This window comes from Clostridium sp. FS41 (assembly GCF_000954015.1).
GTDB lineage: Bacteria > Bacillota > Clostridia > Lachnospirales > Lachnospiraceae > Enterocloster > Enterocloster citroniae.
In genome coordinates this window covers 1-115343 of the sequence record NZ_JYHN01000024.1, presented here as the reverse complement: position 1 = coordinate 115343, position 115343 = coordinate 1, and the positions used below count along the sequence as shown (strand labels likewise).

The window sequence follows — 115343 nt, the reverse complement described above, 5'->3', positions numbered from 1 at the left end:
CACTGCAAACATAAGGGCATCCAGCACCGGCTCCCTGCGGTACAGGCTGAGAAGGAATACCAGGCCGCAGATGGCTATGATAGCAATGGCAAGGCGGCCGGAAAACCGGTCCAGGCTCACCTGGAGAGGCGTCTTCTGCTCTTTGGTGTCATTCATCAGAGAGGCGATCTTTCCGATCTCCGTGCCCATTCCCGTGGCGGTAACCACGGCCATGGCCCTTCCGGAAGTCACCAGGGAGCCGGAAAAGACCATATTGGTCCTGTCCGCAAGAGCCACTGCGCCGCCCTGGCTCTTAATTCCCCTGGTATGCTTTTCCACACTCAGCGATTCCCCGGTCAGGGAACTCTCATTGACCGTAAATCCATGGACCTCCAGAAGGCGCCCGTCCGCCGCCACCAGATCACCGGTCTCCAGCATAAGGATGTCCCCGGGGACCACCATGGATGATGGGATGATGCATAATAAGCCCTCCCTTATGACCCTGGCTTCCGGTGAAGACAGCTGCTTTAAGCTGTCCAAGGACTTCTCCGCCTTCTGGTGCTGGACCGTCCCCAGCACCGCGTTGAGAAGAAGAACCGCAAATATGACCATGGCGCTTTCGGGATCACCGGTCAGCATGGAAACCGCTGCCGCTGCAATCAGGATAATGACCAGCAGGTCCTTAAACTGGGAGAGGAACACCTGCCACCACTGAAGCTTTCCGTTCTCCTGCAGTACATTTTCCCCATATGTCCCAAGCCTTTTTTCAGCCTCGTCCTCACCGATCCCCTGCCTTCCCGTGCCAAGGCCGTCTAACACATCTGTCTCTGACAGTTCAAACCAATCTGCCATCTGTCTCTCCCCTCTTCCTGGTACTGCATTACATAAGGATACAAAAATGCCCCCGGAAACCTGCAGGTTCCCGGGAGCACTCCATAAGAGTACCCACTCTAAATCTATGTAGGGGAAATTATCATTATGACTGGTACACAACTGTGCGGATCTCACGGGCGCAGGGCACTGTTAAAGGGAGAAAATGCCTTCCCCATCTCACCCAAGGATCATACCAAAAGCCACCTGGTAGCCCTGCTTCAGGGAATCGATCTCCACATACTCGCTCCTTGTGTGGGCGCCCTCCCCGCGATAGCATCCCACGCATACGCTGGGAATGCCCAGGGAAAGGGGAATGTTGCAGTCCGTGGAGCCGGAACCGCGCCTGGGCATACTGCCCGTGGCCTGGCGCACCACCTCCATGGCCCTGTCTGTCAATGCCTTCTCCTTATCCGGATCCACATCACCGCCGCAGGGCCTGACGCCGATCACCTCAACGGACACATCCAGTCCCTCCGCTCTTGCCTGTTCAATGATGGACGTAAACCTTCCTTCCATAAGCTCCAGGCTCTCCCTGGATTCGGAGCGTACCTCGTACAGCACTTCCGCCTGCTGCGCAATGGTATTTACCGAAGTGCCGCCGGATATGAGCCCCACGTTATAGGTGGTCCTCGGACCCTCGGGAACCTGGATCTCATACAGCCTTACCACAATTCCCGCCAGCTTTGCAATGGCATTGTCCTGTCCAAAATCGCTGAAGGAATGTCCTCCCCGGGTGGACACCGTCACCTTAAAGCGCTTGGAGCCCACAGCCTGGTTTACGATCTTATCCAGGGAACTGTCAAAGGTACAAAAGGATTCCATCCTTGTTCCATAGGTTTCACAGATCTTTCTTACGCCCTTCAGATTCCCAAGGCCCTCCTCGCCTGCATTGCAAACCAGCACCAGTCCCGGTTTTCCCTGTCCGCGCAGCGCATCCCATTCAGGCTTTCCCACATGGGCCGCAATATACTTGGCAGCCATGAGAAGACATACCAGGCAGGCTGTATCATCACCCACGCCGGGGCAGCAGATCCGTCCGTTTTCCACCGTTAGGGGAAGCTCCCGGGTATCGGGAAACACCACGTCTGTGTGGGCCATATAGACCTCTACCGGTCCCTCTGCCTCCACGGGATATACCACATTGAGGGCCTCATCCACATACACGCCCCGGGCGCCCTGGGCAGCCAGCCAGTCCCTGCAAAATTCAGCCCGCTTCTCCTCATGGTTGGAGGGCGCCGGGATCCTGGCCAGGGTCAGCAGAAGTTCATATGCCTCCTGGCTGTGGGCTTCAATGTAACTGAGTATTTCCTGATTTAACATGGTGATCTGCTCCCTTCGTATTTCCTGACCTTTTCCTGCCCTTTCCGGCAGCTGTCCCCTGGCCTGCGCCTGTCTTTGTTCCTGGCTCTGCTTTGGGCTTTGCGCCTGACTTTGCTCCTGGCTTTGCGCCGGGCTTTGTTCCCGCCCCGGCATCCGGCATTTCCTTTGTTCCGTCCGGGCTGTCGCCGCCCTCCCGGCCAATGAGCACCACGATGCTTCTGGCCATGACCATCATGCGCTTCTGGCTGTCCGGCAATGCCTCGCTGCCCTCGGGGTAGATCCCCTGTTCCGAATCCGTATTCAGCGCCACATACCATTTAAGTTCCTTAGGAAGATTTGGCAGGGCAAATTCACATGGCTCCCAGTACATGTTGTACGCCACATAAAAATAATTGTCCTCTGCCCCATCCTTTTTCCCATACTTTCCGCAGTACAGGATTCCAAGCTGCCTGCAGTAATTATCAAACATGGGGCACCATGTCTTTAAGCCGTGATAAGACACGTCCGGCAGGCCCACGGAATTATAGTCCAGCAGAGCGGGTTCCTTCGGCATGTGGAAGATGGGATGCTCTTTTCTGAAAGCAATCAGGGACCTGGCAAACTGGTACAGGCCGCGGTTGGTATCCTGCAGCTTCCAGTTAACCCAGGAGATCTCATTGTCCTGACAGTAGGAATTGTTATTCCCCTTTTTAGTCCGTCCGAACTCATCCCCTGCCATAAGAAGGGGCGTGCCCTGGCTCAGGAACAAAAGAACCATGGCATTGCGCAGCTGCTTTCTCCGCATCTGCACGATCCGCTTTTTCCTGCTGGGGCCTTCCTCGCCGCAGTTCCAGGACAGGTTATAGTCTGTCCCGTCCCGGTTGTCCTCCCCATTGGCCTCATTGTGTTTCCTGTCGTAGGACACCATGTCCATCATGGTGAATCCATTGGTATTGGCCATGTAATTGATGACCCCCACCTTTTCCGGATTGTTGCGGGTGTGGTAGGCCAGATGGTTCATATGGCCCTCATCCCCTTTCAGGAATCCCCGCATGTCCATCATAAACCCGTCATTATACTGGGCCAAATGCTTTCCATCCCCCGGCTCCACCCCATCCCAGCCTGCTGCAAACAGCTTAAGCCTGCTCAGATACGGATCTTCTCCCAGCAGTTTTAAAGGAGCGGATCCCACCAGATGGACGCCGTCCACATGGTATTCCTGGGCCCAGTAGCGAACCGCATCCAGCACATGGGACGGCGCCTCCCTGCCGTCAAAAAACAGTTCCATCACCAGCTCCAGCCCTGCTTTGTGCAGAGCCTTAACCATATCCTTAAATTCCTTTATGGGCTGCTTCACGGCGCCGCTGCAGTAGGAGCTTTTGGGTGCAAAGGAATAACCGCGGCCGTACCCCCAGTAATTCAGCCTGCCGTCCGGCTTTTCCGGCCCAAAGGGGCTGTCCCCACGCTCAGGCATGATGATCTCCTCAAATTCCACAGGAGGCATGATCTCCAGGGTGGTGACTCCCAGCTCCTTAAGATATGGGATCTTGTCCACAATACCTGCAAAGGTTCCCCTCTTTGCCTGCTCCACTCCTGAGGACGGATGTTTTGTAAATCCCCTTGGATGGATGCGGTAGATAATGCATTCCTCATAAGGGATCTGCGGAAGCCGGTCTTCCTCCCAGTCATAGGTCCCATCCGTTCCCTCCACCGGGGTGCGCACCGGTTTTCCCAGGCGCTCCATACTTCCCCAATGTTCCTTGCCGGTAAACCGCGTTCCATAGGGATCCGGGACCTCCAGACCATCCACCTCATAGACATATTCCAGTCCGTCAAAATCCCCCAGAACAGTAACGCTCCACACATCCCCCGTCCTCATGGAATCCTGAAACCCGATCCTTGCCAAAGGCGTGTCAGCACCTTTTTTGAACAGAAGAAGGGCACAGTGAGCGCCTTTGGATGCAAAGGAAAAATGCATGCCTCCGGCAACAGCAGTCACACCCATTGCGTATATTTTCCCATCCGACCTGTCTATCTGAAAGCTCTCCTTCATATCAGCTACCGCCTTTCCTTAACTGTCTGTGCACTTGTCCGCTGAGGGTATTATCCGCTAAAAATAATGATGCACGATAACAAAAGTATATATTCACTTTGTCCCTTTGTCAACAAAACAGCGGGTTTCATCTTATATCGTTCTTCTATACTGCATAGAATAAAGGTACCCTCAGCGGACAAGGGCGTATATCCCCCTTGTCCACTGAGGGTAACAGTTCAGAAAGGCGGGAAAATGGGTGCAAAGGCGGGCGTTAAGCTTGCTTATACGTCCGGTTCTCCACCCATTTTCACATCGGATGGCGGCTTTAGAATCACCACTCGGCCATGGTCCCGTCATAATTGCGCCATACAGGGTTCTTCCAGTTATGCCCGATCCTGGCTGCTTCCACTATCTTTTCTTTATTCAGCTGGATTCCAAGACCGGGGCCGCCCGGAATATCAATGAATCCGTCATGGAATCTGAATACATTCGGGTCCACAAGATAATCCAGCAGGTCCGCCCCTTCTTTATTATAGTGGATTCCCAGACTCTGCTCCTGAATAAACACATTGGGAGTGCAGGCGTCCAGCTGGACGCAGGCAGCCAGGGCAATTGGCCCCAGCGGACAGTGGGGCGCCACCGCAACGTCAAAGGCCTCCGCCATGGCGGCAATCTTCTTCACCTCACTGATTCCCCCCGCATGGGACAGATCCGGCTGAATAATGTCCACATAACCATCCATGAGCAGGTTCTTAAACTCCCACCTGCTGAACATCCGCTCACCGGTGGCAATGGGTGTGGATGTATGTCCGGCAATCTCCCGCAGGGCCTCATTGTTCTGGGAAAGCACTGGCTCCTCTATAAACATCAATTTAAAGGGTTCCAGCTCTTTGGCCAGAACTTTTGCCATGGTCTTATGTACACGTCCGTGGAAATCCACTCCAATGTCCATCTTATATCCCAGGGCTTCCCTGATGGAGGCCACCCGGTTCACCACCTCCTGGATCTTCTCATAGCTGTCCACATAGTGCATTTCCTCTGTGCCATTCATCTTTACTGCCGTGCATCCTGTCTCATAGAGTTTCAGGGCTCCCTGCCGCACATCCTCAGGCCTGTCTCCGCCGATCCAGCTGTACACCCTCAGCCTGTCCCTGCATCTTCCTCCCAGCAGTTCATAGATGGGGGCATTGTAATATTTCCCCTTAATGTCCCATAATGCCTGGTCAATGCCGGCAATGGCGCTCATCACCTCCGGGCCGCCCCTGTAAAACCCGCCCCTGTACATGACCTGCCAATGGTCCTCGATCCTTAAAGGATCTTTTCCTATCAGGTATCCGCTGAAATCCTCCACTGCTGTTTTGACAATGGAGGCCCTTCCCTCGATCACAGGTTCGCCCCAACCGGTTATCCCCTCGTCTGTCTCAATCTCCAGAAACAGCCACCTGGGCGGCACCTGATATAGATTCATGCTAGTGATTTTCACAGTAAATTCCCCCTTTACCTTATTGTGTACTCTCGGATCCCCCCGCTCTCATTTTTGCGTCCGGAATCCCGGGAGACTCCTATTTCTGCGCTTCGATCTTTTCCATCAGTTCATTGAGATACATCCACCTGTCCATCTTCTCCTCCAGCCGGGCTTCCGTGGAAGCCTTTTTCGCCATCAGTTCATTGAGACGGGTATAATTGCTGGCAGCTCCCAGTATCTCCTTTTCCAGTTCCTCCAACCCCGCCTCCAGACCGGCGATCTCCTCCTCTATGGTTTCCCAGTCCCGCTGCTCTTTAAAGGACATCTTCAGTTTCTTGGGGGCCGACTGGCTGTCTTTCCAGTTGTTCCGGTTCACTGCCTGGGACGCCTCAGTGTCCTCCTGGTCCTGTCCGGTCACATTCCCGTCCCCTGCGTCCCGGGCATTTGCCCCCCGCTGCAGACTGGCCTTCTGGTAATCCGTAAAACCGCCCTCATATTGGGTGACAATCCCCTGTCCCTCAAATGCAAAGATCCGGTTTACCACACGGTCCAGGAAATACCTGTCATGGGATACGGTGATCACAATGCCCGCAAATGTATCCAGATAGTCCTCCAGTATGGTCAGTGTCTGGATATCCAGGTCATTGGTCGGCTCATCCAGAAGGATCACATTGGGGGCTTCCATCAGGATGCGCAGCAGGTAAAGGCGGCGCCTCTCACCGCCGGACAGGCGGCTGATGGTCGTATACTGTATGCTGGAAGGAAATAAAAAACGCTCCAGCATCTGGCTGGCGCTGATGCTGCCGTCCTTTGTCTTTACATACTCTGCCACATTTTTAATATAGTCGATCACCTTCAGGCTCTCATCCATGGCCTCATTTTCCTGTGAGAAATACCCCATCTTCACGGTCTGTCCAATTTCCACCGTACCGGAATCAGGCTCTACCCATCCGGCTATGATCTTCATCAGAGTGGACTTCCCGCTTCCATTGGGTCCTACGATCCCCACACGGTCGCTTTTCAGGAAAATGTAGGTGAAATCCTTCATCAGCACCTTGTCCCCATACGCCTTGCTAAGATCCCTCACCTCAACTGTTGTCCGGCCCAGGCGGCTGGCAATGGACTCCAGCTCCACATTCCTGTCATACTCCGGCCCCTTTTGGTCCCGCAGGTCCTCATAGCGCTGTATATGGGCCTTCTGTTTGGTGGACCGCGCCCTGGCCCCTCTCTGGATCCACGCGATCTCCCTGCGCAGGATGGTCTGGCGCTTGCGCTCCGTGGCCTCCGCCATCTCCAGCCGGTCTGCCTTCAGCCCCAGAAAGGACTCGTATCCTCCCTGGTAGCTGTACAGTTTTCCTTTGTCCAGCTCCACGATCCGGTTTACCACGCTGTCCAGAAAGTATCTGTCATGGGTGATCATAAGAAGAGCGCCGCGGAAGTTCTTCAGATACTCCTCCAGCCAGTCTGCCATGGCGCTGTCCAGATGGTTGGTGGGCTCGTCCAGGATCAAAAGCTCCGCCCGGCTCATCAGCACGCCGGCAAGGGCCACACGCTTTCTCTGTCCCCCCGACAAGGTCTCCACCTTGGCGTCATGGTCCCGGATTCCCAGCTCATTGAGCATGCTCTTGGCCGTTGCCTGCATTTCTTCCCTGGAGCTGTAATGGGATTCCCCTGCATTGTCCCGCAGGATGCTCTCTATGACCGTGTCCCCTTCCGTGAATTCCGGTATCTGGGGCAGGTAGCGTATATACAGGTTCCTCCCTCTTACCACCGTTCCTTCGTCCGGTTCTTCCAGCCCTGCCACAATCTTGAGAAGGGTGGACTTTCCTGTGCCGTTGATCCCAATAAGGCCCACCTTTTCCCCTTCGTTGATGGAAAATGCCGTGTCGTCAAACAGCAGCCGTTCCGTATATGATTTTGATAAATGTTCTATTGTAACCAGATTCATATGAATTGTTCCTTTTCCTTAAGCTGTGCTTTAATTGACCACCAGTTCCACGGGACAATGGTCGGAACCCATGATATCCGTGTGGATGGAGGCGCTTACCAGCCTGTCCTTTAAGGATTCCGATACGCAGAAATAGTCAATGCGCCACCCTGCATTTTTAGCTCTTGCACTGAAACGGTAGGACCACCAGGAATAAATGCCCTCCATATCCGGGTAGAAATAGCGGAAGGTATCTATAAATCCGGCAGATAAAAGGTCTGTAAATTTTCCCCTCTCCTCATCGGTAAAGCCCGCGTTCTTCCGGTTGGTCTTAGGATTCTTAAGGTCGATCTCCTTGTGGGCCACGTTCAGGTCCCCGCAGAAAATAACCGGCTTGTTCTTCTTCAGCCCTTTGAGATAGGACAGGAAATCGTCCTCCCATTTCATCCTGTAGTCCAATCTTGCAAGGCCGTCCTGGGAGTTGGGGGTATAGCAGGTAACCACGTAGTATTCCGGGAACTCAGCCGTTATGACACGCCCCTCGGTATCGTGTTCCTCCATACCGATCCCATATGCCACGGAAATGGGCTCCTCCCTGGTAAATACGGCAGTGCCGGAATATCCCTTTTTCCGCGCATAATTCCAGTATTGGTGATATCCGGGAAGGTCCAGTTCGATCTGTCCCTCCTGCAGCTTGCTCTCCTGGATGCAGAACACATCCGCATCCACAGCCTGGAAGAAATCCAGGAACCCCTTTCCCACGCAGGCTCTGAGCCCATTTACATTCCACGAAATCAATTTCGCCATTATATAACCTCCTTCTTGTCATGCAGTCATTCCATTTCCTTGTTCCGGGTCATCATCCTCTGTCCGCTTATTCCGGATATATAAGTCTGGACTCCGGAAATTCATCAATGTGGTACAGGACATCCAGATATTTATCTGCCACATATTTGGCCATGCCCAGGTTCATGTCCAGGTAGTTGCCGCAGTCCCTGGAGGACGCTCCGGGCACCTCGCCCTCAAAATCACGGATATATTCAAAGGTGTTTGTTATCATAGGAAGGATATCCCTTGATTCAAGATCACCTGCCATCAGCAGGTAGAACCCGGTCCTGCATCCCATGGGGCCAAAATACAGGACATTTTCCCCCTGTCCGCTGTGGATACGAAGATAGGTTGCCCCCAGGTGCTCGATGGTGTGAAGCTCAGCTGTCTGGATCACCGGCTCCTCATTGGGGGAGGTCATGCGAAGGTCAAAGGTGGTGATCGTGGCATCCCCCGCCTTATCCTTGCGGGATACGTAGATGCCGGGCTGCAGTTTATTGTGGTCAATGGTAAAGCTAGTTATTTTGTCCATGATAAATTCCTCCTAAATTAGTGATAGTGTCAGTCATTGCCATAATATCCATACAGGAATTTGGCGCAGGGCTTATCCTGGTAATTATAAAAATACAGGTAATTCCCGCTGGATCTGGTATAAAAATCAGGTCTGATATCATATATGTCCCCATTCTGATCATCTGCCAGTTCCTTAAAGAGTATACCATCCCGGTATATCCTGTATTCCGGCTCCATGGGGCCTGATTCCCCCTGCCGGCTGTCCAGCCTTATATAGGCCGTGTGCTCATCCACCGGGACCACATATCTGTAAGGCAGTTCTTCCTCTGTTCTTCCCTCCATGTCAAAGTCCAGCAAAAACCTGCCGTAGGCATCATAGTAGTGCTCCGCATTTCCCCCTGTAATGCAGATAACAGGGTCTGCGCTGTCCCAGTAATAACAGGTCCGAACCTGTTCCCGGGTGACGCCATACTGTTTAAGCAGCTGCGGATGGTCCTCTGGAAAGGTTGTGACAAGATCATAGACGGAAGGCTCTCCATCCCCGTTCTGATCCCGGGTACGGCCGATCAAACGGTTTTCCCTGACGGAATAATCACTGTGCTCTCCCGTCCGGCTGTCTAACACGGAAATGACCGCGTCCCTGCTGCACTCCATAAACTGGTCTGAATCCCACATCTGGGCATGGCTCATGAACTGCAGAAGGCGCATTCTGGAATCAAACACAGCAATCCCGTTTTCCCCGTAGAGATAACTTCCCGAGGCCAGGATCACATTTCCCTCAGGGAGCGGTATGGAGGCATCAAACTCTGCTTTCCCACCGGATTCCCCAAGCTCCTGGGGCAGTTCCTTGGATGCATCCTTGATGCCCACATATCCAAGACCGTTTATCAGGGACTGTCCGTCATCACCGGTAAGCCACGCAAAGAGCTGGTATGCCTTGGAATCCTTGGGTTCATCCGCCCTTATGGCCGCATAAAAATCATTGACATAGGGATAACTGCCATCCCGTATGGTTTCACTGGAAGGCATCACGCCGTCTATGCCCATAAAGGTAAGCTCCGGCTTCTGGTACATGTTCCTGGCGTAATAATACACCGAATAGCCCAGGGCATCCCCGGTGTCATCATAGGAGGAAACCTCCTCCAAAAGCTCTCCCATTTCACTCACCACATAATCCCTGGGGGCATCCGCCATCTTTTTCCCCTTCATCACCAGCTTATCCATCATATTCTGGCTTCCTGAATCCTCAGGGCGCTGAAACGCCTGTATGGCCTTATCCCTGCCGCCCACATCTTTCCAGTTTTTTATGGTGCCGGAGTAGATATCCACCATCTGTTCCCGGGTAAGGGACCGGACCGGATTGGACTTGTTGGCCAGGAATACCAGGGCATCCCTGCCAATGGGCTTTTTGATGATCTTTACGCCGGTTTCTTTCAGTTCCTGGTCCACCCGGTCGCCGGGCTCATAGGCGATCACAAGATCCGCTCCCCATCCCTGCCCATCTCCGCCGCGGATCAGGGATATCCACGCCGCAGTGGTCTTTCCATGGGTCACGGCAGCCTCGGCTTCCTGCTCCGTGGCGCCGGTAGCCATGCGGTATATGGCCTGGGACAGGGGAAGGGTGGCCGTGGAACCATCGATCCTTGGAAATTCCTCCATGCCGATTTTGGGGATCACGCACACGGTCTTCCCCTCCTCCGCCTTCTGGAGCATCCTCAGGTTATCCCTCTCATTCTGGTTCAGGATCCCGGAGTCAAAGCTGTCAGGGTCCGTGGTGCCCTGATACCAGGACTTACCTGAAAAATACCGGTTCAGGTCATCACTCTTAAACCTGCGCCCATGCCGCGCATAAATCTCGTTCCTGGCCAAACGCAGTTCCTCTGCCGTCATCCCGGACAGTTCCTCCTGGGTGTACACATGCTCCCCGGCATGGGGAAGGAGATAGTCATCCCCCAATGTTCCCACCTGGAAAGCAGGCTCTGTTTCCCGGACTTCCCGGTCCCCAGGTTCCTTTTCCCCTGCGGATGCCCCTGTATCCTCCTGGTTCCCGGACTGGTCCTGGTCCGCGGACTGGTCCTGGACTGCGGCCTCCTGGCCGATCCTGTCCCTGCCCATGTCGCAGCCGGCCGATGACAGCGCAAAGGCGGCGGCGCACAGTCCCGCCACACGCCTGACATACCTGTTCCTCATACGCGCTCCTTTCCTCCCAGCGCACTGACACCTTCATTTTGGCTGAATTTCGCAGTCCGATGGAAAAACAGAAAAGGGGCAGGATAACCATCCTGCCTCCCATCCCTTTTTATTAATCATCTGCCTCTTCACTCTCAGTAATGGTAAAGGTAAATCTCTTACGTGCCATCTCATCACTGTCAAGATACTCATCATATGTGGTAATCTTGTCAATGAGCTTGCCGCTTACAATCTCCATGATACGGTTGGCTGTTGTCTGTACGATCTGGTGGTCACGGGAGGAGAATATCATCACACCCGAAAACTTGATCATGCCTCTGTTAAGGGCATCAATGGACTCCATATCCAGGTGGTCCGTAGGCTCATCCAGCAGCAGAACATTGGCGCCGGATATCATCATCTTGGACAGCATGCAGCGCACCTTCTCGCCTCCTGAAAGAACCTTGACCTTTTTCACCCCGTCTTCCCCGGCAAACAGCATACGGCCCAGGAACCCGCGGACATAGGTCACATCCTTCTCAGGAGAGTACTGTGTCAGCCACTCCACAATGGTATCGTCATTGTCAAACTCAGCGCTGTTATCCTTGGGGAAATAGGACTGGGATGTGGTAAGGCCCCACTTGTAGCTTCCCTCATCCGGCTCCATCTCTCCTGCCAGGATTTTAAACAGGACTGTCTTTGCTCTCTCATTCGGTCCCACCAGGGCCACCTTGTCCTCCCGGCCCAGGATAAAGGAAATATCATCCAGGATCTTCTCACCGTCAATGGTCTTGGAAAGATGCTCCACGGTGAGGACCTCATTGCCAATCTCACGGAACGGCCTGAAATCAATATAGGGGTACTTACGGCTGGAGGGCCTGATATTATCCAGTTCGATCTTCTCCAGAGCGCGCTTACGTGAAGTTGCCTGCTTGGACTTGGAGGCATTGGCAGAGAAGCGCTGGATGAATTCCTGCAGTTCTTTGATCTTCTCTTCCTTTTTGCGGTTGGCTTCCTTCATCTGCTTTACGATCAGCTGGCTGGACTCCACCCAGAAATCATAGTTGCCTGCGAACAGCTGGATCTTGCCATAGTCAATGTCCGCAATCTGGGTACATACTTTATTTAAGAAATAACGGTCATGGGATACCACGATCACGGTGTTCTCAAAGTTGATCAGGAACTCTTCCAGCCATGCAATGGCATCCAGGTCCAAATGGTTGGTAGGCTCGTCAAGGAGCAGGATGTCCGGATTGCCGAACAATGCCTGTGCCAGAAGTACCTTTACCTTCTGTGCGCCTAACAGGGTGCCCATCTGCGCATAGTGCATCTCTGTCTCCACGCCAAGGCCGTTTAACAGGCTCTCCGCATCGGACTCAGCTTCCCAGCCGTTCATGGTGGCGAATTCCCCCTCCAGCTCGGCTGCCTTGATGCCATCCTCATCTGTGAAATCTTCCTTCATATAGATGGCTTCTTTTTCCTTCATGATCTCATACAGTCTTGCATTTCCCATAATGACCGTATCCAGAACCGTATGCTGGTCATATTTGAAATGGTCCTGCTGCAGGAAGGAGAGACGCTGCCCCGGAGTGATGATCACATCTCCGCTGGTAGGTTCCAGCTGACCTGACAGGATCCTTAAGAATGTTGACTTTCCCGCTCCATTGGCGCCAATCAGTCCGTAACAGTTGCCCTCGGTAAATTTAATGTTTACTTCCTCAAACAATGCCTTCTTGCCCACACGAAGGGATATGTTGCTTGTGCTAATCATGTTCTTGCCCTTTCTTTACATCTGATCTTAATGCTGTACCCCTTAGGGATACGGTATTAATACTATGTCCATCAAAAGAGGGGTCATATCCGGCCCCTCTTTCACGCTGTTTACTCAATATCAGATTGTACAGGGAAAATGCTTATTTTGCAAGGGTTTTTCGCAAATTGATACATTTATTCCCTTTCTTTTGTCCGATCCGCCCAGGGGTGGATTTTAATCCCCCATAGGCTCTGTGATCCGCAGGTCCATCAGTTGGCTGAGCGGATCTCCACCGGATAATTCACACCCTGGGAATTTACATAGGTAACGCTTACCTTATCCCCGCTGTCCCCGGCCAGGGCGCCGTCCTCAATGGGGCAGTTGTCCTTGAGAAAGCTGAGCTCCTGCCCGTCATCGGTCTTCATGGAAAAACTGCTCATGGCATTGGCCGTGGTCACACCCTTCTCCGTGAGAATGCTCCACTCCTCCTGTTCAGGCAGGGCCACAACCAGGATCACATCCTTAAGCTCACCCAGAGGTTCCCCGATATATGCAATGGCGATATGAACGTCCTCTTTAATGTCAACCTCCACATCCCGGATCTCAGACTGCCTGATGTCATAGTCCTTTCCGTCATCTGCCTGAAGGGTAAATACCGAACCGTCCCCGGTCACCTTGGTGACCGTGCCCTGAAGCATGTGGTGCATCTCCTTTTGTTCCGGCTGGGCCTGGGTGGTCTCCTCCGCCTGGGTGGTGGTCTCCTGGGCCTTAGTGGTCTCCTCCTCGCCGGCCGACTGGGTGGTCACTGTCTCCGCGGTTTCCACCGCCGGCTTCCTGGTGCACGCAGTGGCCAGTGCAGCCGATACTGCTATGGCCGCCGCTGCTATGATCAATGAATGTCTCTTCATAATATTTGTTCCTCCCGTCTTTATGGTATAATCTCCAGATTACTAATGAAGCTTAACACCTGCATTAAAAAATTTCAATGAAATTTCCCTTAAGCCTTTATTATTTTTCCTTTATCCGCACCGCATATCCTGCGTTTTTCTTACCACCTTCCCAAACGAACAGCCGGCCAGCCGGCACACTGTAATCCCGGGCAGAAACCGGAAATACATCAGCATAATAATCATCTTGCATCTTGGCGATAAGTCCATCCGGACACCTCCCTGCTTTCTTATATGTACTCTCGGAATCTCCTGGTACATCTTAAAATAAAGTATGCCCAAATGCACGGGGAGTTTTACAGGAAACATTGAACTTTTCCATGACAGCCCTAACTTTACGGCCGCCTACAAAAGACCCGGAGATGCCTATGTGGCTGCCTGTTTCAATCCGTATAAATTTAGGACCGCATAAATGTAAGACAAAATCCACCTGCAACACATTGTGGTATCATCACAGCGTGTTTCTGTTTGGGTATGTCTCCCTTTTTCTATTGACTTCCCCCTCCTGTAACGGTATGATAGACAAAAAGGCATAAGGAGGCACTGTCCCTATGTCCGCAAAGCAGAAGGATTCCTTAAAACATCAGGTTTACAGCGCCCTTATCTCTGATATCATCAGAGGCTGTACACATTCGATTCTATATTTACCGAAAAGTTCCTTATTGAAAAATATAATGTAAGCCGGGCGCCGGTGCGTGAGGCCCTGACCATGATGGCAGAGAATCAGATTCTGGTGAGCATACCACGACACGGCTATAAATTCAAACAGCCCAGCGAGGGCAGGCTGTTAAAAGCCGACATAGAAAGTATCCTGTGCGTCAGCCCATGGATCACCAATACAAATCAGGACAGGGAGTAAACAACACATGAACCGCACATCCAAACAAGACATGAACAGTCAGCTGGCCGGAGCCAAAGTCCTGCCCCTTTTGATCAGGCTGACCATCCCCATCACAATCGCCCAGCTGGTAAATGCGCTGTACAGCATTGTGGACAGAATGTACATAGGCCACATGCCGGAGGCAGGCACCCTGGCGCTCAGCGGGATCGGCATCACATTTCCCATTATCATGATAGCCGCCGCCTTCAGCTGTATTCCCGGAATGGGCGGCTCACCCCTGGCTTCCATTGCCATGGGAAGCGGAGATCTGGAAAAGGGGCGCAGATTTCTCTCCAATGCATTTGTCCTTCTGGTTGGAATCGGACTGATCCTCACCGTGGTGTGCACGGCATTTCTCACACCCATGCTGAAGGCATTTGGGGCTGACAGCTCCACCCTGCCCTATGCCCGTGATTATCTGAGCATCTACCTGGCCGGGACTGTGTTTGTGGAGATATCCATGGGCATGAACCCATTTATCAACGCCCAGGGATTTACCGGGGTGGGCACCTTTACCATTGTGATCGGAGCATTTTTAAATATTGTCCTGGATCCCATCTTCATATATGTGCTGGATATGGGAATCGCGGGGGCAGCTGTCGCAACCGTTATCTCACAGGCGGTATCCGCTGCCTGGGTCCTCTATTTTCTGTGTTCGGACCGCGCCACCCTGCGTCTTAGGATCAGAGACATGAAGCCCATGGCAGCCATCATCCGCCCCATGTGTGCCCTGGGCCTGTCACCCTTTACCTTCCGTGTCAATGAGAGTATTGTGGTCATTGTCCTCAACTGGCTCCTGATCCGCTACGGAGGCGCTGACAGCAATCTGCACATTGCTTCCATGGCCCTTCTCACCAGTGTAAGCCAGGTATTCTTCATGCCCCTGATCGGTATTATCACCGGCGCCCAGCCCATTCTCAGCTACAACCTGGGCGCGGGAAATTACGGGCGGATCAAGGAAACCATTCACTACGCCAGAATCCTGAGCATTGGCTGCGCCACCCTTATGTGGTTTTTCCTGGTGGCATTTCCCGGACCGATCTGCCGCATGTTCACCAATGACAGCCAGCTCCTGGGCCTTACCACGATTACCATGCGCATCATGTTCAGCACCGTGCTTGTCATCGGCCTGCAGATGGTGAACCAGAACGCCTTCGTGGCCCTGGGCAATACATGGTACTCCTTTATCTTCGGGATCATGCGCAAGCTCCTCCTGCTTCTTCCCCTGGCGATCTTCCTGCCCCATATCATAGGGGTTTGGGGAATCTACATGGCCGAAGCCATCTCCAATGTATTGACCACCTTCATCACCCAGATTTATTTTTCCAGGTATATGAGAAAGCTGGCCAAAAATTAAACATAGGATTTCCAGGGACAGCCCCTTACACCAGGAGCGTCATCTCTGGAAATCCTATGTTTTTTCATATGAACATCATGGCACAGCCTTGGATTTGATGTTCCTATGGCTGAATATCACTGAAGCATAGCCCCGTACCGTCCCAGGAAGCTCTGGGTCCTCTGGTTGTCCGAGGCAAATACCTGCTCCGGTGTTCCCTGCTCCACGATCACCCCGCCTGCCATAAAGATCACCCGGTGGGAAATATCCCTGGCAAATGCCATCTCATGGGTCACAATCACCATGGCAATGTCCAGGTCTGCCAGGGATTTGATGACCTTCAGCACTTCGCCTGTCAGTTCGGGGTCCAGGGCTGAGGTAGGCTCATCAAAAAACAGGATCTTGGGGTTTAAGGCCAATGCCCTGGCAATGGCCACACGCTGGCACTGTCCGCCGGAGAGCTGGCACGGATAGGCATTTTCCTTATCCTCCAGCCCCATCTTCATAAGAAGTTCCCTGGCCTCCCGGTACACCTCCTCCTTATCCCGCTTCTGCACATGGATGGGGGCATCCGTAATATTCTTCATCACACTGTAATGGGGAAACAGATTAAAGTTCTGGAACACCAGACCATACTGGCTCTGGATTTCCTTCAGCTCTTTTTTCCCCGCATACACGGCCTTTCCCTTATCTCCTGTCCAGGCCGCTTTCTTTCCCAGATAGATCACTTCGCCGCTGTCCATATCCTCAAGCATGGTGGCGCAGCGCAGAAGAGTAGATTTGCCGGAGCCGGAAGGACCGATGATGGAAACGATCTCCCCTTCCTCCACACTCATGGAGATGTCCTTGATCACAGACAGGTCTCCAAATGACTTTTCCACATGATTTAACTCTAACAGCTTCATAATCCACATTCCTCCCGCTTTTACTGGTAATAATTCAGCTTCTTCTCCACCCATTCCATTCCCACGGCAACCACCAGATTGAACACATAATAGAACAATCCTGCTGCCACAAAGGGGATCATGTTGGTCTGGGAAGCCGCCAGCGCTTTGGCAATGGAGAACATTTCCGCCACACTCAGGGTAAAGGCAAGGGACGTATCCTTTACAAGGGTGATCACCTCATTGGTGACAGAGGGAAGGATCCGCTTTACCACCTGGGGAAGGATGATCTTAAAAAATGTCTGAAACCTGCTGTATCCCAGGATCTGCGCAGCCTCATACTGCCCCACGGGCATGGACTGGATCCCGCTTCTGTATATCTCAGCAAAATAAGCGGCATAGTTGACGACAAAGCCGATAAAGGTGGCCCACAGCCTGTATCCGCTGCCCACCTTGATCCTGAACAGGTAATAGGGGCCAAAATATACCACCATCAGCTGGAGCATCAGGGGGGTTCCCCGCATGATGGATATGTAGACCTTTACAATGGCCTGAAGAAACTTGTTCCTGGACATACGCCCAAAGGCCACCACCAGGCCAAGGGGCAGGGAGAAAACAAGGGTGACCAGGAATATCTGTATACTGGTTCCCATACCGCCTGCCAACTGCAATATCATCTGCTGGATCGTCATTTTACCCATAACCTATACCACCTTCAATTTTTATCCTGAAAAACCATGCAAAGCCGCTGGGATCAGGCGGCTGTTCCGGCTACTGAAAGCCAGGACAGCACGCCTGCGCAGCGGCTTTATTTTCCTTCATTCTCTCTGTCTGCACCCTATTTCCCGATGGTGGTAACATCCTCTCCAAACCATTTCTCAGAGATGCTCTTTAATGTGCCGTCAGCAGCCATCTCCTCCAGGGTTGCCTGTACCTTATCCCGAAGCTCTGTGTTGCCCTTCTTAAAGCCAACACCATACTCTTCTGCGGATAATGTATCCTCCAGGATCACGAAATCAGCGTTCCTCTGCTGGATCTGGTATCCTGCCACGATCACATCCATGGCAATGGCGTCAACCGCGCCCTGCTCCAGATCCATGAAAGCCGTGTTGTAATCAGCGGTTGTCAGCAGTTCCTTAAAGGTGGCTGTCAGATCCGGCACTTCCTTCAAAGCTGCCTCTGCGGAAGAATCCACCTGACACTCCACTACCTTGCCTGCCAGGTCTGCCTGGCTTGCAATACCGGAATCCTTTCCAACAACAAATACCTGGGTATTTGCCATGTATGCTTCCGTCCATGTATAGTTATCTTCCCGGCCGGTCATGGTAAAACCGTTCCAGATACAGTCAATGTTTCCTGACTCCAGTTCCATATCCTTGGAATCCCATGCAATGGGCTGTGGCTTATATTCAAGGCCAAGACGCTTTGCAACTTCCTGGGCCAGTTCCAGATCAAAACCCGTAAACTCACCGTCATCCCCAAGGAATCCCATGGGAGGGAAGTCCTGGTCAAATCCAACAACCAATGTGCCTCCGGCGCTCTCTGCCTGAGCCGCTTCTGTGGATGCGGCCTCCGCCGATGTATCGGCTGCCGTGGTGTCCTCTGCCGAAGTATCAGCTGCCATGGTATCGGCTGCCGTGGTATCGGCTGCCGTGGTTGCGCCCCCATTGGAACCGCCGCACCCTGCAAGGGATAATGCCATCACAGTAGCAAGTGCTATGCCCGCCAGTCTCTTTTTCATAATAATATCCTCCTCATAATAAACACTCAAAATTTACGGCATGAAACCATGTTGTCTCAATGCCGGTGCTTTTGACACGCTATCATATTAGCACACTAAAGTGCATATGTAAAGAGGAAAATGCTATTATCATGTACAGGATGGATGACCCAGGCATGGCTGGCATATCCCGCAAGATGCCTGCAACAGTTATTGCAGCAATGCCTGAGAACAAAAGATTAAAAATGAATCAGTCTGTTTTATAATATTCTTTTCAGTTCCCCCAGGGCACAGATCTCCAGATCAGGCCGGACCCCTGTCCTGTTAATCAGGCCGGAAGGGTTATACCAGCAGGTGGCTGTGCCGGCTGCCTGGCCGCCTTTTATATCGGAGGAAAGGGAATCCCCCACTAAAAGCATGCGCTCCGGGCAGACGCCCGGTATCCGCTTAAAGCAGTACTCAAAATATTCCTTTTGTGGTTTCTGGCTTCCCGCATCCTCGGAGACAAAGATATCCTTCATGAAACAATCCAGGCCGGAGGCGGCCAGCCGTTTATATTGGGTGGATGAAGTGCCGTTTGTGACCACATACAAGTCATACCGCTCCTTCAGATATTGACACAGATCCAGAGCCCCATCAATAAGAAATGCCGAATCATCCAGCTGCCTGCGGTACAGATTTTCTGTCGCATGGCCATCTACCGTGATCCCAAGCCTGGCAAAGAACACATTAAACCGCTCCCATACCAGACGTTCCTTGGTAACCTCCCCCCGCTCAAAGGCGGACCAGAAGCCCTCGTTGATCTCATGGTACAGTTCCATCCGTTCTTTTGTGGGCTCTACCCCGAAAGCCCTCATAACATGTTCCATCCCCAGCTTTTCCGACAGCTTAAAATCCAGGAGTGTGCCGTCCACATCCAGGAGAATGACATCATATCTCCGGTCCGTGACCTGCATTTTATTCTCCGTCCCCATAAACAATCGCTCCTCCGCATATTGTATACACTACCTGACCGGTCAAGGTTTCTCCCAGAAACGGGCTGTTGGATGACTTAGATTCAAATCCTTTTACGGTCCACTGCCTGTTCTCATCAAAGATCACCAGATCGGCCGGTGCGCCTGCTTCCATCCGGCCGCAGTCCAGCTTGTAAAGCCTGGCCGGATTACTGCTCATCTTTTCCATCAGCTGCGCCATGGTCAGATGGCCGGGCTTTACCAGGCTGGTGATGCCCAGGGCCAGGGCTGTCTCCAGTCCCAGGATCCCGCTGGGAGCCGCTGTCAGAGGACGGTCCTTTTCCTCCCTGCTGTGGGGCGCATGGTCGGTGGCGATCATGTCAATGGTTCCGTCCTTCAGGCCCTGGATCAGCATCTGCCTGTCCTCCTCGGTACGCAGAGGAGGATTCATCTTGGCCAGAGTGCCGTGCTTAAGCACCGCATCTTCAGTCAGTGTAAAATGATGGGGTGTTACCTCGGCCCACACCTTTGCACCCAATTTCTTGGCCAAGCGCACCATTTCCACGGAGTGGCCGGAACTGATGTGCTGTATATCCACCACAGCCCCTGTATCCAAGGCGATCATGCAGTCTCTGGCAACCAGTGAATCCTCTGCCAGGGCAGGCGATCCGTAGATTCCAAGCTGATCTGAAACCCTGCCGTGATTGATCCCGTTTTCTTTGATAAATGCCTTGTCCTCCTCGTGGAAACTTAACACAGTGTCCAGCCGGGCTGCCTTTTCCATGGCCGCACGCACGAAGTTTCCCTCCATCAGAGGGATTCCGTCATCTGTAAACCCAGCGGCTCCAGCTGCCAAAAGTCCCTCCATGTCCGTCATATCCCGGCCGTTAAAACCTTTGGATACAGCAGCGCAGCTGAGAACGTGGATTCCCGTCTTTTTTCCTTCCTCCAGCACATAGCGAAGCGTCTCTTCATTGTCCACAATAGGCTTTGTATTGGCCATGCAGACCACCGTGGTGAATCCGCCCTTTGCAGCCGCCTTCGCGCCTGTGTAAATATCTTCCTTGTAAGTGAGTCCCGGATCGCGGAAATGCACATGTACGTCCACCAGACCCGGCGCAACGATCATGCCGTTTGCATCTATGACACGCTCATAATCGCGGGATGCCTCCCGCCCGGCTGTCTGCTGCCCAGCCGGTATGATCTCAGCGATCCGCCCTCCGTCCAGCACCACATCCGCCTTCATATCTATTCCCTCTGCCGGTCCGATCACGCGGCCGCCTTGAATCAAAATCATACTCCTGTTCCTCTCTCTCTAATCTGATCATATAATAAAGCTTTCACCCTTTTTACGGATCTCATGTATCCTGTCTCCATAGGATTTGGCACACGGCAGCGCTTTAAACCTGGACGCTGCTTCAAAATCTCCCCAAAAATGCATGGGGAACACCACATCTGCCCCAACCATGCGCATGAAATCATCCATACCCAGGTAGAAATCCTTTTCCTGTCTCGGGTCGATCAGCATAAACGCCACGTCAATATGGCGTCCGGCCAGTTTGGCAAGCTCCTTGTGATAGTTCTCACTCATCCTTTGGTTATCCTTCTCCGGCTCGCCTTCCCACACCCAATTGTTCAGATCCCCGGCGTGGTAGATAACCTGTCCCTCCGCCTTTATGAGAAATGCAACTCCCTCGTCCGTGGATTTAAAAGCCTCAATCTCCAAGGGCTGCCCGGCTCCGTCCGCCAAACACCCGCTCTCACCCGGCCCCATGAACGTGGTCCTGCCCAGAAGTTCCTCCGGCACCTGCCTTCTCCAGATATCGTCCGACAGCACATAGGTCACCTTTCTGCGCCCGTCCGACAGGTCAAAAATGGAGCGTGAAAAATGATCCCCGTGCCGATGGCTGGCAAACACAAACAACGGCTTGTCCTCCGGTATCTCCGGTATGTCCCCCTCAAAATAGTCAAACAGAAGCGCTGTGTGTTCCAGCTCTGCCATAAAGCTGCTGTGATGGATATATGTTATCTTCATAATCTCTCCTCCTGACCTTTATGTGTACTCCGGAAGTACACTTATATATGTCTTATAGTAACATAATCCGGAAAATACGTATAGTTTTTTCTGATGGTGAATTGGATGTCTAGGGAATTCCGGAATTTGGTAAAAAATGCACCTGACCCCAACGGATCAGGTGCACAGGTAACTCCATCATTACATTGCATGGTAAAATCTTTTCCATTTCCCTGAAAAGAACCTCCAGCCAAAGAACGCCGACCGCACCACCCAGTCCGCGATCATGGCCCACCATACGCCCACTGCGCCCAGCTCCAGTCCGACAGCCAGCAGGAAGCTGAATCCGATGCGGAACAGGATCATGGACATGATGGATATGCACATAGGAAATTTCACATCATTGGCAGCTCTTAACACATTGGCCAGGCAGAAGGAACATGGCCAGATAAAGATGGCGCATCCGTTATGGATCAGCACCAGGATCGCTCCCATGCGCAGAGCCTCGGGGGACAGGCCGTACAACCGCAGTGTAAGGGGCATGGTCAGTATGACGGCGATACAGCAAAGGCCGCTGACCACATAGGTGAGCTTCATCATCTTTTTGGCATAGTACTCCGCCTGGTCAAAATCGCCTGCGCCCACCAGGCGGCCCACCACAGTAATAATCGCCAGGCTCATGGCCTGGCCGGGGAGCACGCCCATGCCGTCCAGGTTATTGGCAATGGCATTGGCGGCAATCTGGGTGGTTCCGAACATGGCGATGATACCCACCACCAGCACACGGCCCAGCTGGAAGATACTGTTCTCGATCCCGTTTGGTATCCCAATATTTAAAATCTGCTTCATCATCCGCCGGTTGATCTTAAATCCGGTTCCGATATATAGGTCCAGATTCCTGTTGCGAAGGCGGTATAAAAGGATAAAACAGGCGGTCATACGCGATATCAGGGATGCCAGGGCAGCACCCGCCACGCCCCAGTGGAATACAAATATAAAGAGGGAATCCCCGATCACATTGATCACATTCATAATAATGGATGCCTGCATGGATATCTTGGAGTTTCCCATGGAGCGGAACAGGGCCGCACAGGAATTATACACGGACAGGAACGGATAGGATAGGGCCGATATGACCAGATAGACCCTGGCATTCCTCATCACATCCTCTGCCACCCCCTGATAAATCAGGGATAAAAAACCTTTTCTGAACAGGATGCACAAGATCATGATCCCCAGGGACAGCATTCCGGTTATGATCAGCAGCTGGTCTGCCGACTGGCAGGCCCGGTCCCGCCGTTTCTGTCCCAGATACTGGGAGGACACCACGGCCCCTCCTGTGGCCACCGCTGCAAATATATTGATAAACAGAGTATTGATCATGTCCACCAGGGATACGCCCGAGGTGGCCGCCTCCCCCACACTGGATACCATCATGGTATCCACCATGCCCACTGATACAGCCAGGATCTGTTCCACGATCAGCGGAAAAATCAGCTTTCTTAAATCTGCATTGGAAAACATGTATCCCCCCGGATTCCTTTTTTCCATGTGCCTTTACCGTCCTTTGTGCTGCGGCATCATCATCCTGGCCGGCTCATATCCAATATTTACCGGACCGTATAAAAATGACGCAGAATGTTTTCTATAAAAGCCTACTCCAACCAACATTCTGCGTCAATCTTCAATTTATCCAAAAATATTAAGAGTTCCGGGGCTGACACATCCGCTTTTCACAAAGGGCTGGAAGTTTATTTTGAAGATCTTGATTTCTCTTGAACCAATTCACTTTCAAAAGTAACTTTTGCAACAGCATGATTTATTGTAGTTCCAGTAAACCCCACAACGTACTCTTTCTCTTTTTGTAGATTATTGAGCGAAACTGTAACGGTTTTACCACTGGCATTTTCATTCCATGTATTGCTCCATAAAACTTCGCCTGCATTTCTGTCTTTTATTTCCACAATGCCGCTTTCTCCATCCCGCAGGCCGTACACAATCCCATTCCCGCTGCCTGGGACTGTTCATCCCTGACCTTCATCTCATAGAACCGGTAACCGCCGCTCATATTCCAGGTCCTGGCTCCGGCCTGGTCCAGGATCCTCTGCGCAATATAACCTCTAAGACCGATCTGGCAGGTGATGTAAATATCCTTTGAAAGATCCAGCTCGCCCATACGATCCCTCAGGCTGTCCAGAGGAATGTTGATAAATCCGGGAATGGTGCCTCCTGCATATTCTCCTTCTGTCCTCACGTCCAGCCGGATGGCGTCCTCCGGAATCTGATCCAGATCCTCCAGGTAAAACGGACGCATCAGACCGTCCATGATATTGCCGATCACATATCCGGCCATATTCACCGGATCCTTGGCAGATGAAAATGGAGGCGCATAAGCCAGTTCCATTTCCTGCAGATCATACCCGGTGAGCTTAAACCGCACTGCATTCGCCAGGTCATCGATCCGCTTGTCCACGCCTTTCCCGCCCACGATCTGGGCGCCCAGGATGACAGCTGTCTCAGGATCAAATAAGGTCTTGATGGTCATCATATCGCCGCCAGGATAATAACCTGCCTGGGATGCGGATGTGGTAATCGCTTTGCGGTAGGGCCTTCCCTGTGCCTTCAGGGATTCCTCCTTCTCCCCTGTGACCGCCACCGTCATATCAAAAAACTTCATTACGGAAGTTCCCTGGCTCCCCTTGTAGGCGGTCTTCTTTCCGCAAAGATTGTCGCCCACAATACGGCCCTGCTTGTTGGCCGGGGATGCCAAGGGGATCAGGACTTTCTGTCCGCTTACCACATGTTCCACCGATACCGCATCACCCAGAGCATATACATCCGCCGCTGACGTCTCCATGTACGTGTTTACAATGATCTCTCCTCTGGCTCCCAGCTCAATGCCGCTGTCCTTTAAAAATCCGGTGTCCGGGCGTACGCCGATGCTCATAATCACCATGTCGGCAGGAACCTTTGCACCGTTTTTCAAAATCACACCGCTCCCATCCATGGCCGTACAGGTCTGTCCCAGATAAAGATCGATTCCTTTGGACCGGATATAATTATGTACCCCATGGGCCATATCCATATCAATGGGCGGCATCACATGGGAAGCCCCTTCCACCACAGATACCTTAAGGCCCTGCTCTGCCAGATTCTCCGCCATCTCAAGGCCGATAAACCCGGCTCCTATGACAGCGCAGGACACCGGATTATGCTCCGTAACATAATCATGGATCGCATAGGTATCCGGTATATTCCTCAGGGTAAACACATGATTCTTTTCCATGCCCGGGATTCCCGGACGGACAGGGCCTGCGCCTGGTGACAGCACCAGCTTGTCGTAGCTTTCCTCATATGTCTCCCCGCCATGTTTTACCACCACACACTTCCTGGCAGTATCCACGGCAGCCACCTCGCTCATGGTGCGCACATCCACATGGAACCGGGTGCCAAAACTTTCCGGTGTCTGCAGCTGCAGCGCTTCCTTTTCCGTGATCACACCGCCAATATAATACGGCAGGCCGCAGTTGGCATACGAGATATATGAACCTCGTTCCAGCATGATGATCTCTGCCTGTTCGTCATTCCTGCGAAGCCTGGCAGCTGTTCCGGCACCGCCGGCAACCCCTCCTACAATTACAACCTTCATCACTGACTCATCTCCTTTTCAGATACTGAGGGCACACGCAGGCTGTCCGGATATGGCAGCCGGTTCCCTCTTGGGGAATCTGCCCTTGTCCCTATTATAGTACGGAAATGAGAGATAATCCAGTTCTCCTGTTTTGCCGGATGGATTTTTTACTCTTTTCTGCGTCTTCATATTACAGGGCGCCGGCTATACACAATATATACAAAAACGCGGATTTAGTTCAGAATACTAGACAATTTGCCGGGATTTCGGATGGTTTAGGCGGTAGTGAAACGATATAATGAGGTTACAAACAAACACGGAAAAGACAGGGGGATGGGTATGACAAGGGAAGAGATTCTGGTCCATGTGGACCATACACTGTTAAAGGCAGTCTCCACATGGGATGAAATACAGACACTCTGTGAGGAAGCCATTGAGAACCGCACGGCTTCGGTCTGTATACCTCCCAGCTATGTAAAGCGGGTGTCAAATGTCTATGGAGACAAGCTGAATGTGTGCACGGTCATTGGATTTCCGCTGGGATACAACACCACGGAGACAAAGGTTTACGAAACCCAGAAAGCCCTGGCGGACGGAGCCGGGGAAGTGGATATGGTGGTAAACATCGGTGATGTTAAAAACGGCGGGTTTGCCAGAATCACACGTGAAATCGAGGCAGTCAAAAAGGCTGCGGGGAGCCATGTGGTGAAAGTAATCATCGAGACCTGCTATCTGACAGAGGATGAGAAAAAAGAGCTGTGCAAATGCGTTACGGACGGGGGGGCCGACTATATCAAGACCTCCACTGGATTTGGGACAGCAGGAGCCAGGGTCGAGGATATCCGGTTATTTAAGCAGTACATTGGCGAGGGTGTGAAGATCAAGGCTGCAGGAGGTGTGAAGACCAAGGAGGATCTGGAGACGTTCCTGGAGGAAGGATGCGACCGTATAGGTACCAGCTCCGCCCTCAAGCTTTTGAGCGGACAGGAAGCAGGCACCTATTGATTCCATACTCTCAGTGGACAAGGGCACACACTCCCCTTGTCCACTGAGGGTATATAAAACATAAACCACATTAACAAAGTTTAAAGGAGGATAAAGGTAATGAAAAAAAGAAAAATAATCCCGGTTTTATGCGCAGCAGCAGTGGCGGCCAGCCTGGCAGGCTGTTCAGGCAGTTCAGGTTCTGCGGCAGAGAAAGGCGCTGACACCCAGGCACCTAAGGCTGAGGCCGGTGCAGAGGCAGGGAAGGATGAGGCAGCCGGGGCAAAGAAAGATGAGGGAGGCTCTGGTTCCGCCAATGAGAAGCTGATTATCTACAGCCCTCTTACAGAGTCCATGATTGATTCCATGCTGGCCATGTTCGAGGAGGACACAGGCATTGACGCTGAGTGTCTGGCCATGGGTACCGGGGATGCTCTGAAAAGAATCCAGACAGAAGCCGACAACCCTCAGGCAGATATCCTTTGGTCGGGAACCATTGGAACCGTAAAGAATAAGAGCGAATATTTTGCAGATTACGTAACATCCAACGAGGATGCGTTCTATGATGAGTACAAGAACACAGAGGGAAACCTGACACGTTTTGATACCATCCCATCTGTTATCATGGTGAATACGGACCTGATTGGCGATATTAAGATTGAGGGATATGAGGACCTTTTGAATCCTGAATTAAAAGGTAAGATTGCATTTGCAGACCCTGCGGCATCCTCTTCTTCCTTTGAGCATCTGGTAAACATGCTCTACGCAATGGGCGGCGGCACTCCTGACAATGGCTGGGACTATGTAAAACAGTTCTGTGCACAGCTGGACGGCAAACTGTTAGGCGGTTCTTCCGCAGTATATAAGGGTGTTGCAGACGGAGAATACACCGTTGGACTTACCTTTGAGCAGGGTTCTGCCCAGTATGTGGGCGCAGGCGCGCCGGTTAAGACCGTTTATATGAGCGAAGGCGTCATCTTCCGTGGTGACGGAGTATACATCATCAAAAACTGCCCCAATGAATCCAATGCCCAGAAGTTCGTGGATTGGCTTACCAGCAAGGATGTACAGGAATTTATGAATAACACCCAGTACAGAAGAACCATCCGCAAGGATGTGGAGGCAGGAGACGCCATGGTTCCCATGGACCAGATCAAGGTGATCCAGGATGATGAGACAGACACCGCGGCACACAAGTCCGAGTGGCTGGATGAATTTAAGGAGCTGTTTATAGAGTAAACAAATCCAAACATCAGGTGTTGCATGAACAGTACATACATCGGGGGCGTGGCTTAATATGTCAGCCCCCTTCATTTTAGAAGAATTGAGGGGAAACGTATGAGTGTTTCAATCGGAATCGACAATGTTGTAAAGAAATATGGGGACATGACCATTATACCGGACCTGTCCGCCTTTATAAAAAACGGTGAATTTTTTACCCTGCTGGGACCCTCAGGATGCGGCAAGACCACCCTGCTGCGCATGATTGCCGGGTTTAACAGCATAGAGGGAGGAACCATCCAATTTGACGACAAGGTCATTAATGATATACCGGCCCAGAAAAGAAACATCGGCATGGTGTTCCAGAGCTATGCTATATTCCCCCACCTGACGGTCCGTCAGAATGTGGAATATGGCCTGAAAATCCGCAAGGTGCCAAAGAACCAAATGAAGGAGCGGGTGGATGAGATCCTGAGGGTGGTAAAAATTGACGAATACCAGGACCATCTGCCGGAGCGTCTGTCCGGCGGCCAGCAGCAGAGAGTGGCCCTGGCAAGGGCCATTGTCATCCATCCCCAGGTGCTTCTTATGGATGAGCCTTTGTCCAATCTGGATGCCAAACTGCGTATTGAGATGCGCAGCGCCATCCGTGATGTGCAGAATCAGGTGGGCATTACCACGGTTTATGTGACCCATGACCAGGAGGAAGCCCTTGCCATATCAGATAGGATTGCAGTCATGAAGCTGGGCATTATCCAGCAGATCGGAAGTCCCCAGGACATCTATGCAAGACCATACAATGCATTTGTGTCCACCTTTATCGGCCATTCCAATCTCTTTTTCGGAACCGTAAAAAAACAGGGAAGCATACCTTCGGTTATGTTTGCAAACGGGTACCATGTGGAGATGCCCAACCTTGTGGATACGGTAACAGAGGGACAAAAGGTGGTAATTTCTGTCCGCCCCGAGGAATTCTCACTGAACCCCGAAGGTATGGAATGCGAAATTATCAGCAGGACCTTCCTGGGCAAATACACCAACTACTTCCTGCGCTTTGGAGAAGGCATGGTGCTGGAGGACCAGCCCAGTATCGAGTACTCCCAGGATTTGGGCCATGTGGACCGCATATTCAAAGTGGGAGAAAAGATACGCCTTAGACCGAACCCTAATAAAATCAACGTGTTCACCCAGGACATGGAACAGAGTCTGATAAAGGATGTGAAGAGATATGACGAATAAGAAAATCAGATGGGACTTCTGGACCATCGTGACAGTGGTTATCATTGCCCTGTTTGCCCTCTTCCTTCTCTATCCGCTCATCAGCCTTTTCTTAAGCGGTTTCAAGGACACGGAGACAGGGGTCTGGACCATTGACAACTATGCCAGGTTCTTTTCAAAGAAATATTATAAGAGCGCATTGCTCAACTCATTTAAGCTGACCTTCTGCGTAACTGTGGTAGCCATTGTACTTGGGGTACCTCTTGCCTACTTTATGTCGTTTTATAAGATAAAGGGAAAAGGGGTGCTGGAAATCCTGTTCATCATCTCCATGATGAGTCCCAACTTCATCGGCGCCTACTCCTGGATTCTGCTTCTGGGAAGAAGCGGCACCGTGACCCAGTTCTTAAAGAGCCTGGGAATCCATATGCCGTCCATTTACGGCTTTGGCGGAATGCTGCTGGTATTTGCCCTTAAGCTGTATCCGTTCATCTATATGTATGTGTCGGGAGCCCTTAAGAAGATAGACGTGGCCCTGTCCGAGGCCGCAGAGAGCCTGGGATGCGGCGGACTTAAAAAGGTGTTTACCGTAATCATGCCCCTGGTAACCCCTACCCTTATAGCAGCCGCCCTTCTGGTGTTCATGAACTGTATGGCTGACTTTGGTACGCCTGCCCTGATCGGCGAGGGATACCGCGTCATGCCTACCCTGGTCTATTCAGAGTTCGTGGGAGAGACGGGAGGATCCGCCAACTTTGCAGCATGTATGGCAACCATTATGGTGGTAGTCACCGCAACGGTGTTCCTGCTGCAGAAATGGTATGTAAATACCAAGTCCTTTACCATGAGCTCCATGAGGCCCATCCAGCCCAAGGAGGTCCATGGTATCAAGGGGTTTTTCATCCACCTGTTCATCTATCTGCTGGCAGCAACCTCCATCATACCTCAGTGCATGGTTGTATATACCTCCTTCCGCGCTACCAAGATGCAGGTGTTTGTGGATGGTTTTTCCCTGGAAAGCTACCGCAAGGTATTTTCCACCGCTGTCCAGTCCATTAAGAATACGTATCTGTACTGCCTGGCAGCCATTGTGATCATTGTGGTACTGGGAATGCTCATTGCTTATCTGGCAGTGAGACGCAAAAGCTGGCTCACCAACATGATAGACACCATTGCCATGTTCCCTTACATTGTACCGGGTTCTGTCCTTGGCATCACGCTGTTGATTGCATTTAACCATCCTCCTATGATGCTGGCTGGTTCCGCCATCATCATGGTCATATCCCTGGTCATCCGGAGGCAGGCCTATACTCTTCGCTCCAGCTCCGCCATCCTCTATCAGATCAGCCCGAGCATGGAGGAGGCTGCCATCAGCCTGGGAGATTCGCCTTCCATGTCCTTTGTGAAGGTGACAGCGAAAATGATGCTTCCCGGCGTTGCGTCCGGCGCCATATTAAGCTGGATCACACTGATCAATGAGTTGAGCTCTTCTGTCATGCTTTATACGGCCAACACAAGGACAATGTCGGTGGCTATTTATAACGAAGTCATCCGGGCCAGCTACGGAACTGCAGCTGCCCTGGCAACCATACTGACAGTTACCACCGTAGTATCCCTGCTTATCTTCTTCAAGGTGTCAGGCAATAAGGACGTGACAATGTAGCTGTCATATGATAAACTGAAACGTGCAGTATTGTGCAAAATTAATGATAAAAGGTGCAGGCGTATGGAGAAGCGAAAACAAACATGTTTCAGGGACGAAATCCGGAAAAGTTTGATCTTCCACGCGCTTGCGCCTTGTTTTATATCGCTGGTGGTTTTACTTCTGGTGTTTACCGCAGTGGGATCCCAGCAAATCATCCGCAAAAGCAGCACCATGCTGGAACACTTTTCCAGGGAGTTTGAGGGTGTTATTGACAGCTATGTGGACGGGAACAAGAAGATGGCGGGAGAACTGGATGTGGAGCGCTTTAAGGGACAGCCTTCCTATAAAACGGAGGCAGTGTCCGACATTTACCGGTTTCTTAACAGCCAGGTTTACAGGGGGGACTATTACCTGTTTGACCAGGAGCGGAACCTGGTCTTTTCCACCAACAACCAGGCCGGCGTCATACAATACATAGGCAATTACCTGCCCTGGAACACAACGGACCAGAATGACAGTAAAAATGACTGTATCTTTATTTACGACAACACGGGGGTGGACGGCAGGGCGCTTCCGGCATGGCTCATGTTTCAGACCGTTGTAAAGGACGGCAGGCTTCAGGGCTACAGCGGTTTTGTGCTGAAAGCCGATGCTTTTAAGGAGCAGCTGGGAAACATAGAGCAGCCCGTGCTGCTGATCAATAAGTTCAACCGGCTGTTCACAGACGGAGTGTCCAGGTTTCAGAATGACCGGGGCAAGCTGATGGAGGAATTCCGGGACGGCGGCAACCTGGTGCACCTGGATAACAGATGGTACTACACGGGCAGCGTGTCCGTGCTGGATGGCGAGGCCTCGGTACAGGTCATATATGACTGTACCTCCTTTGTCCAGCTGTGCTTTATGTCCCTGGTGCTGGTGGGATTTCTGGCCCTGGCAGTGACCCTGGCCATTTACCGCAGCGCGGGCAAGGTGGCGGACAAGAAAACGGAAATCATATACGACCTCATAGGCGCCCTGGACCAGGTGGAGAAGGGTGATCTGGATGTGTCTTTGAAAATCACCTCCGGGGATGAGTTTGAACGCATTGGCCATTCCTTTAACACCATGATCGGGAGCATACGCCATCTGCTGGACAGGCATCAGGAACTGGCAAAGGAAAATATGCTGGCCACGGTCCAGATTCTGGAATCCCAGTTTAATCCCCATTTTCTCTTTAACACCCTGGAATCCATCCGGTACATGATAAAGTTCGGACCGGGGGAGGCGGAGAAAATGCTGGTCAGCCTGTCCAGGATGCTTCGCTACAGCATCCAGAACGGCAAAGATGTGGTGACGGTAAAGGAGGAAATGGATTTCATTAACCGGTATCTGCAGGTCATGCTGTACCGGTATGGGGACCGGTTAAAATACAGCATTGACCTGGAGGAGGGAAGCAAAGGCGCATCCATACCAAGGATGACCCTGCAGCCCATTGTGGAGAATTCCATTAAGTACGGTTTTGGAGAGGACAGGGACTGTCTGGAGATCCGTATCCGGACCAAAATACAAAACGGAATCCTTTCCGTTATCATAGCGGACAATGGAGTGGGAATACAGCCTGGGCTGTTAAAGGAGCTGAAAGCCAATCTGGGACAGGGGCAGAACCAGACGGACCATATCGGCATCTATAATGTACATAAGAGAATACGCCTGGTATATGGCAGCCGGTTTGGAGTTGGGATTGACAGTACAACGGAAAAGGGGACAGTGGTGACGCTTCGGGTACCATGTGAGGAGTGAGGCACACTCCCGGCGTAAAGATGGGGGGATCTGTCATGTTATTAAAAGTAGTGATTGTGGAGGATGAGGAAATTATCAGAAATGGGCTTACCTTTGCCCTGAACTGGCTGGATATGGACTGCATCATTGTGGGCACGGCCAAGGACGGGGCAGAGGGGCTGGAGACCATACGGAGGGAACAGCCGGATATCGTGCTGACCGACATCAAGATGCCCAAGATGAACGGGCTTAAGATGATAGAGACAGCCATAAAAGAACAGCATTTTTACAGTCTGGTGCTGACCAGCTATTCGGAATTTGAACTGGCCCGGCAGGCCATCCATATGGGGGTTACGGACTATCTGCTAAAGCCTGTGGACGAGGATGAATTAAAGGAATCCCTGGGCAAAATCCGGCAGCAGATAGCCTATGCCAGTAAGTATGAAAAGATCGAAAGGATATCCCAGGACAGGATTCTGACTGTTTATGATGAGTGGAAGATATTTGACAGCGCAAAGAACAGCATGGACCCTTACGTAAAGAGGACCTATGAGTTTATCAAACAGCATTATAAGGAAAAGGTAAGCATTAACCAGGTAGCGGAAATCCTGGGAGTCAGCACCAGCTATCTCAGCAGGAAGCTGAAGGCAGGGCTTAACACCACCTTTGTGGACCTGCTAAACCAATACAGGATCAAAAAAGCCCTGAACATGCTAAACCAGGGCACCATGAGGATTTATGAGATATCCGATGAACTGGGCTTCAGCGAGTATAAACATTTCTGCAGCGTATTTAAGAAATATACCAATGTAACGCCCTCGGAGTTTTTAAAGAACGGCGGCGTGGCTGTGGTGGGTGAGAAGGAAACCCACGGGTGAGATAAAAGGCCGTGACGAGACGAAAAGCCGCGGTGGGATAAAAGACCGCGGTGGAATTCATAGGTAAATAAAAAGCGCATCTTTTTCTGTATGTGACATGCAAAAGAAGATACGCCTTTTTCTTGAATCTCTTTGTAATTCAGTCATGGGGAATATCCCCTATTCCACCAGCTTGCGGATGGCCTGCTCCTGCTCATCAAACAGAAGCTCCTTATTGTACTGGTAGTACCGCTCACACTCATACTGCTCCAGGAACCAGACACAGGCCTGGCTGGTATTCAGTTCAGTGACAAAGATGACCATCTCCTGGCCGTTGCCAAATGCGGCCTCCATGAAATCAAAGGCGTGCTCCAGCTTAAGCCCCAGTTCTTTCTTAAGCTCCTCGTAGGCATCGCTTCTGGACATAAACTCACCCCTGACCCACTGCCATGCCTCATCCTTCCCCGTAATGGTCCCGGACTGCATTTGCTTTACAAGTCCTTCCATAACGGTCATGCACCTGCGGTTTATGCGGTCCTCCTGCCTTCCCAGAAGACCGCTCTTCTTTTTCCGGACCCGTTCAGCTTCCATGGAATCTATGAGATGCCTTAACACCTCATCCGGCCTTTTCTCTGTACGCGCCTCTATTCGTGTCTCTATCCGCGCCTCTGCCCCCGGCTCTTCCCCCGGCTCCAGTTCCTGCCGGAAAGCTTTCAGCTGGACCATTAAAAGTTCCATGACCTGGTTTTCCATAAACATGCCCTTAAATCCATCCGCCAGCTTGGACAGCAGCAGTCCGGTGACACTTAAGCGCTCATCAAAGGAAGCCCTTGCCACCTTATCGCACAAGTCCTCCCTAATGATCCCCTCCAGGATCTGATCCACCTGGTACTGGTTCTGATATTTATAATAAAGTTCCAGATAATTGGCAAAATCCTTTGCGATCCTGGGATGCTGGATGTATTGACCGATCACATCCCTGTCAGCCCTCTTTTCCAGCTTTTCATAGACCAGGATCAGCTCGGACAGATCCTCCCAGCCCCTGGGAGTGGCAAACAGCTTTCCATCCACCGTGGTCTCTATATGGCAGAAATTCTGCCCCTTGATCCCCAGGTAGGATATAATGGCCGGATGGATATTTTCCTTATACGCGTATTCCTTCCACACCCCAAGGTCCGGCTCCACATCGATCCTTTTAATACGGTCCAGGGTCACCACATCAAACTCCCGGACCGACTTATTGTACTCCGGCGGATTTCCGGCAGCTGCTATGATCCATCCCTCGGGAATCCGGTGGCTGCCAAAGGTCTTGCACTGGAGAAACTGCAGCATGGTGGGTGCCAGGGTCTCGGACACACAGTTGATCTCATCAATGAAAAGAATACCTTCCTTAAGTCCTGTTTCCTCTATCATATTGTAAATGGATGCCACGATCTCGCTCATGGTGTACTCCGTCACCGTGTACTCCCGGCCTCCAAACATTTTCTTCTCTATAAAAGGGAGTCCCACAGCGCTCTGTCTTGTGTGATGGGTGATGGTGTAGGCCACCAGCCCGATCCGGCACTCCCTGGATATCTGCTCCATGATCTGGGTCTTTCCCACACCGGGAGGACCTATGAGCAGAACCGGCCTCTGCCGGATGGACGGAATGGCATATTCCCCATTCTCATCCTTTAACAGATACGCCTCTATGGTGTTTTTTATTTCTTCCTTTGCCCGTTTAATGTTCATAAATTATGGTCTCCTAAATCCTGCTCTCCTGTGTCCTTGGGCTTACTCCCATACTCCATGATCTGTTCCTCCTCCAGCACCACCTTCATGGCCCAGGCCGGAACGGATTCATCGGAAAACATGTTTTCAATAAATACAAATGCCGTGTCATAGGGCGGCGCCTGTACAGGATAGATTCCCTTACCGTCCGTAAAATAGATCAGCCCCCGCAGGTTTCCGATCTCCCTGCTGGCCCGAAGGCCGTTCACATACTCAAAAGCCGGGCGGAAATCCGTGCCTCCAAGTCCTTTGATCTCAAAATGCTCCATGTAATCCTTAAGTTCCTCCGGCTCTGTTATTACCACATCCGACTGAACCTTGTCATCACACTGGATCAGATGGATATGGACCTTCCGGAAATAGCTCTCGGTTTCAGACAGCACATCATAGGTTTCCTCCAAAAACCGCCGGACCAGATCTCCGGAACAGGACATGGAGGTGTCGATCACGATCACAAAGTCCAGGATCCTGTAGACTTCCTTTGATTCCAGCGGCTCTATCAGCGGCATATTGCCGTACAGGGACAGTCCGTAGGTGTAAAACGCATAATCAAAGGAATCGGGATCCACCTGCATTTCCTCCCTCATCACCGCAAATTTTCGGAGAAACTGGCTGTAATCATACCGCTCCCTGTTCTCCACCTGGACCTGGTCCAGCAGGCTCTGGTTGTCCTCTGATTCCTCCTTGGAACCGGTCTCCATCTGGGTCTGCATCTTTTCCCGGTTGTCATCCCACTGGTTCTGCCGCGGCCTGGACTGTTTTGGGTCATCCTCCTGCTCCCACAGGTCATGGCTGTCCACAAAAAACTCAGACTTCAGAAGCTTCACGCGGCGTTCCGGAAGGTTCATTTTCTTAAGCGCCCGGTAGATCCGTTCCGCTGTCAGGGGAACCGGGCGGTTTGCGCGGCCTGTACGGCCTTCCCCCTGACCACCCGGGTCCCTCCTGCCGTCATCCTGGGCCATCGCCTTTTCCAGGCGCAGATAGGTCTCCCTGCGCAGGGGATTCTTCGGCACATGGACACATTTCTGGTACAGTCCGTCAATTACAGACTCCATGGCGATGTCACAAGCCAAGTCCCAGTATTCCTTATCCCTGTCCTTACGGTTATACATATGGCAGAACAGACAATGGAACAGCATGTGCAGATATGCGCGGTTCACCCGGTTTCTTCCCTTCTTAAAAAGACCGGCAAGATACTCCGGCCCATAATAGATAAGCCATCCGTCCGTGGCCACCCCGTTCCTGTTCCAGTCAGCCTCAAATCCCAGACTGCTGAGGGAAAGATCCAGGAACCTCATATTCAGATATAATTCATTCCTGGCCTGATAGAGGATTCTGGTGCATAAATTGACCTGGTCCAGTTCCTCCAGCTGCCTGTGTCTGGTCGGATCTGTCATTGTCCATTTCCCGCCGCCATGGCTTCGTGTTCTTCCTTCAGTTCCTCATACAGATGATAAAAGGTCCAGGCGCTGTTGTGCTCGGTCAGCACTGCCTTCAGCGCGATCTTAGGCACTCCCGCTTTTCTCAGGTTCATGAGCAGTTCATCCAGACGCCTGTTTGAGAACTGCTTCAGCACCATCATTTCCACCGGGATTTCAGGAAGGCTTTTGTCTGCGCTGCCATCCGTATCCCGGGGCTGGAATCCTTCCATTCCCGCCAGATATCCCACGGTTTCCATCACCTGGTCCGGGCCAATGTTGCGGATCCTGATTCCCATTCTCACCAGCACGCTTTTCATCATGGCCACATGCTTCATGGTCTCCGGCCTGCCCGGGTTATAATATAATACTGTCTCTGTTGTTTTCGCCATTCTATTTTACCTCGTTGATCATATGAGTCCCTTTATTTGAACAGATCATCACTGTCCAGCATTAGGGTAAAGGGCCCGTCATTTAAAAGTTCCACCTTCATGTCCGCCCCAAACTGTCCCTTTTCCACCACGTCTACGTACTGTCTGCACCGCTCCATAAACCGCTTGTACAGGGATTCCGCCATCTGAGGAGCACCGGCTTTGGTAAAGCTTGGACGGTTGCCCTTGTGGCAGTCCGCGTACAGGGTGAACTGGCTGATGATCAGCAGCTCTCCCTCCACATCTGCAAGTGACAGGTTAGTTTTTCCATTTTCATCCTCAAATATTCTTAAACGGCAGATCTTATCAGCCATTTTTTCCGCCATCTGCACGGTGTCCCCGTCAGCCACTCCCAGCAGGATCATGAATCCTTTTCCAATCCTCCCCAGCAATTCGCCGTCCACGGTTACGCTTGCATGGGTCACTCTCTGTACTACTGCTCTCATATGCGTTGTCTCCTAATCATTTCCCATTGTCCATTGCCTGCGCCTTTATCTGATCATCATTTTCAGGTATTCCATCACGGTTTCCGTGGCTTCCTCCCTGAAAAGGATTTCCCGGGCGCGCACCGGGTCATCCGTTATGATGTTGTCCACTCCAAGAAGCTTCATCTGCTCCAGTTCCGTCTTGCTGTTCACGGTCCACACATGGACCGCCTTGCCATCCTCATGGACCGCCTCCACCAGGCGGCGGTTAACAAAGCTGGACCGGATACTGATAAAATCAAAGTCATCACTTTCATAATATTTTCCATAGGCGGCCGCAAGGATATAACCGGTCCTCAGGTCCGGATTAAATTCCTTCACCCGCTTTAAGTAGGAGGGCTTCACCGAAGTGATCACGCATTGTTCCTCCATGTCAAACTCCATGACCATGGCAGCCACCTGCTCCGGCAGGCCGGTGCTGTCCCCAATGCTTTTCAGTTCAATGTTCAGCTTCATACGGCCCTTGCATGCTTCCAGCACCTCCCTGAGGGTAGGGATCTTCTCCCCTGTATATTCCTTTGAAAAATGGCTTCCCACATCCAGTTCTTCCAGCTGGGAAAGAGTCATGGTCCCAAGCCTTCTGTCCACCCCCGCCACCCGCTTCAGGTTCAGGTCATGGCACACCACCACCACTCCGTCCGCAGAAATCTGCACATCGATCTCGCTGTAATCCGCCATCTCATCCATGGCTTTTTCCAGGGCAGCCATGGTATTCTCCGGCGCCCGCCTGGAACTGCCCCTGTGGGCGGTTATCTCTGTCTGGCCCAGTACGGACCAGTCAGGGGAGGAGCCGTTATACACCATGTCGAATATCAGAAACAGACTGGCCCCAGCCAGCGCCCCCGTGATGGTAAGCATCCACTTTCTTTTAATATGCATCTGACGGGGAAGAGAAAAATCCCACGGGAGCCTGTGATTATTTTTCATCTCAAACTGGTAATACACCACGGTCAGGGCGCCGAAATCCACCACAGATACCAGGAGGCTTCCTATTAACAGCACCACGATCTCCAGCCTGCTGCACACCGCAGCCAGCACAGCCATGGCGGCATAACCGTCCACAAACAGGCTGACCACCACAGCTGACACAACCACGATCACGGAGTGCAGAACCAGCAAAAACAGGATCAGCAGCAGGTTCAGGGCCAAAAGAAGCACCACCGCCCCAGGCCATCTGCCCTTTAGAAGCTCCAGGCTGCGCCGGAAGCCGTCCCGGAAGCCCTTTTGCTCAATCATGCAGGTAAAGAACACCAGCATAGTGGGAATCCCGACCAGAACCAGGCCAACCACAACCAGGACCAGTCCCAGACGGGTGGCCGGGCCGTGAAGGATCTCATACATGACAAAATTAAGGGGTTTGATCCTTGTAAGCAGACGGATCAGCAGATATGAATTCATGGTCAGATACTCGGCCAGGGCCAGGGGCAGCAGTTTCCAGTCCCTCTTGTTATACTCATCCCATGTCTTTCCCAGGGCCCCCCTCAGTATGGCCAGGGAGTCGATCTTCCTGGAATAGGCAGACGCCTGATAAGCGGTGATCAGGCCCCCGATCTCGGTCACCAGAAGCACCATGCCCACGGCCAGGGCCAATGCCCCGCAGATAATGGTGACAGGGCGCCAAAGAAAGGCCCCCATATTGCTCATGGTAAGGTAACTGTACCCTGCCATGCGCAAAGAGAACCTGAGAAGCTGGTTAACCAGTCTGATATAGAATGTACCTGCAACCAGCCGGTAGAGTACTTCAAAAACCACCAGCTGGCGCAGGTTCAACTTAATAACCTGATCTGTCTCCCTGATCAATCTGTTCACTGAAATTCTTCTTCCGTCTTTTCCTGATTCCGATCCTCACGCTGCTCTTTTGCAAATGCCGTGATGGCCTCATTCAATGAGAACATCTTGGCATCCAGCATATCTACCATATCAGCGCATGCCTTTAATTCCTTCAGCAGGTTCTCAGGAGCATTCCCCTCAAACTTGTAGGCTATCTTGTGTTCCAGGCTGGCCCAGAAATCCATGGCCACCGAGCGTATCTGTATCTCCACCTTGGTCTCCACCGGGCCATCGGTCAGATACACGGGGACGGTCACCACCATATGGTAGCTCTTATAGCCGTTGGGTTTCGGATTCTTGATATAATCCTTGACATGGAGGACGGTCACATCCCCCTGGGAAGATATCATCTCTGCGATCTGATATATATCTGATGTAAAGGAACAGATAATGCGTATGCCTGCAATGTCGCTGAGGCGCTCCATCATATTCTCAATGGAAACCTCATATCCGTCCTTTTTCAGTTTTTTCACAATGCTGTCAGCGGTTTTCAGCCTGGACTTGATGTGTTCAATGGGGTTATAGTCATAACGGCTTACAAACTCATTATTCAGGATCTCGATCTTGGTATTAACCTTCTTTAATGCTGAATCATACAAAAACATGACCGAACGCCACTGATCAACCTGGTCGTCCGCTTTGGGGATATTGGACATTCCTATCCCTCCTTATCTAGTTCGCTTTAGAGTTTCAGCCCCTTTAACAGGTCGCCCAACCCTGTGGATACCGATCCGGTCTCCTTGTAGTCAAATGTCTCGTGCTCTTCACGCTCTGCAGTCTGCTCTGACAGAACCCTCATGCTGAGGCTCAGTTTTCCGTTCTCCATGCTAAGTATCTTCACCTTAACGGTCTGTCCCTCTGTGAGCACAGCGCCGGGGTGTTTGATCCTCTGCGTACTGATCTGGGAAATGTGCAAAAGTCCGTCCACACCGTCTGCCAGCTTTACAAATGCTCCGTAAGGCTTGATGCTGTCCACGGTTCCTTCCACCACATCCCCTGCCTTAAACTGCTCCATGCGCGCCTTTTTCTCAGCTTCCTTTTTCTCCCGCTCCACTTCGCGTCCGGAAAGCACCAGTCTCTTCTTCTCAGGGTCTACGGTGATAATGATACACTCCACATATTTCCCCTGCCAGTCTTCCAGTTTCTCCACATACTCTGTGGACAGCTGGGAAGCCGGGATAAATGCGCGCACTTCCTCCAGGGTTGTAACCACACCGCCCTTAACCGCCTCGGAGATCTTCACCTTCACGACTGTCCTGTCATCCATCATCTGCTGGAACTGGGCCCACTTTGCGCCCGCGCCGCTCTCTTCCTCTGCCAGTTCGATCTTTCTCTTGTTCAGGGTCTGATAGGAAGCCTCCAGCTCAGCTGCAAAATCCTCCATGGTCTCCACGGGTTCCTCAGCGGTTACTTTCTCCGCAGCTGCTTCCTCTGGGGCAACCTCCTGGGCGGTTACCTGGCCTTCTAATTCCTTGTTCATTTCTTCGCTCATAATAATCTCCTCACCTTCTGTATCTATAGCAAAATATATTCCTCTCCATTATAACAACAACCCACCTAATATTTCTATAGTTTTCTTATAAAAATTATACCAAATTTTACATTTTTATTCTCATTTTGTTTCTTTTCACTACAGAGATTATGTGGTATGATTCAGACAGCGGTAAATATACGTAAGAAAGGACCTGTATTCCATGATAGATCTTTTGGATCTGCACACACACACAACGGCCAGCGGCCATGCATATAACTCCCTTTATGAGATGGCCAGATCAGCCTCGGAACGTGGTATGCGCGTCTTCGGCTGCTCAGACCACGCGCCGGCCATGCCCGGCACCTGCCATTATTATCATTTTATCAATTTTAAAGTCATCCCCAGGACCCTTTACGGCATGAAGCTGATGATGGGCATAGAACTTAACATTATGGATTACGAAGGAGGGGTTGATCTGGAACAGGATCTGCTCCAGAATTTGGACTATGCCATTGCCAGCCTTCACCACCCATGTATAGAGAGCGGCACCATGACCCAGAATACAAACGCATACCTGGGCGTCATGAAGAACCCTGCCATACACATCATAGGCCATCCGGACGACAGCCGTTATCCGGTTGATTACGATACCCTGGTCAGCGCGGCCAGGGAACACAAAACCCTTTTAGAGGTTAACAACAGTTCCCTGAATCCCATGAGCTTCCGCCAGGGCGCAAGGGAGAATTACCTGAAAATGCTGGAACTCTGCAAACACTACAAAACCCCGGTCATTGTGGACAGCGACGCCCACTGCGAAGCGGATTCCGGAGACCACACCTTTGCCCACGCCCTTTTGGAGGAGGTCAGCTTCCCTCCTGAGCTGGTGGTGAACACCTCCCTTGACCTTCTGGCCGGCTACATTCCCCGGCTCACCTCCATTCTGGCGCAGCCGGATGATGCCAGGTGCGGGCAGGCAGGCAGGGACGCAGGAAATACAACGTCAGCAGGCGGCACAGCATCAGCGGGAAACACAGCATCAGCGGGAGGCACGGGCAAATGATCAATTTCCTGAACCTGGAATATTTCCTGGTGGCAGCGGAAGAACTGAATTTTACAAGGGCGGCTAAAAAGCTGTTTATTTCCCAACAGTCCCTGAGCAACCATATATCCAATCTGGAAAAGGAGTTTGATGTGGTGCTGTTTAACCGCACCTCCCCCCTCACCCTTACCTATGCGGGCCAGGCTTTAAAGGCCAGGGCCAGGGAGCTTCTGGACCTTCGTGATGAGACTTATAAGGAGATCTCCGATATCAAGGATTTTTCAACAGGACAGCTTGCCATCGGTGTATCCCACACCAGGGGAAGGGTCATCCTTCCGGAAATCCTCCCCACCTACCAGGCCCAATTTCCAGGTATTGAGCTGCGGCTGGTGGAGGGCAATTCCAGCCAGCTGGCATCGGATCTGCTCCACGGCAACGTGGACCTGATGATCGACCTTCTGCCTTTTACTGTGGAGAATGTGGAGACCGTCCCCATCTGCGGCGAGGAGATCCTCATGGTGGTACCGGACGAACTGCTGAAAAAGATATATCCCAACCGCCTGGAGGAGATCAAACAGATCCTATCCTCCACGGCGGATGTCACGCTGCTCGAAAGGTGCCCCTTTGTTTTGTTAAAAAAGGGCAACCGGATCCGCACCATCTCCGATGAGATATTTGAGGACGCACAGATGAGCCCCAGGGTGGTACTGGAAACGGAAAACATTGAAACAGTGCTGGCCCTGTGCGCAAAAGGAATGGGGATCACATTTTACCCGAAAATGTTCATGAATCCAGACCAATCCTCCCGCTCCTACCGCAATGCCATGCTGGAAAACAGTCATCTGAACCTGTACTCCTTAAACTATTCCAGAGCCCATGGCGTACTTGGCATCGGCTACCACAAGGGCCGGTACATGTCCAGGGCGACCAGGGAATTCATCCGCATTGCCCGGGAACGCATTCCCTATCCGGCCGACCGTCCGGCAGAATAAACCGATTCTGAAACACCCCGCGCCTACATATCATAAGCTCAGGGTGTTTTTTCTTCCATAATCTTGACAGATAAGATGGAATCTGCTAGAATACAAATAGTAACTGTTATCATTATTATATCTTATAGAAGGAGATGCTATGAAAACTTTAAAGTATAGCCGTCAGAGGGAATCCATCAAAGCCAGTCTGATGAACCGACATGACCATCCTACGGCAGACGCCCTATACGCCAGCATCCGTGAAGAATTTCCCAATATCAGCTTGGGGACGGTCTATCGCAACCTGAACCTGCTGGTTGAAACCGGAGAGATAAAGAAACTGACCTGCGGAGACGGCGCTGACCATTTTGATGGTGATATCCGGCAGCATTATCATTTTGTATGTACGGAATGCAACCAGGTCTATGACATGGATTTAGGAGCCCTTGAGGAACTGAATCAGGAAGCCCAGGAGAACGCTCCGGGAATCATTGACAGCCACTATGTGCTGTTCTACGGCCGGTGTAAAAAATGTTTGGGAAAAAAAGTTGATAAAGGTATTGACAAACCGGCATAAATGATTTATATTAATATCAGTAACAATTACTATTATCAGTTCAGACAAAAATAACAAACCTGTTCCGGATGCCAGACATCCGGAACGTAACTTAAATAATGAAAAGGAGAATATTGATTATGAAGAAATGGGTATGTACAGTATGCGGTTATGTTTATGAGGGAGAGAATCCACCTGAGAAATGTCCACAGTGCGGTGTTCCTGCATCCAAGTTCAAAGAGCAGGAAGCTGACAAGATGGCATGGGCATGTGAGCATGAGGTTGGTGTTGCACAGGGTTCCCCTGAAGACATCATGATGGATTTAAGAGCTAATTTCGAGGGTGAATGTTCTGAGGTTGGTATGTATCTGGCCATGTCCAGAGTGGCTCACAGGGAAGGATATCCTGAGATCGGCCTGTACTGGGAAAAGGCAGCTTTTGAGGAAGCGGAGCACGCTGCCAAGTTTGCGGAGCTGTTAGGCGAGGTTGTTACCTCCTCCACTAAGAAGAACCTGGAGATGAGAGTAGCTGCTGAGAACGGCGCTACCGCAGGTAAGTTTGACCTGGCTAAGAGAGCAAAGGCCCTGAACCTGGATGCGATCCATGACACCGTTCATGAGATGGCTAAGGATGAGGCACGCCACGGCAAGGCATTTGCAGGACTGTTAGAGAGATACTTTGGTTAATAAAAGCGTCATGCCGCCGGCCTATTGGGCCGGCGGCATTTTTATGTACCGGATCTCATAAGCCGGACTTTATATTCCGGACTTTATGTACCGGATCTCATATCCCAGCTTTAACATCCTGTCTGCTGCCAATTGTCATAGAATCTTCAGAAATATTTCCTTGAACAAGGCCTGCATCTGTGCTAGAGTGTGTTTGAATCAAGATGGGAGGTCATTTTTTGATACAGAACATACTTTGTTTTCTGGAGGGATCAGCCGGGACATATCCGGATAAACCGGCTTTTTCCGATGAGCATACAAGCCTGACATACAGGGAGCTGTTGGAGCTGTCCCGCCGGATCGGCACCTATCTCGGCCAGCGGTCCGGTCCGCGCCGTCCTATCCCTGTGATGACTGAAAAGAACGTATTTGCCCTGGGCGCCTTTATGGGTGCTGTGACAGCCGGATGCTTCTATGTATATCTGGATCCCAGTCAACCGGCCAAACGTCTGAACCGGATTCTGGACAGCCTTCAGGCCCAGTGGATGATCGCGGACAGTAAAAGCCTTAACATAGCTGGAGATATCACATTTTCCGGAGAAATAATAGACCTTGAAACACTGAAAGCCCTGCCGCCTGACAGCACGGACTCCGGCCTTCTGGCATCCATCCGCAGCCAGTCCCTGGATACGGACCCTCTGTACGGGATTTTCACCTCAGGTTCCACAGGCACGCCCAAGGGCGTGGTGGTGGGTCACCGCTCAGTGATCGATTTTATAGGACATTTTACAGACATGTTCCATATCACGTCCCAAGATGTGATCGGCAACCAGGCCCCCTTTGATTTTGATGTTTCCGTAAAGGATATTTACTCCACCCTTAAAACCGGTGCGACCATGGAAATCATACCAAAGCGGCTGTTCTCCATCCCCACCGGGCTTTTGGATTACCTCTGCCAAAAGCAGGTCACCACAGCCATCTGGGCCGTTTCCGCCCTGTGCATCATCACTACCCTGAACGGTTTTACTTACCGTGTGCCCACACACCTGGATAAAATACTGTTCAGCGGGGAGGTCATGCCGGTCAAACACCTGAACACGTGGAGGAAGTATCTTCCCCATGCCATGTTTGTCAATCTGTACGGTCCCACTGAAATCACCTGCAACTGCACATACTATGTGATAGACCGGGATTTTGAACCGGGAAGTACGATTCCCATGGGAACTGCATTTCCCAATGAAAAGGTATTTCTGCTGGATGAGGAGGACCATCTTGTGACCACTCCCCACAGACAGGGGGAGGTCTGCGTGGCAGGCACCGCCCTGGCCCTTGGATATTACAGGGACCCGCAGCGGACCGGTGCATCCTTTGTACAGAATCCCCTAAACCAGTCATACCCTGAGATCATCTACCGCACGGGCGACATGGCCTGTTACGGCCCGGATGGCCTTTTGTATTTCCAGGCAAGAAAAGATTTCCAAATCAAACACATGGGGCACAGGATCGAACTGGGTGAGATCGAGACAGCCCTTATGGCCGTGGAGGGTATTACCAGGGCCGTATGCATTTTCCTGGAGGAAAAAAACAAGATTGCTGCATTCTATGAAGGGAATGCCCATAAAAGGCAGATTGCCGCCGGGCTGGAACCGCTGCTGCCCCGCTATATGTTCCCAAATATTTACAAAAACCTGGATCAACTCCCGCTTACAAAGAATGGGAAAATTGACCGGAAGGCCCTGAGGGAACTCTGCGTCTAGTGTACTTCCAGATTCTCCGGGTACCCAGATTTGTGCGTGACTGGCGAAAAATCAGCCGCAAAGATGGATGCCGGAGGGATTCCGAGAGCACACTCTGAAAAAAGGAGGTTTCATGGACGATCAGATACTGCAAACAGCCGCTGATATGTACGGCACGCCGTCCTATGTCTTTGACCTGGATGAATTCCATCAACGTATACGGCATATGAAAGAAATACTGGGCCATGAGAGAAAGATCTGCTATGCAATGAAAGCCAACCCCTTCCTGGCAGCCACAGCCGCCCAGGCAGCCGATGGTCTTGAGGTGTGCTCTCCCGGGGAATACGCCATCTGCCGGCGGGCGGGCATCCCCGGGAAGAAGATCGTACTATCCGGCGTTAACAAAGAACCGCAGCAGATCCTGGAAGTGATGGGGGAGGGAGGGGCTGCGGCCTTTACCGCCGAATCCCTGTACCAGCTTCAGATCCTGGAAGCATGTGCTGCACAGGAATCCGGCCAGATAACCGCGCAAAAGTCCGCTGTCCCTGTCCTGCTGCGCCTGACCAGCGGAAACCAGTTTGGGATGGATGAGGAGACGGTCCGGGCCATTATCCGGGACCGCGGCTCTTATCCCCACCTGGATTTTATAGGACTTCAGTACTACTCAGGAACCCAGAAGAAACAGATGTCCAAGCTAAAAAAAGAATTAGAGTACCTGGATGGGGTCCTGGCCGGGATCCGGGAGGAACTGGTGTATGAACTTCGTGAACTGGAATATGGACCGGGTCTCTCTATTCCATACTTTGAGGGCCAGGAAATCCAGGATGAGGATCTTATGCTCAGGGAATTTCGGGATTTCCTTGACCAAATGGAATTTACGGGAACCATAACCCTGGAAGCCGGCCGGTTCCTGGCAGCCCCCTGCGGCAGCTATATCACCCAGGTGGTTGACCTTAAGCGCAGTCAGGGATTAAATTACTGCATTGTGGACGGAGGCATCCACCATGTGAACTATTACGGACAGGCCATGGCCATGAAGATCCCGTTCCACCGCTTTATGCCCCGGCAGGCCTCAGGCAGACGGGAGGAAGAACGATGGACGGTCTGCGGATCCCTGTGCACTTCCGGAGATATGCTGGTCAAGAATCTTCCCCTGCCCGGTCCGGCAATGGGGGATCTTTTGGTCTTTGACCGCATCGGCGCCTATTCTGTGACGGAAGGGATCTACCTGTTCCTGAGCAGAAGGCTGCCCAGGATCCTGACCTATACAGAAGCGGACGGGCTTTGCCTGGTGCGCAGGGATCTGCCCACGGATCCGCTCAATGACGGCAGTATCCATATCGATCAATTATAAAAGGAGAATAAAACATGGATGAATTATTAGAAATTTTAGAGGATATCAAACCCAATGTGGATTTTAAGACCTGCACGGACCTGATTGACGGTGGATATCTGGATTCCTTTGATATCCTCTCCATTGTCAGCGAATTAAACGATGCATTTGGCGTTGAGATCTCACCTGTGGATATTGTACCTGGCAACTTCAACTCCGCAGACGCTTTGTGGAAAATGGTACAGCGTCTGGGCGATGACTAACAGAGGGAGGACGGGATGTCTTTTCTCTCAATGAACTTCCTTCTTTTCCTGGCTGCAGCCGTCCTGGGATATTATCTGATTCCGGGACGGCTTCAGTGGGTATGGCTTCTTTTGTTCAGTTACCTGTTCTACCTGGCTTCAGGCACATGGGCGGCGGTGTTTATCCTTACCACCACCCTCACCACCTTTCTTGGAGGCCTGTGCCTGGAAAGGGCGGATCTCAGACTGGCTCTGATCCTAAGATCCATTGAGAACCCCATACCCGGGCAGAAAAAGATATTAAAAGAGCGTTACCGCAAGTACAAGAAATGGATCACAGCCGCTGTGCTCCTTATTAATTTTGGCATACTGGCTGTTTTAAAATACCGCAACTTTGCGGTGGAAAACATAAGCCGGATGTTCGGCGCCCCCTATACCCCGGGAAATCTTCTGCTTCCCCTGGGTATTTCCTTTTATACCTTCCAGTCCATGGGGTATCTCATTGATGTTTACAGAGGGAAATATCCTCCTGACCACAACCCCTTCCGCTTTGCCCTGTTCGTATCATTTTTCCCACAGATCCTTCAGGGTCCCATCGGACGCTATGACCGGCTGTCAGATCAGCTCTTTGGCCAGAGGACCTTCTGTCTTTCACGGATCGAAAGCGGGCTGCAGCTGATGCTTTGGGGATATTTTAAGAAAATAGTCATTGCGGACCGGGCCGCGGTCATTGTAAACCAGGTGTTCGGCAAATACGAATCCTACGGGGGGATCGTGGTCATTACAGCGGTCCTGTTTTATTCCATTCAGCTGTACGGTGATTTCTCCGGAGGCATGGATGTGGTGACGGGCGCTGCAGAGTGCTTTGGCATTTCCCTGGACGCCAACTTTAAACGTCCCTATTTTGCGCGGTCGATCTCGGATTTCTGGCACCGCTGGCACATTACCCTGGGCACATGGATGAAAGACTATGTATTCTATCCCTTTTCTCTTTCCAAGGGCATGAATAGGTTTGGAAAATACTGTAAGAACCACTGTGGAAAACATATAGGCCGTGTCCTTCCGGTGTGTATAGCCAACCTGCTGGTGTTTTTCCTTGTGGGCGTATGGCATGGACCTGCATGGAAATATATTGTTTACGGCCTCTATAACGGCGTGATCATTGCTGCCAGCAACCTGTTTGCCCCCTGTTACCAGAAGGCAGCCAAATCCCTCCGCGTCCCGGCGGAATCCAGGGCCTGGATGGTGGTCCAGATCCTGCGGACCTTTATACTGGTGAATATCAGCTGGTATTTTGACATGGCACCAAGTCTTGGGGCTGCCCTGACCATGATGAAGAACACGGTGAGTGGATTTTCCCTTTCCGCGCTCACAGACGGAAGCCTGTTAGATCTGGGGTTGGACAAAAAGGATTACGTGGCCCTTGCCCTATCCTTCGGGGTCCTGTTTGCTGTCAGTTTTTTCCAGGAAAACCATATGGAAATAAGAAAGACCCTGGCCAGACAGCCCTTGGCCGCCAGGTGGAGCGTGTATCTTCTGCTGCTCTTTGCCATTCCCCTTCTGGGGCAGATCAATCTAACGGGAGGAGGTTTTATCTATGCCCAGTTCTAATTGGCTAAAAGCCGCCAGGGCTGTCCTGTTCCCGGCCCTTTGCCTGGGGATTACCCTGGCGCTCAATTATGCCCTTATTCCTCCCGGTTCCGTGAGGATCAATCTTCACAACCTGAGGGATGGACAGGACTATGACACGGTATTCATCGGGACTTCCCACGGACAGTATGGAATCGATCCCGGAGCCATGGACCGGGACGGGATCAGTTCCGTCAGCCTGTGCATGGCAGACGCCTATCCGGATGATATGTACTACCTGCTGCGTCTGGCCGCTGAGACCCAGAACCCGTCTCAGGTGGTGTATGAGCTGGACCCATCCTACTGGATGAATGAGCAGCGCAGCGGTTCCACCGAGATATTCTTTTACCAGGACTTCCCTCCATCCGCCGCAAAGTTCCTCTATTTCATGGATAAAATAGCAGGGCTGGATTTCCGCTCCACCCTGGCGCCCTGGAGCTATTACCGGAATCTTTACGCCCAGATACCGTCCAATATACAAAAGAAGCTAAGTCCCGCCTACCGAAGCTACGATCCCACCATACTGGATGTCCCTGCCGGCCATTACGGAGGACGGGGATTCATCTACCGCAACCGGGTGGAGGGCGAAGACAAGGGAACCTTTAACAATATTCCCTGGGATGAAAGCCGGGTCAAGGAAAAGGCACTCCGGTATTTTGACCGCATCGCGGCATTTTGCAAGGACAGGGACATAGAGCTGATCGTCATCACCACCCCTGTCCCCCTTGACACCCTTTCCCAGTTTGAGGAATCCTATCAGGCCTCCCATGAATATTTTACCGGCCTAATGGAACGCTACGGCCTGAAGTACTACAACTTTAACTACATGAATCCCCAGCTTATGGACCGTACCATGGAGGGATACTGGGATTATGACGGACACATGGACGGAATTAAAGCCCGGGAATACAGCACCATACTTGGAAGGTTCCTTGCAGATATAAAAAACAAGGAAATGGACCCGGAAAAATATTTCTCCTATACTCCTTAAAATATTGGTTGACAAACCGGCAAGTTCGACCTGGCCAAGAGAGCAAAGGCCCTGCCCCTGGATCAGTTTCCAAAAACACTGGACCAAAAGGGGCAGACGGCTCTTTTGGGCCCCTCTAGGATACTGTAAATTTCCCCTGTACATATTTGTCCATATTGCTGCGGCATATAATGGTGGAAACTACATTCTCCTCTTTTTCCAAAGGTTCCTCCCTGCGGATCAGGTAATTTAGAAGGCGTTTTAATCCTACGATCGCCTGATTCCTGGGATTCTTGTCAATAATCAGGTTGATTATCCCCTTCTCCATATACCGGATGCTCTCCGGGTACAGGTCGCTTCCAATGATGCGGACCTTTCCCACCAGGCCTACCTCCTCCACTGCCCTGGCCAGAAAAAGGCTGCACCGGGCATTCACGGAATACAGTCCTTTAATGGTTTCATCTGCCCTCAGCGTATCCAGAACACGCTCATATACGTTATCAATTCCCCTGTATCCATATACCTTGATCAGCTTATTATGGGCATCCTGTTCCCTGAGATAGGATTCAAAGCCCATGGTGTTCTCAATATTGGACGGTAGGAGCACGTCCCCTGCACAGATGAGGATACTGCTGTCCTCAGGAATCTGTGCTGTCAGAAGCTCTGCTGCCATCCTCCCGTCTGTCCTGTGTTCGGACTGTACACTGCACAGGCAGTCCACTCCCTCCACTTCCTCGCTCACCAGAACCAATGGAATACCGTTCTCAGTGAGCCTGCAGGCCGTCTGCTGATCCTTTTCAAGAAGCTTTCCCCCTCCTATAACTCCGTCAATCTCCCCCTGATACTGTCTCATAATGCTCTTCAGGTTATCGGCAAAGCTGTTGACCTCATCATTGTAACAGGGCGCCTCTATGATATCCAGATTATAGGCGATCAATTCCTTCCTGTACTGGCGGTATCCGTTCCACAGCTCCCCGTAGAAATAGCGGTTATCCTGTGTGGGGCCGGGAAATGCCACCACGATTCTCAGCGGTTTCTTCTTAAGGGAGGACGCTACCAGATTGGGTTGATATCCCATTTCATTGGCAATCCTCACAATTTTTTTCCTGACCGCTTCGCTTACCCCCGGCTTATCATACAAGGCCCTATGCACCGTACCGCTGGACACCTGGGCCGCGGCTGCAACATCGTTAATTGTTATCTTTTTTTCCATATGGAAATCCCTTGGCTTTCTGTCTGTTGATGTGTATTTGTAATCCATTTTAACAGACATATCCTCTATATGCAAATTCAATTTAACTGAACAGCCCCGGCAGGAACAGGCTAACCTGGGGGATAAAGGTGACCAGAAGCAATGTTATGATCATACACACGTAGAAGGGAAACGTGGCCCTCACTACCCGTTCCATAGGAACACCAGACACAGCTGAGCCAATGAATAGAACCGCGCCAACAGGAGGAGTTAAAAGTCCGATACCGCAGTTGAGAACAATCATGATCCCAAATTGGATCGGATCAATACCAATGGTCTGCGCCAGCGGCAGCAGGATAGGCGTGGCGATCAGAATAATGGGAGCCATATCCATGACACATCCCAATACCAATAGGATAACATTGATCATCAGAGCCAGGACAATTGGATTTGTGGTCAGGCTTGTAATGGCACCGGCCGCCAGATTAGGTACGCGCAGGTATGTAAGCAGATAGCCGAATGCATTGGATGTGGCTATAAGGATCAGTACGATCGCCAGGGTGTCCAGAGAATCCCCAAATGCCTTCCATACTCCCTTCCAATCCAGTCCTTTGTAAATAAACACACTAACAAACAGACTGTATACTACGGCAATTGCCGCTGATTCCGTTGCAGTGAACACTCCCGCCACAACCCCTACCACCACAATGAGAACTGCTGCAAGGGCCCAAACGGACCTTCCAAGTTCATGGAAAAACGCCCTGAAGCTAAACTTCTCCCCTTTGGGATACCTGCGCCTGACCGATATAATGTAGGAACCGATCATCAGGGAAACTGCAAGCACGGCTCCGGGAATATATCCGGCTAAAAACAGGCTTCCAACAGAAATGGAACCGGCAGTGGTGGCATAAATGATCATATTATGGCTGGGCGGCACCAAAAGCCCTTCACAGGAGGAAGTGATGGTAACTGCCGTTGAGAAATCATCATCATACCCCTGATCTACCATCATGGGAATCAGAATGGTCCCAAGGGATGCTGTGTCAGCCGCTGCGGAACCTGAGATTCCGCCAAAGAAATAGGATGCCACAATATTCACCATGGCCATTCCTCCAGTCATCCATCCCACCAGGGAATTGGCAAGGCTGATCAGTTTTTCGGAAATACCTCCCGACCCCATCAGCACGCCCATGGTAATGAAAAAGGGAACAGCCATCAGGCTGAAGGAATTTACGCCTTTTACCATCATCTGGCAGATGGTGGTAATGGGCAGTTTCAGGTACAGGCAGCACAAAATGGACGAAATACCCACTGCATACGCGATCTGAACCCTCATCAATATTAAAAGCGCAAAAGAACCTAAAAGAATTAAAATCGCCATACTGTTTGTATCCATATTACCCCTCCTCTCTCTCAGGCCCGGCCAGGCAACAGATCTGTTCCACTTCAAACAGGGCCGTCACAAGCCCTGACAGCGGGATTGGGAAATATAGCCAGAACTTGGAGATAAAGGGCATGCTTGCATATGCCCCTTTCATTCCCATGGTGACGGCAAAATTCCAGCCATAGTACACCATTGCCAGGGCAAATGCCAGCACGGCCACACAGCCAAACAGGTCCAGGGCCTTTACCGTTGCCTTTGGCAAAAGGCGGTCAAACACGGTCATCCGTATATGGGCATTGCGCCGCAGCCCCAGGGCCGCACTGAGCATGGCCATATAAATCATACAGGTCAGGATGGTCTCCTCACTCCATGTGGGAACCACGATGCCTGGAAGGTATCGCGTCACCACCACCAAAGCTGCAATCAGGATCTCTATGATCAGAAAAATCTTACATAGAATCATGATGCACTGGTAAACACGGTTGAATACTTGTTTCATAACAGGCTCCTTTTTATAATCTCTTGGCAGGGAGGGACAGCAGTCTTTCGGCTGTCCCGCATCCAGTCCATCATTAATTTCCCAGTTCCTCTATTCTTACCATGTAATCGTCCAGGCCTTCTGTCACTTCACCAATAATCTTAGAGCAGGCGTCCCGCCACGGCTGAAGGTCATCCACCTCCACAAAAGTCACACCGCTTTCCACCAGCTTTGCTTTGCACTCATCCTCCACGTCCTGGGAGCATCCGGCATTATATCTACTGGCGATACCGCCTGCCTCCATCACTGCCTCCTGCTGGGCCGGTGTCAGCTTGTCCCAGGCCGAATCAGTGATCAGTACCATACAGGCCCCAAAGGTATGACCGTCCAAAATCATATATGGGGCAACCTCATTAAATGCATTGGACTGGTAGTTTACGATCGGCTGCTCCGCACCATCCACAACACCGGTTGACAGAGCGGAATACAGTTCATTAAATGCAACCGTTGCCGGAGCTGCCCCCAGCCCCTCAATGGTTCCCACCATGGTGGAATCGGTGGAAGAACGGATCTTCTTTCCTTTCAGGTCTTCTATCCCCGTTATTTTATCTTTAAAGAAAAAGTTGCGGAATCCTTCCTCTGCAAAAAACAGACCTCTGATTCCAAGTCCCACCTCATGGCATTCATTTAAGATATCATCCCCAATGTCTGTCTCAACAGTCTTCCAGAAATGTTCCCTCCCGTTAAATATATAAGGAACAGTCAACAGGTTGGTGACATTGATCCCTGTGTAGTCCTTAAGACTTTGGGTTGCGATCCTGGTCATATCCACTGTGCCTCCCCCTGAGGTCATGGTATCCAGTACATCCCCCTCTGCGCCAAACACGCCGCCTGCATAGATCTGGATCTCAACCGACCCTCCGGACAGGCGCTCCACCTCTTCCTTAAACTTCTGTGCAGTCATTCCCATGAGTGAGGTCTCGCTGTTTACCTCCGCATATGACAGTGTAACCTTAGGGTCAGCGGCTGCTTTCTGGCTATCCGAAGCCTTCTGCCCTTCTGTTTGTGATTCTCCAGCAGACGGAATTGTTGTCTCCCCTGCGGTATTGGATTTAGCGCATGCTGATAAAAGGGACGCCATCATGGTTACCGATAATACAACTGCTAATAATTTCTTCATAAGTCCTTCTCCTTCTCCTTGTTATTCAGTCACCCCTGTGCCACGCCGCGCATTTTCCGGACAAACAGCCCTGCCTCCCTGCGCACGCTTTCCACAGTGGGAAGATTCATACATTCAAATGACATATACTCCTGGAACCCGGCATTCCCCAGCTTTTCCACGATCCTCTCAAAGTCAATATGTCCGTACCCCGGGAACATCCTGTTGGAATCCGCCACATGGACATGGCACAGCCGTCTGCCCATACGCTCAATCGCCTCGTCAAACCTGGCGTCCTCAATATTGGCATGGAAGATATCCCATAGGATTCCCATACAGCCTGCATTTGCAAGCTCCCTTTCTACAAATGACATTGCGTCATCCGCACTGTTAAACAGTGATGTCTCATAACGGTTAATGGCTTCCAGTATTATGGTTACCCGTCTGTCCTGTGCATAGGTTATAACAGGCTCCAGATTCCTGGCCAGCGTCTGCTTTTGTTCCTCCTCTTTCCCAGGCTCTCCAAGCCCTCTCAAAAGTCCCAGGGTAACCTTGCTTCCCAGTATCACCGCTGCATCGATATGCTGCTTCATCCTCTCCTGGGCCTTCTTAAGTTCACCGCCGGTGTGCAAAAGGGAAATCCCCTCCAACAGCCGGGATTGCCCTGTTGAAATAGTGGAGCACCCCAACCCCCTTTCATCCAGATCTTTTCTGACCTTTCTTACATCCACATCCTCATAGCTGGATATGCACACTTCCGCACCGTCAAAGCCACTGTCAGTCAGCCACTTCAGAGCCTGTCCATACTCCCTGGCCCGGTAAGGTGCAAAGGGCGTATCATACTGCAGTGTAATTGTCCCGCTGAATCTCATTCTTTCTATCCTGCCTTTCCCGGAGCATATTCATAAACCCCTCAAAATCCGTGAGCAAGGGCACCGCCGTCCACTGCGAAGTCCTGTCCTGTGCAGTATGATGATGCCTTTCCCAAAAGGAACAAGATCATTCTCCCAATGTCAGAGGGAGCGGCAAAACGATCCAGCATCATTTTGCGAAGCGCAGCCTCCTTCCTGTCGGGATTTTCCCGGAACATTTCCTCATTCATCCGGGTAAGTACCCATCCCGGCGCCACACTGTTAACTAGTATATTATCATTTTTCCACTCCTCAGCCAGCCCCCTGGTAAGGCCTGTGACCCCTGATTTGGTCATACAGTACGGAACCACTCCCGAAAATCCCATATGTGCCCCCATGGAGGAAATACTCACGATCCTCCCTATGTGTTGGGACTGCTTCAGGTAGGGATAACACATCTTACACAGTTCAAATACGGTTTCCAGGTTAAGGTTCTGTATTCTTTGGTACCGGTCAGCGGGAAATTCTTCGGCCCTGCACTTATATGTAATACCTGCATTATTTACTAGGAAATCCAGGCCACCCTCTTTTTCTGCAATGGTTTCAATGACCTGCTTTGTCTCTTCCCTGTCCATAAGATTCACCTGGACATCCGTCATTTCCCCTGAAATTTCTTCCTCACTGCTCCTGGATACCACATCCAGATTATATACCTTGGCACCTGCATCGGTCAGTACCTTGGCAATGCCAAGACCTATACCCCTGGACGCGCCTGTCACAACTCCCACATGCCCTTTAAGGCTGAACAGGTCATTTACATATTCAACACTACCCATATTCATTACCGCCTTTCCCATCATCCTCTTTCCAACGCCTGCATGCACTCTTCCCTGAACCTGAATCCCCATCCTGCTCCCTCTCTCGGATAGGCAAACCCATTTTCAATCCTCATGGTGTTGTCAATGATCCCATCGATCCAGTCAAAGGATTCCGCACCGTATGGGTTCCTGACCGTACACAGAAGAGGTACATCATAATCCTTATAATAGTGGGGTAATGTAGGTATATGGTAGGCATCCGCAAGGGCCGCTGAATCCCGCCACGCCTCCACGCCTCCCAGGCGTATGATATCCGGCTGCCACAGATCCAGTGCATTACGCGCAATCAGGTTCTTAAGGGCTTCACAGTCGTACTCCCTCTCTCCCATGGCAAGGGCTATGCCGCATTTGCTGCGCAGCAGCTCATAACCCGCAAAATCCGTGTGTACCACCGGTTCCTCAAACCACTGGATTCCTATTGCCCTGGCCCGTTCTGACAATTCCAAAGCAGTGGGCACATCCATTCCCTGGTTTGCATCCATCATGATCTTAACTCCGCTTCCCAGCGCTTCCCTGCATTTTGTAAGCCTCTCCATGTCCCTGTCAACAGATCCGGATCCCACCTTGATCTTGACTGCAGTGAATCCCCTGCTCTTATAATCCGTCACTTCCTCCAGCAGTTCCTCAATACTGTAGGAGATCCATCCTCCGCTTCCGTATACAGGTATCCTCTTCTGGTTTGCCCCCAGCATCTTCCATACCGGCAGTCCGCAGCAATGCCCCCATGCATCCCACATGGCTATATTCACTGCTGCTATGGCACAGGTGTTAATGCCTGTGTTTCCAAAATATTCCGCTTCCATGTCCCAGTCCTTTTTCATCTTCACCGTATCATAGACAGCATACTGCCGGGATTTTATAAAATTGCACACATCCTTTAAGGCCCCCTCAACCGCACCTGGAGAATAGTGGAAGGACAACAGATATCCTTGTCCCCTGATTCCCTCCCTTGTGGTCAGCTCCACAATGTAAAATGCAATCTTGCTGATCGTGTGGGTGGAATCCGCTATAGGCTTACTGATGCTTGAAACCGCTCTGTAATATGTAATATCCGAAATCATATGATCCATTTTGTATCTCTTCCTTTCATCTATTTAAAGTTTTCTGATTCTATTTCCTGGAGTTTTCCAAAACCTCTCTCGTTATTCCGCCTTCTCTGTTCCTCAAATCCCTGGCACCATCTGCCCTCCAGCCAACGCTCAGCCATCTCGGCTCCCATACTGAAGCTAACCACCTTTTCACCCATGGCCAGTACATTGGCATTGTTGATCAGGGATGTCTTTTCAGCAGTGTATACGCTCTCACATGCAACCGCATACACGCCTCTGAACTTATTGGCGATCATACTTACACCTGCTCCTGTTCCGCAGATCACAATACCACGTTCCGCCCTTCCCTCCCGGATTACTCGGGCCAGGTTTTCCGATGCTTCAAAATATAGGGTAGCATCCTCCTCCTTCTGTGCTCCCACATCCTCCACCTCATATCCCAGGGCAATGATGTGCGCTTTTACCGCTTCTTTTAAGCGAAATCCTGAAAAATCTGATGCAATCACTACGTTCATTTCTGTCTTCCTTTCTTATCTCTTTCGGATTAGGACTCCCACTTATGGTTGATGGTGAATCCATGTAATCAGCATTGATCCCCCCTGCCCTATCTACTCCAACGCGGAACTAAAACGTTTTATGTTTATGGCTTGATATTAGCAGATTATTCATGTTCTAGTCAATAATTATTTGGATTTTTTACTATTTTCGTGCACATTAAACATATTTTTAGTAGTTTTACTAGTGTATTTTTCACTGGACAATTTTTATAAAACGTTTTATTATAAATTTTGTAATCAGCATGAACCCTAAACCCTTGGACGCTCCGTAACGGAACAAACCAACAGATTACATATGGAGGTATCTATAAGATGAAAGATCCAAATTGTGCCTATTGCATGCAGGGTGATATGGCAGCAGCATTCGCCTATCCTGTCTGCGAAATGAATACCAGTTTTCTATACATATTTAAGGAGCAGAGCAAACGCGGCCGTTGCGTTATTGCCCACAAAAAACATGTCAGTGAGCTGATCGACCTGACCGCTGAGGAACGGACCGCCTTTTTCTCCGATGTGGCGGCGGCAGCCAATGCCATTCATAAGGCATTCAAACCTGATAAGCTGAATTACGGCGCTTATGGTGATACCGGCTCCCATCTCCATTTTCATCTGGTCCCCAAGTACAGGGATGGAGAAGAATGGGGCGGAACTTTTGAGATGAACAGTAAGAAGACGTTTCTCTCTGACAGTGAATATGAAAACCTGGCACGTACTCTTAGGGCGTATCTGCCGGCTGAATAAGCCATACACCCCATACTGCAGAAACGCCTGGTTTCCTTCATAAATCCTAAGGGAAATCCAGGCGTCTTTTATTTCTATAAATATTCAAAAAAATGCTTGACTTTTTCCTGGATCTGTATTATATTGATATCAGTAACAATTACTATTATCAATTACGAACTATAAATATATGGGAAAAAGGAGAATATTGATTATGAAAAAATGGGTATGTACAGTATGCGGTTATGTTTATGAGGGAGAGAATCCACCTGAGAAGTGTCCACAGTGCGGTGTTCCTGCATCCAAGTTCAAAGAGCAGGAAGCTGACAAGATGGCATGGGCATGCGAGCACGAGGTTGGTGTTGCACAGGGTTCCCCTGAAGATATCATGATGGATTTAAGAGCTAATTTCGAGGGCGAGTGCTCCGAGGTTGGCATGTACCTGGCCATGTCCAGAGTGGCCCACAGGGAAGGATATCCTGAGATTGGTATGTACTGGGCTCAGGCAGCTTTTGAGGAAGCAGAGCACGCCGCCAAGTTCGCGGAGCTGTTAGGCGAGGTTGTTACCTCCTCCACCAAGAAGAACCTGGAGATGAGAGTGGCTGCTGAGAACGGCGCTACTGCCGGCAAGTTCGACCTGGCCAAGAGAGCAAAGGCCCTGAACCTGGATGCGATCCATGACACGGTTCATGAGATGGCTAAGGATGAGGCACGCCACGGCAAGGCGTTTGAAGGTCTGCTACAGAGGTACTTTGGCTAATATATAAAAATTTCATCAGAATAAACATCCCAGCCCGTACCAGGATAGCGGAATACGGACTGCGGCGCACCGCAAGGCGGGCAGGCCCCCATACTCGGGGATCCTGCCCACTTTTTTTGGAAATGCCGGGGAACCCTATCCCATCTCCATTCCTATTTTCTTAAAACCTGCAATCGCTGCCCCCACAATACCGTTGGCCGGCGATGGTTGGGAGAAATAGATCTGAAGGTTCTCAGCCGGATACGGCTTTCTCGTATGCTCCAGTATACAGCGTACCAGCTTTTCCCTTGGAAATGACTTCATCTGTACAATCCCGCCTCCGATCACCACTGCCTCGGGGTCAAGTATATTGATCTCCGCCACCACCGGAATGGACATGGCTTGTACAAATTCGTCCAGCACCTGCGTGTGCCCCCATTGGGTGAACAGATCCCCGATTCCGGTATGGGGAAAATGGGCTTTCTGCAATTGCTCCAGGGCTTTTCCGCAGCAGTACATCTCCACACATCCCTTATTGCCGCAGCTGCACGGGCGTTGCTCAAGTCCCATCTGTATATGGCCCACCTCGGCAGCCGTGCCGTTCTTGCCAATAAAAGGACGTCCGTTTATGTAGATCGCATTTCCCATTCCCGTGCCAAAATAAAAGCCTGCCACTGCTCCCTCTGAAGGCAGCTTAAGCTGCCATATGTCATTGGCCAGCAGATAATATGCATCATGGTCTATGATGACCGGTATGCCCAGCCTATCTTCCAGCGCCTCCACAATATCCACACCATCCAGTCCCGGAAAATTGGTGGATGAATACAGTCTGCGTCTGTGCCTGTCCACAACAGAGGGAAATCCTGCCGCCACCATCACAGGGACACGGCCATTTGAATTTCTCCTGATATAATCCAGGATCACAGCGCCAAGGGCCTGGGGCGTGTCGTCCGCCTCATATACCTGTCTGGCCGGAATCACTTCAAGGGCTGACACAATGAGCGTTTCATCCACCAGCCCCATGCGCAGGTTGGTGCCGCCGATGTCTATGCCAAGTATCCTCCTGGCGCCCGCCCCAAGATCCAATCCCGATACGGCCTCGTCTTTTATCCCGTCTTTTATCCTGTCTCTTATCCCGTCTTCCATTCCGTCTCCTAATCCCTGGCGAGAATGTAGTTGGCATATTCCTTTAAAAGCGGCGTCTCCTTTTCAGTTATGATCGTGCACTCCGACAGCTCCATGGCTTTGCACATGGTGCGTTTTCCCGACTTTGAACTGTCTGCCAGCACGTAGATCTGCGCTGAATTTTCTTTTACGATCCGCTTTTTATTGGCCTCCCTGCTGTCAGGGGTATTGACACCGGACTGAAGGTCATACCCGGTAGCGCCAATAAAGGCTTTGTCAAAAAACATGTTCTTTAAACTGTTATCCGCCATGCTGCCCACAATAGACGCCGTGGACTTCAGTACATCCCCGCCAATCATTATTACATTGATCTCAGTTTCCAAAATGCTGGGAACCACCATTGCATTGGTTGTCACCACTGTTATCTTCTTATTCTTGAGATAAGGGATCATCTTTAAGCAGGTGGTTCCCGCATCGATATAAATGACCTCTCCATCGCCTACCAGCTGTGCCGCCGTCTTTGCAATGGCCTCTTTCTCCTTGATCTTATATAAGCCCCTGGAATTGATGGGAGTATCATAGGAGCCTGTTTTGATCTTGGCAGCTCCTCCCCGCAAAAGGACGATCTGCCCTTCCCCCTCCAATATCTTCAAATCCCTTCTGATCGTGGATTCCGAAACCCCGTTTAATGCTTTGGCAAAATCCCCAAGGGTTACCATATCCTGCTTTTCCAGTTCTGTAAGCAATATCTGCCGTCTTTCGTATGGAATCATCAGACCCCTCCCTGTATCTTTCACATCACTATTTACCTTAAAGTATACATGAAATGCAAAGATTGTCAATTTTACAGTGGTCTCATTTCAACCATTTATTACGGAAATCCAACACCTGTCCAATATCCGGCATGGAGTCCTGTGCGCCCGTATCCTGTACGGTCAGGGCGCTGCAGCAGGTGGCAAGATCCAGCATATCCTCCAGCTCCATATGGTTTAGGATGCCGTATGCCAGGCCGCCCACAAAGGAGTCCCCGGCCCCGGTGGTCTCAACTGCCGCGACCGGATAGGATCCCTTGTAACAGAGCCGTTCTCCTTTACAGGCCACCGCCCCCAGACTTCCCAAGGTAAAGATACAGACATTCCCCATCTCCCCTGCAAAACGCTTTAATGCCTCCTCTGCCTTTTCCACAGAGTCAATTGCTTCACCTGTATAAAATTCAGCTTCCACCTCATTCATGATCAGGTAACCGCAAAGCTTCATATATCTTTTATGGATCTTTGCAGCCGGTGCCATATTAAACAGGATGGTACATCCGGCCTTTGCAGCCGTCTCAATGGCGTACCGGATCACTTCCTCCGGGATCTCCATTTGCAGAATGACAACCGTATGCTCATCCAGCAGGCAGCCTATCCCATCAATGTCCTCCGTACCCATGGAATAATTGGCGCCCCTGGTAATGGAGGCATACACGCTCCCATCCGGCAGTGTGTGTACGACTCCCATGCCGCTGCTGCCGTTTCTGCGTTTCACAAATTCCGTGTCCACCCCGTATTTCTGCAGACCCTCCAGAAGCTTTAGACCATTTACATCCATGCCCACATTGCCGGCCATATAGGTCTTGATCCCCAGCCTGGCGCACTGCACCGCCTGGTTGCCGCCCTTGCCCCCGCAGCAGAACTCCGCGCTTTTTGCCTGGTGCGTCTCACCTTTGTACGGCATCCTGTCTGTCTTTAGAATAATGTCATAATTCAGGCTTCCTATTACAACTGCCTTTCCCTCCATTTTCACCATCCGTCCTTATGCCTGTGACTTTGAAAATTTTGAGGACAACTTGCTCTGTATCACCTCAAAATAGGCTGCTATGACAATGATGATACCTGTCACAATATACTGCCAGAAGGTGCTGACCCCGGTGATGATCAGACCGATCTTCAGGGCTGCCAACAGCAATGCGCCTAAAAAGGTGCCCAAAATACTGCCCTTTCCTCCCGCCATACGGGTTCCGCCAATAGCCGAGGCAGCGATGGCATCCAGTTCATATCCCTGTCCGGTGGCCGGTTCGCCGGTGCCCAGGTTGGCCAGCATGATCATGCCGGCAAATGCTACGCAGAACCCGCACATGGAATATGCAAGGATCTTTGTCCTGTCCACATTCACGCCCGACAGTTTTGCCGCCTCCTCGTTGCCTCCCACGGCAAAGAGATAATTTCCAAACCTGGTCTTCTTAAGCAGGATATGGGCGATTACCGCGATGGCAAACAGCACAAAGATAGATATGGGCACATCCCCGATCACCTTTGCCCCCAGGGATTTTCTGTACGCATCCGGTATGTTGAGGACCGGCCATCCGCCTGTGACCACATAGGCGATACCCCGGAATACGCTCATGGTGCCCAGGGTGGCGATAAATGGCTGCAGCCTCATCTTGGTGACCAGCAGTCCATTGATGGATCCCATAAAGGTTCCCAGCACCGCGCCTGCGCATATGGCGGCTACAGGCGGCACACCCAGTACCGTAAGCTGTCCGACCGCCACAATGACAATGGCGAACGTACTTCCCAGGGACAGGTCGATTCCCCCTGAAATGATCGCAAAGGTGATGCCGATGGCCAGGATCCCGTTAATGGTGGCCTGCTTTACAATATCCACAAAATTTCCCACGGTCACATAAGAGGAGTCAATCAGCGCAAATATGATGACCATGATGATCAAAGCAACAAAAACCCCTATTTCACGGACAGAACCGCTGAACATCATCCGCGATACGGCCTTTTGCCGGCTGTTATTCTCTTTCCCCATTGTCTTTTCCTCCCATTGCGTAATTTAGGATCACCTGCTCTGCAAACTCTTCCTTTTGCAGCTCCCCTGTCTTTTTTCCTTCACACATAATAATAATGCGGTCGCTGATACCCATGACCTCCGGAAGTTCTGAGGACACCACGATCACGGATTTTCCATTGTGGACAATGTCCTCCATCAGCCTGTATATCTCCGCCTTGGCCGCCACGTCCACGCCTTTGGTGGGCTCATCGAAAATGAGTATATCCACATCCGTGGACATCCACCTGGCCAATATAATCTTCTGCTGGTTTCCCCCGGACATGTTCTGGGTCATATAATCCGGCTTCTTGGGATTGACGTTCAGTTCACTCTCATACTTCAGATAGTTCTTTCGTTTTTTCCTCTCATCCACAAAGTGGTTGGTCAAATATTTTTCCAGGGAGGACAGGGCTGCGTTATCTATGTTGCTCATCATATTGATAAAGCCCTGGGTTTTGCGCTCCTCGGGAAGAAGGCCGATTCCCAGGCGCAGGGCGTCCTGGGTATTATGTATGGCCGCCTCCCTGCCCTTTAGGAAAATGTGTCCGGCCGTCTTGGCATCCGCTCCAAAGATCGCCCTCATCACCTCGGTCCTTCCCGCTCCCACCAGACCGGCAAATCCCAATATCTCACCCTTTCTCAGTTCAAAGCTGACGTCCTCAAATACCCCTTTACGGCTCAGACCCTGAACCTTAAGGACCACCTCATCCCGGACACAGCTCTCTCTCATTCTGGATGCCACCGCATTCACATCCCTGCCCACCATGTGCCTGATCAGGGTCTCCCTGCTGATATCCCCCACATTCAGGGTGGTAATATAAGCCCCGTCCCTCAGGATCGTAGCCCTGTCGCAGATCTGGAAAATCTCCTCCAGCCTGTGGCTTACATAGATGATGGTAATGCCTGACTCCTTTAGCTCCCGGATAATCTTAAACAATTCAGCCGTTTCCCCGGTTGTCAGCGAGGCGGTGGGCTCATCCAGGGAGATCACCTCCGCCTTATGAAAAAGGGCTTTGGCAATGGCCAGCATCTGCATCCCGCCTGCCGTCAGGCGGCTGGCCATGTCCTCAGCCCTGAAATCGCATTTTAACCTGTCCAATATCTCATTCACAGTCCTGTTCAGCGTGCGGTAATCCACTATCATGCCATGATGGGGCTCATATCCCAGGGTAACGTTCTGGCCAACGGTCAGATCCCTCACCACATTGATCTCCTGGTGTACCTTAACAATGCGGCCTTTCCTAATGGCCTCATTGGGGTTCTTAAAAGATACCTGACTGCCGTTAAGCCAAATACTGCCCTCATATTCCTGGTAAACCCCATGAAGGATATTCAGCAGCGTGGATTTGCCAGCCCCGTTTTCCCCTAACAGCGCATGGACTTCCCCCTTACACACGGAAAAACTGATGTCCTTTAGTACCCTGACGCCGGAAAACTGTTTGCCTATCTGCCTAAACTCGATTGATTTTTCCATTTGCAAGCCCCTTTCAGCTATGGGGCCTGTGCAAAGCCCTACCGAGCATTCTGCATTGGCCCCATGTATTGATCCTGTATATTACTAGCTGTATTCTGCTGAGCTGTATATTACTGGGCTTTATATTCTGTGGAAGCCCAATTAATGATCTCTTTTGCGTCAGTATCCACGTTGGTGGAATCGATCAGGGCCTGCGGCGTCCAGATAACTCTTGGAAGCTTCTGTCCGGCCAGTTCACGCAGGGCACATTCAAGGGCGATCTGCGCCTTGTAGAATGGGAAGGAATCAATGGTTGCGCTTAATTCACCCTTTCTGATGGAATCATAGGCCTCGCCGATTCCGTCAACACCTACAATCAGGATATCTTTTCCGGATTCCTTGACCGCTTCCACAACACCAAGGGCCATCCCGTCATTGTTACAGAAGATCGCTTTCAGGTCGGGATAGTTCTTGATCCATGTTTCAGCCAGTTCCTTGGCCTTGTTTCTGTCCCAGTCGGCATTCTGCTTTGCAACAATCTCAATGTCCGGTGAATTTGCCGTCATCCAGTTTTCAAAGCCTTCGGTCCTTTGCCTTGCGGCAAATGCCTTGGGCATACCGATCACAATGGCAACCTGACCCTTGCCGTCCAGCTGTCTGGAGATCCACTCCGCTGCCAGTTCACCGTTTTGGTCTGCCTTTGGCCCTACAAAGTTAGGTGCATTTGCAATCAGGCCATCGTTTACATTGATCACAGGTATGTTTTTCTCAACCGCGCTCTCAACACCCGGCACCAGGTTTCCGTCTGAAATGGGAGACAGCAGCAGCACAGAGTATTTTTTATTGATCATATTATTAAGGATGGCAAGCTGTCCCTGCTCATCGTTCTCATCCAGGGCGGCCTGGACATCGATGGTAACCTTTACCCCTGCCTCGGATGCCAGTCTGGCTCCTTCCTCATATCCCTCTTTCAGGGTGCGCCAGTATTCATTCTGGAACTGCTTGGCAACTGCCCCGACTACGATATCCTGGCTTCCGTAAGGGACCTCTGCTCCAAATTCCTCACGCACATCCTCAATGCTGACGCCCGCCTCCTTATCAGGATTAAAACCTTCGCTGACCACGGCCTCAGTCTCCTCTTTTGCAGCTTCCGCGCCCTTATCCTCCCCTTTTGTCTCCTGGGACTGGGCCTCGCTCTGCGCAGGGGCTGTTGTCTGGACCGCTGCGGTACTGCCGCCGCCTGAACTACATCCCATTAACATGGCCCCTACAATTGCTGATGTAACCAAAATTCCCAATACCTTTTTTCTCATCGCTTGATCCTCCTTTTGTTGGATTCCTTTTTATTATTTTGAGAACATGTCCAGTACCAGCTTTTGAGCCTTGATACCATCCTGTTCTTTTATAACCTCCTCGATCCGGTCCATACCATAGCTGTCAATGGCGTTTGACAGTGCCTTAAACGCCTTGATATTGGCGCTGACCTCCTGCTGCGCCTCCTCCCTGATGGGGAAGGAATCAAAAAATACCACTTCGTCATAATTGTATTTCTTAAGGTAATACACAAACTCCAGCGCCTGGGGCATGCTCACAGAGGCAAAGATCAAACCGTTATCCAGTTCCCCGTATCCGTCATTCATATGCAGCCCGTACAGCTTATTCTTCCTGGCAGCCAAAGCCAGGGAATAAGCCGGGTTCTCACGCTTCATCAGCATATGGCAGAAATCCAGGGTAACTCCGATATTAGGCCGGTCCACCTCATCGATCATCTGCAGGGTCAGCCCTATGCCATCGATCATGGAAAATGCCCTGGGCTCACATGGTTTATACTCAATGCTCACCTTAAGCCCCTTGCCTCCTGCGTAATCCGCCACTTCCCTGAACGCCCTGACGATCTTGTCCCAGTTTTTCTCATAGTCAACCTGGAAGGGATAATCAAACCCGTCAAACCCAAGCCATATTGTTATAACACTTCCCCCCAGCGCCTCACAGGCATCCGCAGCATCCTTGCAAAGCTGAACAGAACGTCTGCTCACATCCTCACGGGTGCCTGTAAATTCTCCTTCAGCAAACTCATTGCCCCGAAATCTTAAGGCAACCCCGTTCACCCCCAGGCCGCCCATATGCTCCCTGATTTCATCCAGATCATAACCGTCCACATGCTCCGGGTAATTAAACTCCAGGTGGGTGATCCCCTCCAGGTTTCGGTATGCATCTATGGTTTGGAACAGATCATAATTTCCTTTAAACATAAAAGAGTTCATTCTTCCAGAAAATTTCATATTTTGTCACCTTCTTTCATATTGTTAGTAATAATATATAATTATTTTTATTTTTTGTCAACTATTTTTACTTTTTTTCTTATTTTTTCATTTTTCTTCATTTCTCCCCCTGGCGTTCTTCCCTGGCCCCTTAATACTTTTCATTTTTTTTCAGCAGTATTTCCAACCCGGGATTTGCACAAATATATTTTAAATATTTTTAAAAATCTATTGACTTATGGGGTTATTTGTATTATATTAATATCAGTAACAATTACTATTATTGATAGAAACAAAACATTTAATCATAAATCAAAAAGGAGAATATAAGTTATGAAGAAATGGGTATGTACAGTATGCGGTTATGTTTATGAAGGCGAGAATGCACCTGAGAAATGTCCACAGTGCGGTGTTCCTGCATCCAAGTTCAAGGAGCAGGAAGCTGACAAGATGGCATGGGCATGCGAGCATGAGGTAGGGGTCGCCCAGGGCGCTCCTGAAGATATCATGATGGATTTAAGGGCTAATTTTGAGGGTGAGTGCTCTGAGGTTGGCATGTACCTGGCCATGTCCAGAGTCGCCCACAGGGAAGGATATCCCGAGATCGGCATGTACTGGGCAAAGGCTGCTTTTGAGGAAGCGGAGCACGCTGCCAAGTTTGCGGAGCTGTTAGGCGAGGTTGTCACCTCCTCCACTAAGAAGAACCTGGAGATGAGAGTGGCTGCTGAGAACGGCGCTACTGCCGGCAAGTTCGACCTGGCTAAAAGAGCCAAAGCCCTGAACCTGGATGCGATCCATGACACGGTTCATGAGATGGCCAAGGATGAGGCACGCCACGGCAAGGCATTTGAAGGCCTGTTAAATAGATACTTCGGCTAATCTGTTAGCATAATCAATAGAACCCTCCTTTTAAACGGTCAGGCGGTCTCCCCAAGGCTGCCTGCACTGCCCTTAACACCGGCTGTCAGTTACAAAGGAGGAATTAGCAAAATATGGATTGAAATATTTGAAATTTAAGGATACAATAGGAATTAGCAGTAAACAGCAGCAATATATAATATTCAAAAGAGAAAGGTGAGGTAAAACTATGGCATCAAAATACGCAGGAACTAAAACAGAACAGAACTTAAAGGACGCATTCTCCGGAGAGTCCCAGGCACGCAATAAGTATACATACTATGCATCCGCAGCTAAGAAGGCTGGCTATGAGCAGATGTCCGCATTATATCTGGAGACCGCCGATCAGGAGAAGGAGCATGCTAAGATGTGGTTCAAGGAGCTTCACGGGATCGGAACTCCTGAGGAGAACCTGGTTGACGCTGCTGCAGGCGAGAACTACGAGTGGACCGACATGTACGCACGTATGGCGCGTGAGGCGCGTGAGGAAGGCTTTGAGGAACTGGCTGTTAAGTTTGAACTGGTTGCCAAGGTTGAGGCAGCTCATGAGAGAAGATACAACACCCTGTTAAACAGCTTAAAGAACGACAAGACCTTTAAGGGCGATGCTCCTCTGGGCTGGAAGTGCAGAAACTGCGGATACATCCATGAGGGCGAGGAAGCTCCTGAAGTATGTCCATGCTGTGCACATCCAAGAGCTTACTTTGAGAGAAAAGTTGAGAATTATTAATTCATACCCTATCATAAAAGCAGGGCCGGGAAACTTCATATCCCGGCCCTGCTTTTATGATCCTACTGATTCTCGATCTCCATGATCATATTCACCCTGCGCTCATGTCTTCCGCCCTCAAACTTGGCATCCAGCCACGCCTCAGTGATCATCTTGGCAAGTTCACTTCCCACCACCCTGGCGCCAAAAGCCAGGACATTGGAGTTGTTGTGCATTCTGGAAAGTTTGGCCGTGTAAGGCTCACTGCACACGCATGCGCGGATACCCTTTACCTTGTTGGCAGCCAGGGAGATCCCAACGCCCGTGCCGCAGATTGCGATTCCCAGGTCAGCCTCTCCTGAAGCCACTGCCTTTCCCACCTTTTCCCCATATACAGGGTAATCACAGCTTTCCGTTGAATTGGTTCCCAGGTCAATAACCTCATATCCCTTGCTTTCCACAAACTCTTTGATGATCTCCTTCAGCTCGATGGCTGTATGGTCATTACCGATTGCGATTTTCATAATCTTTCTCCTATCTCCTGATGCGTCAGTTTTCTTTATCCCTTAAATGCACAATTCTATCCGCGTCCAAAAAAGCCCTGGATCCGGTCCAGCCTGGATGTCATGGACACCAGCAGCAGGTCGGCCGCTGTCAGCGCAGCCATGGCCTCCACCACCACCACGGCCCTTGGCACAATGATGGGATCGTGACGTCCCCTGATCTCAATATCCAGTTCCTGTCCGGTCCTGGTGACCGTGTGCTGGCTTCTGGCAATGGATGGGGTTGGCTTAAATGCTGCCCGGATCACGATATCGCTGCCGTCACTGATACCTCCCAGGGTGCCCCCGGAGTGGTTGCTGCTCTTGACCACCTTATACTCCTGTCCGGCCCTTTTTCCGTTCCCTCCGCCGTCCTCTTTTTTGTCTTCTTTGCCGTCTTCTTTGCCGTCTTCTTTGCCGTCTTCTTTGCCTTCCCGGCTTATGATAAACCCGTCATTGTTAGATGACCCAAGAGCCCTGGCGGCCTCAAAACCGTCCCCGATCTCAAATCCCTTCACTGCCCCAATGGACAGAATGGCCTTTGCCAGGTTGGCGTCCAGCTTTTCAAATACCGGTTCACCCACCCCCACAGGCATTCCCTGGATCACGCACTCCACCACGCCTCCGCAGGAATCCCTCCTGGCCATCATCTCCTCCAGATAGGCCTGGGCCTTCTGCGCCGCACCGGCATCCGGCATATACAGGCGGTTGTTCCACATCTCATCCAACTGAAACGCCTGGTCATTGATCTCTATCTCACCCACGGACCGGGTATAAGCCCTCACAGTGATTCCAAGGCTTTTAAGCAGCTTACAGGCAATAGCCCCTGCAGCCACCCGGCCGGTAGTCTCACGGCCTGAGGAACGCCCGCCGCCGCGGTAATCCCTAAACCCATATTTACAGTCAAAGGTATAATCCGCATGTCCGGGACGATATACATCCATGATGTTGCCGTAGTCGTGGGAGCGCTGATCCGTGTTGCGCACTTCCAGGGCAATGGGCGTTCCCGTGGTCCTGCCCTCAAATACCCCTGAAAGAATTTCCACCACGTCCCCTTCCTGGCGGGCCGTGGTGAATTTACTCTGTCCTGGTTTTCTTCTGTCCAAATACACCTGGATGTCTGCCTCAGTCAGGGGAAGGCCGGCCGGGCACCCGTCCACGACCACGCCGATCCCCTTTCCATGGGATTCACCCCAGGTAGTAACTTTTAAAATTGTTCCATATGTTGAACCTGCCATGTATCCTTATCCTGCCTCCATATCATGCCCGTATTTGTTCTGCCCACAGTATCCTATGTTCTGGTAGTATACCCTGATCGTGCGCCTGATAATACACCCTCATCACATCCCCTGCTATGACCTGCCGATCCTGGCAATGGCACAGCAGTTGGGCTGGTTCACGCTGATGCTGCGTCCGCACATGACCAAAAGCCCTTTTTCATAATTCACCTCAAAGAAACTGATGGAGCCGCTGTCATGGTTGATGGACGCAATGTGCTTTTGATCCGGGAAAATAGCCACATCCTTGGGATATTCGCCGCTGACAGGCAGGCAGCTGATCATGGTCAGCAGTCCTGATTCCTCATCCCTTCTGTAGATCGTCACCGTGTTCTCACCTGCATTGGTGCAGTAAATATACTTTTCGTCCGGAGACAGCCTCATGGCGCAGGCAGCCGTCAGATTGCCCGGATTCTTGGTGGCCGTGGTGGAAATGGTCTGGATCTTCTCGATCACCGGCGCCCTGTCCCCGGTCTCATAGGAATACACGCTGATCACATTCTGGAGTTCATGCATCAGATAAAGGAATCTTCCGTCCGAACTGTAGCGGAAATGTCTGGGTGCCGACTCCAGGTCACAGTGGATGGCATCCACCTGGACCAGTTTTTTATCCTTATCATTAAACCGGTAAACTTTTACCTGGTCCGTGCCGTTGTCCACGGACAGGACATACCTGCCGTCAGGCATCCTTCTGGTACATGTTACATGGGAGCGGAAATTTCGCTCCGCCACACTGCCGTAACCTTTATTATAAACCTCATCCACGATCTCACCCACGGAACCGTCCTTATTCAGGCTCAGCACAGTGGTCTTGCCGTCATGGTAGCCGGACACAAACACATACTCGTCCTTCACATCCGTGCACAAATGGCAGCCCCTCATACCGCGTATGGGAGAACTGTTCAGCCTGGCCAGGCTTCCGTTCTGAAGGATACGGAAGGATACCACACCTTCATCTGCTATGGAGTACAAGGTCTTTCCATCGCTGGAAGCAATGACATAGGAGGAGTTGTCCACTTCCACCTCACACCGCTCCTTAAACACACCCTTTTCCACATCCACATCATACACTGTGATTCCCTTGGCCTTGCCGGTGTAAGAATAGGATCCTACATATGCCATATATTTTCCATTCATACCTGTTCTACCTCCCTGATTCACGTCCGTCTTAATGCCGGCCCAATCCCTGATTTTTCATTGGACGCTGCGCTAAAAACATCATATCATAATTTTGTGAATTTGTTAACCGGATATTTATGAAATTGTTGCCCGGAACTTTACAAAAAAGTATTGACATACTATCAATTTAATGTATAATGAAATTCGCGCTTGTTTATTATTACTAAACTTTTTGCTTAATTTTACAGTCAGTTAGTATTTGTAAACTTTTTGTTCAGATTAGAGTGTGTCCGCAGACACACCCGGGATACAGGGAGGGTTTCCATGGAGATCGGAAGTAAATTAAAAGAACTGAGGGTGCTGAAGGGTCTGACCCAGGAGGAACTTGCGGACCGGGCCGAGCTTTCCAAAGGCTTTATATCCCAGCTTGAGCGGGACCTGACTTCCCCATCCATCGCAACCCTGATGGATATACTGCAGTGCCTGGGCACCACCATCGGGGATTTCTTCACCGAAACACCGGACGAACAGATTGTATTCGGTAAACAGGATTATTTTGAAAAAATTGACACAGACTTGAATAATGAGATCAAATGGATCATCCCCAATGCACAGAAGAATGTGATGGAGCCCATTCTCCTGACCTTAAAGGCGGGAGGATCCACTTATCCGGATAATCCCCATGAAGGAGAAGAGTTCGGGTACGTGCTTCAGGGGGCTGTCTCCATTCATCTGGGGAGCAAGACATACAAGGCCAAAAAGGGGGAATCCTTTTATTTCACCCCGGACAAGAAACATTACCTGACCAGCAAGAACGGGGCACTCCTGCTGTGGGTAAGCTCACCGCCCAGCTTTTAGAAGCTTCACATTACGATAAAAGGAGAACGTATTTATCATGAGCCAGCCATTCATTGATTTACAGCACATTTCAAAAAGTTTTGACGGTGAGATGGTTTTGGACGACCTGAACCTCTCCATTAAGGAGAACAGTTTCGTCACCCTGCTTGGCCCCAGCGGCTGCGGCAAGACCACCACCCTTCGTATCCTCGGCGGCTTTACCACACAGGACACAGGAAAGGTCATGTTTGAGGGGCAGGATATCACCAGGATCCCTCCCAACAAACGCCAGTTAAATACAGTATTCCAGAAGTACGCTCTGTTTCCCCATATGAATATTGCGGAAAACATTGCCTTTGGGCTTAAGATCAAGAACAAATCAAAAGCTTACATTGATGATAAGATAAAATACGCCTTAAAGCTGGTGAACCTGTCCGGCTATGAGAAGCGTACCGTGGATTCCCTGTCCGGCGGCCAGCAGCAGCGTATTGCCATTGCCAGGGCCATTGTGAACGAACCCCGGGTCCTCCTTCTGGATGAACCCCTGGGCGCACTGGACCTGAAGCTGCGCCAGGATATGCAGTACGAGCTGATCCGCCTTAAGAATGAACTGGGAATCACCTTTATCTATGTGACCCATGACCAGGAGGAAGCCCTCACCATGTCAGACACGATTGTGGTCATGAACCAGGGATATATCCAGCAGATGGGTTCCCCTGAACAGATTTATAATGAACCGGAAAATGCCTTTGTGGCTGACTTTATCGGAGAGAGCAACATTGTACCCGGCATTATGATCAAGGATGAACTGGTTGAAATTTTCGGCGCCAGGTTTGTATGTGTTGACAAGGGCTTTGGAAATAATAGGCCTGTGGACGTTGTGATCCGTCCTGAAGATATTGATCTTGTAAAACCCGAGGAGGGCAGTATACAGGGTGTTGTGACCCATCTGATCTTTAAGGGTGTGCACTATGAGATGGAGGTAACCACCCCGGATGGTTTTGAGTGGCTGGTACACTCCACCGACATGTTCCCGGTTGGCCGGCAGGTTGGCATCCATGTGGAGCCGTTTGATATCCAGATCATGAACAAACCTGCTTCTGAGGATGAGGAGGCGCTGGGAGTCAATGAATAGCGAGAAAAAAGGCGCTGCCATCGGCAAAGCGCTGTTATCCGGACCTTATCTGCTGTGGATGATCGGTTTTACCCTGATACCCCTGGCACTGATCATGTGGTATGGCCTTACCGACAAACACGGCGCCGTCACCCTGTCCAACATCATTGCCATCGCGTCAGCAGACCATGCAAAAGCCTTGTGGCTGTCCCTGGGACTTTCCCTGGTGAGCACTGTCCTGTGCCTGTTCCTGGCCTATCCCCTGGCTATGATCCTCCGGGGCCGCGGGGCTGCGGCTGGAGGATTTATTGTGTTCATATTCATCCTTCCCATGTGGATGAACTTTCTTCTGAGGACCCTGGCCTGGCAGACACTGCTGGAAAAGAACGGGGTGATCAACGGACTGCTCACATGGCTGCACCTGCCAACACAGTCCCTGATCAACACGCCCTCAGCCATTGTGCTGGGCATGGTATATAATTTCCTGCCCTTTATGGTACTGCCCATCTACAATGTGCTGTCCAAGATAGACGACAATATCATCAACGCTGCCAAAGACCTGGGGGCCAACGGTTTCCAGCGCTTTATCAGGATATGGTTCCCCTTAAGCATCCCGGGCATCATAAGCGGCATTACTATGGTGTTCGTACCTTCCCTGACCACCTTTGTGATCTCCGACCTGCTGGGCGGAAGCAAGATCCTTCTCATCGGCAATGTCATTGAGCAGGAGTTCACCAGGGGAAGCAACTGGCATCTGGGCAGCGGACTTTCACTGGTACTTATGGTCTTTATCCTGATCAGTATGGCCATGATCGCCAAATACGATAAAAATGGAGAGGGGACTGCATTCTGATGACAAAAGGTTCAAGAGCGCTGCGCAAAATTGTTTCTGATTTTTATATGGTGCTGATATTAATCTTTTTATATGCCCCTATCCTGACCATGATGGTATTATCCTTTAACCAGTCCAAGTCCAGGACACAGTGGGGCGGTTTTACCCTGCAGTGGTATGCCCAGATGTTTGACAGCCGCTCCATTATGAGCGCTTTGACCACCACACTGGTCATTGCCTTTGTGTCCGCCCTGGCAGCCACTGTCATCGGCACGGCCGCCGCCCTGTCCATAGGCTCCATGAGGGCGGTTCCAAAGACCATTGTGATGGGGATTACCAATATACCCATGCTGAACGCTGATATCGTAACAGGCATATCCCTGATGCTGGCGTTTATCGCCTTTGGCATTTCCCTGGGATTTAAGACTGTGCTCATATCACATATCACGTTCAACATACCTTATGTGATACTGAGCGTGATGCCAAAGCTGAAGCAGACCGACAAATATACCTATGAGGCAGCCCTGGATCTGGGCGCGTCCCCGTCCTACGCTTTTTTTAAGGTGGTGTTCCCGGACATCATGCCCGGCGTGCTCTCCGGCTTTTTGCTGGCATTTACCATGTCCCTGGATGACTTTATCATCACCCACTTTACCAAGGGAGCCGGTATCAACACCCTTTCCACCCTCATATACAGCGAGGTGAGGCGCGGTATCCGCCCGTCCATGTACGCACTGTCCACCATCATTTTCCTGACAGTGCTGATCCTTCTTATTATTGTTAATTTCCGGTCCATTAAAAAACCGGAACAAGCATAGAGTGATCCACTCTGACCTATTTTGAGATCTAAAGGAGAATAATTATGAAAAAGAAAATGGTCATCACCCTGACAGCTGCTTCCATTGCAGTACTGTCCGCCGCCCTGGTTACAGGATGCGGCAAATCCGGTTCCTCCGAGGGAGGAAACAAAGAGGACAACAAGCTCAATGTCTACAACTGGGGCGAATACATTGACGAGGATGTGATCTCCCAGTTTGAGGAGGAGACAGGGATCAAGGTTGTCTATGATGTATTTGAGACAAATGAGGAAATGTACCCTGTCATCGAGGCCGGCGCTGTGAAATATGATGTGGTCTGCCCATCGGATTACATGATCCAGCGTATGAGCCAGAACAATCTGCTGGCCGAGATCAACCTTGACAACATCCCCAACTATAAGGAGATCGGCGAGGACTACCTGGATATCTCCAAGGGATTTGATCCTGAGAACAAGTACTCCGTACCCTACTGCTGGGGCACCATGGGAATCCTCTACAACACCAAGCGGCTGGAGGAACTGGGCGTGCCGGCTCCCACTAAGTGGTCTGACCTCTGGGATGAGCGTCTCAGCGGCGAGATCCTGATGCAGAACAGCGTAAGGGATGCATTTACAGTTGCCCTGAAAATGGAGGGTTATTCCTTAAACTCCACCAACCCGGACGAACTGGCCCAGGCCCGTGACCTTTTGATCCAGCAGAAACCCCTGGTACAGGCATATGTCATTGACCAGGTAAGGGATAAGATGATCGGCGGCGAGGCAGCCGTGGGCGTGATCTACTCCGGAGAAATGCTCTATATTCAGGAAGCAGTGGCCGACCAGGGCCTGGACTACAGCCTGGAGTATGTGATTCCCGAGGAAGGAACCAACTACTGGATCGACTCCTGGGTAATTCCCGCCAATGCGGAGCACAAGGAAAATGCCGAGAAATGGATCGACTTCCTGTGCCGTCCTGACATTGCCAAGAAGAACTTTGAATATATCACCTACGCAACACCCAACAAAGGCGCATACGACCTGCTGGATGACGAGTTAAAGAACAACAAAGCGCTGTTCCCTGATATCCGCAGCCTGCCAAACTGCGAGATCATCAAATACCTGGGAGATGACGTGGATACCATCTATAATGATATGTGGAAAGAGATCAAATCCGAATAAATATAAGATCCATGTGCGGATCATTGTAATAGAGTAGAGAAGTAATTGCTAGGAATTACTTCCCTCTCATTGAACCGTACGTACGGGTCTCGTATACGGCTCTACAACTTATATTCCAACTTATCTTAGATAATAATTTAAAGGATTGAGCAAACCAGCTCCGTCCTTTATTTTATTTTCAAGCAACTCTGGACTTAGAATATAATTCACAACATTCATACCACTTCTCCTGTACCAACCAAGTCTTGAATTAGCAACTTTGTAAATAGCCTCATGGTCAAACCCATTTTTATATTTCTGATTGAGATAGCATAGGTTTCTATATATTCTCTTAGGCATTTTCCATTGCTTTATAACAATTACTCTTATCTTGTGCCTAAGCCATGCTCCAAACTCTTTCATAAATGTTTTCATCATTCCGATTCTAAAGTAGTTAATCCATCCTCTGACTATTTCATTCACTCGTTTAATTGTTTCCGCAAGTGGTCGTGCAATAGCCTTATTTCTTTTGAGGTATTCACTTAATTTCTGTTTTAGTCTCTTTTTCTTCTCTGTGGTGGGTTTTACTTTCCATTCTCCACCATGATTTAAAAATGTGAAGCCAAGATATTTGCTTCTTGTAGGTCTGACTACTTTCGTTTTGGTTGCATTTACTTTTAGAAACAGTTTTCTTTCTATCCAGTCTGTTATGGATTTCATCACTCTGTTGGCTGCCATTTCACTTTTAGTGAAAATCATTGTATCGTCAGCATACCTTGTAAAACGAAGTCCTCTTTGTTCCAGTTCCTTGTCTAATTTATCAAGATACACGTTAGAAAGTACGACTGAGAGAGGTCCTCCCTGCGGCACACCTGTCATGGTTGCTTGTTCCAGTCCTTTTTCCATCACTCCTGCTTTGAGATATTTCCGAATCAGGTTTAATGTGGTACTGTCATTCACTTGCTCTCTAAGAATCTGAATTAACTTATCGTGATTTACTTTATCAAAGAATTGTTCTATATCAATGTCTACTACCCATTCATATCCCTCGTTCAGATTTTCCAATGCTTGTTTTATGGTATCATGACAACTTCTTCCTGGTCTGAAACCATAGCTAAATTCACTGAATATTTCCTCATATATTTCTATAATGGGTTGAGCTATAGCTTGTTGTATCACTCTGTCCAAGACCGTTGGGATTCCTAGTGGTCTCTGTTTTCCATTATCTTTTGGAATATAAACTCGGCGTACCGGCTTTGGCTTATAGGTTCGATTTCTGATTGACTGGATAATTTCATCTTGGTTTTCTTTGATGTATGCACCAAGTTCCTCGACTTTCATTCCGTCAACTCCCCCTGCTCCTTTATTTGCCACTACTTTCTTATAGGCTTTGTTTAGATTTTCCTTTGATGTAATCGCATCTATTAATTCCATTGTTGTTACTCCTCTGATTATCACAAAATTTATGCACATCGCCCCTCTCGATATAGACAGTATTCCTCGGTTACGTTCCTACTTTTCCTATCCATCTGATTTCTGGCTAATGCACCATTCTCTTAATAACAATTCGTACTATAGATCGTTTCAGTCCTTCAGTTATTACGCCTACTATGACTTCATCTGACTCCCTCCCTAAACCTTTTTCGACCATATCGAATGATATGTGGGTAGGGTCTCCCAAGGTAAGACACTAATCTTTCGTTCCACAACCTCTTGATTTACAATTTCGGTTATACGTTTACCCTTTGGGCTTTAGTTTGTCATGCAACCTTACCCACCTCATCGCCTTATCAAGTTTCTGTTCGTAGGCTCGAGAACTTTGCTATGCGCTTCCTTCATCTATGCCATTACTGACACCAACTTACGCTCCGCTACACTTGGCGGTAAATACCTGCGACTGGACTTTCACCAGTTAGATTAGTGCCATGCTTGGCACACATGGAAAAGGCCCGGGCGCAGGAAGCGCCCAGGGCCTTTTCCGGTATGTTTTATAAATGTAACGGCCGGATGCCGCGTTCCTGAATTGTTACCAGTAATTTGTAGGGGACCTACAGGATCACATACTGCTCCAGCGCGTCCCAGTCCAGCTCTATGCCCAATCCGTGTGACCGGGGTACATAAAAATTCATATGTTCATCCGCCTCAAAGGGGGTTTTAAGGATCCCTGATTTCAGCATGTTTTCATTTTCTTCCGACTCTATGCATTCCGTATTAGGCAGGGCGGCCGCCACCTGAAGGCTTGCTGCAAAATGGACGGCGGAACCAAAAGAGTGAAGGGAAACCGGTTTGTGGTTGGCCAAAGCCATGGCGCCTATTTTTACAAGTTCACTGACCCCTCCGCCCCAGCCGATATCCGGCTGTACGATATCCACCATCTGATCCTCCACCAGATGCGTAAAATTGCTTAATCCCTGCTCTGTCTCAAAGCCCATAAGGCTGATCCCGGGCATCTCACGCACCAGCAACCTGCACCCTTCCCTGTCCTCAAACCTGACCGGTTCCTCCAGCCAGTCCAGTCCAACCCGGGCAAAGTCCTTTCTGGCCGCAAGGACCTGCATGGGAGTCCAGGCCGCATTGATATCAGCTGCCAGCTTCCCTTTTCCCAGAATCCTTCTGGCTGTCTCCAGACGCCTCATATCCTCCTCGTAGCTGACGCCAAAGCTCTGGTCCGCTGTGTAGCGTATGGCATTGTGGGGCATGTGGGGATTGCGTCCGATCTTAATCTTAATGGCAGAATATCCTTTCTTTACATATCCTTCCAATTCCCGTTCCAGCCCATCCAGGGATTTTCCCGGCGCATAGAAACCGCCGCTGGCATACGCAGGGACCTGGTCTTGGTGGCGGCCCAGCAATGTACTGATAGGGGCCTTCAGCATTTTCCCCAGCAGATCCCACAATGCAATATCAATTCCGCTGACAGCGGCCATGACTACTCCCCTGCGGCCATTGGCAATGGTGCTCCAGTACATGGTCTGCCACAGGTTCTCTATCTGTTCCGGATCCTGACCTATGAGCATGGGGGCCAGCTGCTCCTCAACAATGGATCTTCCCACATGGAGTGGGCTTCCATAGCAGAATGCCTCCCCTATGCCGTACAGTTCAGTGTCAGTCTCTATTTTTACAAGAAGCGCCTGGCGGGCAGTGCACACGGACAGGGCATCACTCATTACAGGGCATTCCCATTTCAGTAAGATGGTTTTTACGGATGTGATCTTCATAAGCTGATATAATATTCCCTTCTACTAATTATACCCTCAGTGGACAAGGGTAGATATTTTGTTACAGTAATCCTATGGTATTGAGGATAAAAAGCAGTATAAAGCCAATGATCCCCGCCAGGGTGGTAATGGGAGTAACATACTTTAAGTACTGCTCCGGCTTCAGGTTAAACATTTCGCAGCACATCCACATACCGCTGTCATTCACATGGCCGAAGAGCAGGGAGCCCATGCCAATGGACAGTGCAACCGCCACCGGTGTAAGGCCCATGGCTCCCATGATGGGGGCGCAGATTCCGGCAGCCGTCATGGTGGCAGTGGCCATGGAACCGCATGCAGCCCTCATCACTGCAGAGATGGCAAAGGGGATCAGCAGCATAGGAATACCGCTGGCAACCACTGCACTGGCGATCTCATTCACAGCCGGATGGCTCTTAAGGATGGTGCTGAACGCTCCTCCCATGGCGGTAATCATGATCACCATGGCAGCTACCTTGATCCCCCGCTCAATCCAGTTTCCAAAACCCAGTTCCAAAAATGAGGGCTTGTCGCTGACAGGGGAGCCGGAATTCCTGGCAGCGTCCACCAGTTGGTCCTTTCTTGCAGCGCAGGTTATCAGAAGGATGATGATCCCAATAAGCATTGCCACGGTTTTGTCTCCTATAAAGGAGGTCACGGCAAGTATGTTTCCATTGTCCTTGAAAAACATGTTCCCCAGGGAGCCCACTGTTATAAGCAGGGCAGGTACCACCAGCGGCAGGAAAGCGGCTATTGGATGCAGGGGACGGTCCTCTTTGATCAGCAGTTCCTCCACAGAAGCGGCCTGGTCCGCCTCCACAACTCCTGTAACAAATTCCGGCTTTGCCTCCACAAATTCAGTTTTCTTCATAAACCCAATGGTGAGCGCGTAAGTGATGAGAAGGGTTGCAAGGCATACCAGGATGCTCCAGAATATGGACATTCCCACGTCCGCTCCAAGGAGGATGCACACGGCCAGAATCCCTGCTGAGGGAGGCACCACCCCGTGGGTGAGCCACACGCCCACAATGGTGTACGGTGTTATTACGGACATACTGATGTTCCTGCGCTTTCCGATACGCGCTGCAATGGGGGAGGTGAGAAGCTGTGTGACATCCCCAAAAACGGAAATAGACATGATAAATGCTGTGAGGGCCGGTGCCAGTTCAAGGCGTTTTCCCTTAAACAGGCGTATAAAGAAATTGGTGATCGCGGTTGCTGCGCCAGAGTCCTGGACTCCCATGGCCAGCACGGCCCCCAGGATCACAACCATACCAATGTTTCCAATGGTAGATCCAAAGGCATTGTTCACCGCGGCCAGGGCTTCCGATGGAGTGGCGCCAAACAGTATCCCCAAAGCTGCGGCAGTGACAAAAAGAGCCATAAAGCTGTTCACTTTTAATTTCACATTCAAAAATATCAGTACTGCCACTGACAGCAGTAAGATAATAAGATATGTTACAGTATTCATCTTTCCCTCCGATTGCATCTACCGCCTTTTCAGGCGGTAAGTCATAATAAATTTGTATTGGCAGCTGCCGGCATAGTCCCTTGTTGCGTTCACGTGATATTTGAATTATACTATTTTAAGCGGTCTGGCACCAATAAAAGGATTTAATATCAGGTATTAATTTTTATGAGCATTTGGGGAATGGGGGATTGATATATGGAGATGAAGTTTGTGACTTATTTTATGGCCATTGCAAAATACAGGAACCTGTCAAAGGCAGCGGATTATCTTTTTGTGTCCCAGTCCACTCTCAGCCAGTTCCTGGCCAGGGAGGAACAGGAACTGGGGGTTAAGCTGGTTTCCAGGAACCGCAGCGAACTCACCCTCACCCATGCGGGGGAGTTATATGAGGAAACCTGCCGCAACATGATGGAATTGCAGAGCAGCCTGTACAAAAAGCTTTCTGATATTGAACAGTCCAAGACAGGGCATATTTCCATCGGGATCACGCCCCAGTGGGGAGGGGAAATGTTTGCGGAAATCTACCCAATATTCAAGCAGAAATACCCCAATTATTTGGTCAACCTGTTGGAGGATACCACAAAGCCCCTGCTGGAACAGGTGGTAAAGGGAACCCTGGACATAGCCATCCTGGCAGTCGCGGATGACGCACCTGTCTCACTTCCCAGCGTCAGCGTGTCCAGGGAGGAGCTTGTGCTTGCCGTGCCCGTATCCTTGGGAAAAATGCCGGATTGCCAAAGGCGGCCGGGCACAGCGCTGAAAGCCCTGGATATCAGCAAGGTAAAGAATGAAAACTTTATCATATCCTGTTCAGGAACAGCCATCCGGGATATCACCAACTCGGTATTTGAACAGTACCGGATCTCACCCCGGATCATCTGCGAGATCAACAACCATTCATCTTCCCTGAAAATGGTGGCAAGCGGCCTGGGGATTACCGTGATCCCGCTCAGCTATGTGGACAGTAACCCCCATATCAGCTATTTCTCCATTGGGGACGGGGTCTTCTGGAACATATGTACTGTCGCCAAACGCAATTTTAAGCCCTGCGAGCCGGACCATTATCTCATGGACCTGGTGGGGGAATATTTTGTGAAGGAACGGATGGGGAATTGAGGATATAAAAAACGGAACCGGATCCGACTGCGGGAGATCGATCCCCCTGTCAGGTCCAGTTCCGTTTTCTCTTTTCCTATTGATGTTCCCCGTGAACATCCTGATGGGTATCGCAGCCGCCTGAGGAGCAGCCGGAGCACCCTGAACATCCGGAACAGCCCTTTCCTGCTTTTTTATCCCGTATCATGCCCCTTATGACCGCGCCTATGATCACTGCCAGTACGACTAAAATTATAAATGTTGAAAGATTCATATATATATTCCCCCTTCTGTCTCTGTCCGTCCGGTTTATCATTTACACAAATGTTTATAGAACACATTGGTTAGGTAATTCTAACTTCGTTTTCAGATTAGCACTTTCTAACTCTCTTGTCAATCTTTTTTTTATATGTTACACTTAAGGTTAAAGATAAACGGGGGTGTTATTACATTGAAGATACAGGAATCAGCGGAAAACTACTTAGAAACCATATTAATGTTGGGAAAGGAAAAACCATATGTGCGTTCCATTGACATTGCCAATGAACTGAATTTTTCCAAGCCCAGCGTCAGCGTTGCCATGAAAAACCTCCGTGAAAACGGATACATCCTGATGGATGACCAGGGCCACATTACCCTTACCGCCTCAGGGCAGACTATTGCAGATACCATGTACGAGCGCCATACCATGCTGTCCAACTGGCTGATCTACCTGGGAGTGGATGCCAAGACAGCGGCCGAGGATGCCTGCCGCATGGAGCATGTTCTCAGCGCCCAGACATTTGAAGCCATCAAGCGCCACATTACCCTGGGCCATGAACTGCCGGACGGGGTATGACCATAACATCATAAGCACAGGAGGAGATGTCCATGTTAAAAGACCTTGTGAACCAATGCCGTTCCTACAGAAGATTTTACGAAGATGTGCGGATTCCCTTTGATGAACTAAAGGATATGGTGGACACTGCAAGGGTCACAGGCAGTGCAGCCAATGCCCAGCCGTTAAAATACAGGATCATATGCGATCCCGACCAGTGCGCCAAGGTGTTTCCCACCATCGGATGGGCCGCTGCGTTAAAGGACTGGGGCGGGCCTGAACCGGGTGAACGTCCAAGCGCATATATTGCCGTTATCTGTGATCTCTCCATAGGAAAGAACAAACAGTGGGATGAAGGGATTACCTCCCAGACCATTATGCTCAGCGCTGTGGAAAAGGGTTATGGCGGATGTATGATTGGAAACTGCAGGCGCTCTGAACTTTTGAAGATCCTTAACCTGGACCCGGACAAATATTGTGTGGGCCTGCTTCTGGCTCTTGGGAAACCAAAGGAAGAGGTGGTCATGGTCCCTGTGGGCGAGGACCAAAACACGGTGTATTACAGGGATGAGAACCAGACCCACTACGTCCCCAAGAGAAGCTTGGAAGATATCCTGATCTGATCGCAGAATAAAAGAGGAGTCCATTAAGGCTGACACCCAATAAGGAAGTATTGAGGAACCTTCAGATTGGGCAGCCGGCAAGCGGAATGTAACAACAAAAAAGGGACTATCGGCGGTGAATTGATAGTCCCTCTTTTGCGCCCAGCGGGAACAGGCGGGGCCATCAACGGCGCCGCTGTAAGCGCCGTTCATATTGACCGTTGACCGGCTCGGCTGGCTTTTCTATTTCCCCAGTTATGCCCGTACGCCTTATACCAATAAGACGCATTCAACTAACCTAATAAACTTTTATTTAACGGGCTTCAATTCTTACATCCAAGGCATAATCGGAGGCAGTATACAGAACGGATGTCCCGCTGGGTCAATCATCATCCGCCAACGGTCGTCATATTGGTATTCCGATACGCTTGCGCCGCACGACAAAGCATATTTCACCCCTTCTTCCACATCCTGAACGTGAAAATCCAAATGCGCCATTTGCTGCTGCGTATCCGGTGTCGCAGGCCACACGGGCGGCACATAATCATCCACCTGTTGAATGGTAATCCAAGTTGGATTTCCTGTTTGTTCCAAATTTACTAAGACTGTATATTCTTCACCTTTGAACCGCGTCCAGCCAAGCAATTTTTCATAAAATGCAGACAACTCGTCCGCGTGATTAGAATCCAAAACGACATTCCACCCCACAAGATTAAGTGCCATTATACAATCCCTCCATATTTTCTAATCTGACAGGTACGCCTTATTCGCCTAATGCGTATACGGTGTCAATGCGCCCGCTTTTCAACAGGTCTATCATCTCGTCACTCAAACGCAGGCCGGCAGGGTCGGCGATTGAGTGACTTTTTGTTTCCGTCAGCCCCAGCAGGTAATCGGCGGTCACGCCGTAAAACCTTACCAGCTTGATAAGGGCATAGTGGCTGATGTCCTTAAAGTCGTCCGCTTCATAGCTGCCCAGCGCAGACTTGGAAAGCCCGGTCTGCTCCGCAAGTTGTTCCAGCGTCAGGCCGCGCTCCACACGCAGATCTTTCAGGCGTTCCTGTATAGTTAACGCAATACTATCCCTTCCTTACTAACCACTCGATAAACCGAGAGTCATCATAGTTCTGTTTTCAGTATTGAGTACATCTTCATGTCAATAACTTTACCATTCTTGATGTCGTTATTTCTCAATGTGCCCTCATATTGAAAACCTGCTTTTTCAAATACCCGGCAAGATGTGACATTGTATGCAAACGGCTCTGCGTAGATACGAATAATATCGCTCTTAATTCCTTTTTCTTATTTTACAAGTCATTTTGACATACCTCCTCGTCAACTCCCGATTTTTTAATCTCCCATTTTCATTTTACCACAATTCCGAGAACGTGGAAATAGTGTGTTTATGGGCAGGATATCTAACCTTTCGGATATGCGGGAGGGACGATCAAAAAGGTGTAGACTTGTGTTAGTTCATCGGTGGACAAGCACAATATATTCTCTGGGCTGGTGTAATGCGCCGACTGCGGGGCGAAGCTATATTACTGCACCACCAACGATTTCGAGGAACGACAAGACCACTTTGTATGCTCCAACTACAAGAACAATACAGGGATTTGCTCGGCCCACTTTATCCGGGCCGTGGTACTGGAAAAGCTGGTGCCGGAACATCTGCAAAGGACAGTCCGGTATGTGAGGGAATACGAAAGCGAGTTTGTGGAAAAAATCATTGTCCACGGCCCCGGACAAGAGTACTGGGAGACGGGTACAGCAGGTGAAAATCAGTTATAACTGTGTCGGTGTGATTGACTTACCAGACACCAATGAAACGGACAGCTAAACCGCATAGTCGAAATGACTATGCCGCTTGCTGTAACAATACTTCTTTATTGGGGGCCGCCTAATCCGGACCTCCTCTTTTTATGATCCCATCGTATGATCCTGAATCCACTCAAGTCCTACAGGGACAGCGCTCTCATGGCATTGATGATCGCTATCACCGACACGCCCACATCCGCAAATACGGCTTCCCACATATTGGCCATACCAAAGGCCCCCATGAGAAGAACAATGGCCTTCACTCCCAGGGCAAATATGATATTCTGCTTTACAATGGTCATGGTCTTGCGGGATATACGCACCACATCCGCAATCTTGGAAGGATCGTCATCCATGAGCACTATATCCGCTGCCTCAATGGCTGCATCGGATCCCATACTTCCCATGGCGATCCCTATGTCTGCTCTGGAAAGCACCGGGGCATCATTGATCCCGTCTCCCACAAAGGCCAGCTTATCCTTTCCTTTCAGTTCGGCCAGCAGTTCCTCCACCTTGGCTACCTTACCGTCCGGAAGAAGCTCTGCATGGACCTCATCCAGGCCCAGACGGGCAGCCACTGCCTCGCCCACCTCTTTCTTGTCGCCGGTAAGCATGACGGTCCGCTTTACTCCCACCTGTTTAAGGCTCCTGATGGCCTCATACGCCTCCTCCTTGATGGTGTCGGATATAATGATGGAGCCGTAAAATGTTCCGTCCATTGCAATGTAGACCGCTGTACCGATGCTGGGACTCTCCGTATATTCTACCTTCATCTCCTTCATCAGCTTGCTGTTGCCGGCAAGGACCACATGACCATCGATCACTGCCTTAACACCGTGGCCGGAAATCTCCTCCGTGTCGGATACGCGGTTCATATCCAGGGCGTGGCCGCAGGCTTCCTTAATGGAGCGGGAAATGGGATGGTCGGAATAGCTCTCCGCCAGTGCTGCCAGTTCCAAAAGTGACTCCTGGGTGCCAACTGCCGCATGTATTTCCGTCACCTTGAACTCACCTTTAGTAAGAGTTCCGGTCTTATCAAAGACAATGGTGTTCATCTCGGATAATGCCTCCAGATAGTTGCTTCCCTTGATCAGCACGCCCCGTCTGGACGCGGCGCCGATCCCTGAGAAAAAGCTCATGGGAACGGATATGACAAGGGCGCATGGGCAGGAAATTACCAGGAAGGTACATGCCCTTCTCACCCACTCGGCCCAGGACTGGCCAAAGAGAAGGGGCGGGAGTACTGCAAGGATCACGGCGCCCACGACCACTACCGGTGTGTAATACCTGGCAAACCTGGTAATAAAATTTTCCACCTGTGCCTTTTTGCTGCTGGCATTTTCCACCAGTTCCAGTATCTTGGCAACAGTGGAGTCATCAAACTCCTTTGTAACCTGTACCCTCAGAAGGCCGCTTCCATTGACACAGCCGCTGATCACATCATCCCCCACAGACGCCTTCCTTGGCACGGACTCACCGGTCAGGGCCGAGGTATCCACCATGGAATCGCCGAACACCACCTTGCCGTCCAGGGGAATCCTCTCCCCTGCCTTTACCACAATGATATCCCCTACCTGCACATCATCCGGATCCACCTGCTTAAGCTGTCCGTCCTCTTCTATATTGGCATATTCAGGACAGATATCCATCAGCTCCGTGATGGACTGTCTGGATCGGTTCACCGCATAACTCTGGAACAGCTCGCCTACCTGATAGAACAGCATAACCGCAACTGCTTCTGAATATTCCCCGATTCCGAATGCGCCAAAGGTGGCCACGGTCATAAGGAAGTTCTCATCAAACACCTGCCCGTTCCGTATATTGCGCAGGGCTTTATACACAATATCCCATCCGATCAGAACATAGGGGATCAGGTACACCGCCAGCTTTCCCCAGGTTCCCAGACCGGCCGGCAGCATATCCATATGGTCTGCGACCGCCATGGGAACATATATGATAAATGTAAGCAGGATGCGTCCCAACATTGCCTTTTGTTTCTTAGTCATAACGATTTCCTTTCCAATACAGGCATGGCCTGCAATTCCTCACCGCAAGATCAAGTCCGGATTAAAGCTGAATCATAGCTGGACCACAGCCAAATTACAGCTGGACCATATATGGATCACAGCTGGATCACACAGTCCGGTTCAACCTTTTTACACACTGCTACAACTTCCTGCATGATCTCGTCAAACCTGCCGTCCTCAGCCTCAATGGTCATCTTCTGTGTCATGAAGCTCACATTGGCATCCGATACACCCTGGATCTTTTTGATGGCTTCCTCCATCTTAGCCGCACAGTTGGCGCAATCCAGATCCTGTAATTTGAATTTCTTTTTCATTTTCATATCCTCCATCTATTATTATTTTAAGAACTACTGCTTTTATTCCTGAATGTGTTCCATACCCTGGTTGATAATGGTCCTCACATGACCGTCCGCCAGGGAATAGAACACAGCCTTTCCCTCCCTGCGGCTCTTCACCAGCCGGTTCTGCTTTAATATCCTCAGCTGGTGGGAGATCGCCGACTGGTTCATGTTCAGCAGCTGCGCTATGTCGCACACGCACATCTCAGACTCAAAGAGCACATACAGTATCTTGATCCGGGTGGAATCACCAAAAACCTTAAATATCTCTGCCAGGTCATAGAGTTCATCCTCCTCCGGCATCTTATTGTTAACAGCTTTAACCACATCCTCATGGACCTGGTAAAAGTCACAGCACTCCACATCGTTTATCGCCATGGCCTTGACCCCCTTTTTCTCATTCACATCTGTTCATACGAATTATTGTTCATATGTTTATATCTACATTATATGCTCAAATCAAAAAATGTCAACCCTAAATTTTAAATAGCCGGAAACTTTTTAAAGCAAAAAATCATCCCATGGTTCCTTTTTTGGAACCATGGGATGATCCCACGATGCGGCTATCCTGTTTTACCTGGATCCATACTAAAAATTAAATACCAGCTCCCAGTCAAACTCCCCCGACTCCTCCAGGCTTGACGGCCAGTTGCCGCACCATCCGGGCACAGCCGGGTCCTGGACACGGTCCAGACTGGGGGTATAGGGCTTAATGTCAAGTACAGGTGTACCGTCATTGGCGTCAATATACGCGATCCGTATCACACCTGCCTCATAGTCAATATGAAGCACCTCCACTGCGGTGAGGGCAATGGGATTGGGGCGTATGGGGGAGCGGGTTGCAAAGATACCCATTGTCTCCGGCGCGCCCTTGTAGGGCTGGGGAGTCTCCAGCACGCTGCGCATCTCCTCATTGTCAGAATCGCTGAACCACCAGAGTACGTTCAGATGGCTGAATCCATCCAGGGCTTTCAGGGCAGCGGTCAGCTTCTGATCCAGCTGGATCCACATCTCCTCCCCCCTGACCCTGATCCTCCCAATGGGATTAACATAGTATTTCTCCATATCACATTCCTCCTGATCTTTATTGTGCACGATCGGGGTTTCCGAGAGTGCACGATTCTTGCCTGTGATGCCAGTGTATACCCTGACACCATGTGAGAGTCAAGAATGATCAGCGTTTTTCCAGAGGAATCTGGATTTCTGTGAGATAATCCTGTGGATCCGTCTCATTCCAGGGCCCCCGGTGGACGGTCTGACGGCTCTGTCCTGTCATCCGGTACTGGTTGTGCTCCTGGATCCATGACGCAAACCCGCGGTAGGCGCCGGAAATGTTCTCAAAGGGACCGCGGACCATGATGCCGGCCATATAGGGAAGAACCGCCTCCACCATCCGGTATGTAAACCCTTCCCCATCCTCCCCCAGTCCAAGGACAGGCGCACATATTTCCATGTCCACATCCCGCTCCCGGTAATCCATGTCATGGTAGATGGTAAAGGTGTGATCTGATATGGAAATGCCATGTTTCCCCGCATACAGTGACATTTCCTCCCACAGCATCCCTTCCCCATAGTAGTCAGGCATCACCCGGCGAAGGGAGAGTACCCTGCAGCAGGGAACCGCCTTGATGGAAACATTGTAGTTCACCGAAATGGTATTTTTGAAAAGGTCCCTCTCAGCCTGTTCAATATCAAGGAGTCTGGTCTGCTCCGCCCTGATCCTATCCTGAGTCTCCAGGCGTTTTTGCTCCAACAGATCCAAAATAAACGTCTGATCCCAATGCTCCAGCGCCTCCCTGATACGGGAAACGCCAAACCCAAGATCCCTCAGAAACAAAATGCGGTTCAGGGATGGGATCTGATCCGCGGAATACAGCCTGTAATCCGTAAAGAGGTCTGTCTGTTCCGGCTTCAGCAGTCCTTCCTGATCATAGTAGCGCAGCATACGTACGGATACCTGCGTGAGCTTTGAGAATTCACCTATCCTGAACATTTGATCCATCCCTTCTGAACATGATCCTTTTTGACATGATCCTTTCCGACATGATCCCTTCCGTCCCTGTACCGCAAAAAAGCGGCCGGATTCCCAAACGCCCTGCCGGCAAAACACCGGCTTTACAAGCCGCGCCCCAGTATATCCTTTCGCATCAAAAGATCGATCCTGTGGCTGTCCAGGCCGCGGATTACCTCCACTGCCATCTTTACCGCAGCTTGCACATCCCCTGCTGCGCAGAAATTGTAATGGCTGTGTACATATCGGCTGGGGATTCCCAGCACCAGTGTGGGGACCGCCCTGCCCGCCAGGCTGATCTTCCCGGCATTGGTGCTTCCGCCCCTTCTCACCGTATCCTGGTATGGTATTCCCAACGTATCCCCCAATTCATGGGCATACCTGAGAAAGGCCGGATTGGTGATATAGCTTTTGTCCATGCACCGGATCTGCACACCTGCTCCCAGGACTCCCTGGGCCTTTTCCTTCCCATAATAAAAGTCATCGGCCGGAGAACCCTCAAACACAATGGCCAGATCCGGCTGCACCCTGGCCGAGGTCACGGCAGCTCCTCTCATGCCCACTTCCTCCTGGGCCGCAAAGGCCCCTACCACGTCCACTGCCGGTTCCTGTTCCAGTTTCCGTATCTCCTCCATGGTGTGGATGATACAGGCACAGCCCATACGGTTGTCAAAGGCTTTGCCAAAGCACATCCCATGTTCCCGGTCGTACTCAAACCCCACTTCAGGCGCCGCAGGGTCCCCGACCCGGATTCCGTACTGCTCCTGCACCTGGGCTCGGCTGGAGGCCCCCACATCAATATAAAGCTCCTGAATATCCAGGGGCGCATTCTTCTCTTTCTCCGTCATAAAGTGCACGGGCCTGGACGTAATGATACCCCTCACCTTTTTCCCGCTTTCCGTGCGTATGAGCACGGTGTGGGCGGGCAAACTGGCCAGGTCCATGCCGCCCAGCATGATCATGTTCAGCAGACCATTATCCATGATCCCCTGGACCATAAAGCCGCACTCATCCGTATGGGCATCCAGCATGATCACCGGTTTTTTCCTGTCCGCAGGCACCCGGCCTGTATTATTCAGGTTTATGTTATCCTGATCCGTGGAGTCCCGGTCCGCCAGCCAGGCATATACATTGTTCATGGCATCGTTTGCAACGTTCATACCCCGGCAGTATTTACCAATCACTTCCACAACTTCCTCTTCAAATCCACTGGGGCCAAATGCACCGGTCAGGTCCCTTAACATGTCAATATTCAGCTTCATAAGTCCCCTTCTTCTTTAAGTTTCCTTCCGCCATCATGACCTTACCGCCGGCCATCACCGTATCCAGGGTCATATCCGGACGGATCAAAAGCAGATCGGCATCCGCCCCCGGGGCAATGCATCCCTTTCTTGGATACATCTCCAGGGCTTTTGCCACATTGGATGTAAAGAAAGGAAGGGCTTCCGATAAGTCCATTTTACCTTGGATCACCAGATACTTCAACTGCCGGTACATATTTCCCACATCCGTGACCCCGATCTCCTTCAAATGCCCGTATCCGTCATAGCTGGACCAGCTGCCCTGGCCGTCCGAACTGAAGGTGATGCGGTCCATGGGAACCTCCTGGCTCCTGGCCTCCTTAAGAATCTCCATCACCCGCCCCGTGCCCAGCCGGCCGGCCGGTATCCGCTCTCCGCCCTCGCAGGTTATGTCTATGTATCCGCCCATTTTTGCCAGTCTGAATCCGGACTGCAAAAGCTCAGGCGTCCTGGACATATGGGTGGGATGGAATGTCTTCACCGGTATATCCGTCCGCTCCAGGGCCTCAAACACCTGGTCCAGGCGGCGCTCCCCATCGCCCATGTGAAGTACGATAAATCCAGGTTTCCCGCTGATCATTCCCGCGGTGCGCACATCGCTGGCAAGACGGATCAGCTCTTCTGTGGAAATATTAGGCGCCCTGTGGTCAGAGAGCGCCAGCTTCAGGCCAAGGATCTCGTCCACAAACACAATATCCTTTTTCACACTGCCAGTGATCGTGGGGGAGGGATAACCATAGGCTCCGCACAGGGCAAACGCCGTAACTCCCTCCTCCTTTAACCCCTTGGCCTTTGCAACCAGGCTCTCAATGCTCCTGGTCATATCATCTGTTCCCAAAAGTCCCAGGACCGTGGTGATGCCCGCCCGGATCAGCGCGGACAGCTGCACCTCCGGCGTCCTGGTATGGAAACTTCCCTCACCGCCTCCGCCAATGATATGCTCATGCTGGTCGATCAGACCTGGTGTCAGAAAATATCCCCTGGCATCGATCTCGCTGCAGCCGCTGCCCCCTTCCAGATGGTCACCCACCGCCTCTATGCGGCCGCCGCACACCAGTACATCATTCACTCCCATGTATCCGGGGCTGTACACATCGGCCTGTCTAAATATTATCATGATTCCTCTCCTTCAAATATCCTCTATTCTTTTCCATAAAAAGCAGGGACAATTTCTTTATGATACGCGATGCTCTCTTCCCTAAGTTTCCCATCCGTCAGGATATCAAACGCAGTCATGGCCAGACCTTCGGCGCCCAGGATGCAGATCTCATCTGCTTTTGGCTCCGCTGCAACCCTTGCATATTCAGTGGAATGGGCTTCAATGGATGCATCGTCCGTAATGGACAGATAGTCATGGATAGCAGGGATACGTATGGATACATTGCCTATATCCGAGGATCCGAACAGTTCTCCCGGTTTCGGGTAGCACATGCTGATCCCCAGCTCTCCCATGTTTTCCTTAAACGCCTTGCACAACGGCAGACATGGATAACGCTCCGCGTAAATGGGTTCTGTCTCGATCTCAGCCGCAGCGCCGGTCAAGTCCTGCGCCCGCCTGATGCATCCCTTGATCATGCCGATCAGCTCATCAGCCCTTTTCATGGTCTCGGCCCGGATGCAGAACTCACACTTGGAAAACTCCGGAATAATATTTCCCGCTGTCCCGCCTTCCAGTATCACGCCGTTTACATTGTCCTGCACTCCAAAGGTGGGGCGGATCATATCGATCTGGTTAAACACACTGATAGCCGCGCTCAGAGCATTGATACCCGCGGATGGAACAGAGGAGTGGGCCGACTTTCCGCGAAAGGAAACCGTAATGGAGCCCGAGGCCCTTCCTCCCCGGTTAATATAGTTGCGCTCCACACCGCCTCCTGTGGGATGCATCATCAGGGCAAACTCCACCCCGTCAAATCCGCCCCGTTCCAGCATCAGCACCTTCCCGGCTCCGCCTTCCTCCGCCGGTGTGCCTAAAAGCCAGATCTCACCGTCATACTGATCCATCTTGGACGCCATGCCCAGAAATGCTCCTACCGCGCAGGCGGCTATGACGTTGTGGCCGCACCCATGGCCCACACCCCTGAGGGCGTCATATTCAGCCAGGAATGCCACCACCGGTCCCTTTCCCCTGCCTTTTTTCACTGCACGGAAGGAGGTAGGAATTTCACAATAGTTTCGCTCTATTTCCACTCCTTGTGTTTTCAAATACGTCTCTATGGCGTCCACTGCCTTATATTCCTGAAATCCGATCTCCGGATGCCTGTGGATCTCATGGGAAAGTCCGATCAGGCCTTCCTCCAGCCCATGGATCCGATCCGCGATCTCCTGTTTTTCCCTGGATAACATTTTATTTTCCTCTTTTCCTGTCTCTATTTTCAGCTGCGTCAAATAGTCTGCCACGGTACATGACCCGTCACAGTATATGGCAGGCGGCCTGATGCCCGGGTTCGATTTCCCTGAGTTCCGGGTGTTCCCTGCGGCACCGCTCTGTGGCATAGGGGCAGCGTTCGCAGAAAAAGCACCCTTTGGGCAGGTTTACAGGGCTGGGAATCTCTCCGGTGGCGTCAATATGCTCCACCAATGGTTTCTCCCCAACGGTGGGAACCGCTGAGAACAACACCTTTGTATAGGGATGCAGCGGGTTCTGGAACAAGGTCTGCTTATTCCCCACTTCCACCAGGGCGCCCAGGTACATAACGCCCAGACGGACGCTGATGTGGCGCACCACGGAAAGGTCATGGGCAATGAACAGACATGAGAAATGGAACTCATCCTTCAGGTCCATGAGAAGGTTAAGGATCTGGGCCTGGATGGATACATCCAGGGCAGATACCGGTTCATCCGCAATAATAAACTCCGGCTTAACAGCCAGCGCCCTGGCAATTCCAATGCGCTGTCTCTGGCCGCCGGAAAACTGATGGGGGTATCTGCCGGCCTGTTCAGGGCGGAGCCCCACCCGGTTCAGGATGTTCATGCACTGCTCCCTGGCATCACTCTTGTCTTTTGCAACCCCGTGGAACAACATGGGTTCCATAATAATATCCTCTACCCTCTGCCTTGGGTTCAGCGAGGCATAGGGATCCTGGAAGATCATCTGCATGCTTTTTCTGTATGGGAGAAGCTCCCTGGGGCTCAGATGGCTGATATCCTCACCCTTGTACAGCACTTGGCCCCCTGAGGGTTCCAGAAGGCGGATGATGGTCCTGGCAGTGGTGGATTTGCCGCATCCGCTCTCCCCCACCAGGCTGAACACCTCGCCCTTTTCAATCTGGAAGTTTACCTTGTTTACCGCGTGGACCACCTTGTCCTCTTTTATGATCTTTCCCTTTTCAACCCTGAGGGACTGAAGAAGGCCTTTTGTCAGATGAAACTCCTGGCTTAAATCTTTTACTTCAATCAATGGCGCCATCATTTCCCCTCCTCTTTCCCTGTTTTATCTTTTACCAGTGGAAAATGACAGGCAGCCATATGGTCTGGGCCGACCCGCTTCATCTCCGGTTGTTTATTCAGGCAGATTTCCTGGCAGTATTTGCACCTGGGAGCAAAATAGCACCCTTCCGGCAGTTCAAACATATTGGGCACCATGCCCGGGATATAATCCAGACGGTCCCTGTCCTCCCACAGCTTGGGAATGGAATTTAACAGTCCCTCGGTGTAGGGGTGGGCGTTATAAGAAATAATATCCTGTGTGTTTCCTGTCTCCACCAGCTTGCCGCAGTACATGACATTGATCCTGTCCACCATCTGGGACACCACTGCCAGATCATGGGTGATCAGGATCAAAGCAGTATTGTGCTCCTTTACAAGCTTTCTCATCAGCTTCAAGATCTGTTCCTGAATGGTAACATCCAGGGCCGTGGTGGGCTCATCCGCGATCAGCAGCTTGGGATTGGTGGCCAGGGCAATGGCAATGATAACCCTCTGCCTCATACCGCCTGAGAACTGGTTGGGATATTCCTTTAACCGCTCCTCAGGATTGGGTATGCCCACTGAGGACAACAGTTCCAGGCACCTGGCCCTGCGCTGGGCCGCATTCATCTGGGGTTCATGAAGGATCAGAACCTCCTCCATCTGCCTCTGAATGGTATACAGGGGGTTTAAGGACGTCATGGGATCCTGGAACACCATGGAAATATCCTTGCCCCTGATCTTTGTCATGTCACGCTCACTGGCATGGCTTAGATCTTTGTCACCGAACATGATATGGTCCGCCTTGACCACGCCCGGTTCCTCCACCAGCTTCAGGATGGAAAAACTGGTGACGGATTTACCGCTTCCGGATTCACCTACGATTCCCAGGATTTCCCCCTCCCTCAGGGTAAAACTCACATCATCCACGGCCTTGACCACTCCCTTAAATGTATGGAAGTAGGTTTTCAGGCCTTTTATATCCAGTAATATTTTATTTTCCATTACAGCCACCTCGCTTATTTCAGATTGGGGTTCAACTCATCTCTTAGGAAATCCCCCAGCAGATTGATGCCGAACACGATGAGCATGATGTAAAGGCCCGGAAATACGGAAGCCCACCACAGCCCTGAGAAGAGCACGTCAAATCCTGTCTTAACCAGCAGTCCCAGGGATGGCTGGGTAATGGGCACGCCTACGCCAAGAAAGCTTAAGGTCGCCTCTGTCAGGATAAAGTTACCAATCTGAATGGTGGCAAGGACGATAATGGAATTGACCACATTGGGCAGCACGTGTTTTATGATGATGATGCGGCCCGGAAGGCCGATGGTCCTGGCCGCTTCCACGTACTCCATCTTTTTTACGGACAATGTCTCACCCCGGACCGTTCTGGCATAAGTCACCCATCCCACCATGGTGAGGGCAATCAAAAGCTTGCCCACGCCCCTGCCGAACACGGACATGATAAAGAGGGCGATTAACATGGAGGGGAAGGACAGCTGGATATCCGCGATCCTCATGATCACGGCATCCACTTTTCCACCAAAATAACCTGCGATCAGTCCCAGGGTAGTACCGATACAGCAGGAAGCAGCCATGCCCACCAGACCGATCATAATAGAGCTTGCACTTCCGTAAATGATGGCGCTGAGGATATCCCTTCCCTGTTCATCTGTTCCCAGCAGGAAGGACATCTTTCCCCCGTCCAGCCAAAAAGGCGGCAGGTAGGAATCGGACAAATTGATCTGTGTCAGGTCATATGGATTCTGAGGCGCCAGGAACCGTCCCACCACGGCTGTGAGGATGGCGATCAGAACCAGAATACTGCCGATGATGGCAGGAATATTGTGTTTATAATGGAAGAAAAACTCTGAACTTAAAAAGCTTTTCCACCAGCCTGTCTTTTCTGCGCGTACTTCGTTTTCCATGTCATCACCTCAATTCAATTCTGGGATCGATCAATGTATACAACAGATCCACTACAAAGTTTAATACCACAAACATACAGGCTGCGGCCATGAGATAGGCCACGATAATAGGCCTGTCTGATTTGTTGATGGCGTCAATGAGCAGCTTTCCCATGCCGGGCCATGCGAAAATGGTTTCCGTGATGGTTGTAAAAGCAATCATATTCCCCAGATCCATACCAAATATGGTAACCACCGGGATCAGGGCATTCTTTAAGGCATGCCCAAAAAGCAGTGTTCTGGACGACACGCCCTTGGCCCTTGCAAATTTAATGTAGTCCTGGCGCATGTTCTCCAGAATGCCGGATCTGGTAAGGCGCAGGGTGGTGGCCACATTGGTGATGGCCAGGGTAATGGCCGGGAGGATAATGAACCTGATCCCGCCCGGGGCAAAAATACTTAAGTTCACCCCCAGCACATCCACCGTACCGCCCCTGCCCGAAGCAGGCAGCTTGCCCAGGGTGACCGCAAATATGTAGATCATCATCATACCCACCCAGAAGGATGGAAGGGAAATGCCCAGTATGGAACCGGACATGATGATCTTGCTGCTGGCCCTCTTTGGATACGCTCCCGCGTAAACGCCCAGAGGAATCGCGATCACAAGCACTAAAAGGGCTGCTATGGCAACCAGCTCCATGGTTGCGGGCATACGCTCCAGGATAAGACCCATGGCAGGTTTGCCGTAGGTATAGGACTTACCGAAGTTTCCATGAAGCACATCTTTTAGGAAAATGGCGTACTGCACAGGAAGAGGCTTGTCAAGCCCCAGCCTGGCACGGGCCGACTCAACCTGTTCCATAGTTGCATTTTCAGGCACCAGCATATCCACGGGGTCGCCGATAAAATTGGTCAGCATGAATACCAGTATGGAAACCACAAACAGAACCACTATCATCTGTACAAATCGTTTTACTATATATTTTAACACTCTGTTTCACCTCGTTCTTAGCTATACCTTGCCGGATTGTAAAAAAGGGAACTGCCGCAAAGGTATTCCTCTCCCTGTTTTGCAGCAGTCCCTTTGGCAGGCATAATTCCGCCCTATATCAGGCGTATTACGCCTTATTTGTATGAGAATTCCCAAGCCAGAACGTATTTGTTCATTCTTGGAGTATAGTCAAGAGTATCCTTGATCGCGTATGTATCCTGCTCAAAATGCAGCGGGATGTATGCATAGTCATCCCTGGCGATCTTCTCTGCCTTGGCAACCAGTTCCCCTCTCTTGGTGTCATCCATCTCCGTGTATGCCTCTTTGATCAGGGCATCCACCTCTGCGTTGGAGTAGTGGCCTCTGTTTACAGTTCCGTCACCGTTCTCCCTGTTAAAGGTCTGGAGCATGTCGTGAAGCAGGGAAAGGCCATCGCCGGAAGCATCGGACCAGCCTGTCATCAGCAGCATGGACTTGTTCTCAGCCGGTTTGATATAGGTGAAGAAGTTGGCCTTTGGCATCAGGTTCAGGTTTACCTTGATCCCCACTTTCTCAAGAAAGCCAGCAACTGCCTGTGCGATCTGCCCATCATTCATATAGCGGTCATTGGGAGCGTCAAGGGTCACCTCAAATCCATCCGGATAACCTGCCTCTGCAAGGAGCTGTTTTGCCTTCTCAGGATCATAACCCTCACGTTCCACAGGAGCATATCCAACATATCCTTCCGGGATAATGGAATTCATCTCAAATGCGCAGCCGTTCATGATGTTCTTGATAATGGTGGCTTCGTCAATGGCAAGGTACATTGCCTGTCTTACCTTAGGATCCGCCATGGGGTTCTTCTGTCCCGGGAACAGTGGGGAATCCTCCCGGCTGTCCAGGTTCAGATAGATTTCCCTGGTGCCCTGCTGTTTTAATATACTGATGCCCTCGGTGTTCTCCAGCCTGTCAATGTCACGCGGGGAGATATCAATGGTGAAGTCCACTTCCCCTGTGAGCATGGTAGCTGTCCTGGTTGCCTCGTTTGTGATGGGGCGGAAGCGTACATTCTTAATGGACGGCACTTCACCCCAGTAATCCTCATTGGCAGTCATGTCCAGATGGTCTTCCTTTACCTGCTCCACAAACTTATAGCGGCCGGTACCAATCACCACATCGGAGATCTCCTCCTCTGTCTTGCCCTCCACATTCTCCTGCTTTAACACATAGATCTGAGCCACGTTAAAGAGCATCAAAGGATTCGGTGTCTTGGTCGTGATCTTAATCGTGTTGGCATCCGGGGCCTCTATCTTCTCAAAGGTGCTGGTGTAGCTGCTGAAAGCAGAAGGTGAATCCGGATCCTTGGCCACATTGATGGAGGCCAGAACATCACCTGAATCCATTACCTCACCGTCATGGAACTTAACGCCCTCTCTCAGATGGAAGGTCCATACCAGACCATCCTCGGAAGTTTCCCAGCTCTCTGCCAGACCTGGCTCAAACTGCATATCTGAACCCTGCAATACCATGGCCTCATAAATATGGGCCATTACCTGGTTTGTAGGACCTTCATCATATTTAAACGGGTCCATGGAAAGGATATCTGAAGCCATGGCGATCACCAGGCTGTCCTTTCCCGAAGCACTGTCTGAAGCAGCTTCCCCTGACTGCCCTCCCTGTGTGGCCTGGGTTTCAGACGTTCCTCCTGCCGTGGTAGCAGTGGTCTGGGAACCTCCGCCGCAGCCGGCAAGACATCCCGCTGCAATGGATACTGCAACAAATAAAGATAATGTTCTTTTTTTCATTCTTATACTCCTCCTTCTGTTCTTGATAACTGCCCTTTCTTTACACAATGATAAAGAAAAAGCAAGGGCGCACCCGGTACGAAAAAAGCGCCATTGCTTTTCTTAAATTTTATTGATTTAATTTATCAATGTCAAATAAACCGGGACAAAAACACCCCTAATGTGATCCATTTTTTGTTTTCTAAATGCTTTAGGTTGTTTTAAATGTTTTTTCAGGATATAATAAACCTAATTACGGGAGGTTTTTACAATGAAAAAGAAATTATTGGTCTTAACAAACAACCCGGTTGCAAAAATCGGAATTGCATCCTATCTGTCCTCAATCTTTAACCAATACCTCACCATACAGGCAGCCAGAGGCGCGGACGCCACCCCTGAGCTCATGGAAAGTGCCGACTGCATCCTTCTCACCACGGAGAACGTAAAGGATAATCTTTTATACCCCCTGCCTGAACAGGTATACCAGATGGTCTGCATGCGCACCTTTAACCACACCTACCTCCATAAGATCCTTCAGATACCGCCGGGCTCCTCCGTATACCTGGTCAATGACACGGAGGAAAACGCCAATGAAGTCATCCTCCAGCTCCAGGAATACGGTTTTTCCCAATATCATTTCCTGCCCTGGTTTCCGGGTTGCACGGATCCGGACCCGGATATCCACTACGGCGTCACCCCCGGAGAACTCCACCTGGTCCCATCCACTCTTTCAACGGTGATCGATATGGGCAACCGGGTGGTGGACATTTCCACTATCAACGAGATCATTGCATGGTTCCACCTTCCCATCAGCCTGGCGGACGAGGTGACCAGGAATTACATAAGCCATATCGTACAGGTCCTTAAGCTGTCCAACCAGCAGCTGAGCCATGCACTGGACATGAAGCAGATCACACAGGTGGTTCTGGATAATGTATCCGAAGGCTTCTGCCTGCTGGATGAAAACGGTATGATCAAGATGGCCAACCATCCATTTCGCAAGCTCACAGGCTTTAAGGAAAAAAACCTGGTGGGAAGGGATTTCCATGCCCTTTTAGCTTCCTATGGCATTGAATACGATTTTCCCAAAACAAGGGAAACCATCATCGGGCAGCCGGGACACGGCCAGGTGCGCCTGTGGTTCCAGAGATTCAGCCTGAACCCCAAATCGGAGATCTACCTGCTCCATGCCACTGAGTGCGAAGACCAGGCAGCAGGTATCCGGCCTTCCGGGTCCACCTTTCCTTTCCGCACCAGGAACCTATATGACTTTAACAATATGATCACAAGGAATCCCACCCAGACCCATCTGCTGGACACGGCCCGCAGGATATCCCTGAACGACTTTCCGGTGATCATCCAGGGGGAAAGCGGCACGGAAAAGGCAATGCTGGCCCAGGCCATCCACCGCAATTCCAGGCGCCACGATGGCCCCTTTGTTTCCTTAAACTTTTCCTCCCTGAATCCATCCGGCATTGAGGCGGAGCTTTTGGGCACTGAGGAAAATGCCTCCCTGGGAACCCACCGCCGTCTGGGCGCATTCAGGGCCGCCTCAGGAGGCACCCTTTTAATAAACGGCATCCATCACACCGCGCCCCAGACACAGCAGCTCCTTCTTAACGTGCTTCAGAACGGATATTATATGCCCATAGGCAGTTCAGAACCCATGACCCTGGATGTGAGGATCATCGCGACCACCACCAAGGACCTGTACGGCCTGGTGCTGGAGGGCCGTTTTCTGGATGACCTGTTTTTCCTGCTGAACACATTTTCCCTGAACACAGTCCCCATCCGGCAGCGCAGGGATGATATTCCCCTGCTTTTAAACAGCCTGCTCAAAGACGCATTTAAGGACCCCACGGTCTTTATGGAAGGGGTCCTCACAGAACATCTTATTACATTTTTAAAGCAATACGACTGGCCCGGCAATGCCCAGGAAATGAACAACCTGTGCAACTACTTTTCCTGCATATACCAGCGTGAACGGATTCCCCTAAGCGACCTGCCCGGCTACATCCTGAACCAGATCCTCAGCCGCCAGACCTCCCTGGATGTGACGGAAAAGCATATCCTTTCACTGATCATAATGAGTCCCCGCATCGGCCGCGCCTCCATCCAGGAACAGCTGCTTCAAATGGGCATCACTCTGTCGGAGGGAAAGATCCGCACCGTGCTCAAGCGCCTGGCTGAGGACGGATGCATCAAGGTACACCGTACCAGGGGCGGGTGCGAGGCTACGGAGCTGGGGATTTTGATGAGCCGCTAGAACCGGCTCTTAAAGTACCGTTCAAACTGCTCCTGGGCGTTTCTAAGCGATACCTCAGGGGAAGATATGCTGCTGTAGGCATTTTTCACAGCCATGCCCAGGATACTCAGGAATTTCCTTTCATCAAAGGCCATTCCCGACTGCTCGGGGATCCGGCCGCCTCTGGTAAGGGTGAAGCATTCCTTTGAAAGGTTCATCCACGGGAAGTTGTGGAGCACCTCATAATTTTCATATGTCTTTTTGCAGGGGGATGTGCTGCCCAAAAGGGATGCGGCCGATGATATGGGCTCGCTGCACATCCACTTAATGAAGGATAGTGCGTCCTCGGGATGTTCCGAATATTTCGATACCCCCAGGCTGCCTCCGCCAATGACCGGATTCGCCCCCGGAACCATGGTATAGCCGATCTTTCCAACAATATTGGACGCGTGTCCCAGCAGGTCGCTTGCATAATTGCTGTAGAGAATGGACATTGCATAGTTGCCCGTGGCAAAGCTCCGGGCCGTGTTGGTCCACCAGCTGCAGTAATCCCGGGCAGTGTAGGCTTTCACCTCGATCAGCTCCTTCAGGGCCCGGATGGACACATCCGAGTCCAGATGTATCTCACGGCTGCCGTCATACAGGTTCTCCTGGTGGCTGAACAGCCTTGCCAGATACTCCGACCCTGCCACTCCCGTGGACCCCATGGTGATGGTTGCGCCATAATCCACAGGGGATGCCTGGTTCACAGACCTGGTAAAAAAGGCCGCAATACGGTTAAATTCCTGAAATGTCCTGGGGGGCGCCAGCTCGGTCCGAAACTGCTCAAAGTACATCCGTTTATAGATGGGGCTCTCAAATAGATCTTTCCTGTAATACAGGATCTGTACACTGGGGGTGGAGGGCAGGGTGTAGATACGGCCGTGAACTCTGGCGTAATGCTTCAGGGTCCCGTCCAGGAATTCCCCAAAACTCCTGTCGATAGCAGGATCTATATCAGTCAGCGGCATCAGAAGTTTTTCCGCAAACCAGGAAAGCCAGGTCACATCCAGACGCAGCACATCGAAATTAGAAGACTGGTTCAGGGTGTTGAACGCCTCATAGATCTCATCGTAGGAATAGATACAGATATTCACACGGGTTCCGGTCTTCTTGGTATACAGTCTGGAAAAATTCCGCATGATATAGGCTTCCGGGCTGTCCAGGGTGATCACATTAAGGGGCTTTTTATCCCTTGGCACAATAATATTGGAATACCAGTCCCTGAAACCGCTGCTCTCCAACATCACCCGGCTCCATTCTTCTCTTTTCCCGCCTGCTTCCTCCTCATCCGCCTGACGGATCAGGATCTCTGCCGCCACCTTCCCCAGCTGGCGGTAGTTCATCTCATATTTTGTAAAATCATTTTCCGGCATGGTGAACACCGGCGAAACCGTATATATCTCCAAGGGCTTGTCCGTGCCGTAAAACGTAAGGCAGATATCTTTCACACTCTCCGCAAATCCGTAGTTGGATATGAAAAAAGCCTGAGGCATGGGCCCGTTAAATATCTGCATGATGTTTTGATATCTCCGGAAACTGTCCGTCTGTATATGGGTCACCTGGCAGCTGCAGCCGTCCATGGTTTCCATGAACCCCCGGTAAAAATCAGCTTCATTGGAATAGCAGAGATTGCCGGTGAGAAGGCAGACATTGGTGTATCGGCGCCGGATCGCCTCCCGGGCCATCCCCGCCCCGGCTTCCTCATAATCAAATCCTATAAAATCCGACTGAAACCCCGGTCTTCGTTCCACGAACAGCATCCCGGGCAGATCTCCCTCTTCCTTATAAATACTTCCCTCTTTATAGATATTTTCCTCATAGGGTGTTCCGGCCACGGACGAGATACAGGCAATTCCCTTAACCAGAAGAGGCCGCACCTCTGACAGAGCCTCCTCCTCGCTGGCCGGCGTATTCTCATTGGCCATATGGCGGGTCACTGTGTATCCGCAGCTTTGGGCATAGCTTTTAAAGCTGAAATAAAAATCCTCATACTGCCTTGCCCTGGAATCCGGCATAATGACCGCCAGGGAATTACTAAGACCTTTGCGCAGCAGGGCTGCCCGCCCATTGGGAACATAGCCCAGCTCATGCGCTGTATCCATGACACGCTTGATTTTTTCGCTGCTTACATTTCCCTTGCCGTTGAGCACATTGGAAACTGTTCCCTGCGCCACTCCCGCTGCCCTGGCGATGTCCTTGATCGTTACCATAGTGACCTCCTATCTTGTAGAAATTATATCATATCTATTAGAAAACAACAATCTGAATTCCCCTCGCTCCACTGTATTTGAATTATATTCAATTTCATTTTTGAGCATTTTTTCCTATATATCGTAAATTATAAGAAAATTTTAGGTAAAATATTGTAATTTTTGTGTATAAGTTTGCATATCATAATTGACACGTTTCAATCCTTTTGCTATAATTAGCCTATCTGATAATCAGGCACTTAAAAGGAGGAAACAAATGAAAAAAAGAGTAGCACTTGCAGCAGCTGCAGGACTTATCGTATCAGCTATTTCCTTAAGCGGATGCCAAAACAACAAGACCGCACAGCAGACTCAGGCTGCCAGCGAAAGCACCACCCCAACCACAGCGTCCAAAGACGCCCTTCATCTGACATTTTATTATCCTGTCAATGTAGGCGGATCCGCAGCAAAGCTGATCGAACAGATCTGTACAGATTTTAACGCAGAAAATCCCGACATCGTAGTAGAACCGGTTTATACAGGAAATTATGACGACACCGTTACCAAGATCCAGACAGCCGTACAGGGAGGCACCCCTCCGGATGTATTTGTCAGTCTGGCAACCCAGCGTTTTACCATGGCTTCCACCGGGATGGCAATGCCTTTAGATGAGCTGATCGCAGCTGACGGGGATGAGGGAAAGGCATATATCGGTGATTTCCTGGATGGTTTTATGGAAGATTCCTATGTGGACGGTCAGATCTATTCCATCCCCTTCCAGAGAAGCACCATGGTACTTTTCTACAACAAGGATGCATTTAAGGAAGTGGGTCTTGATCCCGAGAAGGCGCCTGCCACATGGGAGGAAGTTGTGGAATATGGCCAGAAACTAACGAATGACAACCGATTTGGCGTGGGGCTTGCCCTGAACTCCGGATCCGCCCAGTGGGCATTTACAGGATTTTGCCTTCAGAACAGTGCAAACGGCGAGAATCTGATGACAGAGGACGGCAAACAGGTTCTGTTCAATACCCCGGAGAATGTGGAAGCGCTTCAGTTCTGGCTGGATCTGCAGAACAAGTACAAGATCATGGCTCCCGGTATTGTACAGTGGACCGATCTTCCCACCCAGTTCCTTGCGGGTGAGGTTGCCATGATCTATCACACCACAGGCAACATGGCCAACATCAACGAAAATGCCAGCTTTGAGTTCGGCACCGCATTCCTGCCAGGGCATAAGAGGGTGGCCGCTCCTACGGGCGGCGGCAATTTCTATATCTCCAGCGGTATTTCCGAAGACAGGGTACAGGCCGCATGGAAATTTATCAAATTTGCAACCGAGCCGGAAAGGGCCGCACAATGGTCATTGGATACAGGATACGTAGCAACCAGGAAATCCTGCTTTGACACAGACCTGATGAAGAATTATTATGAGGAAGTACCCCAGGCAAAGGTGGCATATGAGCAGATCCCTATGTCCAAGCCGGAGCTTACCACATACAATGCAGCTGAAATCTGGCGTATCTTAAACGACAACATACAGTCAGCCGTTGTTGGAGACGCCACACCTGAGGAAGCCCTGTCGGCAGCCCAGGATCAGGCCACTGAGGTCCTGTCAGAATACCAGTAAATCCACCATGAAGGAACCTTGATACAAGGTTCCTTCTAAGCTAACAGAGGGCAATGAATATGAAAACATATACAAAAAAACAACGTGACCTTAAAAAGAACCTGATCGCATGGCTTTTGGTCACACCGTCATTGATCTTTATGCTTATTTTTACTGTGTGGCCTGTTTTCCGCAGTATCTATCTAAGCATGACAAAATATAAGCTGGGCATGAAGGCCCCGGATTTTATCGGCCTGGAGAATTACATCAGCCTGGCAGGCTCCTCCCTTTTTTGGAAGGTAATGGGCAATACCCTTTACTTTGCCCTGATCACCATCATACCCAGTATGGTAGTCGGCCTTTTCCTGGCTGCCATTGTCAACCGCAAGAGCAGAGCCACCGGGTTTGTGCGCACAGCCTACTTTTATCCGGTCATCATGCCCATGATCGCCATTGCCAGCATCTGGATGTTTATCTACATGGCAAAGAACGGCCTGTTTGACCAGATGCTTTCATCCCTTGGCATCAAGCCCATGAACGTGCTCTCCAGCAAAAAAATGGTTTTGCCCGCCATGGCTTTTATGTATGTGTGGAAGGAAGCCGGATACCTGATGGTCTTCTTCCTCTCCGGCATCCAGAGCATTTCCGAGGAAGTCAATGAAGCCGCCAGAATTGACGGCGCAGGTACCTGGACCATTTTCAGGAAGATCACACTGCCGCTCCTGGCACCCACCTTTTTATTTGTTTCCACCATTGCCCTGACCAACAGCTTTAAGCTGGTGGACCATGTGGTCATCATGACCGAAGGGGCGCCCAACAACGCCTCCACCCTGCTTCTCTACTACATATACCAGCAGGGCTTTACCAACTTTAACTACGGGGTATCATCTGCCCTGACAACCGTTATGCTTGTCCTGCTTATGATCGTTGCACTGCCGCGCTTCCTGAGCCAGGATAAGAAGATTCACTATAATTAAAGGAGGATCAACCATGCAGAAGAAAAAACGAACCGGTTTCGCAGTCACCGCATTTGCAGTTATCCTTGGGGTGTTATGGCTGATTCCGTTGATCTGGATGGTTGGGACTGCATTTTCCGTTCCCTCCTTCCACATGTCACTGTTTCCCACCACTCCTTTTACCCTTGATAACCTTTATTATGTGTGGAATGCCATTCCTTTTGCCACCTACTATATCAACACCCTGGCCCTGGTCATATGTACCTTTGCCGTCCAGTTTGTCACCTCCACCCTGGCAGCCTATGCCCTTGGTGTTATGGATTTTAAGGGTTCCTCCCTTCTATTTGCAGTGATCTTCATGCAGATCATCATCCCTAATGATGTACTGATCACCCCCAACTTCATGACACTTTCTGAGATGCGGCTGGTGGACACAAAGATCGGTATGATGCTTCCTTTCTACGGAAGCGCACTGGCGATCTTCCTCCTGAGGCAGCATTTTAAATCCATCCCCAAGGCCCTGGCCGAGGCGGCTAAGATTGACGGCGCCAATACCTGGCAGACCATATGGAGGGTATACATGCCCTGTGCAAAGCCGGCTTACCTTTCCTTTGCGGTCATCTCTGTCAGCTATCATTGGAACAACTATCTGTGGCCCTTGATCGTTACCAATTCACCGGAGAACCGGACCCTGACCGTGGGTCTTGCCATTTTCGCCAAGTCAAAGGAAGCAAACATGCAATGGGCTAATGTCTGTGCCGCTGCATTTATCATCATCATCCCATTGCTTTTGGCATTCTTTTTTGCTCAGAAACAGTTCATGAGCAGCTTTGTAAGCGCAGGCATTAAAGAATAGGAGGCGTTTTCATGAAACTTAATTTTCTGGGAAAGGGCTCTGCCTTTTATCCCGTTTTCGGCAATACAGGGGCTTATCTGCGAAGCGGCAGCGAACTGTACCTGTTAGACTGCGGGGAGACCATCTTTGATACGCTCTACCGAAAGGAAGACTTGAACAGCATAACCGCAGTTTACGTGATCCTCACCCATCTTCACGCAGACCATGTGGGCAGTCTGGGAACGCTGATATCCTATTATCACTGCCTCCACGGCATCAAGGTCCATGTCATCCACCCCGAGTCCACCATAACCCAGCTTCTGACCCTGGTGGGAATTGACCCGGAGGCATACATTTACCTGGAACACCTCCCGGAAAACAGAGCGGGCCTGAAGGCAGAGCCCGTACCGGTCAAACATGCAGCCGATATGAAATGTTACGGTTATCTCCTCTTCGATGACCGGGAGTGTGTCTACTACAGCGGAGATGCCTCCGATGTGCCGGATGAGATCCGCACCCGGTTCCTCACCGGTTCTGTACAGAGAATTTACCAGGATACATCCACCCATGACTCCCCTGACCCTTCCCATTGCTTTTATGGAAAGCTGGAACAGTGGGTACCCATGGAAAAGCGCATGTCGGTGTACTGTATGCACCTGGACAGCGCATGTGAAGAACTTTTGACAGAAAAGGGCTTTAATATCGTACAAATATGAGAAAGGAAGGAATCTGCCCGGTGATGCGAATGGAACTATTGAACCGTCTGTCCCCTGAAATGCAATTTCAAAGCGAGCTTCTGATGAGAATTATCCTGGCATGCTTTGTAGGTTATATCATAGGATACGAGCGCAAAAGCAGGGACAAAAGCGCAGGCATGCGCACTCACGCCATCGTAGGCCTGGGGGCCGCCCTGATCATGATCGTATCCAAATACGGGTTTCACGATATCCCTGACTATGACGCTTCCCGTGTGGCTGCCCAGATCGTATCCGGCGTGGGTTTCCTGGGTGCGGGTATCATATTTGTGAGAAATAATATAGTAAGCGGCCTGACCACGGCAGCGGGGATCTGGACAACCGCAGGTGTGGGAATGGCCATTGGGGCCGGATCTTATTTTATCGGAATCTGTGCAGGCTTTCTGGTCGTCTTTATCCAGATCCTGCTTCACAACATACCCTTCCTGTCCTCTGAGCCAACCAGAGGCTATGTAAAAGTGACCACGGATCATTTTGACGAAGTGATGTCAGAGATGCAGGAAAAATTCCGCAGGGAAAAGATAAAAATCATAGGATTGAAAATCAATAAATCCAAATCTGAGACCAAGATTGAGTTTGATCTGCTTTACCCGGCAAGATATGAGAAAAACAAACTGCTCCTTGCGCTTTCAAAGGACGAAAGGATTCATGGGATTTCAGGATGAGGATGGGACTTTAAATTGGGACATTTCCAAACAATCTTTGCTCAAACAATACTCACGCAAACAATCCTCCAGCAGTGAATGCCGGAGCATTCTTATGCTTCCGGCATTCATCTGTTGGATCCTCTCTTTATATGCATTCTTTACCGGCTCTTTGCCAATATAAAATAATGTTTGCTATTATGCTTTTCACCTGCATAGTAGCAGTCATCCACATGCCGGATATGCCGGATCTCAAACTCTCCAAACAACTGGATGATATCATCAAAGGTGACATAAAAATGGGGGACACCCTGTTCCGGCCCTTCCTCTGTTTTTACAATTGTATTATCATCGATTTTAGGATACCCGGCTTCTTTATAGCTCCAAGTTTCTTTTGAACAAAGTGATAAAAATATCTCCCCATTGGGTTTCAGCACCCTGTGGATTTCAGAAAGGATGGCCTCCATTCCTTTTGTGTCCGTATGGGAGATCACATGATACGCAAATATACCGTCAAAGTACTGGTCGGGATAAGGGAGTTTTAACATATCGCAGATATGGGTATTTATGCTCAGATTCTCTTTCTTAGCCCAGCCGGTCAGCGTGTTTACCCCGTCTTCCGACAGATCAAATGCCCATACATGAAAGCCCTGCTTTGCAAAAAAAATGGAATGACGCCCCAGACCACAGCCAAAATCCAGTAAATTTTTAAAGTTCATCTCCTTCCATCGGTTTGCAAAATAATAACTCTCCTCACTTGGCTTGAGCCAAAAGGGATCCGTTTCCTGTTTCCAATCCCATGCTCTTGAAATATTCATCTTTGCCTCCGTAAATTACCTCATTATATTTTCTAGTTTATCTATTAATCCTGTTTCATGTATAAAAGCGGATACGGATTTCCCTGTTTGTCATGACCCGTTCTTTGATAGACCTGAAAACCCACATGTTCGTAAAACCCCTTTGCAAGTGGGTTCTGCTCATCCACAACCAGTTCCTTGACTAAATAAATGTATTGATCCTACAGATTTTTCCATATTTCTACCAGCTGTTGTATCAGCTGAGGGGGACCGTTCCCCGACCTCTATCATTCCCATATATCCCTCCGTCAACGCGGGTCAGCCGCAATTCCTGTTGGCGGAATCCAGCGTATTCCTCTGCCAGATTGCGAAGTTTCTGCATCTCATGACAATCTTCCCAAAGGGATAGTTTTATCTCCATCCCCTTACCTTTCTTTTTAGATGTCCAAACGCCGATGATCTCTCCGCGGAATATGACAGCACCCGGATTGGTGACAAGTTTCCATATCTGTCTGTGCAGGGACTGGTCGGGCTGCAGGATCATTCGGTCGCGCTGGTCCAGGAAGGGGTCATGGGCGCCAAGAAATAAAAGTTCCCTTGAAAAGACCGCATCGGCAAAAAGCTGCTCTTTGTCCTCAGATAAAATAAATGCCTCTTTCCCCAACACCCCGACCGGCTCCATTTCCCCTGAAACAGATTCCCACATACGCCGCCCCTGGGAACGGGAACACCCCAGCCAGGTTACGAACATATCAATTGTTGCAGGTCCATAGCAGTGCAGGTATTTCCTCACCAGCTTTTTTTCAGATTCCTCATCCGCCTTTAAGGTATGCCCTGTCCAGTTTTTATAGGAGGTAAATGCAGGGCTGATGCCGCTCCGTTCCCCAAACACCACCAACCCCCTGAAGGCACAGGGGCGAAGCAGAAAGGATACCACAGCGCCGCCCACAGTCTGCTTATCCGGGCTGCCGTACATGGATGGCCGATTCCACAGACCGCGCTTTGAGGAAGGCAGCAGCGGCGCCATCCACTGGGCAATGGTCTCATCCAGCGCATTTTTGCTGACAATAACCTGGTCATCCAGCTGCGGCATGACCTGCAATAACATATCTGACAGATCACCCATCTCCATCTCCAAAAAATCAAGGGCCAATGTGATCCCCTGTGTATAGATCCACGGCTCTTCTCCTCTGGGAATAAGAGCAGACAAAAACACATCACTTTCCGCGGTCGGAAATACAACAGGCGCTCCCCTTAAGCTCCATGCCTGCAAGAGCGTCTTATCCCCATACAGCAATTGCTCCATCTCCCCCAAAGTGCAATCGGGAACACGGTTGTACAGGGCTGCCTCCCATGCGCCGGGCGGGGTGTTCTGCATCCCACATGCGCCTATGGCCTCCCCTATATCAGACTTCCGGTATACTGCATCCAGATGGTGGGAGCGGAGCCTGAAGCTCCTTATCCGTTCAATGCCTGGCTCTTCCATGTAATATGTCCTTTCTGTAATATGCCTGTTCCGGATCATATCCTCACCGGATCATGTGTTATTTGTACAATGTCTTCCTTGTACCATATTCTCTCCGCACCATGTTACTCTACCGATTATCATGGGCTGCATATTTTTCATAGTAGGCAATGGCCACATCTTCGCTCAGCGAAAATCTACGGCACAGTTTTTCTATAATCCGTCCTCTTGGAATACCTTCCTCCATGTTGTCCAGGATCAGTGCCTGAATGCCTTTTGCCATTCCTTTTGCCATTCCCTTTTCCAGCCCGGTTTCCATGCCTTCTTCCCAAAGCATCTGTCCCAATATCGTCATTCCGATCCTCTCCTTTACTTTTTCTAGTTCTTCCCTTTTTAAGAACTTGACCGCCAACGCATACAAAACAGACTGCATCCGTTTGATCTCGCCTTTCCTAATATCCAATTCCCCGCGCTGGAGTATGTCCATGCCCTGGCAGATGCGCTCGCTCATCGCCATCTCCCCTGACATCAAAGGTGACAGGAGAACTGGAAATACATCATAACGCTTCAATTGTTTTCCCTTTTTCATCTTGCGCTCCAGCTTCTCAAAAACGTTTTCCGCATTACGGTCCTTCAAACGCACCAGCTCAACCCGGTATATACTGTTCCCGTTAACCAGTTCCCCCTTGAGTATCTTTACATTGGAGGTACACAGCACGGTAGTTACCACCGGAACATTGTAAACCATACCGATAAATGCCTCGTATTCCCGAAACCGTCTTAAATCCCGCTGGGTGATGCTGTCGCTCTCAAATTCCAGGTGTCTCCATGAGCCGTCTTTCATGATAAAGTTAAAGTCTTCCTCCAGCCTGCGCATCTCCAGATGGATATGTTCTGTGGGCGCCACCCGGTCAATCATGCCCTTTACACCCACATAGGGCAGCAGATCCTCCCCGAAAAACTGGGCGGCGGTTTTCAGTACCCGGTCCTCCAGCTGGCTGACCCTTTTGTCCTCCCCCTGCCTTGGCAGGCCTTCTTTTCCCATACAGCCTCCTGTTCCGGCAAGCCATATAAGAACCTATCCCCATTATATCGTTTTTAAGTAAACCAGACAATAGCGCCTTTGCCTTTTCCTTTGTTCCTACCCAAGCGGGTAAGAGTATGATATGTTCATAGTAAATGGATCCTTTGCCCGATTCAATGGGCAGAATATGCGCACTGCGCACCTTAGATTAGAATGATCAAATGATTTGCAGCAATGAGAGATAAGCTCTTACGGCACGCCACAGACTGGTCTACTTAATATAACATGGTTCCTCGGGTTGGGCAAGACTAAAATGAGAGCGGATAACCATCCGCTCCCATTTTCTTTTTTATGATTCAACTACTGCTTCCTCTGCCGCAATCTCGATTCCCAACTCTTCCAGCTGCTTTCCATCCACAGGAGCAGGAGCTTCCGTCATCAGGCAGGAGGCATCCTTTACCTTCGGGAAAGCAATTACGTCACGGATGCTGTCCGAGCCAACCATCAGCATGACCACCCGGTCCAGTCCGTATGCCAGACCTGCGTGGGGCGGTACGCCGTACTTAAATGCGCTTAACAGGAAGCCGAACTGCTCCTGTGCGCGTTCCGGTGAAAATCCCAGTACTTCAAACATCTTGGACTGGATATCCGCCTGGTGGATACGTACGGAACCTCCGCCCAACTCAACGCCGTTAAGCACAATATCATACGCTTTTGCCCGCACACGGCCCGGATCTGTATCAATATACTGCAGGTCCTCATCCATGGGCATGGTAAATGGATGATGCATGGCTACATAGCGGTCTTCCTCTTCCGAGTATTCAAGCAGCGGAAACTCCGTTACCCAAAGGAATTTGAAATCATCCTTCTTAAGAAGATCCAGCTGCCTGGCCAATTCCAGACGCAGGTTACCGAGTACGTCATATACCACCTTATTCCTGTCAGCAGCAAACAGTAACAGATCTCCCGGCTGTCCGCCCATGGCAGCGATCAGGGCATTCATCTCGTCTTCCTTCATGAACTTTGCAAAGGATGACTTAAAGGTACCGTCCTCTGCGATCGCCACATAGGCAAGGCCCTTGGCTCCAAAGCCCTTGGCGTATTCAACCAGGGCATCGATCTTTTTCCTGGGCATATGTCCCTGTCCCTGTGCATTGATGCCGCGCACAGTGCCGCCGTTCTCCAGGGCGCCCTTAAACACAACAAACTCGCAGTCCTTTACCACATCAGATACATTCTTAAGCTCCATTCCAAAACGCAGGTCAGGCTTATCAGAGCCAAAACGGTCCATGGCTTCCTGCCATGTCATACGCTGGATGGGAAGCTGTACATCAAAATCACAAATTTCCTTAAACAGCTTTTTAAGAAGACGCTCATTCACCTCCAGAACATCATCCACATCCACAAAGGACAGCTCCATATCGATCTGTGTAAACTCGGGCTGACGGTCAGCCCTTAGATCCTCGTCCCTGTAGCAGCGAGCCAGCTGGAAATACCGGTCATAGCCGGAGCACATAAGGAGCTGCTTAAAGAGCTGGGGTGACTGGGGAAGCGCATAAAAGGAACCGGGATGTACACGGCTTGGCACCAGATAGTCACGTGCGCCTTCAGGTGTACTCTTGATCAGGGTGGGAGTCTCTATCTCAAGGAATCCTTCCTCTGCAAGGAATGCCCTTGTAAGGGTGGCAACCCTGCTTCGTGTGATCAGGTTTCTCTGGATATCAGGCCTTCTCAGATCAAGGAAACGGTACTTAAGGCGAAGTTCTTCCTTGGTCTTGGAATTCTCCTCAATGGGAAACGGCGGTGTCTCAGACTCCGCCAGCACCCTCATGGACTGTGCCCTGACTTCAATGGCGCCTGTGGCCAGGTTCTCATTCACAGCACCGGAACGCGCTTCCACACGGCCTGTCACTGCAATGACAAACTCACTTCTCAGCTTCTCAGCCTTTGCAAAGTTCTCAGGACCGCAATCGCTCTCTTCAAATATGATCTGCAGGATGCCGGAGCGGTCCCGTAAGTCCACGAAAATGATTCCGCCCTTGTTCCTGCTTTTCTGTACCCATCCCATTACGGTCACTTCCCGACCGATATTAGCGGTTGTTACTTCTGTACATCTGTGGGACCGCTTAAGCCCAATCATTGATTCTGCCATAATTATCTCCTTTATTTCTTCAAGCTTTCCTTGTAGAATTCCTTAAACTCCGTATAACCTTCATTTCCAAGCTGCTCCTTCTGGAACTTCTTGTTCTTGTTCATCTGGGCAACCAGCACATGAGCGCCCTTTTTGCGCTCCTCCATGGCCTCTTTGATCACGCCGGCCAGGGTGATACTGTCCACTCCCTTTTCAAACAGATACGCTTTCTTTTCTCCTGCTCCGGGCACCTTGAAACCATTGTCCATAAGAATGGTTACGATCCGCTCAAATCCAATGGAAAAACCACAGGCCGGTGTCTCCATGCCTGTAAACTTTCCGATCATCTTATCATAGCGTCCTCCGCCTGCAACGGAACCTCCGAATCCTTCCATGGAAACCTCGAAGATCGTTCCCGTGTAATAGGACATGCCGCGCACCAGGGTCGGATCAAACTCCAGGCCGAAATCAGCCTCAGACACCTCAGTCACCGTGTCCATAATGTGTGCCAGATTACGGCTCACCTCAAGGGGCATTACATCTGCCAGCTTCTGGCCAAGGGCCCGCACACCATCCGCATTCCTGGTCACATTCTTGAGCATGTCCAGATATTTGTCAACACATTCCTTCTGGTATCCGGACTCTAAAAGTTCCTTCTCCACTCCCTCCAGGCCGATCTTGTCCATCTTGTCCAGTGTGATGAATACCTGGTCCATGGAATCCTCCGGGAATCCGCAGTACAGAGCCATTCCCTTTAAGATCTCCCTGTCATTGATCCTGACTGTAAATGCATTGTCCGGGCAGATCTTACTCAGAGCCGCAGTGGTAGCCAGGATCAGTTCAATCTCAGCCAGGCTGGTTGGATCGCCCAGGATATCAATGTCGCACTGTACAAACTGACGGAAACGTCCCTTCTGTGGTCTGTCGGCACGCCACACGCTGCCCATCTGCAGGGCCTTAAAAGGGCTTGGCAGGTTTGCCGCATTATTGGCATAATAGCGTGACAGAGGAAGGGTAAGGTCATAGCGCAGCCCGCTGTCCACCAGATCGTTCTCCCCAGAAGCAGTCTCCAGGTTCAGCTTGTCTCCCCTTTTCAGGATCTTAAAAATAAGCTTTTCATTATCCCCTCCCTGTTTGCTGGTCAGGTTTTCTATATGCTCCACGCAGGGGGTCTCTATCTGTGAAAATCCAAAACCCCTGTAAGTCTCTTTGATCTGATCCATCACATATTCGCGGATCTGCATTTCCGCAGGAGTGATATCCTTCATACCGGTAACCGGTTTCTTCGCCAATGCCATATGCATTCTCCCATTCTTTCATTCTGATTTTAGTCAATACCTATATTTTAAATAACTTTTACGATTTTGCAAGTGTTTTAAGGAATTTTCCCCATATAAAGCAGCAATACAGCAGGACGGCCCTGTATTTTGGCTGTCCTGCTGTATATTGGTGCTGTATGATTATGATTTTGGCGCAAACATAAACGTTTTGCAGACTGCCCCGTCAGTAAGCTCCCGCGCCATATGGACCTACCTCATTCTCTCATACTCATACGCCTCCAGGATCAGGTCCGTCAGTTTCAGCTTAACCGGCCCGCTGATCACAACAGCGGGCATTTGTTTTTTCCCTTCTCTCAGATACGGGTAGACAACACTCAGCCTACCTCTGCTGCTGTAAATACGGATGCCGCATATGGTAACCCCTTCACTGACCCTGACCGAAGCCATGGCGCAGGGGCGGCCTGGGGCTTCCCCCATGACGCGGACGCATACTTTCAGATTACTTGTGTCTGCCGCCACGTACATCCTCCCTCCAATCCATCCGGTCCTCCAGCCGCTGTAAGGAATACTCGGTCAGGGCCTCCCTTGCCTCCTGGCAGCTGGAACAGGATATGCCTTTTCCCATAATATAGCCCGCGGCCTGATTCCATGACTTCAGGCCGTATTTTTCCCGGGGTATCCGGTCCAGTACCAGGCGAAGGACCGACTGCCAGTACCAGGTTCTCAGATCCGATAAATATGTGCAGCCTAAAAGCTCTCTGAGTTCTTCCAGCAATGCGGAACCTGTATCTTCCCTGCTGCACACTTCCCTACTGTAACCATCTTCCACCTTGTTTGATTTAATCATACGTGACTCCTTACCTGCTTTTACAAACCGCAAAAAAAATTAAATTCCAGGCAGATTGTAACTACATAATACATATTATGTCGTATTTTTTATCACCTTTTGGCCCCGGCCCTTTCCACATAACGCTGCCCATACCATGTATTTTGTATGGTGTTGCATGGCATTGGGCAAGCATTACATGGTTCTACGCGGTTCTGCAGGGTTCTGCAGGGAGATCCCAAGAGGAGTCTGGATGGTTCCCTTAAAAAAATATTGCCTGCTCACGGTTTTGTGATATAATAAATTCATGGAAACCAGCTTATTGTTACAGATAATACGCTGTTTTTATGTATTTGTAAAACATAATATGTATTATGT

105 protein-coding genes and 4 pseudogenes (1 of these 109 running past the window's edge) are annotated in these 115343 nt (G+C 50.6%); 36 read left to right on the top strand and 73 right to left on the bottom strand.

Translation table 11 applies throughout. The annotated features are described in order from the left end of the window. The 10 genes from CLFS41_RS03125 to CLFS41_RS03080 form a co-directional block, all read right to left on the bottom strand. Positions 1-831, bottom strand: partial view of a cation-translocating P-type ATPase gene (locus CLFS41_RS03125; RefSeq protein ID WP_045091422.1) — the start only. 1878 nt of this gene lie to the left of the window's left edge; 831 of the gene's 2709 nt are visible here — the first part of the coding sequence; it begins with the start codon at positions 829-831; its stop codon lies off the left edge, out of view. 198 nt (positions 832-1029) lie between these two features. Then, a complete protein-coding gene (locus tag CLFS41_RS03120; RefSeq protein WP_007862011.1) occupies positions 1030-2172 on the bottom strand; it encodes a M20/M25/M40 family metallo-hydrolase in 1143 nt (380 codons plus the stop codon). Further along, positions 2141-4204 carry an alpha-amylase gene (locus CLFS41_RS03115; protein WP_152649000.1) on the bottom strand — a complete coding sequence of 688 codons (2064 nt, stop codon included), beginning with the start codon at positions 4202-4204 and terminating at the stop codon, positions 2141-2143. The genes CLFS41_RS03120 and CLFS41_RS03115 overlap by 32 nt, the downstream gene beginning before the upstream one ends. A gap of 313 nt (positions 4205-4517) precedes the next feature. Then, positions 4518-5669 (bottom strand): galactonate dehydratase, encoded by a 1152-nt coding sequence (gene dgoD / locus CLFS41_RS03110; protein ID WP_007862018.1) that lies wholly within the window; start codon positions 5667-5669, stop codon positions 4518-4520. 79 nt (positions 5670-5748) lie between these two features. Next, positions 5749-7599 carry an ABC-F family ATP-binding cassette domain-containing protein gene (locus CLFS41_RS03105; protein WP_045091421.1) on the bottom strand — a complete coding sequence of 617 codons (1851 nt, stop codon included), beginning with the start codon at positions 7597-7599 and terminating at the stop codon, positions 5749-5751. A 30-nt stretch (positions 7600-7629) separates the two neighbouring features. Beyond that, a complete protein-coding gene (locus tag CLFS41_RS03100) occupies positions 7630-8385 on the bottom strand; it encodes an exodeoxyribonuclease III (protein ID WP_045091420.1) in 756 nt (251 codons plus the stop codon). Between the two features lie 67 nt (positions 8386-8452). Further along, on the bottom strand, positions 8453-8938 hold the full coding sequence (locus CLFS41_RS03095; protein WP_045091419.1) for an S-ribosylhomocysteine lyase: 486 nt from the start codon (positions 8936-8938) through the stop codon (positions 8453-8455). A 29-nt stretch (positions 8939-8967) separates the two neighbouring features. Beyond that, on the bottom strand, positions 8968-11109 hold the full coding sequence (locus CLFS41_RS03090; protein ID WP_045091418.1) for a YARHG domain-containing protein: 2142 nt from the start codon (positions 11107-11109) through the stop codon (positions 8968-8970). A gap of 112 nt (positions 11110-11221) precedes the next feature. After that, positions 11222-12859, bottom strand: coding sequence for an ATP-binding cassette domain-containing protein (locus CLFS41_RS03085; protein ID WP_045091417.1), 1638 nt, complete (start codon positions 12857-12859; stop codon positions 11222-11224). Between the two features lie 251 nt (positions 12860-13110). Continuing rightward, positions 13111-13749 carry a hypothetical protein gene (locus CLFS41_RS03080; protein WP_045091416.1) on the bottom strand — a complete coding sequence of 213 codons (639 nt, stop codon included), beginning with the start codon at positions 13747-13749 and terminating at the stop codon, positions 13111-13113. Between the two features lie 748 nt (positions 13750-14497). On the opposite strand from CLFS41_RS03080, the gene CLFS41_RS30635 reads away from it, so the two are divergent. Both CLFS41_RS30635 and CLFS41_RS03070 read left to right on the top strand, forming a co-directional pair. Further along, entirely contained in the window at positions 14498-14647 is a 150-nt protein-coding gene (locus tag CLFS41_RS30635) for a hypothetical protein (RefSeq protein ID WP_242849219.1), read from the top strand. A 7-nt stretch (positions 14648-14654) separates the two neighbouring features. Further along, positions 14655-16025: an MATE family efflux transporter gene (locus CLFS41_RS03070; protein ID WP_007862040.1), complete on the top strand. Its 1371-nt coding sequence runs from the start codon at positions 14655-14657 to the stop codon at positions 16023-16025. A 116-nt stretch (positions 16026-16141) separates the two neighbouring features. Here CLFS41_RS03070 and CLFS41_RS03065 read toward each other — a convergent pair whose 3' ends face one another. The 9 genes from CLFS41_RS03065 to CLFS41_RS03025 all read right to left on the bottom strand — a co-directional run bounded on the left by CLFS41_RS03065 (position 16142) and on the right by CLFS41_RS03025 (position 25224). Then, positions 16142-16909 (bottom strand): amino acid ABC transporter ATP-binding protein, encoded by a 768-nt coding sequence (locus tag CLFS41_RS03065; protein ID WP_007862041.1) that lies wholly within the window; start codon positions 16907-16909, stop codon positions 16142-16144. A 20-nt stretch (positions 16910-16929) separates the two neighbouring features. After that, positions 16930-17589 (bottom strand): amino acid ABC transporter permease, encoded by a 660-nt coding sequence (locus tag CLFS41_RS03060; RefSeq protein WP_007862044.1) that lies wholly within the window; start codon positions 17587-17589, stop codon positions 16930-16932. A 137-nt stretch (positions 17590-17726) separates the two neighbouring features. Further along, positions 17727-18629: an amino acid ABC transporter substrate-binding protein gene (locus tag CLFS41_RS03055; protein WP_045091414.1), complete on the bottom strand. Its 903-nt coding sequence runs from the start codon at positions 18627-18629 to the stop codon at positions 17727-17729. Positions 18630-18868: 239 nt separating this feature from the next. Then, positions 18869-19582, bottom strand: coding sequence for a YjjG family noncanonical pyrimidine nucleotidase (locus tag CLFS41_RS03050; RefSeq protein ID WP_330610801.1), 714 nt, complete (start codon positions 19580-19582; stop codon positions 18869-18871). Continuing rightward, the gene (locus CLFS41_RS03045; RefSeq protein ID WP_082082485.1) at positions 19566-20858 is read right to left on the bottom strand and encodes a dihydroorotase; all 1293 of its coding nucleotides are present in this window, start codon (positions 20856-20858) and stop codon (positions 19566-19568) included. The genes CLFS41_RS03050 and CLFS41_RS03045 overlap by 17 nt, the downstream gene beginning before the upstream one ends. 27 nt (positions 20859-20885) lie before the next feature. Further along, entirely contained in the window at positions 20886-21596 is a 711-nt protein-coding gene (locus CLFS41_RS03040) for an MBL fold metallo-hydrolase (protein WP_007862051.1), read from the bottom strand. A 180-nt stretch (positions 21597-21776) separates the two neighbouring features. After that, the gene (locus CLFS41_RS03035; protein ID WP_347467427.1) at positions 21777-23126 is read right to left on the bottom strand and encodes an MATE family efflux transporter; all 1350 of its coding nucleotides are present in this window, start codon (positions 23124-23126) and stop codon (positions 21777-21779) included. A 200-nt stretch (positions 23127-23326) separates the two neighbouring features. Continuing rightward, a complete protein-coding gene (locus CLFS41_RS03030) occupies positions 23327-23539 on the bottom strand; it encodes a DUF4624 family lipoprotein (RefSeq protein WP_242856763.1) in 213 nt (70 codons plus the stop codon). After that, a complete protein-coding gene (locus CLFS41_RS03025; protein WP_007862055.1) occupies positions 23530-25224 on the bottom strand; it encodes an FAD-dependent oxidoreductase in 1695 nt (564 codons plus the stop codon). Before CLFS41_RS03025 ends, CLFS41_RS03030 begins: the two co-directional genes overlap by 10 nt. Positions 25225-25545: 321 nt before the next feature. Here CLFS41_RS03025 and deoC point away from each other — a divergent pair, with 321 nt between their 5' ends. The 6 genes from deoC to CLFS41_RS02995 all read left to right on the top strand — a co-directional run bounded on the left by deoC (position 25546) and on the right by CLFS41_RS02995 (position 32910). Continuing rightward, positions 25546-26211 (top strand): deoxyribose-phosphate aldolase, encoded by a 666-nt coding sequence (gene deoC, locus CLFS41_RS03020; protein WP_045091413.1) that lies wholly within the window; start codon positions 25546-25548, stop codon positions 26209-26211. A gap of 99 nt (positions 26212-26310) precedes the next feature. Then, a complete protein-coding gene (locus CLFS41_RS03015; protein ID WP_007862061.1) occupies positions 26311-27429 on the top strand; it encodes an ABC transporter substrate-binding protein in 1119 nt (372 codons plus the stop codon). Positions 27430-27528: 99 nt separating this feature from the next. Next, positions 27529-28650: an ABC transporter ATP-binding protein gene (locus CLFS41_RS03010; protein ID WP_045091412.1), complete on the top strand. Its 1122-nt coding sequence runs from the start codon at positions 27529-27531 to the stop codon at positions 28648-28650. Next, on the top strand, positions 28640-30292 hold the full coding sequence (locus CLFS41_RS03005) for an iron ABC transporter permease (RefSeq protein WP_045091411.1): 1653 nt from the start codon (positions 28640-28642) through the stop codon (positions 30290-30292). The genes CLFS41_RS03010 and CLFS41_RS03005 overlap by 11 nt, the downstream gene beginning before the upstream one ends. 63 nt (positions 30293-30355) lie before the next feature. Beyond that, positions 30356-32053, top strand: coding sequence for a sensor histidine kinase (locus CLFS41_RS03000; protein ID WP_045091410.1), 1698 nt, complete (start codon positions 30356-30358; stop codon positions 32051-32053). A 35-nt stretch (positions 32054-32088) separates the two neighbouring features. Beyond that, the gene (locus tag CLFS41_RS02995; RefSeq protein ID WP_045091409.1) at positions 32089-32910 is read left to right on the top strand and encodes a response regulator; all 822 of its coding nucleotides are present in this window, start codon (positions 32089-32091) and stop codon (positions 32908-32910) included. Between the two features lie 159 nt (positions 32911-33069). On the opposite strand, the gene CLFS41_RS02990 is transcribed toward CLFS41_RS02995, so the two are convergent. Genes CLFS41_RS02990 through CLFS41_RS02960 form a run of 7 tightly spaced genes read right to left on the bottom strand, consistent with a single transcriptional unit; the run spans position 33070 to position 40315 of the window. Next, entirely contained in the window at positions 33070-34620 is a 1551-nt protein-coding gene (locus CLFS41_RS02990; RefSeq protein ID WP_045091408.1) for an AAA family ATPase, read from the bottom strand. Beyond that, positions 34617-36056 carry a VWA-like domain-containing protein gene (locus CLFS41_RS02985; RefSeq protein WP_045091407.1) on the bottom strand — a complete coding sequence of 480 codons (1440 nt, stop codon included), beginning with the start codon at positions 36054-36056 and terminating at the stop codon, positions 34617-34619. Before CLFS41_RS02985 ends, CLFS41_RS02990 begins: the two co-directional genes overlap by 4 nt. Further along, positions 36053-36469 (bottom strand): DUF3783 domain-containing protein, encoded by a 417-nt coding sequence (locus CLFS41_RS02980; RefSeq protein ID WP_045091406.1) that lies wholly within the window; start codon positions 36467-36469, stop codon positions 36053-36055. Before CLFS41_RS02980 ends, CLFS41_RS02985 begins: the two co-directional genes overlap by 4 nt. A gap of 32 nt (positions 36470-36501) precedes the next feature. After that, a complete protein-coding gene (gene dtd / locus CLFS41_RS02975; protein WP_045091405.1) occupies positions 36502-36954 on the bottom strand; it encodes a D-aminoacyl-tRNA deacylase in 453 nt (150 codons plus the stop codon). Positions 36955-36999: 45 nt separating this feature from the next. Beyond that, on the bottom strand, positions 37000-38802 hold the full coding sequence (locus CLFS41_RS02970; RefSeq protein WP_045091404.1) for a glycerophosphodiester phosphodiesterase: 1803 nt from the start codon (positions 38800-38802) through the stop codon (positions 37000-37002). After that, positions 38799-39479, bottom strand: a complete 681-nt coding sequence (locus CLFS41_RS02965) for a GTP pyrophosphokinase family protein (RefSeq protein WP_007862075.1) — start codon at positions 39477-39479, stop codon at positions 38799-38801. Before CLFS41_RS02965 ends, CLFS41_RS02970 begins: the two co-directional genes overlap by 4 nt. A gap of 26 nt (positions 39480-39505) precedes the next feature. Next, complete coding sequence (locus CLFS41_RS02960) at positions 39506-40315, bottom strand: S1 RNA-binding domain-containing protein (protein ID WP_007862076.1); 810 nt, start codon at positions 40313-40315, stop codon at positions 39506-39508. Positions 40316-40517: 202 nt separating this feature from the next. Between CLFS41_RS02960 and CLFS41_RS02955 the strand changes: the two genes are divergently transcribed. The 9 genes from CLFS41_RS02955 to CLFS41_RS02915 all read left to right on the top strand — a co-directional run bounded on the left by CLFS41_RS02955 (position 40518) and on the right by CLFS41_RS02915 (position 49459). After that, positions 40518-41357, top strand: a complete 840-nt coding sequence (locus CLFS41_RS02955) for a phosphatase (RefSeq protein ID WP_045091403.1) — start codon at positions 40518-40520, stop codon at positions 41355-41357. Next, a complete protein-coding gene (locus CLFS41_RS02950; RefSeq protein ID WP_007862079.1) occupies positions 41354-42328 on the top strand; it encodes a LysR family transcriptional regulator in 975 nt (324 codons plus the stop codon). The genes CLFS41_RS02955 and CLFS41_RS02950 overlap by 4 nt, the downstream gene beginning before the upstream one ends. Positions 42329-42467: 139 nt before the next feature. Then, on the top strand, positions 42468-42884 hold the full coding sequence (locus CLFS41_RS02945; protein WP_045091402.1) for a transcriptional repressor: 417 nt from the start codon (positions 42468-42470) through the stop codon (positions 42882-42884). 119 nt (positions 42885-43003) lie between these two features. After that, positions 43004-43549, top strand: a complete 546-nt coding sequence (locus tag CLFS41_RS02940) for an NADH peroxidase (RefSeq protein WP_007862081.1) — start codon at positions 43004-43006, stop codon at positions 43547-43549. 218 nt (positions 43550-43767) lie between these two features. Then, a complete protein-coding gene (locus CLFS41_RS02935) occupies positions 43768-45285 on the top strand; it encodes an amino acid adenylation domain-containing protein (RefSeq protein ID WP_045091401.1) in 1518 nt (505 codons plus the stop codon). Positions 45286-45397: 112 nt separating this feature from the next. Beyond that, positions 45398-46618, top strand: coding sequence for an alanine racemase (locus tag CLFS41_RS02930; protein ID WP_045091400.1), 1221 nt, complete (start codon positions 45398-45400; stop codon positions 46616-46618). Positions 46619-46632: 14 nt separating this feature from the next. Continuing rightward, a complete protein-coding gene (locus CLFS41_RS02925) occupies positions 46633-46860 on the top strand; it encodes an acyl carrier protein (RefSeq protein ID WP_007862086.1) in 228 nt (75 codons plus the stop codon). A gap of 15 nt (positions 46861-46875) precedes the next feature. Beyond that, positions 46876-48450, top strand: coding sequence for an MBOAT family O-acyltransferase (locus CLFS41_RS02920; RefSeq protein ID WP_045091399.1), 1575 nt, complete (start codon positions 46876-46878; stop codon positions 48448-48450). Then, complete coding sequence (locus CLFS41_RS02915) at positions 48437-49459, top strand: hypothetical protein (protein ID WP_007862089.1); 1023 nt, start codon at positions 48437-48439, stop codon at positions 49457-49459. Before CLFS41_RS02920 ends, CLFS41_RS02915 begins: the two co-directional genes overlap by 14 nt. A gap of 115 nt (positions 49460-49574) precedes the next feature. Here CLFS41_RS02915 and CLFS41_RS02910 read toward each other — a convergent pair whose 3' ends face one another. The 8 genes from CLFS41_RS02910 to CLFS41_RS02875 all read right to left on the bottom strand — a co-directional run bounded on the left by CLFS41_RS02910 (position 49575) and on the right by CLFS41_RS02875 (position 56944). Continuing rightward, positions 49575-50651: a LacI family DNA-binding transcriptional regulator gene (locus CLFS41_RS02910; protein WP_161797476.1), complete on the bottom strand. Its 1077-nt coding sequence runs from the start codon at positions 50649-50651 to the stop codon at positions 49575-49577. Positions 50652-50733: 82 nt separating this feature from the next. Next, positions 50734-52026 carry a TRAP transporter large permease gene (locus tag CLFS41_RS02905; RefSeq protein ID WP_007862093.1) on the bottom strand — a complete coding sequence of 431 codons (1293 nt, stop codon included), beginning with the start codon at positions 52024-52026 and terminating at the stop codon, positions 50734-50736. A gap of 1 nt (position 52027) precedes the next feature. Next, positions 52028-52513 (bottom strand): TRAP transporter small permease, encoded by a 486-nt coding sequence (locus CLFS41_RS02900; RefSeq protein ID WP_052665592.1) that lies wholly within the window; start codon positions 52511-52513, stop codon positions 52028-52030. Between the two features lie 73 nt (positions 52514-52586). Next, the gene (locus tag CLFS41_RS02895; RefSeq protein ID WP_007862097.1) at positions 52587-53672 is read right to left on the bottom strand and encodes a TRAP transporter substrate-binding protein; all 1086 of its coding nucleotides are present in this window, start codon (positions 53670-53672) and stop codon (positions 52587-52589) included. 29 nt (positions 53673-53701) lie between these two features. Then, positions 53702-54523, bottom strand: a complete 822-nt coding sequence (locus CLFS41_RS02890) for a sugar phosphate isomerase/epimerase family protein (RefSeq protein ID WP_045091396.1) — start codon at positions 54521-54523, stop codon at positions 53702-53704. Positions 54524-54564: 41 nt separating this feature from the next. Next, the gene (locus CLFS41_RS02885; RefSeq protein ID WP_045091430.1) at positions 54565-55338 is read right to left on the bottom strand and encodes an SDR family oxidoreductase; all 774 of its coding nucleotides are present in this window, start codon (positions 55336-55338) and stop codon (positions 54565-54567) included. 20 nt (positions 55339-55358) lie between these two features. Beyond that, the gene (locus tag CLFS41_RS02880) at positions 55359-56450 is read right to left on the bottom strand and encodes a mandelate racemase/muconate lactonizing enzyme family protein (RefSeq protein WP_007862103.1); all 1092 of its coding nucleotides are present in this window, start codon (positions 56448-56450) and stop codon (positions 55359-55361) included. 20 nt (positions 56451-56470) lie between these two features. Then, positions 56471-56944 carry an RpiB/LacA/LacB family sugar-phosphate isomerase gene (locus CLFS41_RS02875; protein WP_045091395.1) on the bottom strand — a complete coding sequence of 158 codons (474 nt, stop codon included), beginning with the start codon at positions 56942-56944 and terminating at the stop codon, positions 56471-56473. Between the two features lie 345 nt (positions 56945-57289). Here CLFS41_RS02875 and CLFS41_RS02870 point away from each other — a divergent pair, with 345 nt between their 5' ends. Both CLFS41_RS02870 and CLFS41_RS02865 read left to right on the top strand, forming a co-directional pair. Next, positions 57290-57727, top strand: coding sequence for an HIT family protein (locus tag CLFS41_RS02870; protein ID WP_085952470.1), 438 nt, complete (start codon positions 57290-57292; stop codon positions 57725-57727). Between the two features lie 193 nt (positions 57728-57920). Next, the gene (locus CLFS41_RS02865) at positions 57921-58466 is read left to right on the top strand and encodes an NADH peroxidase (protein ID WP_007862106.1); all 546 of its coding nucleotides are present in this window, start codon (positions 57921-57923) and stop codon (positions 58464-58466) included. Between the two features lie 135 nt (positions 58467-58601). Here the strand turns inward: CLFS41_RS02865 and alsK are convergent, their stop codons facing one another. The 7 genes from alsK to CLFS41_RS02830 all read right to left on the bottom strand — a co-directional run bounded on the left by alsK (position 58602) and on the right by CLFS41_RS02830 (position 66092). After that, the gene (gene alsK, locus CLFS41_RS02860) at positions 58602-59591 is read right to left on the bottom strand and encodes an allose kinase (RefSeq protein ID WP_045091394.1); all 990 of its coding nucleotides are present in this window, start codon (positions 59589-59591) and stop codon (positions 58602-58604) included. Between the two features lie 8 nt (positions 59592-59599). Then, positions 59600-60343: a DeoR/GlpR family DNA-binding transcription regulator gene (locus CLFS41_RS02855; protein ID WP_007862109.1), complete on the bottom strand. Its 744-nt coding sequence runs from the start codon at positions 60341-60343 to the stop codon at positions 59600-59602. Positions 60344-60425: 82 nt separating this feature from the next. Further along, positions 60426-61349, bottom strand: a complete 924-nt coding sequence (locus CLFS41_RS02850; RefSeq protein WP_052665590.1) for a ribokinase — start codon at positions 61347-61349, stop codon at positions 60426-60428. 15 nt (positions 61350-61364) lie between these two features. Further along, complete coding sequence (locus tag CLFS41_RS02845) at positions 61365-62366, bottom strand: ABC transporter permease (protein ID WP_082082483.1); 1002 nt, start codon at positions 62364-62366, stop codon at positions 61365-61367. Continuing rightward, positions 62350-63861: a sugar ABC transporter ATP-binding protein gene (locus CLFS41_RS02840; protein ID WP_007862114.1), complete on the bottom strand. Its 1512-nt coding sequence runs from the start codon at positions 63859-63861 to the stop codon at positions 62350-62352. The genes CLFS41_RS02845 and CLFS41_RS02840 overlap by 17 nt, the downstream gene beginning before the upstream one ends. 110 nt (positions 63862-63971) lie before the next feature. Continuing rightward, positions 63972-65153, bottom strand: coding sequence for a substrate-binding domain-containing protein (locus tag CLFS41_RS02835; protein WP_045091392.1), 1182 nt, complete (start codon positions 65151-65153; stop codon positions 63972-63974). A 33-nt stretch (positions 65154-65186) separates the two neighbouring features. Beyond that, complete coding sequence (locus CLFS41_RS02830) at positions 65187-66092, bottom strand: sugar phosphate isomerase/epimerase family protein (RefSeq protein WP_227884217.1); 906 nt, start codon at positions 66090-66092, stop codon at positions 65187-65189. A gap of 342 nt (positions 66093-66434) precedes the next feature. Between CLFS41_RS02830 and CLFS41_RS02825 the strand changes: the two genes are divergently transcribed. Both CLFS41_RS02825 and rbr read left to right on the top strand, forming a co-directional pair. Then, positions 66435-66980, top strand: a complete 546-nt coding sequence (locus CLFS41_RS02825) for an NADH peroxidase (RefSeq protein ID WP_007862117.1) — start codon at positions 66435-66437, stop codon at positions 66978-66980. A gap of 208 nt (positions 66981-67188) precedes the next feature. Then, positions 67189-67728, top strand: coding sequence for a rubrerythrin (rbr, locus tag CLFS41_RS02820; protein ID WP_007862118.1), 540 nt, complete (start codon positions 67189-67191; stop codon positions 67726-67728). A 62-nt stretch (positions 67729-67790) separates the two neighbouring features. Here rbr and rpiB read toward each other — a convergent pair whose 3' ends face one another. From rpiB to CLFS41_RS02805, 3 genes are all read right to left on the bottom strand, one after another. After that, on the bottom strand, positions 67791-68231 hold the full coding sequence (gene rpiB, locus CLFS41_RS02815) for a ribose 5-phosphate isomerase B (RefSeq protein ID WP_007862120.1): 441 nt from the start codon (positions 68229-68231) through the stop codon (positions 67791-67793). A gap of 56 nt (positions 68232-68287) precedes the next feature. Further along, entirely contained in the window at positions 68288-69487 is a 1200-nt protein-coding gene (aroC, locus tag CLFS41_RS02810) for a chorismate synthase (RefSeq protein WP_007862122.1), read from the bottom strand. Positions 69488-69601: 114 nt separating this feature from the next. Further along, positions 69602-70663, bottom strand: a complete 1062-nt coding sequence (locus tag CLFS41_RS02805) for a lactonase family protein (protein ID WP_045091391.1) — start codon at positions 70661-70663, stop codon at positions 69602-69604. A 306-nt stretch (positions 70664-70969) separates the two neighbouring features. Here CLFS41_RS02805 and CLFS41_RS02800 point away from each other — a divergent pair, with 306 nt between their 5' ends. Genes CLFS41_RS02800 through CLFS41_RS02780 form a run of 5 tightly spaced genes read left to right on the top strand, consistent with a single transcriptional unit; the run spans position 70970 to position 75403 of the window. Then, the gene (locus CLFS41_RS02800; protein WP_045091390.1) at positions 70970-71503 is read left to right on the top strand and encodes a helix-turn-helix domain-containing protein; all 534 of its coding nucleotides are present in this window, start codon (positions 70970-70972) and stop codon (positions 71501-71503) included. A gap of 37 nt (positions 71504-71540) precedes the next feature. Next, on the top strand, positions 71541-72617 hold the full coding sequence (gene potA / locus CLFS41_RS02795) for a spermidine/putrescine ABC transporter ATP-binding protein (protein ID WP_007862125.1): 1077 nt from the start codon (positions 71541-71543) through the stop codon (positions 72615-72617). Further along, complete coding sequence (locus tag CLFS41_RS02790; RefSeq protein WP_007862127.1) at positions 72610-73449, top strand: ABC transporter permease; 840 nt, start codon at positions 72610-72612, stop codon at positions 73447-73449. The genes potA and CLFS41_RS02790 overlap by 8 nt, the downstream gene beginning before the upstream one ends. Continuing rightward, complete coding sequence (locus CLFS41_RS02785; protein ID WP_007862129.1) at positions 73449-74246, top strand: ABC transporter permease; 798 nt, start codon at positions 73449-73451, stop codon at positions 74244-74246. The genes CLFS41_RS02790 and CLFS41_RS02785 overlap by 1 nt, the downstream gene beginning before the upstream one ends. Before the next feature lie 44 nt (positions 74247-74290). Next, positions 74291-75403, top strand: a complete 1113-nt coding sequence (locus CLFS41_RS02780) for an ABC transporter substrate-binding protein (protein WP_045091389.1) — start codon at positions 74291-74293, stop codon at positions 75401-75403. Between the two features lie 120 nt (positions 75404-75523). Here CLFS41_RS02780 and ltrA read toward each other — a convergent pair whose 3' ends face one another. The 3 genes from ltrA to CLFS41_RS02765 all read right to left on the bottom strand — a co-directional run bounded on the left by ltrA (position 75524) and on the right by CLFS41_RS02765 (position 80089). After that, positions 75524-76816, bottom strand: coding sequence for a group II intron reverse transcriptase/maturase (gene ltrA / locus CLFS41_RS02775; RefSeq protein ID WP_045091388.1), 1293 nt, complete (start codon positions 76814-76816; stop codon positions 75524-75526). 614 nt (positions 76817-77430) lie between these two features. Then, positions 77431-78549 (bottom strand): mandelate racemase/muconate lactonizing enzyme family protein, encoded by a 1119-nt coding sequence (locus CLFS41_RS02770; RefSeq protein WP_200895072.1) that lies wholly within the window; start codon positions 78547-78549, stop codon positions 77431-77433. Between the two features lie 112 nt (positions 78550-78661). Continuing rightward, a complete protein-coding gene (locus tag CLFS41_RS02765; RefSeq protein ID WP_045091387.1) occupies positions 78662-80089 on the bottom strand; it encodes an SLC13 family permease in 1428 nt (475 codons plus the stop codon). 195 nt (positions 80090-80284) lie between these two features. On the opposite strand from CLFS41_RS02765, the gene CLFS41_RS02760 reads away from it, so the two are divergent. Further along, positions 80285-81205: a LysR family transcriptional regulator gene (locus tag CLFS41_RS02760; protein WP_045091386.1), complete on the top strand. Its 921-nt coding sequence runs from the start codon at positions 80285-80287 to the stop codon at positions 81203-81205. Between the two features lie 76 nt (positions 81206-81281). Here CLFS41_RS02760 and CLFS41_RS29285 read toward each other — a convergent pair whose 3' ends face one another. Continuing rightward, on the bottom strand, positions 81282-81458 hold the full coding sequence (locus CLFS41_RS29285) for a FeoB-associated Cys-rich membrane protein (RefSeq protein WP_082082480.1): 177 nt from the start codon (positions 81456-81458) through the stop codon (positions 81282-81284). A gap of 177 nt (positions 81459-81635) precedes the next feature. Between CLFS41_RS29285 and CLFS41_RS02755 the strand changes: the two genes are divergently transcribed. Together CLFS41_RS02755 and CLFS41_RS02750 are read left to right on the top strand one after the other, a co-directional pair. Then, the gene (locus CLFS41_RS02755) at positions 81636-82022 is read left to right on the top strand and encodes a metal-dependent transcriptional regulator (protein WP_007862155.1); all 387 of its coding nucleotides are present in this window, start codon (positions 81636-81638) and stop codon (positions 82020-82022) included. Between the two features lie 32 nt (positions 82023-82054). Further along, positions 82055-82624, top strand: a complete 570-nt coding sequence (locus CLFS41_RS02750; protein ID WP_045091385.1) for a nitroreductase family protein — start codon at positions 82055-82057, stop codon at positions 82622-82624. 309 nt (positions 82625-82933) lie between these two features. Here the strand turns inward: CLFS41_RS02750 and CLFS41_RS02745 are convergent, their stop codons facing one another. The 3 genes and pseudogenes from CLFS41_RS02745 to CLFS41_RS30630 form a co-directional block, all read right to left on the bottom strand. Next, positions 82934-83326 carry a VOC family protein gene (locus CLFS41_RS02745; protein ID WP_045091384.1) on the bottom strand — a complete coding sequence of 131 codons (393 nt, stop codon included), beginning with the start codon at positions 83324-83326 and terminating at the stop codon, positions 82934-82936. A gap of 64 nt (positions 83327-83390) precedes the next feature. Next, a pseudogene (locus CLFS41_RS02740) lies at positions 83391-83681 on the bottom strand (helix-turn-helix transcriptional regulator); the annotation flags it as partial. 41 nt (positions 83682-83722) lie between these two features. Then, positions 83723-83893: pseudogene (locus tag CLFS41_RS30630) on the bottom strand (GNAT family protein); the annotation flags it as partial. A gap of 237 nt (positions 83894-84130) precedes the next feature. Between CLFS41_RS30630 and CLFS41_RS29730 the strand changes: the two are divergent. After that, a pseudogene (locus tag CLFS41_RS29730) lies at positions 84131-84394 on the top strand (zinc ribbon domain-containing protein); the annotation flags it as partial. Positions 84395-84561: 167 nt separating this feature from the next. Here CLFS41_RS29730 and CLFS41_RS02735 read toward each other — a convergent pair. From CLFS41_RS02735 to CLFS41_RS02675, 13 genes are all read right to left on the bottom strand, one after another. Beyond that, a complete protein-coding gene (locus CLFS41_RS02735; RefSeq protein ID WP_045091383.1) occupies positions 84562-86427 on the bottom strand; it encodes a heavy metal translocating P-type ATPase in 1866 nt (621 codons plus the stop codon). Positions 86428-86543: 116 nt separating this feature from the next. Beyond that, the gene (locus CLFS41_RS02730; RefSeq protein WP_007862163.1) at positions 86544-86762 is read right to left on the bottom strand and encodes a cation transporter; all 219 of its coding nucleotides are present in this window, start codon (positions 86760-86762) and stop codon (positions 86544-86546) included. A gap of 42 nt (positions 86763-86804) precedes the next feature. After that, on the bottom strand, positions 86805-87164 hold the full coding sequence (locus CLFS41_RS02725; protein ID WP_045091382.1) for a metalloregulator ArsR/SmtB family transcription factor: 360 nt from the start codon (positions 87162-87164) through the stop codon (positions 86805-86807). Positions 87165-87374: 210 nt separating this feature from the next. Next, entirely contained in the window at positions 87375-87851 is a 477-nt protein-coding gene (locus CLFS41_RS02720; RefSeq protein WP_045091381.1) for an SAM-dependent methyltransferase, read from the bottom strand. A gap of 109 nt (positions 87852-87960) precedes the next feature. Further along, a complete protein-coding gene (locus CLFS41_RS02715; RefSeq protein ID WP_045091380.1) occupies positions 87961-88779 on the bottom strand; it encodes a MerR family transcriptional regulator in 819 nt (272 codons plus the stop codon). Positions 88780-88901: 122 nt separating this feature from the next. Further along, a complete protein-coding gene (locus tag CLFS41_RS02710) occupies positions 88902-90059 on the bottom strand; it encodes a M20/M25/M40 family metallo-hydrolase (RefSeq protein ID WP_045091379.1) in 1158 nt (385 codons plus the stop codon). Next, complete coding sequence (gene iadA, locus CLFS41_RS02705; protein ID WP_045091378.1) at positions 90043-91215, bottom strand: beta-aspartyl-peptidase; 1173 nt, start codon at positions 91213-91215, stop codon at positions 90043-90045. Before iadA ends, CLFS41_RS02710 begins: the two co-directional genes overlap by 17 nt. A gap of 23 nt (positions 91216-91238) precedes the next feature. Beyond that, positions 91239-92498 (bottom strand): amidohydrolase, encoded by a 1260-nt coding sequence (locus CLFS41_RS02700; protein ID WP_242856762.1) that lies wholly within the window; start codon positions 92496-92498, stop codon positions 91239-91241. Positions 92499-92511: 13 nt separating this feature from the next. Then, positions 92512-93510: an oligopeptide/dipeptide ABC transporter ATP-binding protein gene (locus tag CLFS41_RS02695; protein WP_200895071.1), complete on the bottom strand. Its 999-nt coding sequence runs from the start codon at positions 93508-93510 to the stop codon at positions 92512-92514. Then, positions 93507-94511: an ABC transporter ATP-binding protein gene (locus CLFS41_RS02690; protein WP_045091375.1), complete on the bottom strand. Its 1005-nt coding sequence runs from the start codon at positions 94509-94511 to the stop codon at positions 93507-93509. The genes CLFS41_RS02695 and CLFS41_RS02690 overlap by 4 nt, the downstream gene beginning before the upstream one ends. A 14-nt stretch (positions 94512-94525) precedes the next feature. Then, the gene (locus CLFS41_RS02685; protein WP_007862182.1) at positions 94526-95434 is read right to left on the bottom strand and encodes an ABC transporter permease; all 909 of its coding nucleotides are present in this window, start codon (positions 95432-95434) and stop codon (positions 94526-94528) included. A gap of 4 nt (positions 95435-95438) precedes the next feature. Continuing rightward, positions 95439-96404 carry an ABC transporter permease gene (locus tag CLFS41_RS02680; protein WP_007862183.1) on the bottom strand — a complete coding sequence of 322 codons (966 nt, stop codon included), beginning with the start codon at positions 96402-96404 and terminating at the stop codon, positions 95439-95441. A gap of 134 nt (positions 96405-96538) precedes the next feature. Then, on the bottom strand, positions 96539-98188 hold the full coding sequence (locus CLFS41_RS02675) for an ABC transporter substrate-binding protein (protein WP_007862184.1): 1650 nt from the start codon (positions 98186-98188) through the stop codon (positions 96539-96541). Between the two features lie 250 nt (positions 98189-98438). Here CLFS41_RS02675 and CLFS41_RS02670 point away from each other — a divergent pair, with 250 nt between their 5' ends. Next, positions 98439-100433, top strand: a complete 1995-nt coding sequence (locus tag CLFS41_RS02670; RefSeq protein ID WP_045091374.1) for a sigma 54-interacting transcriptional regulator — start codon at positions 98439-98441, stop codon at positions 100431-100433. Here the strand turns inward: CLFS41_RS02670 and CLFS41_RS02665 are convergent. Continuing rightward, positions 100430-102664 carry an extracellular solute-binding protein gene (locus tag CLFS41_RS02665; RefSeq protein ID WP_007862188.1) on the bottom strand — a complete coding sequence of 745 codons (2235 nt, stop codon included), beginning with the start codon at positions 102662-102664 and terminating at the stop codon, positions 100430-100432. The two genes, CLFS41_RS02670 and CLFS41_RS02665, sit on opposite strands and share 4 nt — an antisense overlap. Positions 102665-102920: 256 nt before the next feature. On the opposite strand from CLFS41_RS02665, the gene CLFS41_RS02660 reads away from it, so the two are divergent. The 5 genes from CLFS41_RS02660 to CLFS41_RS02640 are packed head-to-tail and all read left to right on the top strand — an operon-like array spanning position 102921 to position 107463. Next, positions 102921-104273 (top strand): ABC transporter substrate-binding protein, encoded by a 1353-nt coding sequence (locus tag CLFS41_RS02660; RefSeq protein ID WP_045091373.1) that lies wholly within the window; start codon positions 102921-102923, stop codon positions 104271-104273. A gap of 59 nt (positions 104274-104332) precedes the next feature. Continuing rightward, complete coding sequence (locus CLFS41_RS02655; protein ID WP_152648999.1) at positions 104333-105229, top strand: sugar ABC transporter permease; 897 nt, start codon at positions 104333-104335, stop codon at positions 105227-105229. 13 nt (positions 105230-105242) lie between these two features. Continuing rightward, positions 105243-106064: a carbohydrate ABC transporter permease gene (locus CLFS41_RS02650; protein ID WP_007862194.1), complete on the top strand. Its 822-nt coding sequence runs from the start codon at positions 105243-105245 to the stop codon at positions 106062-106064. Positions 106065-106075: 11 nt separating this feature from the next. After that, positions 106076-106759, top strand: a complete 684-nt coding sequence (locus CLFS41_RS02645) for an MBL fold metallo-hydrolase (RefSeq protein ID WP_007862196.1) — start codon at positions 106076-106078, stop codon at positions 106757-106759. A 29-nt stretch (positions 106760-106788) separates the two neighbouring features. Next, complete coding sequence (locus tag CLFS41_RS02640) at positions 106789-107463, top strand: MgtC/SapB family protein (protein ID WP_040416046.1); 675 nt, start codon at positions 106789-106791, stop codon at positions 107461-107463. Positions 107464-107603: 140 nt separating this feature from the next. Here the strand turns inward: CLFS41_RS02640 and CLFS41_RS02635 are convergent, their stop codons facing one another. The 8 genes and pseudogenes from CLFS41_RS02635 to CLFS41_RS02605 form a co-directional block, all read right to left on the bottom strand. Further along, positions 107604-108260, bottom strand: a complete 657-nt coding sequence (locus CLFS41_RS02635; RefSeq protein WP_007862199.1) for a class I SAM-dependent methyltransferase — start codon at positions 108258-108260, stop codon at positions 107604-107606. Positions 108261-108304: 44 nt separating this feature from the next. Next, positions 108305-108448, bottom strand: a pseudogene (locus CLFS41_RS30625) (GNAT family N-acetyltransferase); the annotation flags it as partial. A gap of 47 nt (positions 108449-108495) precedes the next feature. Beyond that, positions 108496-109725: a winged helix DNA-binding domain-containing protein gene (locus tag CLFS41_RS02630; protein WP_045091425.1), complete on the bottom strand. Its 1230-nt coding sequence runs from the start codon at positions 109723-109725 to the stop codon at positions 108496-108498. Positions 109726-109834: 109 nt separating this feature from the next. Continuing rightward, positions 109835-110749, bottom strand: a complete 915-nt coding sequence (locus CLFS41_RS02625) for a hypothetical protein (protein ID WP_007862203.1) — start codon at positions 110747-110749, stop codon at positions 109835-109837. A 328-nt stretch (positions 110750-111077) separates the two neighbouring features. After that, on the bottom strand, positions 111078-112880 hold the full coding sequence (gene aspS, locus CLFS41_RS02620; protein WP_007862204.1) for an aspartate--tRNA ligase: 1803 nt from the start codon (positions 112878-112880) through the stop codon (positions 111078-111080). Between the two features lie 11 nt (positions 112881-112891). Further along, positions 112892-114157: a histidine--tRNA ligase gene (gene hisS, locus CLFS41_RS02615; RefSeq protein ID WP_007862205.1), complete on the bottom strand. Its 1266-nt coding sequence runs from the start codon at positions 114155-114157 to the stop codon at positions 112892-112894. Positions 114158-114388: 231 nt separating this feature from the next. Next, on the bottom strand, positions 114389-114658 hold the full coding sequence (locus tag CLFS41_RS02610) for a hypothetical protein (RefSeq protein WP_143111176.1): 270 nt from the start codon (positions 114656-114658) through the stop codon (positions 114389-114391). Continuing rightward, positions 114639-114986 carry a hypothetical protein gene (locus CLFS41_RS02605; RefSeq protein WP_045091371.1) on the bottom strand — a complete coding sequence of 116 codons (348 nt, stop codon included), beginning with the start codon at positions 114984-114986 and terminating at the stop codon, positions 114639-114641. The genes CLFS41_RS02610 and CLFS41_RS02605 overlap by 20 nt, the downstream gene beginning before the upstream one ends. Between the last annotated feature and the right edge of the window lie 357 nt (positions 114987-115343).

What these genes read in the sequence shown, in the direction of transcription:
- CLFS41_RS03120 (WP_007862011.1), bottom strand. Translation starts at nt 2,172, where the DNA reads ATGTTAAATCAGGAAATACTCAGTTACATTGAAGCCCACAGCCAGGAG.
- CLFS41_RS03115 (WP_152649000.1), bottom strand. Translation starts at nt 4,204, where the DNA reads ATGAAGGAGAGCTTTCAGATAGACAGGTCGGATGGGAAAATATACGCA.
- CLFS41_RS03105 (WP_045091421.1), bottom strand. Translation starts at nt 7,599, where the DNA reads ATGAATCTGGTTACAATAGAACATTTATCAAAATCATATACGGAACGG.
- CLFS41_RS03100 (WP_045091420.1), bottom strand. Translation starts at nt 8,385, where the DNA reads ATGGCGAAATTGATTTCGTGGAATGTAAATGGGCTCAGAGCCTGCGTG.
- CLFS41_RS03095 (WP_045091419.1), bottom strand. Translation starts at nt 8,938, where the DNA reads ATGGACAAAATAACTAGCTTTACCATTGACCACAATAAACTGCAGCCC.
- CLFS41_RS03090 (WP_045091418.1), bottom strand. Translation starts at nt 11,109, where the DNA reads ATGAGGAACAGGTATGTCAGGCGTGTGGCGGGACTGTGCGCCGCCGCC.
- CLFS41_RS03085 (WP_045091417.1), bottom strand. Translation starts at nt 12,859, where the DNA reads ATGATTAGCACAAGCAACATATCCCTTCGTGTGGGCAAGAAGGCATTG.
- CLFS41_RS03080 (WP_045091416.1), bottom strand. Translation starts at nt 13,749, where the DNA reads ATGAAGAGACATTCATTGATCATAGCAGCGGCGGCCATAGCAGTATCG.
- CLFS41_RS30635 (WP_242849219.1), top strand. Translation starts at nt 14,498, where the DNA reads ATGATGGCAGAGAATCAGATTCTGGTGAGCATACCACGACACGGCTAT.
- CLFS41_RS03070 (WP_007862040.1), top strand. Translation starts at nt 14,655, where the DNA reads ATGAACCGCACATCCAAACAAGACATGAACAGTCAGCTGGCCGGAGCC.
- CLFS41_RS03065 (WP_007862041.1), bottom strand. Translation starts at nt 16,909, where the DNA reads ATGAAGCTGTTAGAGTTAAATCATGTGGAAAAGTCATTTGGAGACCTG.
- CLFS41_RS03060 (WP_007862044.1), bottom strand. Translation starts at nt 17,589, where the DNA reads ATGGGTAAAATGACGATCCAGCAGATGATATTGCAGTTGGCAGGCGGT.
- CLFS41_RS03055 (WP_045091414.1), bottom strand. Translation starts at nt 18,629, where the DNA reads ATGAAAAAGAGACTGGCGGGCATAGCACTTGCTACTGTGATGGCATTA.
- CLFS41_RS03050 (WP_330610801.1), bottom strand. Translation starts at nt 19,582, where the DNA reads ATGGGGACGGAGAATAAAATGCAGGTCACGGACCGGAGATATGATGTC.
- CLFS41_RS03045 (WP_082082485.1), bottom strand. Translation starts at nt 20,858, where the DNA reads ATGATTTTGATTCAAGGCGGCCGCGTGATCGGACCGGCAGAGGGAATA.
- CLFS41_RS03040 (WP_007862051.1), bottom strand. Translation starts at nt 21,596, where the DNA reads ATGAAGATAACATATATCCATCACAGCAGCTTTATGGCAGAGCTGGAA.
- CLFS41_RS03035 (WP_347467427.1), bottom strand. Translation starts at nt 23,126, where the DNA reads ATGGAAAAAAGGAATCCGGGGGGATACATGTTTTCCAATGCAGATTTA.
- CLFS41_RS03025 (WP_007862055.1), bottom strand. Translation starts at nt 25,224, where the DNA reads ATGAAGGTTGTAATTGTAGGAGGGGTTGCCGGCGGTGCCGGAACAGCT.
- deoC (WP_045091413.1), top strand. Translation starts at nt 25,546, where the DNA reads ATGACAAGGGAAGAGATTCTGGTCCATGTGGACCATACACTGTTAAAG.
- CLFS41_RS03015 (WP_007862061.1), top strand. Translation starts at nt 26,311, where the DNA reads ATGAAAAAAAGAAAAATAATCCCGGTTTTATGCGCAGCAGCAGTGGCG.
- CLFS41_RS03010 (WP_045091412.1), top strand. Translation starts at nt 27,529, where the DNA reads ATGAGTGTTTCAATCGGAATCGACAATGTTGTAAAGAAATATGGGGAC.
- CLFS41_RS03005 (WP_045091411.1), top strand. Translation starts at nt 28,640, where the DNA reads ATGACGAATAAGAAAATCAGATGGGACTTCTGGACCATCGTGACAGTG.
- CLFS41_RS03000 (WP_045091410.1), top strand. Translation starts at nt 30,356, where the DNA reads ATGGAGAAGCGAAAACAAACATGTTTCAGGGACGAAATCCGGAAAAGT.
- CLFS41_RS02995 (WP_045091409.1), top strand. Translation starts at nt 32,089, where the DNA reads ATGTTATTAAAAGTAGTGATTGTGGAGGATGAGGAAATTATCAGAAAT.
- CLFS41_RS02990 (WP_045091408.1), bottom strand. Translation starts at nt 34,620, where the DNA reads ATGAACATTAAACGGGCAAAGGAAGAAATAAAAAACACCATAGAGGCG.
- CLFS41_RS02985 (WP_045091407.1), bottom strand. Translation starts at nt 36,056, where the DNA reads ATGACAGATCCGACCAGACACAGGCAGCTGGAGGAACTGGACCAGGTC.
- CLFS41_RS02980 (WP_045091406.1), bottom strand. Translation starts at nt 36,469, where the DNA reads ATGGCGAAAACAACAGAGACAGTATTATATTATAACCCGGGCAGGCCG.
- dtd (WP_045091405.1), bottom strand. Translation starts at nt 36,954, where the DNA reads ATGAGAGCAGTAGTACAGAGAGTGACCCATGCAAGCGTAACCGTGGAC.
- CLFS41_RS02965 (WP_007862075.1), bottom strand. Translation starts at nt 39,479, where the DNA reads ATGTCCAATATCCCCAAAGCGGACGACCAGGTTGATCAGTGGCGTTCG.
- CLFS41_RS02960 (WP_007862076.1), bottom strand. Translation starts at nt 40,315, where the DNA reads ATGAGCGAAGAAATGAACAAGGAATTAGAAGGCCAGGTAACCGCCCAG.
- CLFS41_RS02955 (WP_045091403.1), top strand. Translation starts at nt 40,518, where the DNA reads ATGATAGATCTTTTGGATCTGCACACACACACAACGGCCAGCGGCCAT.
- CLFS41_RS02950 (WP_007862079.1), top strand. Translation starts at nt 41,354, where the DNA reads ATGATCAATTTCCTGAACCTGGAATATTTCCTGGTGGCAGCGGAAGAA.
- CLFS41_RS02945 (WP_045091402.1), top strand. Translation starts at nt 42,468, where the DNA reads ATGAAAACTTTAAAGTATAGCCGTCAGAGGGAATCCATCAAAGCCAGT.
- CLFS41_RS02940 (WP_007862081.1), top strand. Translation starts at nt 43,004, where the DNA reads ATGAAGAAATGGGTATGTACAGTATGCGGTTATGTTTATGAGGGAGAG.
- CLFS41_RS02930 (WP_045091400.1), top strand. Translation starts at nt 45,398, where the DNA reads ATGGACGATCAGATACTGCAAACAGCCGCTGATATGTACGGCACGCCG.
- CLFS41_RS02925 (WP_007862086.1), top strand. Translation starts at nt 46,633, where the DNA reads ATGGATGAATTATTAGAAATTTTAGAGGATATCAAACCCAATGTGGAT.
- CLFS41_RS02920 (WP_045091399.1), top strand. Translation starts at nt 46,876, where the DNA reads ATGTCTTTTCTCTCAATGAACTTCCTTCTTTTCCTGGCTGCAGCCGTC.
- CLFS41_RS02915 (WP_007862089.1), top strand. Translation starts at nt 48,437, where the DNA reads ATGCCCAGTTCTAATTGGCTAAAAGCCGCCAGGGCTGTCCTGTTCCCG.
- CLFS41_RS02910 (WP_161797476.1), bottom strand. Translation starts at nt 50,651, where the DNA reads ATGGAAAAAAAGATAACAATTAACGATGTTGCAGCCGCGGCCCAGGTG.
- CLFS41_RS02905 (WP_007862093.1), bottom strand. Translation starts at nt 52,026, where the DNA reads ATGGATACAAACAGTATGGCGATTTTAATTCTTTTAGGTTCTTTTGCG.
- CLFS41_RS02900 (WP_052665592.1), bottom strand. Translation starts at nt 52,513, where the DNA reads ATGAAACAAGTATTCAACCGTGTTTACCAGTGCATCATGATTCTATGT.
- CLFS41_RS02895 (WP_007862097.1), bottom strand. Translation starts at nt 53,672, where the DNA reads ATGAAGAAATTATTAGCAGTTGTATTATCGGTAACCATGATGGCGTCC.
- CLFS41_RS02890 (WP_045091396.1), bottom strand. Translation starts at nt 54,523, where the DNA reads ATGAGATTCAGCGGGACAATTACACTGCAGTATGATACGCCCTTTGCA.
- CLFS41_RS02885 (WP_045091430.1), bottom strand. Translation starts at nt 55,338, where the DNA reads ATGGGTAGTGTTGAATATGTAAATGACCTGTTCAGCCTTAAAGGGCAT.
- CLFS41_RS02880 (WP_007862103.1), bottom strand. Translation starts at nt 56,450, where the DNA reads ATGGATCATATGATTTCGGATATTACATATTACAGAGCGGTTTCAAGC.
- CLFS41_RS02875 (WP_045091395.1), bottom strand. Translation starts at nt 56,944, where the DNA reads ATGAACGTAGTGATTGCATCAGATTTTTCAGGATTTCGCTTAAAAGAA.
- CLFS41_RS02865 (WP_007862106.1), top strand. Translation starts at nt 57,921, where the DNA reads ATGAAAAAATGGGTATGTACAGTATGCGGTTATGTTTATGAGGGAGAG.
- alsK (WP_045091394.1), bottom strand. Translation starts at nt 59,591, where the DNA reads ATGGAAGACGGGATAAGAGACAGGATAAAAGACGGGATAAAAGACGAG.
- CLFS41_RS02855 (WP_007862109.1), bottom strand. Translation starts at nt 60,343, where the DNA reads ATGATTCCATACGAAAGACGGCAGATATTGCTTACAGAACTGGAAAAG.
- CLFS41_RS02850 (WP_052665590.1), bottom strand. Translation starts at nt 61,349, where the DNA reads ATGGAGGGAAAGGCAGTTGTAATAGGAAGCCTGAATTATGACATTATT.
- CLFS41_RS02845 (WP_082082483.1), bottom strand. Translation starts at nt 62,366, where the DNA reads ATGGGGAAAGAGAATAACAGCCGGCAAAAGGCCGTATCGCGGATGATG.
- CLFS41_RS02840 (WP_007862114.1), bottom strand. Translation starts at nt 63,861, where the DNA reads ATGGAAAAATCAATCGAGTTTAGGCAGATAGGCAAACAGTTTTCCGGC.
- CLFS41_RS02835 (WP_045091392.1), bottom strand. Translation starts at nt 65,153, where the DNA reads ATGAGAAAAAAGGTATTGGGAATTTTGGTTACATCAGCAATTGTAGGG.
- CLFS41_RS02830 (WP_227884217.1), bottom strand. Translation starts at nt 66,092, where the DNA reads ATGTTTAAAGGAAATTATGATCTGTTCCAAACCATAGATGCATACCGA.
- CLFS41_RS02825 (WP_007862117.1), top strand. Translation starts at nt 66,435, where the DNA reads ATGAAGAAATGGGTATGTACAGTATGCGGTTATGTTTATGAAGGCGAG.
- rbr (WP_007862118.1), top strand. Translation starts at nt 67,189, where the DNA reads ATGGCATCAAAATACGCAGGAACTAAAACAGAACAGAACTTAAAGGAC.
- rpiB (WP_007862120.1), bottom strand. Translation starts at nt 68,231, where the DNA reads ATGAAAATCGCAATCGGTAATGACCATACAGCCATCGAGCTGAAGGAG.
- aroC (WP_007862122.1), bottom strand. Translation starts at nt 69,487, where the DNA reads ATGGCAGGTTCAACATATGGAACAATTTTAAAAGTTACTACCTGGGGT.
- CLFS41_RS02805 (WP_045091391.1), bottom strand. Translation starts at nt 70,663, where the DNA reads ATGAATGGAAAATATATGGCATATGTAGGATCCTATTCTTACACCGGC.
- CLFS41_RS02800 (WP_045091390.1), top strand. Translation starts at nt 70,970, where the DNA reads ATGGAGATCGGAAGTAAATTAAAAGAACTGAGGGTGCTGAAGGGTCTG.
- potA (WP_007862125.1), top strand. Translation starts at nt 71,541, where the DNA reads ATGAGCCAGCCATTCATTGATTTACAGCACATTTCAAAAAGTTTTGAC.
- CLFS41_RS02790 (WP_007862127.1), top strand. Translation starts at nt 72,610, where the DNA reads ATGAATAGCGAGAAAAAAGGCGCTGCCATCGGCAAAGCGCTGTTATCC.
- CLFS41_RS02785 (WP_007862129.1), top strand. Translation starts at nt 73,449, where the DNA reads ATGACAAAAGGTTCAAGAGCGCTGCGCAAAATTGTTTCTGATTTTTAT.
- CLFS41_RS02780 (WP_045091389.1), top strand. Translation starts at nt 74,291, where the DNA reads ATGAAAAAGAAAATGGTCATCACCCTGACAGCTGCTTCCATTGCAGTA.
- ltrA (WP_045091388.1), bottom strand. Translation starts at nt 76,816, where the DNA reads ATGGAATTAATAGATGCGATTACATCAAAGGAAAATCTAAACAAAGCC.
- CLFS41_RS02770 (WP_200895072.1), bottom strand. Translation starts at nt 78,549, where the DNA reads ATGAGTGATGCCCTGTCCGTGTGCACTGCCCGCCAGGCGCTTCTTGTA.
- CLFS41_RS02765 (WP_045091387.1), bottom strand. Translation starts at nt 80,089, where the DNA reads ATGAATACTGTAACATATCTTATTATCTTACTGCTGTCAGTGGCAGTA.
- CLFS41_RS02760 (WP_045091386.1), top strand. Translation starts at nt 80,285, where the DNA reads ATGGAGATGAAGTTTGTGACTTATTTTATGGCCATTGCAAAATACAGG.
- CLFS41_RS29285 (WP_082082480.1), bottom strand. Translation starts at nt 81,458, where the DNA reads ATGAATCTTTCAACATTTATAATTTTAGTCGTACTGGCAGTGATCATA.
- CLFS41_RS02750 (WP_045091385.1), top strand. Translation starts at nt 82,055, where the DNA reads ATGTTAAAAGACCTTGTGAACCAATGCCGTTCCTACAGAAGATTTTAC.
- CLFS41_RS02745 (WP_045091384.1), bottom strand. Translation starts at nt 83,326, where the DNA reads ATGGCACTTAATCTTGTGGGGTGGAATGTCGTTTTGGATTCTAATCAC.
- CLFS41_RS02735 (WP_045091383.1), bottom strand. Translation starts at nt 86,427, where the DNA reads ATGACTAAGAAACAAAAGGCAATGTTGGGACGCATCCTGCTTACATTT.
- CLFS41_RS02730 (WP_007862163.1), bottom strand. Translation starts at nt 86,762, where the DNA reads ATGAAAAAGAAATTCAAATTACAGGATCTGGATTGCGCCAACTGTGCG.
- CLFS41_RS02725 (WP_045091382.1), bottom strand. Translation starts at nt 87,164, where the DNA reads ATGGCGATAAACGATGTGGAGTGCTGTGACTTTTACCAGGTCCATGAG.
- CLFS41_RS02720 (WP_045091381.1), bottom strand. Translation starts at nt 87,851, where the DNA reads ATGGAGAAATACTATGTTAATCCCATTGGGAGGATCAGGGTCAGGGGG.
- CLFS41_RS02715 (WP_045091380.1), bottom strand. Translation starts at nt 88,779, where the DNA reads ATGTTCAGGATAGGTGAATTCTCAAAGCTCACGCAGGTATCCGTACGT.
- CLFS41_RS02710 (WP_045091379.1), bottom strand. Translation starts at nt 90,059, where the DNA reads ATGAAGCTGAATATTGACATGTTAAGGGACCTGACCGGTGCATTTGGC.
- iadA (WP_045091378.1), bottom strand. Translation starts at nt 91,215, where the DNA reads ATGATAATATTTAGACAGGCCGATGTGTACAGCCCCGGATACATGGGA.
- CLFS41_RS02695 (WP_200895071.1), bottom strand. Translation starts at nt 93,510, where the DNA reads ATGATGGCGCCATTGATTGAAGTAAAAGATTTAAGCCAGGAGTTTCAT.
- CLFS41_RS02690 (WP_045091375.1), bottom strand. Translation starts at nt 94,511, where the DNA reads ATGGAAAATAAAATATTACTGGATATAAAAGGCCTGAAAACCTACTTC.
- CLFS41_RS02685 (WP_007862182.1), bottom strand. Translation starts at nt 95,434, where the DNA reads ATGGAAAACGAAGTACGCGCAGAAAAGACAGGCTGGTGGAAAAGCTTT.
- CLFS41_RS02675 (WP_007862184.1), bottom strand. Translation starts at nt 98,188, where the DNA reads ATGAAAAAAAGAACATTATCTTTATTTGTTGCAGTATCCATTGCAGCG.
- CLFS41_RS02670 (WP_045091374.1), top strand. Translation starts at nt 98,439, where the DNA reads ATGAAAAAGAAATTATTGGTCTTAACAAACAACCCGGTTGCAAAAATC.
- CLFS41_RS02665 (WP_007862188.1), bottom strand. Translation starts at nt 102,664, where the DNA reads ATGGTAACGATCAAGGACATCGCCAGGGCAGCGGGAGTGGCGCAGGGA.
- CLFS41_RS02660 (WP_045091373.1), top strand. Translation starts at nt 102,921, where the DNA reads ATGAAAAAAAGAGTAGCACTTGCAGCAGCTGCAGGACTTATCGTATCA.
- CLFS41_RS02655 (WP_152648999.1), top strand. Translation starts at nt 104,333, where the DNA reads ATGAAAACATATACAAAAAAACAACGTGACCTTAAAAAGAACCTGATC.
- CLFS41_RS02650 (WP_007862194.1), top strand. Translation starts at nt 105,243, where the DNA reads ATGCAGAAGAAAAAACGAACCGGTTTCGCAGTCACCGCATTTGCAGTT.
- CLFS41_RS02645 (WP_007862196.1), top strand. Translation starts at nt 106,076, where the DNA reads ATGAAACTTAATTTTCTGGGAAAGGGCTCTGCCTTTTATCCCGTTTTC.
- CLFS41_RS02640 (WP_040416046.1), top strand. Translation starts at nt 106,789, where the DNA reads ATGGAACTATTGAACCGTCTGTCCCCTGAAATGCAATTTCAAAGCGAG.
- CLFS41_RS02635 (WP_007862199.1), bottom strand. Translation starts at nt 108,260, where the DNA reads ATGAATATTTCAAGAGCATGGGATTGGAAACAGGAAACGGATCCCTTT.
- CLFS41_RS02630 (WP_045091425.1), bottom strand. Translation starts at nt 109,725, where the DNA reads ATGGAAGAGCCAGGCATTGAACGGATAAGGAGCTTCAGGCTCCGCTCC.
- CLFS41_RS02625 (WP_007862203.1), bottom strand. Translation starts at nt 110,749, where the DNA reads ATGGGAAAAGAAGGCCTGCCAAGGCAGGGGGAGGACAAAAGGGTCAGC.
- aspS (WP_007862204.1), bottom strand. Translation starts at nt 112,880, where the DNA reads ATGGCAGAATCAATGATTGGGCTTAAGCGGTCCCACAGATGTACAGAA.
- hisS (WP_007862205.1), bottom strand. Translation starts at nt 114,157, where the DNA reads ATGGCATTGGCGAAGAAACCGGTTACCGGTATGAAGGATATCACTCCT.
- CLFS41_RS02605 (WP_045091371.1), bottom strand. Translation starts at nt 114,986, where the DNA reads ATGATTAAATCAAACAAGGTGGAAGATGGTTACAGTAGGGAAGTGTGC.